Raw genomic sequence first — 115,343 nt, 5'->3', positions numbered from 1 at the left:
GATTGACAATTTTTTAATTGATTATAATAAAATCCTATTAGGAGATAAGAACAAAAACCTACACATTCCCATCCAAGAAACATAAGAAGTAGATTATCAGCTAATATTAGTATAATCATACTAGCAATGAACAGATTAGTATATGCAAAGAAACGAGAATAACCTTCTTTTCCTTGCATATACCATGATGAAAACAAATGAATTAAAAATCCTATACCAGTTACTACTGATAGCATCGATAAAGATAAACCATCTAATATTAATTTAACACTTATATTTAATTTATTTACGTGTATCCAATTCCATAAAAATTGAGAATATGATGTTTGATTATGTAGAAAAAAATCATATCCTACTAATACTGTTATAATTCCTGATAACCCTATTGAACCTACTCCAATTAATGCCGATATTCTGTCTGAATAATAACCATTAGAAAAAGATAATAACAGAAATCCTAAAAATGGAAATATGATGGTTAAATATATAAGATTCATCCTCTCATCTCACTCATAGAATCAACATTCAAAGATCCATAGCGATGTAATTGAATTAAAAGTGCTAAACAAATACTAGCTTCAGAAGCAGCAATACTAATTGCCATTATGTACATTATTTGACCATCAATATTTCCCCAAAAACTACCTGCAAACACTAAAGCTAATGCAGCAGCATTTATCATTATCTCTAAACCAACTAAAATAAATATTAGATTTCTACGTATCATTAAAGTAGTCAATCCGATTAAAAATAATATAGTAGCAAGGATTAATCCATGTTGTAAATTGATCACGAAAACACCTTATTGATTTTTTTTGCCAAATTTATTATTTACGGAATAATTTTTCTTTGTTATTTTTTCGACCAATATGTAACGAAACTATTAACCCAGCTAAAAGTAGTACTGAAATTAATTCTACTAGTATCATATATCGACCAAATAAATTAATACCTATTTCTTTTAAATTAAATATTTTGTTACTAATATTTGTATTTTTATTATTTAATATGGAAATTATGATTATAGCCAGTAATAAAATAGATACAATAATTGGAACAATCCATGTAGAAGATTTTAACCATTGATGTTCTACTTCTTTTTTAGTAATTTTTCCAAGATTCAACATCATGATTACAAAAACAAATAAAACCATGATTGCACCAGTATATATAATAATCTCTAATGCACCAATGAAGTAGGCTCCTATTAAAAAATAAATGCAAGCAATTGATATGAAAGAAATAATCAAATATAATAACGTATATATTGGATTAGTATTAACAACAGCACATAAAGTAGTAATTATTGCCAGTGCGCTAAAAAAATAAAATATAAATTCTTGCACCTATTACTCCTTAAGGTAATAAATTTTTTACATCAATAGGAATTTCTTCTTCTTCAGCCTCACCTTTATTTTTTCCCTTAATTGTTATACCTGTCATTCTATAAAAATTATAATTTGGATATTTTCCAGGACCAGAAATTAATAAATCATCTTTTTCATAAACTAATTCTTGCCTGTTAAATTCACTAAGTTCAAAATCTGGTATTAGCTGAATTGCGGTAGTTGGACAAGCTTCTTCACATAAGCCACAAAATATACATCTTGAAAAATTAATTCTGAAGAATTTTGGATACCAACGTCCATCAGAAGTTTCATTTTTTTTTAAAGCAATACATCCAACTGGACAAGCAACTGAACATAAATTACAAGCAACGCAGCGCTCTTGTCCATCTGGATCACGAGTTAATACAATTCTTCCTCTATAACGTGGAGATAAATATACTTTTTCTTCGGGATATAACTGAGTTTCACGTTTCGAAAAAGCATTCATACTTGTTAAAAATATACTACGTATTATCGTTCCTATACCAACAATAATATCTTTTAAATTCATGTTATTATCCTTTATTAACCGGTATAAAGAACTAATGCAGCAGTTGTTAATAAGTTAATTAAAGTTAAGGGTAAACATATTTTCCATCCAAATGATAATATTTGATCATATCTTGGACGAGGTAATGAACCGCGTACTAAAATAAACATTGTTATACAAAATATCGTCTTAATACCAAACCATATACAAGGTAATAAAAATGGTCCATGCCAACCACCTAAGAATAAAGTTACTATTATTGCAGAAATAGTAGTCATCGCTATATATTCACCAATGAAAAACATTCCAAATTTCATTCCTGAATATTCAATATGATAACCACCAGCTAATTCTTGTTCAGATTCGGGTTGATCAAAAGGAAAACGATGACAAACTGCATTGCCAGCAATACAAAAAGTTAAAAATCCTAAAAACTGTGGGATAATATTCCATAAATTTTCTTGATATTTAACAATATCACACATATTAAATGAGCCACATTGAATAACTACACCCATAATAGATAAACCAAGAAATATTTCATAACTTAAAGTTTGTGCAGCAGCTCTTACAGCACCAAGTAAAGAGTATTTATTGTTACTTGACCAACCGGCAAATAATACACCATAAACTGATAATCCTGCCATCATCAAAAAAAACAATAAACCAATATTTAAATTAATAACTATCCAATTAGGCGAAACAGGTATTATTGCAAAAACTAATAATATAGAAATAAAAGAGATAATTGGCGCTATTACAAAAAATATTTTATCAGAAAATGTTGGAAGCCAATCTTCTTTAAAAAGAATTTTGATCATATCAGCTAATAACTGTAATGATCCTTCCCATCCAACGCGATTAGGACCATAACGATTTTGAAATAAACTCAATAAACGACGTTCATAAAAAATGATAGAAGAACCCAAAGAAAGTAATATAAAAAAAATTACAATAGCTTTAAGTATGTGTGATATTATATTTGTACTGTCTATAAATATATTACTCATTACTCTACTATCCGTAAATCTTGTATTTGTTTATTTATCAAAAATAATGGTATTCCTGGCATACCTATGGGTATACCTAATAGACCAGGATGTAAAGTAGAAGAAAGTTGTATCTTAAAACGCCATTTTTCATTGATACAATTGAATTCCACCATATTTCCTTCGTTAAAACCCAGTTTAATTGCATCTCTGGTGTTAAATGTTAATACACGTTTAAATTTTAGATTACTCAATATTGAAGAATATTGAAACATTTCTTTACTTGATATAAAGTGATAAATTGGTACTAAACGCATACCATTACTAATAGATTTATTAAATTTAAACCATGCAAGATATTTTTTACCATCATTTTGAAAAATTCTTATACCAGGATCACCATTATATAGATTTCCTCCTATTGGATCTTGAAATTTATTCCAAGCTTGATTAGAATTCCATCCAGGTGACCAAACAAAAGGAATTTGTGAACATGGTCGTCTTGATTCATTATTTCCTTCCATAGAAAAGGCAAACATAGTGTTAGAATCCTGAGGTTGACGTGGTTCATGTACACTTATATCAGCACGCACTGCTGTACGACCACTAGCTCGAAATGGGATACGTGCTAATTTTTGTCCATGAACTCGAAAATTAGAATCAGGAGCTGCGTATTTAATATCTTTTAGGTGTGGTAATTCTTTAATTATACAATCAATTACATCATCCAAATTCTTCCAATTTAATTCTGTTTTTTGAATTTTGCTATAAATAGCATGTAACCAATACCAGCTAGTAGGCATTATAACCTTATTATTATAATATGCAGGATCGTATACCTGGAAAAAACGTTGAGCCCTTCCTTCATTGTTAATTACAGTTCCACTACTTTCTGCATAACTAGCAGTTGATAGTATTAATCCAGCCTTTTTTGATGTCCAAGTATTTTGGTGATCTATAACAATCACATTATTAGGATTAGATAATACAGTATCTATCAAAGATTTAGGTGCATATCTATATAGGTCTTTTTCCATTACTAATAATAAATCAGCTTCACCTTTATTAAACTGTTCTAAAGAAGTTTCTAAATCGTTACCACCAATTAAGTTAATTCCAATGCTATTCACATTACTAACTAGTAATGTGATTCCCACTTCTCTTCCTTTATATTTCAAAGCTGTAGCTATATTAGCTGCTGCTTCTATAATTTCAACAGAACCAGAATGAGTTCCCGATATAATTAATGGTTTTTTAGCATTAATTAAAACTTGTGCTATTTGACATACTTGATTTTTGAGATTATAGTTTCCTAAATCATCAAAAGGTGCTTCTGAAAATAATGCGTGAGCCACAGCAAAACCAAAACGTGCTTGATCTTCAATAGTTGCATAACAACTCCAAGTAGCTAAATCATCAAGTCCAGTTTTTTCAACACAAGTTAAAAATAATGGATATTTATTATGTTGGCCGATATTATAAACTGCTGATGAATGCCATTCAGGTATTTTATTTTGCTCAGCTATTTCCTTTCTTTTTTTCTTTATGGCTTGACGTATAGAAAGAGCAATACGAGTCCCTACTTGACTAACGTCTTCACCTAATATTAGTATAGCATCATAATTTTCAATTTCACTTGTAGAAGGAGTGTATATTCCTCCTTCACCAAGTATTTTTATTACAGTTTCAATGCATATTTTTTCATTTTTTAAATCACCGGTAGAAAAATTTTCATTTCCTACTAATTTTTTAAGCGCAAAATTACTTTCAATACTAGCACGGGCAGAACCAATCCCAATTATTCTTTTTGATTTTTTTATAATATCTACACTTTTATTAATTGCTTGTTCTAAGCTAAGTTTATGCCAGCTATGATCTTGTAGATACATAGGTTGGTTAGGACGATACTTGTTATTTATATGATCATAACTAAACCGTCCCATATCACAAATAAAATAATGGTTTATAGAACTGTTATAACGATTATCAACTTTACATATTTCACCATAACGTTCACCAATACTAATATTACAACCAATACCACAATGTTGGCATATACTTGGTGAAAATTGTATGTCCCATTTACGATTATATTTATTTAAGCTAGTTTTATCAGTGAATACACCAGTTGGACATATCTCAATTAAGTTTCCAGAGAACTCACTCTCTAATATTTTACCTTCCTCACAACCGAAATAAATATTATTATTTACTCCATAAACTCCTAAATTTTTACCATCGGCATAATCATTATAGTAACGTATACAACGATAGCAAGTTATACAACGGTTCATTTCATGAGATATAAATGGACTTAAATCTTGATTTTGATATGTGCGTTTTTTGAAACGATAACGACGTATTTTATGTCCAGTCATAACTGTCATATCTTGTAAATGACAATTACCACCCTCTTCACAAACAGGGCAGTCATGAGGGTGATGTATCATTAACAGTTCTATGATATTTTTTCTAAATTGTTTTGCTTCATTATCATTTATTGAAATAATGTTGCCATTACAGACTGGGGTCATACAAGACATCACAAGACGACCAATTTTATCCTCAGAATTTTGAAATTGCTTGATAGCGCATTGGCGACAAGCTCCAACGCTTCCAAGTGCTGGATGCCAACAAAAATAAGGAATATCAAAACCAATAGATAAACAAGCTTGTAACAAGTTGTCCTTTTCGTTTACTTTATATTTTTTGCCGTCTACATGGATTATAGACATAGTGACTCTCTTCCATAAATATTATTAGATAAGTATTCATAATATTTTTACAATACATTATAGAACTGTATTTATATTTAAAGTATTTGGTATAATACCATTAATAGATTTGGTGTTGCTGAAAGATTTTAATAAAATGCCTTCTTCAAATTCTTCACGAAAATACTTTATTGCACTTTGTAAAGGTTCTATAGCACCAGGAGCATGTGCACAAAAAGTTTTTCCTGCACTTAATTGATTGCAAATTTGTTGTAACATTTCTATATCTCCTGGAATACCTTGTTTGTTTTCTAAAGCGCGTAAAATTTTTACGCTCCATGGTAAACCTTCACGACAAGGAGTACACCAACCACAAGATTCTCTAGCAAAAAATTCTTCAATATTAATTAGTAAAGAAACCATATTGATTTTATGATCTATAACCATAGCCATTGCAGTTCCTAAACGACTACCAGCTTTGTTAATACTAGAAAATTCCATAGGTAAGTTCAAATGTTTTTTAGTTAAAAAATCTGTACTTGCACCTCCTGGTTGCCAAGCTTTAAAATGTAAACCATCTGACATTCCTCCTGCATATTCTTCAAGTATCTCCTGTGCTGTAATCCCAAAAGGCAATTCCCAAAGTCCAGGATTTTTAACTCTTCCTGAAAAACCCATTATTTTGGTACCAGTATCTTCACTATTAGAAATGTTCTTATACCAATTCACACCATTAAATACAATAGCTGGTATATTTGATATTGTTTCAACATTATTCACACATGTTGGTTTGCCCCATAATCCTATATTAGCTGGAAAAGGTGGTTTAGCTCTAGGATTAGCACGTCTTCCTTCTAAAGAATTAATTAATGCAGTTTCTTCTCCACATATATAACGACCTGCACCTGTATGTAAAATTAATTCGAAACTAAAATCAGTACCAAAGATATTTTTACCTAAAAAATTTGCTTGATTTGCTTCAATAATAGCCCGACGCAAGTTAACTGATGCTTCAATATATTCACAGCGTAAAAAAATATAACCTCTATAAGCTTTTAGTGCAAAAGCAGTAATTATCATTCCTTCAATTAACTGATGCGGCATTTGTTCCATAAGTAATCGATCTTTATAAGTTCCCGGTTCCATTTCATCAGCGTTGCATATTACGTAGCGTATCTTAAGAGATTCGTCTTTTGGCATTAAACTCCATTTAATTCCTGTCGGAAAACCAGCACCACCACGTCCTTTTAAACCAGATTCTTTAATTAAAGATATAATTTCATCAGGAGACATAGATTGTAAAGCTTTTTTTGCACCCATATATCCATTTTTATTACAATAATCATTAATCCATATTGGTTTTTTATCAGCGTGTAATCTCCAGGTTAAAGGATGTGTTTCAGAAGTATAAATAATTTTTTTTTTCTTCATTGGTATTTTTCCAACATAACATCTATATCTTCTATTTTTAATCTAACATATGTTTCTTCATCTATCATAATAGTTGGTCCTTTATCACAATTTCCTAAACAACAAACAGGTAATAAAGTAAATCTATTATCTAAAGTAGTTTTACCAGGTTTAATATTTAATTTTTTCTCCAATTTTAGTTTAATATCCATATATCCGTTAATATAGCAAACTACACTATCACAATAACGTATTATGTGACGACCAACAGGTTTTCTAAATATCTGACTATAAAAAGTTGCTACACCTTCTACTTCACTATAGGAAATATTTAGTATCTTCGCTATATCTCTAATTCCATCATCACATACCCAACCTCTTTTTTTTTGCACTATTTTTAACGCTTCTATACATACAGCACGACTATTTTCGTAAAAATTTTTTTCTTCTTCAATAGAACAATATTCTTCTTCACTTAATATGAATAATTCTTTTTGATTAATCATTTTTACTGGTATTATTTTATTAGACATAACTATCTATCCACATCTGACATAACGAAATCTATACTACCTAAATAAACAATTAAATCCGATATTATGCTTCCACGAATTACCGAAGGTATTTGCTGTAGATGAGGAAAACTAGGAGTCCTTATTCGAGTACGATAACTCATAGTACCACCATCACTTATTAAATAATAACTATTAATTCCTTTGGTAGCTTCAATCATTTGAAATGATTCGTTATCAGGCATAACAGGTCCCCAGGAAACATGAAGAAAATGCGTAACAAGAGTTTCTATGTGCTGTAATGTTTGTTCTTTAGGTGGTGGTGTAGTAAGGGGGTGATCTGCTTTAAATGGTCCTTGAGGCATATTTTTTAAGCATTGATCTAAGATAGATAATGATTGCCATATTTCCTCTATTTTTAAAATTATTCTTGTATAGGCATCACTAATTCCAGAACCAATTGGAATTTCGAAATCAAAGTATTCATATCCTGAATAAGGACGCCATTTTCTAACATCAAAATCAAGTCCAGTTGCTCTTAATCCGGTACCAGTAGTACCCCAAGATAATGCTTCTTCTTTGTTGTAAACAGCAATACCTTGTGATCTATTTATTAATATTTTATTTTTTAATGCAACTAAACTATATTGCTTTATTCTTTTAGGTATCCATTCCAGAAAATTTTTTAAAAGAAGTTCCCAGCCTTTAGGCAAATCATTAGCTAATCCTCCTATACGAAACCAAGCTGGATGCATGCGAGCACCAGTAATAGCTTCAATTATATCATAAATTTTTTGACGATCTGTAAATGCTAGAAAAACAGGAGTCATAGCACCTACATCTTGAATAAAAGTTGAAATACACAATAAATGACTATTAATACGAAAAAGTTCAGAAAGCATAATACGAATTACATTCACACGTTCTGGTACAGTAATTCCAGCTAATTTTTCTACTGCTAATATGTAAGGCATTTCGTTAATACATCCGCCTAAATATTCAACTCGATCAGTATAAGGAATATAACTGTGCCAAGATTGACGTTCTCCCATTTTTTCTACACCACGGTGATGATAACCTATATCAGGAATACAATCTACAATTTCCTCACCGTTTAATTGAAGAAAAATACGAAATGCACCATGTACTGATGGATGGTTAGGACCCATATTTAAAAACATAAAATCTTCGTTATCATTTCTCCGCTTCATTCCCCATTCTTCTGGTTTGATGGTAAGAGCATCCATTTCTAAATCTTCTTGTTTTTTCGTAAGAACAAAAGGATCTGATTCAGTAGCACGTGCTGGATAATCTTTACGTAAAGGATGTCCTTTCCATGTTTGTGGCATAAGAATTCTAGTAAGATGAGGGTGACCATCAAAGACAATACCAAACATTTCCCATGTTTCGCGTTCGTACCAATTAGCGTTAATAAAAATATTGGTAATAGTAGGGAGACGTAAATCCTCTTCAAATATAGCTACCTTTATGATGATATCTTTATTGCGTTCAATAGATAATAAATGATAAAAAACACAGAAATCAGCATTAGGTAAATTATTTCTTTTAGAACGTAACCTTTCGTCTATGCCATGTAAGTCATATAGCATTAAATATTGTCCAGGAACATTTCTTAAAAATTTAATTATGTTTAACAATCTATCTTTTTTAATCCATAATACCAAAGATCCAATATTAGTTGATTGTATAGTAAAACAATCCGATCCGAATTCATTATGTAAGTCATTAATTATAGGATCATATAAATTATTATGATTTTGCCACAATGGTGGTATTAGGTTGTATTTGGATAATTTTGTCATAACCCACTATTTTAACCTATAAATTATAAGTAATAGGATTATATTATACTTAAAATCAAACGTTAATTATAATACAATTTTGTTTTAAATTGTATTAGGAGATCTTAAATTGATAATTGAAATATTTTCCTGTTTTTTTGTTTTTTTTTCTGAGTTCATATTAGCGCGATAAATGCCTTGATCACCTATTTTCCATGATAATGGACGTCGTTCTTTTTCAATCGATTTTTGAAGTAAATTCAATGCATGTATATATGCTTCAGGCCGAGGTGGACATCCCGGAATGTAAATATCAACTGGTAAGAATTTATCAACACCTTGCACTACAGAGTATATGTCATACATACCACCAGAATTAGCACATGAACCCATAGAAATTACCCATTTTGGTTCTAACATTTGGTCATAAAGACGTTGAATTACTGGTACCATCTTTATAAAAGGCGTGCCCGCAATAACCATAAAATCAGATTGACGTGGTGATGAACGTATTACTTCAGAACCGAATCTTGCTACGTCGTGCACTGCAGTGAAAGATGTAGCCATTTCTACATAACAACAAGAAAGTCCAAAGTTATATGGCCAAAGTGAATTTTTTCTACCCCAATTAACGATATTATTTAAAACATTCTTAAGTCTTCCCATGTAAACGTTGCGATTAATACTTTGTCTAATAGGGTCACTAACTTTTTGTTTCTTCAATAGAGGATAATGATCATTCTCATTGCTATTTTCATTTATTTTAGTTAACGTGTATTCCATAATTAGTTCTACCTAATACTTAGATATTTTATGTTATTGTTTTTTTATAGAATAATATTTCTATTATTTAAATGCTATTTTAAGTATGAATTAAGGATATTTTTTAACTAAATTTAATACTCCAAACTTTATAATATAAATTAAACTTAATAAAATTGTTACAATGAATATTGTAGCTTCTATAAAACCAATCCAACCATTCTCTCTTACTGAAACAGCCCAAGCGTATAAAAAGAGTGCTTCAACATCAAAAATTACAAACAACATAGCAATTAAATAAAAATTAATGGATAATTTGATATGCGTATTACCCACAGAATTAATACCGGATTCAAATGGAATATTTTTACAACGACCACTAGATCTACCACCTAAAAACCAGCTTATAAATAGTATTAAAAAACAAAAAATAAAAGCAGTGGTAACAAAAGAAGCAAAAGCCCAATATTGAGCTATTATTTCAGTATTTGTTGACATATTATTGTTTAATTAACTCCTATTATTTATAATCTATTAAAAAATTTTATAGTACTTTTAAAAAACTAACTTAACTATATATAAAAATATGTAATCAATACTTAAAGTATAGTAATTTGACATTATATTCTATTTATAAAGAAATTTTAGAATGATATATTTAAAAATTATCCAATAAAATTTGATTGTATTTAAAAAACTAATTTGTATAAAAAACAAAATATAAATAAGTTATTAGTTATTACTTTTTAAAATTTAAATATATTCAACTAAAATTTTAATCATATTAGTAATATGAATTAGTAATGAATATTTAATAATTGCATACATTTATTTAAATATTTTTATTTTTATTATATAATAGTACTTAAGTAATGTTACTGTAAATTATGGTATAAAATATGTGAAATAGACAAAGCATAATTTATTATTAATATGAATGAGTAAAAAATCAGTTTCTTAACTTTTTTGTTAATAGTAAGTAGATTGGTATTGTATTTACTATAAAAAATAATTTTATTTTAATTATCCATAGTTTAACTAATATTAAAAATATGGTATATGATGTAATAACTATCTCTTAATAATTAAATTAATAAGTTGCATTCCGAATAATTAAATATAAATAGTTGATATTTATTCATTGAATCTTCAGCAAAGATATAGAATAAGTGAGTAAGCAAGATTGTGTTGTATTTATTATCAGAGAAACATCAAAAAATAATACTTATTTTAATCAAAGTTATCAAAATATAATCATGTAAATATAATTTATTGCTAATAGAACAGAAAAATATTTATTATGGTTGCATAATAATCAATGTATCTTATAAATAAGACTGTAATATTTCAAATATTTATGAAATTATACGAGAATGTTTTATAAAAGATATATTTATGGATTTTAATGTTATTTTGAAGTTCCATTATTAACTTTACAAAGTTAAATATTATTTATAATAAGGTTATTATTCAAATTTTTCCTAGTATTTATAAATAAAATGTGTTCATGTATTTCAAATAAATAATAAATTCAATTTTTTACTATTACACCATTTATTACTAATCTAATGAAATGTTTAGAAATTGTTTTAGTTAAATTAGATACTATATTTTAAAAATTTATAGGAAATTATTCTTAACAAATTATATTTGATCTAATCATGAATTTGTCTTCTATCATTTATAACTAAATAATAAATTAAATAGTAATAATATAAGATAATTACTTATATTGATTTTTTATATAAAAATTGAATATAAGCAATGAATATTTTCTGTTAAAGGTAAGTTTATTATGTTGAATAAATTAATATTAGTTCTTAATTGTGGTAGTTCTTCAATTAAGTTTACTATAATGAATTCTATTAATGGTGATAAATATATTTTTGGTTTAGCTGATTTATGTTACTTTTCCAAAATAAGAATTATATGGACGTCTAATTGTCAAAAAAGAGAAGAAATATTAAATCCTAGCATTACATATAAAGAAGTACTGAAATTTATTATTGAAAACATCTTAAAAAAAGAAACAAAAATATTAAATAAAGTTGTTGGTATAGGACATCGTGTAGTACATGGTGGTAAAGACATAATTAATTCTGTTATAATAAACCAAGAAGTAATTAAAAGTATTAAAAATGCTACTGCATTTGCACCTTTGCATATTCCAGCACATTTAATCGGTATTGATGAAACAATGAAAAATTTCTCTCACTTGATTGATAAAAATGTTGCAGTATTTGATACTACTTTCCATAGAACAATGCCAGAATCTTCTTATTTATATGCTTTACCTTATAGATTTTATAAAGATCATGGAATAAGACGTTATGGAGCACATGGAATAAGTCATTTCTACATAATGTTAAAAACAGCAAAAATATTAAGAAAAACAAAAAAAACACTTAACATAATTAGTTGTCACTTAGGAAATGGAAGTTCAATATCTGCAATTAGGAATGGCATATGCGTAGATACCTCAATGGGATTAACACCATTAGAGGGGTTAGTTATGGGTACCCGTAGTGGTGATATTGATCCAGCAATTATATTTTTTTTATTTAACACATTAGGCATGAATATATCTGAAATAAATAGATTGCTAACAAAAGAATCAGGTTTATTAGGTCTCACTGAAATCACAAGTGATTGTCGCTATATTGAGGAAAATTATAAAATAAAAGAAGAAGCAAAACGTGCTATGGATGTATTTTGTCATCGTATAGCAAAATATATTGCTAGTTATACTACCTTAATGCACGGTAGAATTGATGCATTAGTTTTTACTGGTGGAATAGGTGAAAATTCAGCTATGGTACGTTATTTCGTATTAAAAAAATTAAAAATCTTAAATTTTAAAATAGACTGTAAACTTAATTTACTTAATAGATTTGGTCGTTGTGGGTATATAAATAAAAAAAACTATCGCGCAACATTAGTTATTCCAACCAATGAAGAATTAATAATTGCTAAAGAAACCACAAATTTAATAAAATAATTTTTTTGTTTGTTTAATTATAATTAGACAAAATATCGTAGTTTTTAATATAAAAATTTAAGGAATAAATATTGTCACGTGCTATTATACTTATACCAATTTATGAAAATGTTGGAATTCAAAGTGTAAGTTTAGGACTACTTCATGCTATAGAACAATTAGATATTAGAGTTAAATTTTTTAAACCAATTGTTCAAAATGATAGGTATGATAAATCTAACGATATATTTAGTAAATATCATTTGGTTTCTGTTAATAACTCATTAAAAATAAAGGTTGTTGAATCAACATTAATTTCTAATAACAAAGATATTTTAATAGAAGAAATTATTGCTAAATATCATCTTAAATCACAAAATACACAAATAGTTTTGATTGAAGGTTTGCCTATAAAATATCAATTTTCTAACTTATTAAATTATGAAATTGCTAAAGCATTAAACGCAGAAATAATCTTTATATTGTCAATCAGTGATAGTAATTTACTAAAAGTAAAAGAACATATTAAATTAATTTCTAATAGTTTTGGAAGCATAAAAAACAAAAATATAATTGGTCTTATAATTAATAAAATAAATTCTCCTGTAAATAAATACGATAATATATATTATGATATTACTGGAATAAATTACAGCATAAATTTAGACTTAAATAAACAAAATAATTATATTAAAAAAATAAATGAAAATGCTCCTCTACCAATTTTAGGATGCATTCCATGGAATAACGATCTTATTTATATTAGAGCGTTAGATGTATGTAATAATTTAAAAGCCAATATTATTAACAGAGGTGAAATTGCTACTCGTAGAATAAAATCAATTCTTTTTTGTTCTTGTAACCTATCAAATATAATAAGATATTTACATAGTGGATCATTATTAGTTACTTCAGCAGACAGATTAGAAGTAATAATTGCAATATGTTTAGCAATTATGAATGGATTGAAAATTGCTGCAATTTTACTTACTGGCAGTTGTAAAATGAATAAGCAAATAATTAAGTTATGTCAATGTACTTTCCAAACTGGTATTCCAATATTTACAGTGAGTTCTAATACTTGGCAAACATCTATTAATTTACAAAAATTGAATATGAAAATACCTGCTGATGATGTATATCGTATAAAAAAAACACAAGAACATGTTGCTAATTATATTAATTCTCATTGGCTCAATTCACTCACTTTGGATTATAAACGTATTTATGATTTGTTATCTCCTCCTGCATTTAGATATCATTTAACTCAATTAGCAAAAAAAGCAAACAAATGTATTGTATTACCCGAAGGAAACGAAATACGTACTATGAAAGCAGCAATAATTTGTGCTGAGAGAAAAATAGCAAGTTGTATTTTATTAGGATCTATAGATGAAATAAAAAATACAGCTCTATCAGGAGGTATTAATTTGAATAGTAGTATTAAAATTATTGATCCTATTGCAATAAAAGATAATTATGTATCAAGACTAGTTGAATTACGTAAAAATAAAGGAATGACAACATTAGCAGCAAAAGAACATCTTAAAGATAATGTAGTATTAGCTACTATGATGCTAGAGAATGATGAGGTAGATGGATTAGTATCTGGAGCTGTTAATACAACAGCTAATACAATAAGACCATCATTACAAATAATAAAAACTGTACCTAATACTTCATTAATTTCATCAATTTTTTTTATGTTATTACCAGAACAAGTTCTTGTATATGGTGATTGTGCAATAAATCCAAACCCAAATCCTATGCAATTAGCTGAAATAGCTATCCAATCAGCTGATTCAGCTAGAGATTTTGGTATTAATCCACTTGTTGCTATGATATCTTATTCAACAGGCAATTCAGCATGTGGAAGTGACGTTGAAAAAGTACGCAAGGCAACAATAATAGCTCAACAAAAGCGGCCAGATTTGATAATTGATGGTCCTTTACAATATGATGCAGCGCTTATTAAAGAAGTTGCAAGATTTAAAGCGCCAAATTCTAAAGTAGCTGGTAAAGCAACAGTGCTAATTTTTCCAGATCTTAATACAGGAAATACTACATATAAAGCTGTACAACGTTCAGCTAATTTAATTTCCATTGGTCCCATGTTACAAGGAATACGAAAACCAGTAAACGACTTGTCTCGAGGTGCTTCTGTAGATGATATTGTATATACTATAGCTCTGACTGCAATTCAATCTGATAAATTGCAAAATAAAACAATTATCAATGAAGATATGACATTGTAGAAATTATATACCGTTCCAACGTTTAAATAAATCTTTAGGTAATATAATATCAAATTGATCAATAATACGATTGACTGTTTGGTTTATTATTTGGTCTATATTTTTGGGATGATGATAAAATGCTGGAACTGTAGGCATAATAATAGCACCTAGTTTAGAAGCTTTTAACATCATTTTTAAATGTCCGAGATGTAAAGGAGTTTCTCGTAAACACAATACTAACTTACGGTTCTCTTTAAGTGAAACATCAGCAGCTCGCGTTAATAATGAATCGCTATTACTATTAACAATATTTGAGAGCGTTTTAATTGAACAGGGTAAAATTACCATACCAATAGTTTTATAGGAACCTGATGAAATATTAGCTGCTATGTTTTGAACATCATGTACTATATCTGCTAAATTTTTTATGCTACATAAATTTAAATTGCTTTCTATTTTTAATGTTTTATAGGAAGAATGACTCATTATAAGATGTGTTTCTAAATAGTCTAAATTTTTTAACACTTGAAGCATGCGTAAACCATAAATAATACCACTAGCTCCTGAAATACCAATGATAAGTCGTTTCATAGATATACCTCAAAATTTAAATGTAAAATTAATAATTTTATTTATTTAGTTATAACATTTAATTTTCGTCATTATATAGCTCAAGATTTTCTGCTTCATGATGTAAAATTATTTTACTTTTTTTATCATTTATAAATTGTAAATTACTTAAATAACTCTCATCAATATCTTTCGTTATGTAAACACCATTAAAAACTGAACATTCAAATTGGGTAATATTAGGATTTTCTTCGTTCACTGCTTCAATGAGATCATTAAGATCTTGGAAAATCAATTCATCTGCTTTAATTAAAGTGCAAATATCTTCTGTTTTTCTTTTATAAGCTATTAGTTCCTTTGAACTAGGCATGTTAATGCCATAAAAATTTGGAAATCTTATTTGTGGAGCAGCAGAAGCTAAGTAAACATTTTTAGCACCAGCTTCTCTTGCCATTTCTATTATTTGTTTCGAAGTGGTACCTCTTACAATTGAATCATCTACTAACAGTACATTTTTATTAATGAATTCTGCTCTATTAGTATTTAATTTACGTTTTACAGCGATTTGTCTTATATTATTTTCTGGCATTATAAAAGTGCGACCAATATACCTATTCTTTACAAAACCTTGTCTATATGGTTTGTTAATAATATGAGCTATTTCTAATGCAATATCAGTAGAAGTTTCAGGAATTGGAATAACAACATCTATATTCAAATTTTTCCATTTTTGGGAAATTTTTTTCCCTAGTTTAGTTCCCATTCTTACTCTAGCACTATAAACTGATATTTTATCTAAGAAAGAATCTGGTCTTGCAAAATACACATATTCAAATAAACAAGGGTTGTTTTGTGGATTATCAGCACATTGACAATTAAATAATTGACCTTGTTGATTAATGTATATTGCTTCTCCTGGTAAAATATCTCTAATAATAGTAAAACCAGTTATATCTAATGCTACACTCTCAGAAGCTATCATATATTCAATACGGTCTTTAATAACACGTCTTCCTAAAATAAGTGGGCGAATTCCATGTGGATCTCTAAATGCTACTATTCCGTGACCAATGATCATTGATACTACTGCATAAGCTCCTCTTATTCTCTTATGTACAGCATTAACTGCTTTAAATATATGATTAAATTCTAATAAAGAATTATGTTGAAAATTGCTTAATTCTTGAGCAAAAATATTTAATAAAATTTCAGAATCTGAATTTGTATTAACATGGCGTCTACTTTTTTCAAATAAGTATTTGCGCAATTCATGAACGTTAGTTAAATTACCGTTATGTGCTAAAGTAATACCATAAGGGGAATTGACATAAAACGGTTGTGCTTCTGAAGCACTTGAACTTCCTGCAGTAGGATATCTCACATGGCCGATACCTATATTTCCTTGTAAATATTTCATATGTTTTTTTTCAAAAACATCTTTTACTAAACCATTAGCTTTTCTTAAACGAAAACGATTTAATCTATCAATAGTACAAATACCTGCAGAATCTTGTCCTCGATGTTGTAGCACAGTCAATGCATCATATATACACTGGTTTATTGGAATAAAACCAAAAATGCCAACAATACCACACATGATAATATTTCCTTAAGAAAGATGTACTAACATATTTCATGCTTGCCGAAACGAAAAATACGGTATGTTTTAAAGTAATCAAAAAAAATTTTCATTAAATAATTAAAATGAGGAATTAATTGAGATTTTTTCCAATCCACATTTTTAGAAATATCAGTAAAAATATTTAAGAAAAAAATAATTAACGCTATGATTAATATACCACGAATTGTTCCAAAACATATTCCAAGTATTTTATCTGTTGCAGACAAACCATTCTTTACTACTAGAATTCTAATTAAATTATTTAACAATGCACCTACAATCATAGTAATAAAGAATGGTAACATAATAGCAATGATTTTTTTAATTAAATTATTGCTACTAAAAAATGGCAACCATGTCATGATATATTCATGGGAATGATTTGATATAAAAAAGGCACATATCCAAGTAACTAAGGATAATGCTTCAGATATAAATCCACGAAAAATGCTTATGATAATAGAAAAACTAATCACAGTTATGATGGTATAGTCAATCCAAGTCATTTTATTATTTCACCTCAATTTAAAATATTAGAAATTTATATTAATTAATATTTACTTTAGTAAAAATGAATTTCTGATAAAGTATTAAAAAAATTTAATTAAAATTTAAAAATCTGTTTTTCATTTTATTTAAGTTACTTTAATATAATAAATATTCAAATAAATTTAATTTATATCAATATATTTATTTAATAAAAATACTTAAATGACTAAAAATTTATTTATCCAAAAGTAATACATATACATTATACTACCATTAATGTTTTACAAGTAAAATTTTGTTAATTTTAATTTATTAGATGATATAATTAAAAATAATATAAAAATATATTGTAAATAAAATATTTATTTTAATTATTTTTAATTCATATAATATAAATTTAACTAAATGTTGGATATATGGTAACATCTCAAATACTAAAACATCTAATTTCATATAAATTCAATTAATAGCAAAAATTTTATTTATTGAAATTAATTTCATAATTTGAGCTACTGTAATAAATGAACCACATACTAATATAATATCTTGTAATTTTGCCTTTCTTATAACTTCCTTCCATGCCTCAGTGATATCAGCAAAAGAAAAATATTCACTGTTTGTTAGATGTAGTGTAATTTGTTCAGCTTTAGCTCCTCTAGGACAATCTAATGATACACAATACCAATAATCAATATGATTTGTTAAAGCATCGACAGTACCTTTAATATCTTTATCTTGTAACATGCCTATTAATGCATATATCTTGCCTTTTTTTTTCAAAGTTTCTAAACGATATGCTAAGTAACTAGCTGCATTAGGGTTATGAGCAACATCAAGAATAATATGTGGATATTTACTTACTATTTGAAATCTACCTGGTAGATTTATTTTAGGTAAATTTTTGTAAATTTGTTCTGTAGATATTTGAAAACCAGAAGCACGTAAAGATATCAAAGCAGTAGCGGCATTAGGTAGAGGAACTTGTGTAAAAGGCAAATTATTTAAAAAACCATATCTGTCATATAAATTCCAATATGTATTTTTTTTACAATAATGCCAATGTTTATTAACTTGTAATAAATTTATTCTTTTCAATTTAGCAATTTTTAAAATAGCAGAAGGTATATCATTTTCACCTATTATGGCTAATTTACCTGGACGGAATATGCCAGCTTTTTCTATACCGATAGTTGTTCTATCTTTTCCTAATAAATTTATATGATCAATTGCTATATTTGTAATAATAGTAGTATCAGCATCAATAATATTAGTGGCATCAAGTCTACCACCAACACCTACCTCTAAAATTATTACATCAAGATTGGATTTTTTAAATAAATATAATGCTGAAAGAGTACTAAATTCAAAATAAGTTAATAAAATATCATTACGTTTTTGTTCAATTTTTTTAAAAGTATTAACATGTACTTCTTCAGTTAAAACTTTTCCTTGAATACGTATTCTTTCAATATAACTTAAAAAATGCGGCGAACTGTAAACACCAACCCGATAGCCAGATTTTATAAGGAGAACTTCCATAACATGACATGTAGTACCCTTACCATTGGTTCCTGAAACAATAAAAACAAATTCTTTAGGTTTTAACAAATTTAAACGTTTTGCTACTAATTTTATTTTATCTATATCTAAAGATACTTTATTACTAATGTATTCAAGATAATCGAGCCATGATTTTAATGAATTCAATTTTTTATCAAACTGTAAATTATTTATCTTTTCCATATCTATTCTTTACAATTATTATCTGAATAATTGTTGAAATTAAATTTTTCTCTGCTATCTATTGACGGTATAGGAACATTCATCATTTTAGATAGTATATTTGCTAATCTATAACGCATTTGAGGTCTTCTAATTATCATATCAATAGCGCCGTTTTCAATAAGAAACTCACTACGTTGAAAACCTGGTGGAAGTTTTTCTCTTATTGTTTGTTCTATAATACGAGGTCCAGCAAAACCTATTAGAGCTTTAGGTTCTGCTAAGTTAATATCACCTAACATTGCAAGACTAGCAGAAACTCCTCCTAAGGTAGGATTAGTCAACACTGAAATATAAGGTAATCCTAAATTTCCCATTCTAGCTAAAGCAGCACTAGTTTTGGCCATTTGCATTAAGGATATTAAAGCTTCTTGCATTCTTGCACCACCGCTTGCAGAAAAGCAAATTAAGGGACAATGATCTTTTATCACCTGTTCTACTGCAATTATAAAACGATTACCAACTACTGAACCCATAGATCCAGCCATAAAATCGAATTCAAATGCTACAGCTACAATTGGAATTTTATATAATTTTCCTTTCATTACAACTAAAGCATCTTTTTCTCCAGTAATTTTTTGAGCAGATAACAAGCGATCTCTATATTTTTTTGAATCGCGAAATTTCAGTATATCTTTAGGTTCTAGTTCATTTCCTAATTCCATTATATTATCACTGTCTAATAAATTTATTAAACGATCTCTAGCTTTTATTCTCATATGATAATCACATTTGGGACATACCTTAAAATTTCTTTCTAATTCAGGACGATATAATATTTGATTACAATTATCACATCTAGTCCATATACCATCAGGTATGTTAGTACGACGTAAAATAGGAGTAATTTTGTTTTTGTTAAATATACGCTCAATCCAGCTCATTTTTGTTATCCATTCATTTATAATATTTTATAATAAAATATTATATTTTAATTTATTAGATATATTATTTTAATAATTGTTTTTTATGACATATAATTTTCTATTAAGGTAAATAATAAAAAATTATTACTTTTATGTAAAAAATATTGATAAAATAATTAATCAATTTTATTTATTTGCTGTAAAAATAGTGGTCCTGTTGATAATTTGGGTAGACAAAAATGTGAAGGATAATCTACTTCTACTAAATATAACCCTTGAGCTTTAGCTGTTGCACATCCAAAAATGCGATTTCTTGATGACAACAATATTTTCATCCATGATTCTGGCTTTTTTCCTATCCCAATATCAATTAAATTTCCTACAATATTTCGTACCATATGATATAAAAAAGCATTTGCTTTAATATCTATAATTACATAATATCCTAAACGCATTATATTAAGATGTATTATATTTCTATTGAAATTATTTGATTGACAATTGGCACCGCAAAATGCTGAAAAATCATTTTCTCCCAATAAACATTTGCTAGAATATTGCATTCTATGTATATTTAAAGGATAGTAACAATGTACTAAACCTTGATTTAAAATAGCAGGACGCATAGAATAATTATAAATGACATAACGATATCTACGTGCAATAGCACTAAATCTAGCATGAAATTCTTCAGGTACCTTTTTTACCCAAAGTACTGCAATGCTATTTGGCAAATTAGAGTTTACACCTTGTGTCCAAGCGTTTGTATTACGATTAGTATTGGTTTCAAAGTGAACTATTTGTCCAGTACTATGCACTCCTTTATCTGTACGTCCTGCACAAAATAAATCTACTGAATGATTTGCTATTTTTGAAATGGATTTTTCTAGTGTTTCTTGTACAGTAGTTACCTTTTTTTGACGTTGCCATCCATAATAACTACTACCATCATATTCAATACACATCGCTATTTTTGTTATTTTTTTATGAAACACGAATACATATACCTTTAATTAATATATCAATTTTCATTGATATGAAATAATTTATTTTTATATAAAAAAAGAAGTGTTAAATATGAATTTTTTAACATAAGTAATTTAGAAATGATTAGCATAATTTATACAGATATTGAATATTATGAAAATAAATTAAATATTATATATTTACTAATTTTATAACTTTAAGAAATATTTTTTAGAAGCTAAAAGTTCGGCTTAAATATAGCATTAAATCCAATTTTTTTTAAAACATCAAATGTTTCATAATTGTTACAGCTAATTTTTAGGGAAAACCATTCACTGCGTGCTCTATAATGATTACGTAAATTATCGAATGAACAAGACTGTGTAATTATTGCATTACGTAATAAACTATCATCTGTATAAATATTATAAATTAAATTAACTAATTTATTTAATTTTGACTGCGTAATATTGCCATTTAAAAAAATATTATTAAATATCTTATTAGGTAAAAATTTATTAATTTTTATTTTTTTAGTTTTTTTTATTAATTTACACCATTCTGCATATAATTTAATAGTTGCACGAATTTTAGCCTCTATTGTAAAACCAGCAATATGTGCGGTAGCAATAGTTACTTGATTAAGTAAATTAGCTGATATTTCAGGTTCTCCTTCCCATACGTCCATAACTACTTTTATATCCTTACGTATTTCTAATACATCAATAAGATCTTTAGTATTAATTACTGAACCTCGAGAAGAGTTTACTAAAATGGTATTTGGTTTCAGAGATAATAGATATTCTTTATTCATCATATGAAAAGTTTTATATTTACCCTCATTAATCAAAGGAATATGAAAAGTTATTATATCAACTTTACTAATAAGTTCCGATAAGGGATAAAAAAAATTTCTCTTATCTTTATGGCCATCATCTGATTTTGGTGGATCACATAATAATGTTGTAATTCCCCAAACTTGTAAAATTTTGTTTAAATATGATCCAATATTGCCAAAACCAACTATTCCTATAGTACGATCTTTAAGTTGAAAATTATTGCGTTCAGCTAAAAACAATAAAGAAGAAAAAACATATTCTGCTACTGCAATAGAATTGCAACCAGGAGCTGCTGAAAAGGTAATATCTAATTCTTTCAGCCAATTTGTATCAATATGATCTATTCCTGATGTTGCACTGCCAATGAATTTTATCAATTTACGATCTTTTAGTGATCCTTTATTAATTTTAGTAATAGAACGTACTAGTAGACAATGTGTATCTAATATTTCTCTACCAAATAATTGGTCACTATGTATTTTAACAACATTGCCAGTATCTTTAAATATTTCATATGCATAAGGAATAAATTCGTCAACTAATATTTTCACTAAAATGTCCTAAATATAATAAAACCAATTAAAATTGTTTGTGATTATATTATGTTACAATTAATAATTTAAAACATAATTAAATTACTTATTTGATTATATTTAAAAAGTAAATAATTTTTTGTTTTTATAATTAATATTTACTCATTATTAAAGTAGCATTTGTACCACCAAAACCAAAACTATTCGTCATAACGGTATTAAGATTTTTTTTTGTGGTTTTAGTAATTATATTAATGTCTTTAGCAAAGGAATCTAAAGAATCAATATTAATACTTGGTGCTATAAATCCATGTTGTAACATTAATAAACAGTAAATTACTTCATGTACGCCAGCTGCTCCTAAAGCATGTCCTGTTATTGATTTAGTTGCAGAGATACTAGGTATAGCCTTACCAAATACTTTACGAATTGCTTCCAATTCTACTTTATCTCCAATTATTGTTGAAGTACCATGACTATTTAAATAATCTATAGGATTTTTAATAAACTGCATTGCCATGTTCATACAACGTACCGCTCCTTCACCTGAAGGATTAACCATATCTAACCCATCTGATGTTGCCCCATAACCAATTATTTCAGCATAAATTGGAGCATTTCGTTTTAAAGCATGTTGTAATTCCTCTACTACAATAATACCTCCACCTCCCGCAATCACAAAACCATCTCGTTTTTTATCATAAGTTCGAGATGCTGTTTGTGGATCATGATTGTAATTTATGGACAAAGCACCCATAGCATCAAATTCACATGCCATTTCCCAACTTAATTCTTCTCCTCCACCAGCAAAAACAATATCTTGTTTACCAAATTGAATCTGTTCAACTGCATTACCAATACAATGCGCGGAAGTAGCACATGCAGAACTAATTGAATAGTTTATACCATAGATTTTAAAAAATGTAGCAAGACATCCAGAAATTCCTGAAGCCATGGCTTTAGTTACTACATAAGGACTAACTGCTTTTAATCCACGTGCACTGCGCATAGCATCAGCACCAAATACTTGGAAACGTGGAGAACCTGCTCCTGATCCAACTATTAAGCCAACACGTGGATTGTTTTGGTATATATGATTTTTTAATTTGGAATCTTTTATTGCTTCCTTCATTGAAAGATAAGCATAAATTGATGCATCACTCATAAATCTAGAAATTTTACGATCAATTAAACCATTAACATCTAATTTAATATTACCCCAAATATGACTGCGCATACCAGAATTTTCCATTTCTTTAGAAAATGTTATTCCAGAACGACCTGCAATAAGAGAATTCAATACTTCTTGCTTGTTATTTCCAATGCTAGAAATGATGCCTAAGCCAGTAATAACCGCAGATCTCATTAAAATACCCTCATATACCATAAAATTATAATAAATTTCTATCTTATAAATTGCAATTATTCTTATCTAAGAAGAAAAGTTCATTTTTAAAACACAATAATTTATAATAAATATTCTAAATATAAATTATTATGTTTTATATGAAGATATAACAATTTTATTTTCATTTAATAAATTATTTATTTATATTTAAAAACAAAAACTTAATATGTATAGTTAATATCTATGTGATAATTTGTTTATACAAAATATAATTTATCTCAAATTATTAAATTTTTAAAATATATATTGACAGACATTTCAAATATCATAATGAGATATTAATTATAAAAAAATTAACATAATTTATTATTGGAACATTGAGCTCTATGTCTTAACAAATGGTCCATTAACACTATAGCTATCATAGCTTCAGCAATAGGAACCGCTCTAATCCCTACACAAGGGTCATGTCGACCATGAGTAATTATTTGAGTTTCTTTACCATTATGATCAATGGTTTGTCCTGGTTTAGTTATACTAGAAGTTGGTTTCATCGCTATACTAATGATGATATTTTGACCACTGCTAATACCTCCTAAAATACCTCCAGCATGATTGCTCTGAAAACCACTTTCTTTTATCTCATCCCTATGTTGACTTCCACGTTGATTTACTACTGAAAAACCATCACCGATTTCAACAGCTTTTACAGCATTAATACTCATTAACGCATGTGCTAAATCAGCATCCAGTTTATCAAAAACAGGTTCACCTAATCCTGGCGGAACATTTTCAGCAATTATATTTAATTTAGCTCCTATGGAATCACCTTCTTTCTTTAGTGATCGTATTAATTTATCTAATAAATCTAATTTATCTGGATCAGGACAAAAAATCGGATTTGTATCAACGCAATTCCAGTTTTTAAATTTTAAATGAATATCTCCAATTTGTGCAATATAACCTCTTATTGATATATTATGTGTCATTTTTAAGTATTGCTTTGCAATTGATCCTGCTGCTACACGCATAGCAGTTTCTCTAGCAGATGAACGCCCTCCTCCTCTATAATCGCGTATTCCATATTTTTTTTCATAAGTATAATCTGCGTGTCCAGGACGAAACAAATCTTTAATATTATTATAATCTTTTGTCCTAAAATCAGTGTTTTCAATCATTAAACCTATAGGAGTTCCTGTAGTAATGCCTTTAAATATACCTGAAAGTATCTTTATTTTATCTAATTCATTACGCTTAGTAGTATACCGTGAACTACCAGGACGTCTACGATTTAGTTCATGTTGAATTATCGATTCATTAATTGTAAATCCTGGTGGTACTCCGTCAATTATACACCCCAATGCTATTCCATGTGATTCACCAAATGTTGTTATTCGAAAACTTTGTCCAATGCTATTACCCGCCATATTGTATTCCTACTGTAGTTTTTAATATAAACAAAATTTATTTGCTTTTTATTTTATATAAGAAGTAAAATGATATTGTGCATTTATTAGTTGTTTACGTGTTATCATAAATACTCCATCACCACCGTTATCAAATTTTAACCAAGTAAAAGGTACGTCTGAGTATTGTTCTATTATTTGAACCATGTTATCACCTACTTCACAAATAAGAATACCATTATCATTAAGATAATTTTGAGCTATAGCTAAAATACGACGTATAATATTCAAACCATTACTACCAGCGGATAGTCCTATTGCTGGTTCATAATGATATTCGTTAGGTAAATGAGCAATGGATTCTACACTAACATAAGGAGGATTTGTGATGATTAAGTCATACTTTACATTGGGTAACTGATTAAATAAATTAGATCTAATCAACTTAATATTATTAACTAAGTGATGTTCCTCGATATTTTTTTTAGCAACATCTAATGCATCTTGAGAAATATCTACTGCATCTATTTTAGCTTTGGGAAAGATATAAGAACATGCTATTGCAATACAACCGCTTCCTGTGCACATATCAAGAATATAATCAGGTGTATTTCTAATTAAATCTCCAAAACTGTTTCCTATTAGTTCACCAATAGGTGAACGTGGAATTATTACTCTATTATCAACATAAAATTCGTAACCACAAAACCAAGATTTATTAGTTAAGTAAGCACTAGGAATACATTCATTAACACGCCTAATTACGAGTTTGATAATACGGCTACGCTCACTAGTAGTTAGACGAGAATTACGAATCTCTTCCTGTATATCTATCGGTAAAAAAAGAGAAGGGATAATTAATTGAACTGCTTCATCCCAAGGATTGTCTGCACCATGTCCATAACAAATTTTAGCAGATATAAATCGACTTACTGCCCAACGCAGCATATCTTGAATAGTGTGTAGTTCATTTAATACTTCTTCAGTAAAAATTAGATCCATTTAATCTCCTTTTCAGGGTTCTTAAAACAAATAACTGAATTTATAGATATACGAATATAATCGTATTAATTTTTTTACAAAAAAATAAAAGTATTAATTCAAGAAATAATTATTTAAAATAAAGCTTACATATTATAGTTCATTAAGATATTTAAACAAGCAATGCAAATTATTTAATAAATAATCATATGGGTTTTGAAATATTAGCAGGATTAACGGACCATAATATTTTATTTTTGTCTTTAAATAAATAAAACTTTATATAAGTAATAGATGAAGGTGCAAATGTATATATTTTTTTTTCATTTGGACAAATAATATTGATTAAGTTACAAATAAGAGGCAAATGTGATACTAATAATACAGATTTTATTCCATCAATATATATTTTTTTTAAGTATTGGAAAACGATTGAAGGATTGCCATTTGGTTTTAATTCTGTCAAAATAACTTGATGTTCTAATAACAGTATATCATTTATTTTTGAAACAGTTTGTATAGCCCTTCTATAAGGACTAATTAATACATAATCAATACAGTAATACTGTTTTTTAAACCAAACAGCAATTGCTCTTGATTCATTGATTCCACATTCTGTTAAAAATCTATCTTCATCTTTTGCTGATCCGACAAAAGAATTTCCATGACGCATTATAAAGATTTTCATAATATGACCTGATCATTAAAATTATTATTAATTTAATAAATAAAAATATAACATTAGTATTAAAATTTTATTAACTTATTTATAATTACACGATTTATAAAAAATTGAAAGTCCCCTTAGTTAAACGGACATAACGAACCCTTCCTAAGGGTTAATTACAGGTTCAATTCCTGTAGGGGACATATTCAAAAATTATATTTTGTAATAAAGTTTTTTTAATAATTTTAACAGATCTAATTATAATTTTATATTCTAAAATGGATCGATATTACCTCTAATTTCGCCTACTACCAGATAAATATTTAGCACAACAACAATTAAAGTAATTAATTTAGCTACATTCTTTAATAAGGATGAATTTACCATTTTATCACCCATGATCTCAGTATTTCCTGTAAATGAAATCAAAGGAACCAGGGCTAATGCTATTCCAAAACTTAATACTACTTGACTTAGCACTAAAATATGAGCTACATCCCAACCTATCCAGATAACAATAAAAGATGGAAACATGGTAATAAATCTTCTGAACCATAATGGTATGCTAAAATGAACAAAACCTTGCATTACAACTTGTCCAGCCATTGTTCCAACCACTGTAGATGACAGCCCTGCTGCTACTAAACTAAGACTAAAAATTGTTGCAGCAGCTTGTCCTAAAATTGGTTTTAAAGTTAAATAAGCCTGATCTAACTTAGAAATACTAGTATATCCACTAAAATGAAATACTGCTGCTGCTGTTGCCATCATAGATAAATTTACAAAACCAGCAATAGTCATAGCAATTATGACATCTAATTTAGCACTTGCATATCTCTCCTGAATACTACTCTTACCATCACTAAATTGAGTTAAAGCAGAATGCAAGTATATTACATGAGGCATAATAGTAGCCCCTAATATAGCAGCTGAAAGAAAAACTGTCTCGAGATTTGGTAAAATAGGTAACGCAATACCACTAATTAATTCATTAAATTTAGGTTTTGAAAAAAATAATTCTATAGCATAAGCACCAGCTACAAAAATTAATAAAGAACCAATTACTATTTCAATAGACTTTTGGCCATAATTTTGTAGAAGCAAAATCAAAAAAGTAGCTATCCCAGTTAATATTGCTCCTTTAAAAAGAGAAATATTTAACAATAACTTGAATCCAAGCGATGCTCCAAGAAATTCAGCTAAATCTGTTGCTATAGCAATAATTTCAGCTTGAACCCAATAAAACCATACTATGGGACGTGGAAATCTATCTCTTATATGTTCTGCTAGATTTTTGCCAGTTACTATACCTAATTTAGCAGACATTAATTGGATTATCATCGCCATAATATTTGCCCATACTATTACCCAAAGTAATTTGTAACCATAAGCTGTTCCAGCTTGAATATTAGTTACAAAATTTCCAGGATCTATATAACCTATTGCAGCAATAAAAGCTGGTCCCAACAAAGCTAATTTAACTCTTTTTGCTCCTTTAATAAGGCTTTCAATGATGCTCATTTCAAACATATTCAGTATCCTATCTGGACATTTGTTAAAAATTTATACTGTAATGTTAAAATGATATAGTTCATTTTATAACACACTACAAAATATAAATATTAGCAATTGCTATAAATTTTTATTGAATAAAAACATTATGCAAATAATGTAAAAATGACACAAAAAAATACGTTCTAATCAAAATTAAAACTAATCAATAATATCATATATTTATGTATATTAAACTTAGGTGTTATGTTCCTTAACTATTAAAAATATCTAATAATTCCAAATATATAAATAATTAATAGTGACTAACACCGTAATAATTATAGTATATAATTTTACATATAAAAATTTAAAAATTAAAATTTATGGAGCTAAGCGGAATTGAACCGCTGACTTCTTACATGCCATGTAAGTACTCTGCCATCTGAGTTATAGCCCCAATATAGTGATTAATTTATTAATTATGATTTTGTTATTTATTAAATAAATAATTATTTATGTTTAATTTTAATAAAATTATAATATTAAATATAACAAAGTTCATTTTAATATTTTAATATTTTTAATAAAATCTAAAGCATTTTCAATTCTAGATACAGTTATTTTTAAACCAATTAGTTCTATAATCTTATTAATGCTTGGTGATGAATCATTGCCAGTAATAGCTACTCGCAAAGTCATGCAGACTATATTCATATTTACTTTAAGTTCTTTTGATGTATTTAATATGATTTCATGAATATTTTCAGAATTCCAATTACATGTTAAAAGTAATTTACTACGGATGGATTCCAATAACTTATAATTAGAATAATTCAAATATTTATTAGCGCAATCAATATTTAGTTCGAAAAAATTTTCATAACAATAATTACATGATTTAGAGATTTCTTGCAAAGTTTTATAACCTTTTCCAAATACTTCAACAATTTTTATTAGTTTGGAATCACAGTCGATATTCATATATTGTGATAGATATTTTGCTATTTGTTCTGCAGGCAATGTATTGATATAATGATGATTTATCCATTTCAGTTTGTTAATATTGAATATACTAGGAGATTTACTTACTTTATTGAGTGTAAATAAATTTATCATTTCAGAGACAGTAAATATTTCTTTATTTTTATGAGACCAACCAAGTCTTATTAGATAGTTAAGTATAGCTTCTGGCAAATATCCTTGTTGTCTATATTGCAATATTCCTATTGCTGCATGACGTTTAGAAAGTTTTTTTCCATCAGGGCCAAATATCATAGAAACATGTGCGTAAGTTGGTATATTTGCACCAACAGCTCTTAATATATTAATTTGTTTTGGTGTATTGTTAATATGATCTTCACCACGAATGACATGAGTTATACCCATATCCCAATCGTCTATTGCTACACAAAAGTTATAAGTGGGGTAGCCATCACTGCGGCGGATAATTAAATCATCTAATTCTTTATTATTAAATTTAATTCTACCTCTAATTTCATCATTAAAAATTACATATCCTTCTTGAGGATTGCTAAATCTAACTACATGAGGTATATTATTTGACAGATTATATTTCGTTTTACAATATCCATCATATCGTGGCTTTTGTCCATTTATTATTTGTGATTTACGCAAATTATCTAAACGTTCTTTAGAACAAATGCATTTATATGCAGTACCTTTATTCAACATATTATTGATTATATCATTATAACGATCAAATCTTTTAGTTTGGTAATATGGTCCTTCATCCCAATCTATTTTCAACCAATTTAAGCTATCTATAATAGCTTTAACAAATTTTTTTTGATAACGTTCTTCATCAGTATCTTCTATCCTTAATATAAATATACCTCTGTTATGGCGTGCAAAAAGCCAAGAATAGAGAGCAGTACGAATACTCCCAATATGTAAATTACCAGTAGGACTCGGTGCAAAACGAGTTTTTATTTTCATTAATTAAAACCCTAAACTAATATCATTTAAAATGATTTTTAATAATTATAATATTTAACATAAAACACTTCATTATATTTTAATTACTGAGAATATAAAATAAATTATTAAAATAAAAACTTGTTTTTCTAAAAAAAGAGTTATATCATGTATACGGATATAAAGTTCAACTAAAAATTTAAAATAAAGTAACATTAAAACTTAATAACTATTAACACTATATTATAAATATTTTAATATTAAGTAAATATTTGCTATAGGGTGATTAGCTCAGTTGGCAGAGCATCTCCCTTACAAGGAGAGGGCCGGCGGTTCGAGTCCGTCATCACCCACCATTACATAACTATAAGAAATTGAATATAATTTAAATTTATAACATATTTTGTAATTGTGAAATTTAGAATTATTTTTTTGCTTTGAAAAATTGGGTCGTTAGCTCAGTTGGTAGAGCAGTTGACTTTTAATCAATTGGTCGCAGGTTCAAATCCTGCACGACCCAAAATTAGCAGCTAAGAAAGTATAGTTATACATTATCCTTCCTTGTTTAATCTATATTATCAATACTTATTAAATTAGACGATATTAAGGCTAATTATATTTTGTAATTTAGACTTAATTAGTTGATATTAATAAATATGTTTTATTACCTATTTGAAAAAATATTATTTTAATATAAAACTTAATTAGAATAAATCACAAAAAATGAAATTCTTAAAGATTGATTCAATGATTATTAAGATCCTAACTGTTGTTTTGCTTGCTTCTTTTATTCCATTAAAAGGTAATTTTATAAATTTATTTAAATACCTAACTATTGTAGCTATTTCTGTGCTTTTTTTTATGCATGGTGCTAAACTTTCTAGAAAAAAAATTATTTTAGGTAGTAGTAATTGGCAACTTCATTTATGGATACTATGTAGTACTTTCATACTTTTTCCTTTAATCGGATTTATTTTAATATGTTGCCATTTGATGAATATTAGTCCAGAAATTGATAAAGGTTTTTTATATTTATGTAGTATGCCTTCCACTGTACAATCTGCAATAGCTCTTACATCAATAGCTGGAGGTAATATTGCTGCTTCTATATGTAGTGCATCAGCATCTAGTATATTAGGAATATTTCTTTCTCCTCTAATTGTTAAGTTAATATTAGGAGTAAATAGTTCTGGATTGAATATAGACAATGAAATGCAACAAGTATGTAAAATAATATTACAATTATTAATACCTTTTTTGGCTGGACATATATCACGTAATTGGATTTATAAATGGATTGACCAAAATAATGATTTAATTAATAAAGTAGACCAAATATCAATTTTATTAGTAGTTTATTCTGCTTTCAGCGAAGCAGTAACTAATGGAATATGGAATATAGTTGGAATTCATACACTTTTATGGATTTTAATAGATTGTATGATATTATTATTTTTTATACTAATAATAAATTATTTAGTTGCTCGCGTATTTAAATTTAATCGTAGTGATGAAATAGTATTATTATTTTGTGGATCAAAAAAAAGTCTAGCTAGTGGGGTTCCTATGGCAAATATTTTATTTCCTGTCAGTTCAGTGGGAATAGTTATATTACCTTTAATGATATTCCATCAAGTTCAATTAATGACCTGTTCGTATATTGCTCAATGTTATAAACAAAATAATGAAAAAACGTAATTGATAATTTATATAATATAATTTTCATTTATGAATCATAATCAAAACTTATTTTTTAGTAATTTTATTATAGCGTTTTCATTTATTATTTTAATACCTAATTTTTGTGCTTTTATATATTTATTAGTATTTGATTTATTAGATATTAAAAAATCTGTCTCTTTTGATATATGATTTTTGATTATTACTCCTATTGATTCTAATCTAGATTTTATTATAGATTGTTTTAAATTTAAAAAAGAACCAGAAATAACAACTATTTTTCCATAAAAATAATTATTTTGTTTTTTATCATCATTTGATTTAATCTCTGATAAACAAATTCCTACTTCATTAATTAGTTGATATATTATTTTTTTATTATTTTTTTCTTTTATAAAATTAAGTATATGTTTAGCAGTTTTATATCCTATGTTTTTTATTTTAATTAATGAATTAAAATCTGCTAGCATAAAATTTTCAATATTAACAAAATGATTTGCTAATTCAATAGCATTTATTTCACCAACTTCTCTTATACCAAGTGCAAAAATAAAACGCTGTAGAGTAGTATTTTTTGATTTGTTTATTGCATTAATTATGTTTTGTGCTGCTCTGAATGCTAAGCCATCAATCTTAATTAAATTTCTTTTATCAATTAAAAACAAATCTGCTATCGTTTTAACATATCCTTTTTTTATTAGCTTATGAATTATTTTAGTGCCAACACCTCTTATATTCATAGCTTTACTAGAAACAAAATGTTTAATAGTGTTATTTTTTTGTGCATTACATGCTAAACCACCTGTGCATCTTGAAATTATCTCTCCTTTTATTCTTTCTATATGAGAGTTACATACTGGACAATTTTGAGGAAATATTATCTTTCTTGAATTTTTAGATCTTTTTGATGTTATGACATTCATAACTTGTGGTATAACATCTCCAGCTCTACGAATTACAACTACATCATCTATGTGCAACTGAAGTCGTTCTATTTCTTTAGCATTATGTAAAGTAGCACTTTTGATATTTACTCCTCCTAATTTAATTGGTTGAAGAATCGCAACTGGTGTAATTACTCCAGTTCTTCCTACCTGAAATTTTACTTCTTTAATGCAAGTACTTTTTTCTTGAGCAGGAAATTTAAACGCTACTGCCCAACGTGGAACTTTAGTAATATATCCTAAATGATTTTTCATTTTTTCTGAGTCCACCTTGATAACTATTCCATCTATATCAAATCCTAAATTATATCTATTTTTTTTAATTTCTTCATAGAAGATAATAGCATCATTAATATCATGAACGATCTTAGTATAATCACTAATAGGTAAACCCCATTTCCTTAGTTGTTGTAGATTTTTTATATGACTTGATGATAAATTTCCTTCCTTTACAACTCCTAAACCATAACAAAAAAAGCTTAAAGAACGATTAGCAGTAACATTTGGATCTAATTGTCTTATTGATCCTGCAGCAGCATTACGAGGATTTGCAAATGCTTTACCAAAATTTGTTCTGTATTCTTCATTAAGTTTTTCAAAGTCCTTTTGATATATAAATGCTTCTCCTCTTATTTCTACAAACATAGGTATATTATTGCCTTGCAAACTATGTGGAATAGATTTAATTGTTCGTACATTAGAAGTAATATCTTCACCAATAAAACCATCTCCTCTAGTAGCAGCTTTTACTAATAAGCCATTATAATATATTAAATTAACTGCAAGACCGTCTATTTTTAGTTCACAACAGTATTGTATTTCTTCATTTTCTAACTTTTTCTTTACTTTTTGATCAAATATGAATAAATCTGTTTTATTAAAAATATTTTCTAATGATAGCATGGGCATATTATGTTTTATCTTACCAAATATTTTTGATCTTTTTCCACCGATTAATTGTGTTGAAGAAGTAGGATTAGATAATGTTGGATATTTTTTTTCTAACCTTTTTAATTCTATTATCATTTGATCATATTCTATATCTGGAATTTCTGGTGAATCCTGTACATAGTATAAATACTCGTGATAAAGTAGTTTTTTTCTAAGTTCGATTATTTTTTCTATTGGTGATTTCATAATATTACATTCGTATATATTTAAAAAATAATATTCTAACATATTGATTGATATAGTGTAATTGAAATAATATTATTGTTGTAAAATTATTTAGGATGAAATAAATATTATTTTATAATAATTAATTAATATACTTAAATTATATAAAATGTATTGTATTAATAACATAAAAATTTGTTAAATATGTTATATTTAATTAAATATTTTTACATATTACTAAAAATTTATTAATAGTAATATAAACTGAATTTTATTAACTGTAATATAATTTTTGCTATTTATAATAAAATATTTATTGACATATTATGGTTATTTAGTATTTTAAATTTATTTTATAGATAATATAATTATATTTATATAGTATCAATTATATTGGTACTTAAAAAATTTAGTTTTGAAATAACAAATAGTTATTTTGTTTTTGTTATGTAAAATACTAGAATAAAGAAATATGTAATATTAGCCCTGTTCTATCTACATAATACGTATATCTCAATACCAATTTTATTTCTACTTAATTATAATATATTCATTTTTTTACTTTATTATAATATTAGAAATGGTATGCTTAAATGTTTAATTTAATTGTTATTTTGTTGGTTAAATAATTAATATGAATAAAATCCATAAAGATAATTCCTATACTATTGGAAATACACCATTAGTTCGACTGAATCATATGGGAAACAATTCAATTTTTGTAAAAATAGAATCACGTAATCCTAGTTTCAGTGTAAAATGCCGCATAGGTTCTAATATGATTTGGGATGCAGAAAAACGTGGAGTTTTAAGACCTGGAGTAGAATTAGTAGAACCAACAAGTGGAAATACTGGAATAGCATTAGCATATGTATCTGCTGCTAGGGGATATAAATTAACTTTGACTATGCCTGAAACTATGTCTATTGAGCGTCGTAAATTACTGAAAGCTTTAGGAGCTAATCTGGAATTAACAGAAGGCCAAAAAGGCATGCAAGGAGCTATTAGAAAAGCCGAAAAAATTGTTGCTAGTAATCCGAATAAGTACTTGTTACTACAGCAATTTAGCAATCCTGCTAATCCAGAAATTCATGAAAAAACTACTGGACCTGAAATTTGGTCAGATATAAACGGAGAAATAGATGTTTTTGTTGCAGGAATTGGTACAGGTGGAACTTTTACTGGTGTAAGTCGTTATATTAAAAATAGTGAAGGAAAGAAAGATCTGATCTCAGTAGCAGTTGAACCAATTAATTCTCCAGTAATAACTCAATTTCTATCTGGTAAAACCATAATACCAGGAACACACAAAATTCAAGGTATTGGAGCTGGTTTCATTCCTGAAAATCTAGATTTAACTCTTATTGATCGTGTTGTTACTGTTTCTAATGAAGAATCTATAAAAGTAGCTAGAAAATTAATGGAATCAGAAGGTATTCTTTCTGGTATTTCTTCTGGAGCAGCTGTATGTGCTGCAATGAAGTTACAAGAAGAAAAGGTATTCGCTAACAAAAATATGGTTGTAATACTACCATCTTCTGGAGAAAGATATTTAAGTACTAATTTATTTTCTGATATTTTTACTGAAAAAGAAATCATACAATAAATATTATTTTATAAAATTGCAAATATTCATATTAATAATATCAAATATTATATGCAGTTTTTATAAATTATTCTTATATTGAAAATATATTATTTTACGTTTGTGTAATTATATATAAATTTTAACTGATCAAATATATCTTAAAATTTGTAATAATTATATTGATAATATTTATGAAAAATAAAACCTGCTATTTATTTTTTCATGAATATTATCTGTGTAATTATTAATATTTAATAAATAATATTCTTAATGCTTAAAAATAAAGATAAGTTAATGTTATTATATTTTAAATATAAATTATTAATAATAAAATTTAGAATAAACTGGATAAAATTAGGAAATTATAATGTTTCAGAAAGAAATTACTATTAATTTATTAAATGGTTTGCATACTAGACCTGCTGCGCAATTTGTTAAACAAGCAAAAAATTTTCAATCTGAAATAACAGTGATATCTCAAAATAAATCAGCAAATGCAAAAAGCTTATTTAAATTACAAACTTTAGGTTTATCTTATGGAACTGTAATTATTCTCCAAGCAGAAGGTAAGGATGAAGAAATAGCAGTTGAAAATTTAGCTAAATTTATAAATGAATTAAAATGAATTTTTATACTTATTTAAAATAATAGTTTTATTTATTAAAATAATTAATATCTTTAACGATAAGCTTATTGTATTTATTTTGTTTTACTTTAATCTATTCTTACGATGGTTAAATCCACTATAGTTAATCTACATCGTGATAGAAAGGGAATATTATGATTTCAGGTATTGTAGTGTCACCAGGTATCGCTATCGGAAAAGCTATTTTGTTGCGAGAAGACGATACAGTGATAAATCAAGAAAAAATCTCCAAAGATAAAATTAATCAAGAAATTCAAAAATTTTTACACAGTCGCAATGAAACAGAAAAACAATTAGAAACAATTATGATTAAAACTAATAAGTCTTTAGGTGAAGATAAAGCAGCAATCTTCGAAGGACATATTATGATTTTAAAAGACGAAGAACTCGAGCAAGAAATAATTAGTTGTATTAAGAAAAATTATTTAACCGCAGATGCTGCTGTTAAATTAGTAATTGATAATCAAATAAGAACGTTAGAAAAACTAAAAGATCAGTATCTTAAAGAACGTATAGTAGATGTACGAGATATAGGTAAACGTTTAATAAATAATATATTGGGATTAAATGTTAATAATTTAATTTCAATAAAAGATAAATCAATATTAGTAGCAAAAGATTTAACTCCATCGGAAACTGCACAATTAAACTTAAACATGATATTAGGATTTATCACTGATTTAGGGGGTTTAACTTCACATACCTCAATAATGGCTCGTTCTCTTGCAATACCAGCTATAGTTGGTACTAAAAATGCTACTTTATATATAAAAAATGGAGATTATCTAATTATTGATGGAATAAATAATTTTATACATATAAATCCCTCTCAAATTATTTATAAACAATTAAAGAAAACTCGAAAACAATATATTATTAAAAAAAATGAGTTAAATAGAATAAAAAATTTACCTGCTATAACATTGGATGGTCATCAAGTTAAAATATGTGCAAATATAAGTAATATACGAGATGTAATAAATGTAAAATTACAAGGTGCAACAGGAATAGGATTATATAGAACTGAATTTTTATTTATGGATAGGAATTCTCTACCAAGTGAAGAAGAACAATTTCAAGCCTATAAATCTGTTTCAGAGGCAATGGGAATAGGAGATATTATTATAAGAACTATGGATATTGGAGGAGATAAGGCTTTACCCTACATGAATTTACCAAAAGAAGATAATCCTTTTTTAGGATGGCGTGCGATTCGTATTGCACTAGATCGCAGAGAAATTTTACATACACAACTACGTGCTATTTTAAGGTCATCTGCTTTTGGTAAAATAAGAATAATGTTTCCTATGATTATATCAGTGGAAGAAGTTCGTATTTTAAAATGTGAACTTGAAAAATTAAAGTCACAATTATCGAATGAAGGACAAAGTTTTGATAATTCAATTGAAATTGGTATTATGATTGAAACTCCTGCTTCTACTGTTATTGCAAATCATTTAGCTAAAGAAGTTGATTTTTTTAGTATTGGAACAAACGACCTTACACAATATACATTAGCAGTGGATCGCGGTAATAGTTTGATATCTCACTTATATAATCCAATGACCCCATCAGTGCTTAGATTAATTAAGCAAGTTATCGATGCATCTCATGATGAAGGAAAATGGACTGGAATGTGTGGTGAACTTGCAGGTGATGAACGTGCAACATTACTCTTACTAGGAATGGGATTAGATGAATTTAGTATGAACTCTATTTCTATTCCAAAAATTAAAAAAATTATTCGTAGTGTTAATTTCAAAGATGTTAAATTATTAGCAGAAAAAGCCCTAATTCAGCCAACATCTGAAGATTTAATGAAATTACTTGATAAGTTTAATAAAGAAAAACATTAATCTATAATTACAAAATATAACTCACCAATAATATTAAATTAGGAGAAAATTATATGGGTTTGTTCTCTAAAATTTTTGGTAACGCGACAAATAGAGGTAAAACAACTAATATCATTGCTCCTTTATCAGGTCAAATTATTAATATTGAAGAAGTCCCAGATGTAGTGTTTTCTGAAAAAATTGTAGGAGATGGTATTGCGATCAAACCTAAGGGAAACAAAATAGTTGCTCCTGTTAAAGGTAAAATAGGTAAAATTTTCGAAACTAATCATGCTTTTTCAATTATATCTGATTATGGTATTGAGTTATTTGTTCATTTTGGAATTGATACAGTTGAATTAAAAGGTAAAGGTTTTAAAAGAATAGGTGAAGAAGGTCAAGAAGTGAACATAGGAGAAACAATTATTGAATTTGATCTATCATTATTAGAACAAAAAGTAAAATCTACAATAACTCCAGTAGTAATTTCTAATATGGATAAAATTAAAAAATTAACAAAATTGTCTGGAAAAACAATGATAGGTGAAACCACTATAATGATAGTTAATATGAATTAAACTTAAAAAACGATAACTTAATTTAAATATAGTTATCGTTTTTTATATTTTATTTCATTTATACTAAATTAATGATGATATTTAGATTAGCTTAAATTAAAATAAGAAAAATTAATAATTATGTGTAATATAGATAATATTAGAAATTTTCTACTAAATTTACAAAATAACATTTGTAATGTTTTGTCTAAAGAAGATTATAATAAAGCATTCAAAAAAGATAATTGGAGTTCTAAAAGTTGTCAAGGTAGGAGTTGCGTATTAAAAAATGGAAAAATATTTGAACAAGCAGGAGTAAACTATTCATATGTCCATAATTGTAAAATACCTCCATCAGCAACTTTATACCACAAAAATATGTCTGATTATAGTTTTACAGCACTAGGTATATCAGTAATAGTTCATCCACTTAATCCTTATGTTCCAACTAGCCATGCTAATATAAGGTTTTTTCTGGGAGAAAAACCTGGGGCTGAATCGATTTGGTGGTTTGGCGGAGGATTTGATATGACGCCTTTTTATGCATTTAAAGAAGATGTAATTCATTGGCATAAAACAGCATTTGATATTTGTTTGCCTTTTGGTAAAGCTATATACTACAAATATAAACACTGGTGTGATCAATATTTCTACATTAAACATCGTAATGAACAGCGTGGGGTAGGAGGTTTATTTTTTGATGATCTTAACAAACCAGATTTTGATTATTGTTTTAAATTTGCACAGGCTATAGGTAATGGATATTTGCGTGCTTATCAGCCAATTGTTGCACTTCGTAAAAATTATTTATGGAGTGAAAAACAACGTAGATTTCAACTTTACAGAAGAGGTAGATATGTTGAATTTAATCTAATATACGATCGTGGTACCATATTTGGTTTACAAACAAATGGTAGGATAGAATCTATTTTAATTTCTATGCCTCCTTTAGTAAGCTGGGAATATGATTACAAATATGATGAAAATTCGGCAGAAGCCTCTCTGTATAGAGACTTTCTACCTATTAAAGATTGGTTATCCTGATTTTTGTGCATAATATAAAAATACATTAATTTATATACATTATTGAATTGTCTTTTATAACGGTTTTGTCTGAGCTTCTGCTACAGATAAAGCAACCATATTAACTATTCTCCTTACTGAAGCTATGCTAGTGAGTATATGAACTGGTTTTTTCATGCCCATTAATACAGGTCCTACTGTTACTCCTTCAGAACATGATACACGTAATAAATTATAACTAATTCTTGCTGATTCTACATTAGGCATAATAAGCAAATTAGCACTTCCTTTTAGGGGACTATCTGGCATTAATTCTTTTCGTATGGTTTCTACTAAAGCAGCATCACCATGCATTTCACCATCAATCTCTAATTGAGGAGCTAATTTTTTTATAATTTTTAAAATATTTCGCATTTTTTGTGCACTAGGTGTATTAGAAGTACCAAAACTAGAATGAGATAATAAAGCTACACGAGGTTCCATTCCAAAACGTTTTACTGTTTCTGCTGCCATTAATGTAATATCTACTAATTGTTCTGATGTGGGATCTTCGTTAACATAAGTATCTGCTATAAAAGTATTTCCACTAGGTAATAATAATGCATTTAAACTGCCTGCTACTTTAATATCATTGCGCAAACCTATTACATTTTTTATTATATTATAATGTTCATCATAATTACCAATAGTTCCACAAATTAATGCATCTGTTTCCCCTCGATGTAACATTATCGCACCAATTAAAGTTGGATTACTAATTATTGCTCTTTGTGCTTGTTCTTGAGTAATACCATATCTTTTCATAATTTGGTAGTATTCATTCCAATATTCTTTAAAACGAGGATCGGATTCATTATTTACTAGTTTAAAATCTTTTCCTATTTGGATTTTTAAACCTTGTTTTTGCAAACGTGTTTTAATAACATGTGGTCTTCCAATTAATATAGGTTTTGCTAATCCAAGTGTTACTATTTCCTGTGTAGCATGTAATACTCTTACGTCTTCACCTTCTGCTAATACAACATATTTTGGCAATTTTCGTGCTTGAGAAAATATTGGTTTCATAAATAAATTTGTCTTATAAACAAATTCAGTAAGTTTTTCTCGGTAAGCATCAAAATCCTTTATAGGATGAGTAGCAACACCAGATTGCATAGCTGCTTGAGCAACAGCAGGTGCAATTTGAACAATTAATCTTGGATCAAATGGTTTCGGAATTAGGTAATCTGTACCAAAACTGAGTTCTTGATCTCCATATGCTGATGCAACAATATCACTTTGTTCAGCTTTAGCAATATCTGCGATAGCATGTACTGCAGCAATTTTCATTTCTTCGTTGATAGTGGTCGCACCAACATCTAAAGCTCCACGAAAAATAAAAGGAAAACATAAAACATTATTAACTTGATTAGGAAAATCAGACCTTCCAGTACAAATGATTGCATCTGGTCTTACTGCTTTTGCTAATGGAGGCATAATTTCTGGATCAGGGTTTGCTAAAGCCAAAATAAGTGGATTTTTTGCCATTTTTTGAACCATTTGTGCAGTTAATAATTTTGGGCCAGAACATCCAAGGAATATATCTGTTCCAGCAATTATTTCTTCCATTGTTCTCTGTCCTGCATCTTTAACTGCATATTTAGCCTTGTTGATTTCCATGTTTTTTTCTCGGCCATGGAAAATTAATCCTTTAGAATCACAAACTTTTATATTACTCTTAGGCAAACCTAGCTCTACTAATAAATTCATACAAGCAATAGCTGAAGCACCTGCTCCAGAAACTACTAATTTGACATTAGATATACTCTTGTTAACAATATGTAACCCATTAATAACTGCTGCAGCACAAATAATTGCAGTACCATGTTGATCATCGTGAAATACAGGAATTTTCATTCTATTACGTAATTGTTGTTCTATATAGAAGCATTCTGGTGCTTTTATATCTTCTAAATTTATACCACCAAAAGTGGGTTCTAATGAAGTTATTATTTGTATTATTTTATCTGGATCTGTTTCATTTATTTCTATGTCAAATACATTAATACCGGCAAATTTTTTAAATAATACCCCTTTACCTTCCATAACTGGTTTAGAAGCTATAGCTCCAATATTTCCCAAACCTAAAACTGCAGTACCGTTAGATATTACAGCTACTAAATTACCTCGTGAAGTATATTTATATGCTTTTATTGGATCAGAAGCAATTTCTATACAAGGAGCTGCTACTCCAGGTGAATAAGCTAAAGCCAAATCACGTTGAGTTAATAAGGGTTTGGTAGGAGATACTTGAATTTTCCCAGCTAAGGGATATTGGTGAAAATCAAGTGCACTTTTTTTTAATTTATCATCCATTAGATATCCTTAGTTTATACGCAATCATAAATTATTTATTTTAAGAAATATAAAATCATAATATATTACAAATATAGATCAACTTAATATTAAACATATTTAATATAACAATTAAACTATTTTTAAAAATCATTAATTATTATTATAAATAACATTATTTTTAATGTAAGAAAATAAAACATTTTATTTTCTTAAAAGGATTTAATATGAATCAATTAGAAGCTTTAAAACAATTTTCTACTGTAGTTGCAGATAGTAGCAATATAGAATCTATCATACAATATCGCCCAAAAGACGCAACCACTAATCCTTCTATTATACTTAAATCTATCAATTTAAAAATTTATCAAGATATGATAAATAATGCAATTGAGTATGCTAAAAAACAAGGTGGTAATAAAGAAATAAAAATAATTAATGCTAGTGATAAATTTGCTGTTAATATCGGAACAGAAATATTAAGATACATACCTGGTCATATTTCTACAGAAATAGATGCTAGATTATCTTTTGATACATTAAGCTGTATCAACAGAGCAAAAAGAATAATTAAAATGTACAAAGATAATGGAATAGATAGATCACGTGTTTTAATTAAATTAGCATCAACTTGGGAAGGTATTCAAGCTGCTAGAGAGCTAGAAAAAGATGGTATTAAGTGTAATTTGACTTTGATATTTTCCATAATTCAAGCAAAAGCTGCTGCTGAAGCAAAAGTATTTTTAATTTCACCATTTGTTGGTAGAGTATATGATTGGTATAATGATCACAATTTAATCAGCCCATATTCAGTTCAAAAGGATCAAGGTGTAAAATTAATTTATGACATTTATAATTACTATAAATGTCATGGCTATAATACTATTATTATGGGAGCTAGTTTCCGCAAAAAAGAGCAAATAATTGCGTTAGCTGGTTGTGATTATTTGACAATATCCCCGAATTTTTTAAATGAATTAAAAAATAGTAATGAACCATTATTAAGAACATTAAAAAATCCTTATAATACAGTAAATCACAATAAATCTGTTCCTATTTCAGAATCTGAATTTCGTTGGGAACATAACCAAAATCCCATGGCTATAGAAAAACTATCCGAAGGTATACGAACATTTTCTTTTGATCAGCAAAAATTAGAACAAGAAATGTCACTTAGAATTTAGCTGTTATAATATTAAGGCGGAAACTATATCCGCCTTAATATTAAGATTAATTAATATTTAAATGTCATTGTTGTTACATATTTAATTTGATTAATGTTTAAAATTAACATGTAACAAGGTTACAGCAAATAAAATATAATTAAGTATGAATATCACAATGAGTAATAAAAAATATATTAATATTTATTATAGATAATCAGAAAAATATTAAGCAAACATATAACAATATATATTTTATCAAATTTATATCATAAAATCATATTTTTATTATAGTACTGATTGTAATATTTATTATATCAATAACACTATTTTATATATTACTTATTTTAAGTTTGTTTTTCATTATCGTAATGATGATATATTTTTTGTTCATTAGATATTTCTTTAACACGTTTTCTAACTCTAAACCATCCTAATACTAAAACTAATGCTATTAAAGGAATAGATGCTATAGTATAAGTACCATTTGGATAGTCAAAAGCCATTAATACTAAAACACAAAATAAAAATAATAGAGTTAACCAAGAAGTAAAAGGAGCACCTGGTAATTTAAAACTTACTTCCTTTGCTTTACCTTCTTTAATAGCTTTACGTAAACGTAATTGACATATAATTATAAAAGTCCAAGAAGAAATAATTCCAAGAGAAGCGTAATTTAATACAATTTCAAATACTTTTGAAGGTAAACTGTAGTTAAGAAATACACCAATTATATAAATTCCAATAGTAGATATAATTCCAGCATAAGGTACATTCTGAGAACTCATTTTTGACATGAATTTTGGTGCTGATCCACCCATTGACATAGATCTAAGAATTCTTCCAGTAGAATATAATCCTGAATTTATGCTAGAAAGTGCTGCACTTAAAACAACAACATTCATTATACTACATATATATGGTATCCCCAATTTAGATAAAAATGTAACGAATGGGCTTTGATTTTCATGATAAGCATTCCATGGTAATAAAAGTACCAACAACAATATTGAACCAATATAAAATATGCCTACACGCCATATTATACTATTAATTGCTTTTGGTAAAATTGTTTTAGGATCTTTACATTCACCTGCTGCGGTACCAACCAATTCAATTGAAGCAAAAGCAAATACTACTCCTTGTATTAAAACCAAAGCAGGTAATAAACCGTGTGGGAAAAATCCACCTTGATCGATAATCAAATGAATACCTGTTACATTACCATCTATTGGTCTACCACTAATTAGTACTGCTAATCCAATAATTAAGAAAAATATAATTGCTAATACTTTAATTAAAGAACACCAAAACTCCATTTCAGCAAACCATCTCACTCCAACCATATTCATAACACCAACAATCGTTAGAGCAGCAAGAGCAAATACCCATTGAGGAATGCCATCAAATATTTTCCAGTATTTCATGTATAAAGCAACAGCAGTAATGTCTACAATACCAGTCATAGCCCAATTAGTAAAGTACATCCAACCTGCGATATATGAAGCTTTTTCACCGAAAAATTCTCTAGCGTAAGATACAAAACTTCCACTAGAGGGACGATTTAAAATTAATTCCCCTAATGCACGTAAAATAAAAAAAGAGAATATTCCACAAATAATATAAATTAGAACCAATGCAGGACCTGCTGCTTGTAATCTACCACCAGTTCCTAAAAACAAACCAGTTCCTATAGCACCTCCTATGGCAATCATTTGAACATGTCGATTATCCATGCATTTTTGATAACCTATGTCATGAGAATTTAACCAACGTCTTTTTGCATCACTAACTTCAGTTAATTCTTGTTTTTTATGTGTCATAATTTTCCTATTTATCGTAATTAGGATATTAAATTTTTATTAAATTATTAGGAATATAGTTTTAAAATTAATTTTTTATCTTGTAATTTATAATCAAGTAATATAAAAATTTAAGTTCATAAATGATCTATATGTTTAATATTTATATATTATTAATAAGTGCATAAATATTTAATTTTAATGTTAATATCTATTATTAAAATAATTAAAGATAAAATAATAAATTCAAAAAATTATCATTATCTGTTGAATTACAATGATTTTATAATATAAATTTGGTATTATTTTTTATAAACATAAAAAATAATACTGCAATTATTATTAGGAAAAATAAAAGATCAAAATAATATTACAGTTATGATAATTTTTGATAAACTAATTTAATAAAAATGTTAAACAAAATTATTACTACAATAAGTTTATCAAATTAATAAAATCTATACTTTATTTAATAAATAAGTTTGGTTAGAACTAAAAATTATATCAATTAAAACTATATAAATACTATTAACTATTATATAATGTTAGAAAATAACTGATCTCTAATATATTAATAAATGAATAAATTAATTAGCGCTTCAAAAGCATATATTAAGTTTATATTATTAATTTATTATTAGGATTGCTAATTTAATAATCTTGTAAATTACTATTACTAAAAATTGAGGTATTTTATAATTAAACTGAAATAACTGTATTATATAATATTATTGATAATCAATTATCACTCATTATAGAAAAAAAATCAATATTATATACATATAATTATTTTTTAGTTAATTTACACGTTAATATAGTTATTTTACTATATGTGATATTATTTCAATATAAAAAACAACTATTATTTTTTATATTATCCCATTATAAAAATAATGGACTATTTTTTAACTAAATTACAACGAAAATAAATTTTTATAAAATTATAATAATATAAAATCATATTATATTAAATTTTAAAATCTTCATATACCTATTATTTTAAATAATTAATAATTTTTATTGTTAAATAAATTAACTGTTATTAAAAAACAGATTGTACTATCAAATATAAAAAAATACAAAATATTATTTCATTTTTTTATAATTTTATTTTAAAAAATTATTTAGGAAAAATTATTGATGTTATGTCCAATAGTTGAACTTACACAACAACTTATTCGATGTCCTTCTATAAGTCCCGACGATGCTGGATGTCAAGATTTGTTAATTGCTAGACTTGAGTCTATAGGTTTTGATATAGAAAAGATCAATGTTAATGATACCAAAAATTTTTGGGCTACACGTCGTCAAGGAAAAACATTGGCTTTTGCTGGTCACACTGATGTAGTTCCACCAGGAAATATTCATAGTTGGACTCATTACCCTTTTGATCCAATAATACATAATGGAGTACTATTTGGTCGTGGTGCTGCAGATATGAAAGGTGCTTTAGCTGCCATGATAGTAGCAGCTGAACGTTTCGTAAAAGCATATCCAGAACATACAGGTTGTCTAGCTTTTCTTATAACTTCAGATGAAGAAACTAAAGCTATTAACGGTACTTTAAAAGTAGTAGAAAAATTAATCTCAAGACAAGATCGGTTAGATTATTGTTTGATTGGAGAACCTACGAGTGAGATTACTATAGGAGATATAGTAAAAAATGGACGTCGTGGTTCCATAAATGCTAAATTAATTATTAAGGGAATACAGGGTCATGTTGCATATCCTAATCTAGCAGAAAATCCTATACATAAGGGAATAAAAATTTTAAATAAACTAATCAATGTTACATGGGATCAAGGAAATAATTTTTTCCCACCAACTGTAATGCAAATTACCAATATACAAGCAGGAGATGGTATTAATAATATTATTCCTGGAAACCTATTAGTGCAGTTTAATATACGTTTTAGTACAGAGTTAAATGATTTAATGATTCGTGAACGTTTTGATATATTACTTTCAAATCTAAAATTAGATTATTCTATTGAATGGAATATAGCTGCTAAACCTTTTTTAACTTTTCATAAAAAATTCACTGATGTGGTCACAGAAACAGTTTTGCATTATAGCAAAATCAAACCAAAAATATTTAATAATGGCGGAACATCTGATGGAAGATTTATTACTAAAACTGGAGCAAAAGTGATTGAGTTAGGTTTAGTTAATCAAACAATTCACAAAATTAACGAAAATGTTAAAATATCCGATTTACAAATTTTAAGTAAGATGTATCAGCGTATTATGAAACAATTAATTGCTTAATAATTTATTTTTTAAGTTAGATTTTTCCTTAACTAAAAGTTATACCTAATCTGTTAGCAACTAATTCATAAGCTTGAATTATGCCAGTAGAATTTTGTCTAAATATATCTTTATCCAGTTTCCGCATATTGGTTATATCCCATAAACGCGCAACATCAGGAGAAAATTCATCACCTAATATTATTTCATTATTAAACAGACCAAATTCTATTTTAAAGTCAACCAATATAATACCAATATCATGGAATAATTTATTTAAAATATTGTTTATCTTATGAGTAAGATACTTCATAGTCATAATATGATGTTTATTTGCCCAGCCAAAAGTTTCACAATAAGACTCATTAATCATTGGATCATTTACAATATCACTCTTTAAAAACATTTCGAATATTGGGGGATTTAATATAATTCCTTCCTTTATATTTATTCTTTTAACTAAAGAACCTGCAGAACGATTTCTTAAAACACATTCAATTGGTATCATTTTTAGATTTTTTACTAAGATTTCACTGTCAGAAATTTGTTTTTCTATATGAGATTTTATTCCATTGTTTTGCAATGTAGTCATAATAAAATAATTAATCTTATTATTTATTTTTCCTTTACCATCAAATTTTTGAATTGTCATTCCATTATTTGCTGATATATCATCTCTAAAATTTATTATTAAAAAATCTTTTTTTTCAGTACAATATACTGTTTTTGATTTTCCTCGATATATTTCAGATTTCTTTTGCATTATAAAATTCCAAGAACATTAAGTTTAATTTTGCTTATTTATTACATTTTGTAGAACTTTCATTAAAGAATCGTTAATTTTTTTATTTACAATATTACCTTTTGCATTAATAAATCTTAAGCTAACATAATTATTAAAATCACCAAGTTGAACAGTATAATTACCATCTGGTAAACTAGGTTTACCTGTATTAATAGATTTCCAAAATAAATTATTCGGTTTCTTATAAGTTATATTAAAATTACCTTGTATTTTATTACTATGAATTACACGCATACCTATGACATTCATAGCAGCTTCTAGACGTTGCCAAGCTATATTAAACGACGTGTTGAGTTTTAGCATTGGTAATTCATTTTCATTATCGATAATGCTTTGAATATTAATTTTATTATTATAACTTAATAAAGTATTATTATTTTTTGTTTTATCCAAACCCAGTATAATTTTATTAAGCATTTGTATTGTATAATGCCTCATATAAAAAGGTGATGTGACACTTTTTTCTCCTTGTTTTAAATTAATTAAATTAACTATAAATAGTAATTTAGATTTATATGTTTGTAAACTTAAATTATATTTCCCAATATATTTTTTTCTTCCATAAGATTGAGGTAATAAAATCCAATTAGTTGTTAACGTATGTACAATTTTATTGCTTGATAAAATAGGAAAATTATATACTTTTATTATATGAATTATTCTTGTCCAAAAATCATGTATATTATGTTGATTTATCAACAATAATCCTTTATTTCCATCAAAACTAATATCTGTATTGTCTATTATCTCTAAAAGTTGAATTGGTGGATATAAATTAGATTTTTTCTTAATTTTATTATTGTTTATAATGGGTATATCATAATCACCTTTTTGAATAGGGAAAATCATATTATTAGGTGATTTTAGTTGTTGTAATTTATTAGCTTTTAAGTAATAAGATTCATTTATGTTAAATTGGTTATAAGAACATGAGGTCAATAAAAATGTAACAACTAAAATTTTTATTATTGAAGTACAAATTGAATTCTTTACTAAATAATTCATCCAAAATTCCTACATTTGTAAACCGGATTTTATTAAAGCCTGTTCTACTTGTAATTGATTGATTACAGATAATGGGGTCATGGGTAGACGTAAAGTGTCGGATTTAATCAAACCAAGTTTCTTTGCTGCCCATTTCACGGCAATAGGATTAGATTCACAAAAAAGAACCTTATGTAAAAACATTAAACTTTGGTTTAATTTATTAGCTTTATTAAAATCTTGTTGATGTGCTAACTGACATATTTCAACCATTTGTTTGGCAGCAATATTTGCTGTTACTGAAATTACTCCTTTACCTCCTAATTTCATGAAATCTAATGCAGTAGCATCATCACCACTCATTAAAATGAAATCATTTTTTACTAAATTAGTTATTTGATTAATACGTGATAAATCTCCAGTAGCTTCTTTTATTCCAACAATATTTTCAACTTGCGATAAACGAGCTATAGTTTCAGGAAGGATATCACAACCAGTTCTAGATGGAACATTATATAATATCTGTGGTAAATTAGTACTATTAGCAATAGCTTTGAAATGTTGATATAAACCTTCTTGTGTAGGACGATTATAATATGGTGTTACAGATAAACATCCTATAACTCCAGAGTTTTCAAAGCGTTTAGTAAGAGAAATTGCTTCTGCTGTATCATTTGAACCTGTCCCAGCAATTACTCCTATTTTTTCATTTGCGAGTTCTAAAGTTTGCATTACTACAGTTCCATGTTCTTCATGACTCAGTGTTGCAGATTCACCAGTAGTACCAACAGAAACAATAGCTGATGTGCCGCTATTAATATGATAGTTAACTAATTTTCTTAAACTAGAACGGCATAAATTACCTCTAACATCCATTGGAGTGATAAGAGCAACAATACTTCCCGCAAACATTATGCTTTTTCCTTAAAATATTTTCAATTTTATTGAATTCAATAAAATTTAATCTGACATATTTCATATAATATATATATTAGTATAAATATTTTCATATTTAGTATTAATTACCTAATAATACTTTTTTGATAATATTATTTAGTAATATGATTCATTTAATTAAGCATACTTATCTATCTAGATAAGTAAATTTAGGAATTAATTTAATAAAATTAGCTTAATTAATATAATTTTTTAAATGCTGCTTTATATCTTTATATATTCTGTTTAAAAATTTATATATTTCACTTCCAATAAAAATCAAATTTCAAAAAATTTTTATTTAATTAATCATGAATTTATACTATAATATAGTATTATATGGTACTATATAATAAATACAATGTTTCTTTAATAATATAGTAAACAAAAAATACATTTAACTTATTATTCTCATAATATTATAAAGTACCAAAAATTTTATCTCCGGCATCACCGAGACCTGGAATAATATATCCTTGTTCATTTATTTTTTTATCTATTGATGCTGTATACAACTCTATATCTTTATGTACTTTTCCTAATTCGTAAATTCCTTCTGGTGCTACTATGAGAACTAATACTTTAATATTTTTACATCCTGCTTTTTTCAAAAGGTTGACAGTTGCAATCATTGATCTTCCAGTTGCTAATAGAGGATCAACTATTATAGCTATGCTTTCTGCAATATTAGAAACTAATTTTTTAAAATAAGGTTTAGGTATTAATGTTTTCTTATCTCTATATATTCCTACTATGCTAATGCGTGCACTAGGTAAATATTTTAGCACTCCGTCCATCATACCAATACCAGCTCTTAAGATAGGTACTATTGTAATTTCTTTTTGTTCTATCCTATCAATAGTCACTAAACCATGCCAACCTTTTATTACAATACTTTGAGTTTTTAAATCTGAAGTAGCTACATAAGTAAGTAAACTCCCTATTTCACTAGCTAATTCACGAAAATGTTTTGTACTAATATTATGAACTCTCATTAAACCTAATTTATGTTTAATTAAAGGATGTTTTACTTCAATAACCTTCATTAATTTTTCCTAAGGAAAAAATTTCATATCAAAATATATTATAATAGTATATTTTTGCTATTTATTATTTATTTAACATAATATAAAATTTGCTATACTAATAAATTTTAATATAGAATTATATTACAATCTTTATTATATTGCTTTATTAATAACCAAACAATTATATTACTTTATTAATAACCAAACAACAATTTATTAATTACTAATAATTTGAATATTGAGGAAAATACAATTAGTGTTCGATAAATTATCTAACATAAACTATAAAGACGCTGGTGTTGATATTAATACCAGTAACGATCTTGTTAAATATATAAAAAATATATCAAAAAAAACTAATAGACCAGAAGTAATAAGTAGTATTGGCGGTTTTAGTGCATTATGTGAATTACCAAATAAATATATTCAACCTGTCATAGTTTCTACTACTGATGGTGTTGGTACTAAATCACGTTTAGCTATGAATATAAATCATTACAATAATATTGGTCTAGATTTAGTTGCTATGTGTGTAAATGATATAGTGGTTTGTGGTGCAGAACCGCTTTTCTTTTTAGATTACTATTCAATTAATAAATTAGATACTAATATTTCTCGTGCATTAATAAGTGGTATTGTTACAGGCTGTATTAGTGCAGGCTGTTCTTTTATAGGAGGTGAAACTGCTGAAATGCCCGGAACTTATTTAGAACAAAATTTTGATTTGGCTGGTTTTTGTTTAGGTGTAGTAGAAAAATCAAAAATAATTGATGGAAAAAAAATTCATAATGGTGATCAATTGATTGCTTTAAGCTCTAGTGGACCACACTCTAATGGTTATTCTTTAATACGTAAAATACTTGAAATCAATAAAATTGATCCTGTTACACAATTACTTAATAAAAAACCTTTAATAAATTATTTAATAGAACCGACACGAATATATGTAAAAAATATTTTAAAGTTAATAAAAATATTTAACATAAAAGCAATTATACATTTGACTGGCGGTAGTTTTATAGAAAATATTCCAAGAATATTACCTGATAACACTCAAGCTGTAATTAATGAAAGAAGTTGGTCATGGCCTGATATATTTACTTGGATACAAACAAAAAGTAATATAAGCACATTAGAAATGTATAGGATTTTTAATTGTGGAGTTGGTATGTTAATAGTAGTTAATTCAATTGACGCAAACAAAATAATTTCTTTTATGAACAATGTCGGTGAATTAGCATGGAATATAGGTAAGATCAAAAATTCAGCTTCTAAAGAAAGAGTAATATTTGTAAAATGAAAAAAATAGTAATATTAATTTCTGGCGAAGGAAGCAACTTGCAATCTATTATTAATGCTTGTCATCAGAAAAAAATTAATGGAAAAATAGTAGCTGTTTTAAGCGATCGATATTCAGCTTATGGTTTAACGTATGCTAGAAAAGCGCAAATACCAGTAAGAGTAATAAATAGTAATCAGTTTATGGATCGTCGAAGTTTTGACTTAATGCTTTCTAAAGAAATTGATACATATCAACCAAACTTAATTGTATTAGCAGGTTACATGCGTATTTTAAGTAGTTTTTTTGTAAATCGTTATAGAGGAATAATAATTAATATTCATCCTTCTTTGCTACCTAAATACCCTGGTTTGAACACTCATCGAAAAGTTTTAGAAAATGGTGATTTAGAACATGGATCTTCAGTACATTTCGTAACTAATGAGTTGGATAGAGGACCAATTATTATACAAAGAAGAATCCCAATTTTTCTTGAAGATAATGAAACTTCTATCATTAAACGCATTAAAGAACAAGAACATATTATATATCCTGTTGCAATTAAATGGTTCATAGAAGGAAAATTGATAATGAAACAAAAAAAAGCATGGTTAAATGGTGAAAAATTACCTTTACAAGGATATACAGATTAATCGTATGATTTTAACTTTTAAAGATTAATTATAAATCTATAATATAAATTATTATTTTCATTAAAGTTTCACAACTACTATCAATGTAATATAAAAATTACAGGAATCATGATGTTTTATGTTGAAAAAGAAATGAGTTGGTTATCTTTCAACGAACGTGTTTTACAGGAAGCAAAAGATAAAACAAATCCATTAATAGAAAGAATGCGTTTTTTAGGTATTTATTCAAATAATTTAGATGAATTTTATAAAGTGCGTTTTGCAAATTTGAAAAGACATATTTTGATAGGAAAAGAAAAAAAATTATCAAATAATCAATATTTTATTTTTAAAAAAATTAAAAAACAAGTTATACAATATGAACAACAATTACATACCATATATAAAAATTTGATAATGGAAATGGCTGATAATAAGATATTCTTAATTAACGAATTACAATTATCTGATAATCAGCAAATTTGGTTACGTCAATACTTTAAAAGTAAGTTAATTCAACATGTAATTCCAATAGTGATAAATAATAAAACTAATTTAACTAAATTTCTTAAAGATAATTTCAATTATTTAGTAATTAAAATTATTTATAAAAAAAATAATTGTTATGCTTTACTAAAAATTCCTTCAGATAAATCTCCTCGTTTTATCAAAATTCCTACAGAATCAAAATGTAAACATAATTATATAATTATATTAGATAATATTTTAAGATATTGTTTAGATGAAATTTTTAAAGGTTTCTACAATTATGATACAATAAAATCCTATTCAATGAAAATAATCCGTGATGCAAAATATAGCTTAATATCTGATGAACTGGAATGTAGTTTATTAGATTTAGTGTCATCTAGCTTAAAACAACGTTTAACAGCAGAAACGGTAAGGTTAGTGTATCAACGTGATATGCCTGTTGATATGGTGAAAATGTTATGTCATAAACTTTCAATTACAAATCTAGATTCAGTAATACCCAGCGGACGTTATCATAATTTTAAAGATTTTATTAATTTTCCTAATATTGGTAAAAATAACTTAATTAATCTTCATTTACCACCTGTTCATCATGTGGGCTTTAGTAAAGTTATGCGAAATTATTTTGATGCCATTCGCAACAGTGATATACTTCTATATTATCCTTATTATACTTTTGAACATATATTAGAATTATTGCAACAAGCATCTTTTGATCCTAAAGTATTATCAATAAAAATTAATATTTATAGAGTTGCAAAAAATTCTAGAATTATAGATGCTATGATTCATGCAGCTTATAATGGTAAAAAAGTTACTGTAGTAGTTGAATTACAAGCCCGTTTTGATGAAAAAGCTAATATTTATTGGTCTAAACGTCTAATTGAAGCAGGGGTACATGTAATTTTCTCTGTTCCTGGATTAAAAATCCATGCAAAATTATTCTTAATATCTCGTCAAGAAAAAAATACGATATTATTATATGGACATATAGGTACAGGTAATTTTAATGAAAAAACTGCACGTTTCTACACAGATTACTCATTGTTAACTTCAGATACTAGAATAACTAATGAAATAAGCCAGGTATTTAATTTTATTAAAAACCCATATGTACCAGTAAAATTTCATTATTTAATTGTATCTCCACAAAACTCTCGTAGTGCACTATATAGATTAATTGATAATGAAATTGCCAATATAAAACGTAAATTACCAGCAGCTATTACTTTAAAATTAAATAATTTAGTTGATACAGGTCTTATTAATAAACTATATAAGGCATCAAGTTTCGGAGTAAAAATTGATTTATTAGTAAGAAGTATGTGTACGTTAATTCCTAATATACCTGGAATTAGTGATAATATCCGTATTATTAGTATCGTTGATAGATATTTAGAACATGATAGAGTATACATTTTTGAGAATAAAGGTAATAAAAAAATATTTATATCTTCTGCGGATTGGATGACACGTAATATTGATTATCGTATTGAAGTAGCTGTAGCTATTCTTGATCCAAAGATAAAAAAACGTATTTTAAATATAGTTAATATTCAATTAAATGATACAGTAAAAGCAAGGATTATCGATAAAACATTAAGTAATGCTTATGTTAAGCCTAAAATAAACAAAATAAGATCACAATTAATAATTTATGAATATATCAAAAATTTAGAAAAAATAAAATGAAATTCCTAAACAATAACTTTTTAAAACTATTCCCATTCAATAGTAGCAGGCGGTTTACTACTAATATCATAAACAACTCGAGAAATACCGTGAATTTCATTAATTATACGATTAGAAACACAAGTAAGTAAATTATAGGGTAAATGAGCCCAATTTGCAGTCATAAAATCAATAGTTTCAATAGCACGAAGTGAAATAACCCAATCATAATTACGTACATCACCCATAACACTCACTGAACGTACAGGAAGAAATACAGTAAAAGCCTGACTTAACTTATTATATAAATTATATTTATGTAATTCTTCAATAAAAATTGAATCAGCTTTACGTAATAAATCGCAGTATTCTTTCTTTATTTCACCTAATATACGTATAGCTAATCCTGGACCTGGAAATGGATGGCGGAATAATATTTCATTAGGAATACCTAATTCTGCACCTATTTTTCTAACTTCATCTTTAAATAATTTTCTAATAGGCTCAATAAGATTTAATTGCATTTTTTCTGGTAATCCTCCTACATTATGATGAGATTTAATTATATTTATTTTCCCCGATAATAAAGAAACTTTTGATTCAATTACATCTGAGTAAATAGTTCCTTGTGCTAACCATTTTATATTTTTTAATTTATTAGCTTCTTCATTAAAAATTTCAATGAAAGTTGAGCCAATAATTTTTCTTTTCTCTTCTGGATCAATAACTCCTAGTAATGCAGTAAAAAATCTTTCTTCAGCACTCACATATATAATATTTAGGTTAAAATAATTATTGAATATATTCATTACCTCTTCTTTTTCTTTGAAGCGTAATAAACCATTATCAATGAATATACATGTTAATTGTTTTCCTATAGCTAAATGTAAAAGCACAGCTGTAACAGAAGAATCTATACCTCCTGATAAACCTAAAATTACTTTACAATTGCCAATTTTGTGCTTTAATTTTTCAATTAAGTGTTTTACAATTTTCTTTGGTACCCATGAAGGTTTACATAAACAAACTTTGAAAATAAAATTTTTTAAAATATCTAAACCTTGATTGGTATGAGTTACTTCTGGATGAAATTGTAACCCATATAAATGTTTTGTTTCATTAGCTATCAAAGCAAAAGGACAGTTATCAGTTTTTGCAACTATTATAAAACCATTTGGTATAGAGCTAACTTGATCTCCATGACTCATCCATACTCCTAATAATTTTTTGCTATTACATTTGCCAGAATCATCATATTGTATATTTTGCATTAAAGAAATTGAATTTATCACTTCAATCTTAGTGTAACCAAATTCACGTTTTTTAACACTTTTAATTTTTCCTCCCAATTGGAGAATCATAGTTTGCATTCCATAACATATTCCCATAATTGGAATGCCTAGGTTAAAAATACAATTAGGTGCGCGCGGACTATTTAATGTACTAGTACTTTCAGGACTACCAGACATTATAATTCCATGAGGATTAAATGTATTAATTTCATTCTCAGTAACGTTATATGGAAATATTTTACAATAAACTCCTATTTCCCTTATTCTTTTGGCTATCAATTTAGTATATTGGGATCCGAAATCAATAATTAAAATACGATATTCATATATATTTTTTATCGTCATTGAAAATTATTCCAGAAAATATTGTTTAATTAAAAAATTAATCATAATTTCATTCTAGCATATAATGAGTTATTATCTGATGCTATAGTTAGGCGATTCTTTTGTAATTATCACGTCATGTACATGACTTTCTTTCATTCCTGCATCGCTGATTTGTACAAAATTTGATTTGGTGCGCAAATCATTAATGGTTAAACAACCAGTTAAACCCATACAGGAACGTAATCCACCCATTTGTTGATGAACTATTTCTTTTAAACTACCTTTATATGGTACTCGACCTTCAATACCTTCCGGTACTAATTTTTCATTAAATTGAAAATATCGATCTGATGATCCTTTTACCATAGCGCTTAAAGACCCCATACCTCGATATGATTTAAACGAACGACCTTGATATATCTCAATATCACCAGGTGCTTCCTCAACGCCAGCTAACATAGATCCAACCATTACACAATAAGCGCCTGCAGCTATCGCTTTTGCAATATCACCTGAAAATCTGATACCACCATCAGCTATTACTGGTATATCGGTGTTACTTAAAGCACATGCTACATCAAAAATAGCAGTTATTTGCGGTACTCCAACACCAGTGACAACTCTAGTTGTACAAATTGAACCTGGTCCGATACCTACTTTAACTGCATTAACTCCTAAATTAACTAATGATAAAGCACCTTCGGCTGTTACTACATTTCCACCTATAATTTCTAAATTAGGATATTTGACACGTATTCTATCAATTAACTGTAATACTTTTTGCGAATGACCATGAGATGAATCTATCAATAAAACATCAATTCCTCCTATAGATACTAATGCTTCTACACGTTCTTTACTATCTTCACCTATACCAATAGCAGCACCAACGCGTAAACAACCTTTACTATCTTTGCAAGCATTAGGTTTACGTTCAGCTTTTTGAAAATCTTTAGCTGTAATCATGCCTAATAGGCAGAAATTGTCATCAACTACTAATACTTTTTCTACTCTTTTTTCATGCATTTTTTGTAAAACTATTTCTCTAGATTCTCCTTCTTTAACTGTAATTAATTTTTCTTTTGAAGTCATTACTGTAGAAACTGGTTGATTTAAGTCAGTTACAAATCTTACATCACGATTAGTGATAATACCTACTAATTCATTTCTGTTATTCACTACTGGATATCCAGCAAAACCATTTTTTTTAGTTATAGATTTTACGGTAGATAATATAGTATTTGGTAATACAGTTTGTGGGTTAATAACAACACCGCTTTCATATTTTTTTACTTTACGTACTTCATTTACTTGGCATTCAATAGACATATTTTTATGAATAAAACCTAATCCTCCTTCTTGTGCTAATGCAATTGCTAATGATGATTCGGTAATAGTATCCATAGCAGCGGAAACCAAAGGAATATTTAAATTAATATTTTCAGTAAGTTGAGTTTTTAAATTTACATGATGGGGTAAAACTTCAGAATATTTAGGAATAAGCAATACGTCATCAAAAGTGAGTCCTTTTTTAATAATTTTAAACATAAAAACAGCCCATTCCTATCAGTGTGAATAGATAAAACATTGTAATAAGATTACATAATATATTTAGATATCTAAATTATTTATAATTTCAATTAATAAACTAAGTATATTCATAATATTTATATAATTGCTATTTGTTTGGCGATGTTTAATACTAACATACTTTTAATTAATGATATTAATATTTAATTCTTATATAAAGAAATACAATTTTATTTTTATATTTGGATTTTTTTATATTTTTTACTGAAATTAGAGCTAGGCAAGTAATCCTTATTTTTGTAAGGATTATTAGCTTCTTTTAACTTAATACGAATTACAGAACCTAATATATTAATAGATTTACGAAAAAACGCTATTAAATAACGTTTATAACTATCTGGTAAATATTTTAATCTATTGCCATGTATTATTATAGTTATAGGATTATAGCTAATAATATGAGCATATTTCATTTTAATTAAATTACCTCTTATTAAAGGAGGCTTATGATTTTTAATAGCTTTATTCATAATACTAGTTAATAAAGAAGAACTTATATGTTTTGTGGAACATTTATAAACTTCATCAACTGATTTAAATAATTTTTTAATGCCGATTTTATGCAGAGCAGAAATAAAATGTACATTTGTAAAATTTACAAAACCTAAACTTAAATTGATTTTCTCTTTTATTTCCTTACGAATTTTCCATGATAGATTATCCCATTGATTCATTGCAATAATTAATGATCTTCCCTTATTAATTATAAGATTTAATAAATAAAGATCTTGATGAGAAATATCTTCACGTGAATTTATCAGTAAAATTACTACATCAGAGTAATCAATGGCATTTAATGTATTAAAAATAGAAAATTCTTCTATGGTATTATTGATATTTTTTTTTCTACGCATACCAGCAGTATCTATTAAAATATAATCATTATTGTTATATTTTATTGAAATATATATATTATTTCTTGTAGTACCTGGTTTATTGTAAACTATTACACGCTCTTCACCTAAAATACTATTTATAAGAGTAGATTTCCCAACATTTGGGCGTCCTACTATTGCTAACTTTATTGGTGTATTAAATAATTTATTTTTATCTTTTTCAATAATAATATTATCTTTTACTATAGGTACCTCTAATTCAGATTCAGAAAATTTAATTAATGGTTTATGGGTTTTTTTTATAAAATTGATATTACTTTTATAAAAAGATAAAAGATTTTTCAAAAAATTATTAACGCCATATCCGGAATTAGAATCAATAACATTAATATTTTCAAAACCTAAAAAACGAAAATTAAAAGTAGCCAAATCAACATCTAATCCGTTAATCTTATTTACTACAACAAAAACAAGTTTTTTATTTTTATGTAAATATTTCGAAATTTTTTGATCATCGCTTGTAATACCTGAAATAGCATCAACAATGAACAAAACCAAATCTGCTTCTTTAATAGCTTTTAAACATTGAGATATTACTAGTGTTTCTATAGTTTTTATACTTAATGATGAAGCACGCATTTCTGTATAATTAATTCCGCCAGTATCTATTATAGTAAATTTTATGCCTTCTAATGTAGCATAACCGTATTGTCTATCACGTGTTGATCCAAAAATATGCGATACTAAAGCATAAGGATAATTTTTGGTTAACCGATTAAACAAAGTAGATTTACCTACATTACAACGTCCAATTAAAGCAATGATTGGTTCCATATTCACATTTTAATAAAATTAATATATTTAATCTTACATTTGATTTAAAAATAGTTAAATCTCAATAAAATTATTTTGTCAATTAGATGATTATTATCAAATAACAACAGCGTAAATTTTACCATTATTATTTTGAATTAAAAGTTCTTTGTTATTGTTATTAACAGCAACTATTGGTTCACTTTGAAATCCTGCAAGACCTAATTTTTGTTGTGCAACAAATTGTCCGTCTTCAGTATTTATCCAATGCAAATAACCTTGCATATCTGCAACTACTAAGTAGTTTTTATATATTATAGGAGATGTTAATTGACGATATATTAAATTTTCTTGACTCCAAATTATTTTTCCACTATTAACACTTAAAGAGAATAATCTATCTTTTACATCTACTATATATATAAAACTATTATTAACAATTAATTTTTTAATATTACTTCCTATATTTCGTTGCCATAATATATCTCCAGAAGCAAATTCTAATGCACTTATATTACCGTTATAAGAGGAAACGTAAATAACACCTTTAAAAATAACAGGACTGATATTAATATCTTGTATTTGTTGATCTACTAAAGAATTGGTATTTATATCAGAAATATATTTTCTCCATAATATTTGATTATTTTTTATTGATATAGCATTAATTCTACCTTTACTATCTCCTATGATTAAACTATCTAGCATAATGCTTGGTTTAGTTCCTTCTCTAATAGATAAAGGATAATTACTTAATTCAAAATTCCAATTAATTTTGCCGTTTTTTCTGTCTACGCCTTGTAAAAAACCATTACTTGTATGAACAAAAATCAAATCATTATGAACAACAGGAGAAGATAATATTTCACCTATTAATTTAGTTTTCCAAGCAATAGATCCATCATTAATTTTTAATGAATATAGTATCCCCCGTTCACTACCAATATATATATTATTTTCATCGACGGTAATACCACCAGATAATAATGCTGAATTATTAGATAAAAAATCTTGTTTTTCAGAAAGATCAATTTTCCATTTTTCTTTACCAGTAATAACATTAAATGCTTTTACGATACCAAACCTATCTGCAGCATACACTATATTATTTTTATAAGCTGGATGTAAATTAGTGTAGAAATTTCTATTTCCACTTCCAATATTTTGATTCCATTTTTCTTTAGGAGTTATTTTATTTTCTACTTTTGGCAATGAAATCGGATGTGTTTCATCTTTTTGAAAACCAGGTATAGAACAACCACCTACTAAAAGCGTAATTAAAATAAATAAAAAATAATTTTTTAACATCATATTAGTTCTCTTAACCAAATAATTTTCACTTGTTTATTTTCATATTTATTATTCTATCCTGTATAGGAGATATACTAGTTTTAGCTGATTTTTTCCATTCTTCTCTTGCTTTTTGTTTTTCTCCCTTACTGAATAATGCTTCTCCGCGAACGTCAGCAATTATAGATGTCCAGCTATCATCAGTTATATTATCTAGAGTTTTAATCGCTTCATCTAATTTATTCTGTTCAATTTGAATACGTGCTAAACGCAACATTATCAGAGACTTAAAATTTATATCACTATTATATTTTAAACTTGTTCTTAATGTTGATGTTGCTTTATCTAATTGATTATTATTAACATAATATTTCGCTAATAACATTCCTGCCATAGAACCATAAACATTTGTATTTTTATTTATAAAGTTATTAATATCTTTTAAAGAATGCTCTGATAAATGTTTTCCAGATTGTTTAACTTGCATTGAACTGATTATTTTTTGATATTGTTCTAATAGGTCTTTAGTTTTAATATTATTTTCATTTGATTTTTGATAAAAAAATAACCATCCACTTATAATTAACATAAAAATAGATACGGAAAATATTAAAGACATAATTAATATTTTCCTTTTTTTATAAAGAAATTCTTTAAAATTTACTTTTTTAATTTCATTAATATGCATAATTGCTTAATCCATTATATTCATAGTACACTAAAATTTTTATTTTAATAAAAATTTTAGTGTACTTAAAATATCTAATTTAAATACAATTTGTTCTTTACCATTTCTTAAATCTTTAACTATAATATTATGTAAATTTCTATCGTTTTTATTTAATATTAACACGAAAGTTGCTCCCAATTTTGTAGCACGTATAATTTGTTTTTTTAAACTTGTATTTCTAAAACTTGTTATGAATGTTAATTCAGGTATTTTATCTCTTAACTCTTCAGCTAAATCTAAAGCAATTATTTTTATACCTTGACAATTAGTTATTATATGTACATCAAAATTACGATTATTTTTTAATTCAAAATTTGGATTTATTGTTTTAACTAGAAATAATAACCTTTCCATTCCTAAAGCGAAACCTACAGCAGGTGTAGAATAGTTGCTTAATTGATTAACTAAATTATCGTAGCGACCACCTCCACAAATAGTACCCTGAGCACCTAAAGAATCTGAAATCCACTCAATTACTGTACGATTATAATAATCAAGTCCACGAACTAAATTATGGTTAATTTTATATGATATGTTTAATTCATCAAGTAATTTACATAAGTTCTTAAAATGATTGAGAGAATCATCATCTACATAGTTAATAATCTTAGGAGCATTTTCCATTAGAGACTTAATTATAGGATTTTTACTATCTAAAACCCTCATAGGATTAGTATACATACGTTTTTGACAATTTTCATCTAATGAATCTTTATGTTTTTCTAAAAAATCAATTAGTACATTACGGTAATTCTTACATGAGTCAAATGAACCAATAGAATTGATTTCCAATCTAATATGATTATGTATTCCTAATGCTCTCCACAATCGGCTATTTATCATAATTAATTCAGCATCAATATCTGGTCCTTCTAAACCAAACACCTCTACTCCAAATTGATGAAATTGACGATAACGACCCATTTGCGGACGTTCATAACGAAACATTGGACCCATATACCATAATCTTTGTTCTTGATTATAAAGAAAACCATGCTCTATTCCAGCACGAACACATCCAGCAGTACCCTCTGGACGTAATGTAAGGACATCACCATTGCGATCGGTAAAATTATACATTTCTTTTTCTACTAAATCTGTAATATCTCCAATAGTCCTCTTATATAATGAAATATGTTCTATAATTGGCAACCTAATCTCGCTATAACCATAGCTGTTTAAAATATTTTTTAATATGTTTTCAATTTTTTGCCAAATATATACATTATTAGGTAAATAATCTTTCATTCCTCTTACTGCTTGAATATTTTTAGCTATGATCACATTACATATTCCTTATTATGTAAATAACAGTTAGAAATAAAAAACTATTTTATATGATTAATTGAATTTATTTTTTCAATAATTCATTAGAATATATTTTTTGATCAATATTCAATACTTTATTACGAATACGCATTTCTAATTGATCTATTATATTTTTATTATCAATCTTATTTTTATTACGTAAACCATCTTCATAAACACTGCTCTTATTTTTACCTCCAGTTAAACCTATTGTTGATGTAGCAGCTTCTCCCGGACCATTTACGATACAACCAATAATTGAAACATTGATTGGTATTGATATATCATGAAGGCGTTTTTCTAGTTCATTAACGGTGCTTATAACATCAAATTCCTGTCGAGAACAAGTAGGACAAGCAATAAAATTAACACCACGTGAACGTATATTTAAAGAGTGAAGTATATCAAAACCCACTTTAATTTCTTCTATAGGATTTGCTGCTAATGATACTCTTATTGTATCACCAATTCCTTCTGACAGTAACAGTCCAATACCAATAGAAGACTTAACTGTACCATTACGTATAGTTCCAGATTCAGTAATACCAATATGCAATGGTTGATCTATTTGCTTAGCAAGCAAACGGTAAGATTTTACTGCAATGGAAACATTAGAAGCTTTAACACTTACTTTAAATTGATCAAAATTAAAACGATCTAAATAATCTGCATGACGCATAGCAGATTCTACTAAAGCTTCTGGTATGACTCTACCATATTTATTTATAATATCTTTTTCTAAAGATCCCGAATTTACACCAATGCGAATAGGAATATTATTATATTTTGCACAATCTACTACCATGCGAATTTTTCTTTCATTACCAATATTTCCTGGATTAATGCGTAAGCAATCGGCTCCATATTCAGCAACTTTTAATGCAATACGATAGTCAAAATGAATATCAGCTATTAATGGTATATCTGTTTTTTGTTTTATTAGTTTAAATGCTTTGACAGCATCCATATGTGGTACTGAAATCCTAATGATGTCAGCACCTGCATTTTTAAGAGATTCAATTTGTTTAATTGTTGCATTAATATCTGTAGTACATGTATTGGTCATTGATTGAACAGTTATAGGAGTTCCATTTCCAATCGGTACTTTACCTACATGAATAAGTTTTGATTGACGCCGAATAATATGTTTTTTGCTATACACATATTTCTCCAAGAATTACCAGAACAAAGTAAATAGAATATTCTTCTATTATATAATTGTTAAAAAGAAACTACTACATATTATATTATATGTGATTAGTTATTTTTAACAGTACTGCATAATTATTTAATAACTTTATAATTGTTTAGTAAAAAAAGTTAATTATGCAATACAAAATTTGTACTGAATGCAGATTAAATGCAATATTTAAAATATAACGGTGTGTAATAATTGTAATGGGATATTTCATTTGCCTTAATAATTAAGATTATAATTGGTTGTCTTATAATATCCAAAATATTAATGATAATTTTTTAGTTTTTAACTATACCAGTCAATTGACCACAAGCTGCACTAATATCACTACCTCTATTTTTACGAATAATAGTATTAAATCCCTGCTCTGTTAAAATTTTTGAGAAACGCATGATACGATTATTAGAACTACGGAAATAAGATGATCCTGGAAAATAGTTCCAGGGGATAAGATTTATTTTACACGGTAAATTTTTAAGTAATTTTACTAATTCATATGCATGATTAATATGATCATTCACATGACTAAGTAAAACATACTCAATGGTAACAATTCCTTTTTTAGTTTTAGATTGTGCTAGATACTCTCTAATTTCTAACAAAACATTATTAATATTATATTTTTTATTGATCGGCATTATTTCGTTTCGTAAATTATCGTTTGGAGCATGCAATGATATTGCAAGAGACACGTCAACAAGTTCACTTAATTTGCTCAATGCTGGCACTATGCCAGAAGTTGATAATGTTATGCGACGTTTAGAAAAACCAAAACCAAAATCATCTAACATTATATTTATTGATCTTGCAACATTATTTAAATTTAATAATGGTTCTCCCATTCCCATAAACACTATATTAGTAATAGGATGCATATTACTTATTGATTTATTATTTTTTATAATATTAGATATACACCAAATTTGTCCAATAATTTCAGCTGTACTTAAATTACGGATAAATCCCTGTGTAGCAGTATAGCAAAATTTACATCCCAAAGCACAACCGATTTGTGATGAAATACATAGTGTAGCACGTTTTTTATAAGGAATATAAACAGTCTCTATAAACTGATTTTCAACTTCAAGAGACCATTTAATACTTCCATCAGAAGATCTAACCTCTTTAACTACACTAGGTATACTGATTTTAGCAAATTTTTCTAATTTAGAACGTAATTCTTTGTTAAGATTAGTCATATTATGAAAATCATCACAGTAATGATGATAAATCCATTTCATTACTTGATCTGCATGAAATGGTTTTTCTCCTAGCGAAACAAAAAATTCTTTCATTTTTTCTCTATTTAATTCAAGCATATTAATTTTTTGTTTTTCAAAAAATAATTTATTAAAAAATATAGAAGAAGGAGATTCTGATATTTCTCTAAACATAGGTTTACCTTAATCATTCTTTACATAAAACAATATAAATAATTGTTTTATATTTAGTTATTTTAAAATCAATTTACACCAGAAAATATCTCATCTTTTCTAAAAAAATAATTAATTTCAAACATAGCTGATTTTTCGGAATCAGAACCATGAAAACCATTTTCAGTATAGCTATCAGCATATTCAGCACGTAGTGTACCCTTTAATGCTTTAAGTGGATTAGTATCTCCTATTAATTCTCGATGTAATTTAATAGCATTTTCACTTTCTAATATAGCAACAATAATAGGTCCTGAAATCATGAAATTAACTAGATCTTTAAAAAAATACCTATTGATATGTAGTTTATAAAAATTTTCAACTTGTTGTTTATTTAACCGAATCATTTTTATGCCAATAATTTTAAAACCTGTAATTTCAAATTTATTGATAATTTTACCTATCAAATTTTTAGCTACTATATTAGGTTTAATTATTGAAAGAGTGCGCTCAAGTGTCATATTATTCTCTTAAATTTTTATTAAATAATGTTATTAAGATATTTTGTAAAATTAATTTTTTATTTTAGAAATATAATTCTATATTTTATATGATTATCTTATAATAAAATAATTTAGTAAAGTAATATGATTGATTAATATGAACAGTATAATTTTTTAAAACATTACAGTTATATCTTTTTTTTAATAATGAAAATCATAAAAAAAAGTAATTATCAAATTATGTCACTATTAATGTAACAATCAAAGATTCATTTTTCATTCTAATTTAAAATTAGAATTATCTCGATAAATAAGATACTGATTTTTTTATTAAAGATATAGCATAATCAATTTCTTCTATAGTAGTAAATCTGCCTATAGAAAAACGAATAGAATTATGTGCCATTTCTTCACTTAATCCTAAAGCACGTAATATATAAGAAGCTTCAAGATATGCGGAAGTACAGGCAGAACCAGAAGAAATTGCCAGATCTTTCAAAGCTAAAATTAAAGATTCACTATCTATGTTATTAAATCTTATATTAATAATATTTCCGATACTATTTTGTAAATCTCCATTAATTGATACATTATCTAATGTACAAATTTCTTGCCAAAACTTATTACGTAAATTTCTTAAATATATTGATTCTTTTTTAATGTATTTATTTGCAATACGATAAGCTTCTCCCATACCAACAATTTGGTGTACAGGTAAAGTTCCAGAACGTATTCCGCGTTCATGTCCTCCACCATGAATTTGAGTTGCAATTTGATGATAAGGTTTTTTGCGTACATATAATGCGCCTATACCTTTAGGACCATATATCTTGTGAGCTGAAAAGGACATCAAATCTACTTTTAATTTATTTAGATTAATTGGTAATTTGCAAATACTTTGTGATGCATCTACATGAAACATGATATTATATTTATGACATATTTCTCCTATATTGACAATATCTTGGATTGTTCCAATTTCATTATTAACATGTATAATTGAAACTAAAATAGTTTCTTCTTTTAAAGAGGATTTTAGTTCATCTACTGATATAAAGCCTTTTTTTGAGCATGGAAGGTATGTTATTTGAAAACCTTTATTTTCTAGATAATTACAAGTATCTAATACTGATTTATGTTCAATTACACTTGTAATTATATGTTGACCTTTTGTTTCAAAAAATTGAGCAGTTCCCTTAATAGCTAAGTTATTAGATTCAGTAGCTCCAGAAGTAAAAATTATTTCTCTAGGATCAGAATTCACTACTTTTGCTATTTGACTACGAGCAATATTTATTGCTTCTTCTGCTTTCCAGCCGAAACAGTGAGATCTAGAAGCAGAATTACCAAAAATTCCATCTTTAGTTAAATATTGCATCATTTTATTAGCAACACGTTCATCAACTGGAGTTGTCGAAGCGTAATCTAAATAAATTGGTAATTTCATTTTATAATTACTCCATTAATTTTATATAAAAAATATATTTATTACTAATTAATAATATAAATGTAATTATATAAAATAATCTTAATAGCATAAAACAAGCAATAAATTTAAACATTATTATTTGTTTTATGCTATATTAGAATCAACAAATATGTAAATTTTATATTTTTTAAAATAATATAAAAATATTTTTGAATTATATTTAAATAAATATATTTAATATTTTATTACCTTTTTAAAATACTATGAAAATCAATTTTGATTATATATGTTTCAAATTAATAATCATTTTATTTTCAATAAAATGTTATACATAATTGATTTTATATACATGTATAAATTTAATATTCTATTTCACGATATTTTCTTAAATAAAATAATTTTTACATTATTTTGATCATTGACAATTATTAATTTATGATATTTTAAAAAATTATTGTATAAAGTATTTTAAATATTTAAAATTAATTTATGATATAATTGATGTTATTAAGTAATAAAATAATATCAAATATAATTATTAAAACAACATATTGTATAATAATCAAAATTCAAGTAATCTATAAAATATTAAATTTACATTTCTAAATTTTACCTTTCTAATACGGATATTTAACGAGAAATAATAATGCATCCAATGCTGAATATTGCTATACGTGCAGTGAGAAGAGCAGGAAATTTAATTGTTAAAAATTATGAAATCGTAAGTACCGTTAAAATCAATCAACCCAATATCAAAAACATCACTAATTCTGTTAAAATTGAATTAGAAAAATTAATTATTGATGTGATCCGTAAATCATATCCTGAACACAATATTATTACTGAAATGCATGGTAAAATTATTGGTTCAAATAAAGATATAAAATGGACTATAGATCCTTTAGATTGTATTAGTAATTTTTTAAAATGTTTGCCTAATTTTTCAATTTCAATAACTTTAACTATGAAAAATCGCACTGAAATAGCTGTAATTTATGCTCCTATACTTAATGAAATATTTAGCGCTGTGCGCGGACAAGGAGCACAGCTTAATGGTTATCGATTGAGATGTAGTAATGCAGTAGATTTAAAGGGAACTATATTGGCTATAGGTTATTTATTATCTCTGCAGCAAGATAACCAAAAATATATTACTAAGATTAATCAAATATTTAAACATAATTATATAGATTTTCGTCGTACTGGTTCAGTAGGATTAGATATGGCATATGTAGCAGCGGGACGTGTAGATGGTTATTTTTATATTGGATTGAAACCTTGGAATTTTAGTGCAGGTGAGTTATTGGTAAGGGAATCAGGAGGATTAATTACTGATTTTAATGGCAATCATACAAATTCAAACAATATCATTGCGGCTAATCCCCATGTACTAAAATCAATATTATTAAAAATACGTAATATATAATTGAATAAAGAAAGGCGACAAGCATATGTCGCCTTTCTTAATTTCAAATACTGTACATTACAATAAATATATTAACTTTGCTTACTTCTATATCCTAACATACCCATAGCACTAGACAACAATGCTTCTGTTATCAATAAACACAGTGTATACCAAGTATTTTTTGATGTTGATTTTTTCAAATTTTCAATTTGGTCAGAAGAATTGTTTGAAGATAAAGTATTCTGAGTAATTTTTTTATCTTGATTTTTTTTGTCTATTTTTTTAGTTGTTTTATCAATATCCTTATCTGTTTTTTTAGAATTACTGGTAGAACTATTAGTAACAATTTTCTTTTGTTCTTTAGTATTATTTACCAATGATATTTTTTTAGTTTTATCATCTTCTGGTGATATTTTAGTAGGATTATCTTCTACTTTCTTAAACCAACTAACAAAATTTATATGTAATATATTAATATCATTATTTGTATAAGATAATTTTTTGTTATGAAATTTTTTCATTACTTTATTGAAATCATAATTGAAGTATCTTTGATCAGTATTAAAAGTTTGAGCAAATTCAATATATGCATTTCCTGTAAAATTATCTATTTTACTATTATCTAATATCTTTCCTTTATTACTATGAAATAACGTAGTAGGTAAAGATGTAACGTTAATATTCTCCTCTATGTTCTTGTTAAGACTAGAATGCGCAATATTTAAAATGTTACCAAAAATATTTGTGCCTAATGAAAATGCTAACCATGCTGTAATTAATGTATTTAAACAAAAAACTAATAATCCATGTAATGCTCCTGAACATTTTGCTAGACGACCAGCAACAAAACTACCGATTGATATAGATAAAAGTAAAGTAGCACCTATCCAAATTAATGAATTATTACCTAATTTATTCACACTCTGCTGGGTTTGATGTATATCAATTACCGTAGTAGTAATTGCTGTTCCTAACAAAGTAAGTAATATATGTAGTATAAAAGTAAATATTACTCCTACAAAAATTGCACTCCAAGAAATATAATCAGCATGTAGTAAATTACTTGTTCTTTCACTTACTGCAACTTTTTCCACATTACCATTATTGATTTTAGTATCAAACATAATAAACTCTCCTTGCAACAGGAAGTAAAGATACAGATTTTTCAGTATCACGAATATTTAATATGTATAGTTTAGATTAGTCAGAGAAACACTTTTTCACCAGAAAAGAGAACAAAGAAATATTAATATTATAAATAAAAATTAAATTAATATAATAATATCATTGAAGTGTAATTTATAACTATAAAGTAACAATATTAATAATTTTTACTTTAAACTATACATAAATATATTAATATCTTTCTAAGGATTATTTTCCATAACTTAAAATTATAATCCTACTTAACTTAATAAATCACAAATAAAAAAATTAAAACAATAACTTTATTATATATAAAAATTACTATTTTAAATATATATGTGAATTTAACGTAATTAAAGCGCATTATGATAAGTAAAATAAATTCATATAGTGCCTTTAGGATTTTATATTAATGACATAAATAAATAAAATATACATGAATTTTGATTGATTATCTTGAATAATTTAATAATGATAATTAAATCTAATTTTTATTTTTTAATATTTTAAAGAGCAAATATTAGTGATATACAGGATAACAACTACAAAGATTTAATACTTTTTGTTTTATATTATATATAATTGTTTTATCATTAATATTATCTAATATATCAGAAATCCATTCAGCTACGTTAGATACGTCTGATTCTTGGAAACCACGACGTGTTACAGCAGGAGTACCAATACGAATGCCAGAAGTAATAAATGGTCCTTTCAAATCATTAGGAATGCTATTTTTATTTACAGTTATGTTTGCGTTACTAAGAGCAATATCTGCTTCTTTACCAGTTAAATTTTTATTTGTCAAATCTAATAAAAACATATGATTAAAAGTACCATTGGAAATAATTTTATAACCTCTATTTATAAAAACTTGTGCCATAGATTTTGCATTACTAACTACTTTCTGTTGATATACTTTAAATTTAGGTTCCATTGCTTCTTTAAATGCAATGGCTTTAGCAGCTATAACATGCATCAATGGACCACCTTGATTACAAGGAAAAACAGCGTTGTTTATTTTATTATACATAATTTTGTTACCATTTTTTGCGACAATAAGACCACCTCTAGGACCAGCTAATGTCTTATGTGTTGTTGATGTTACAACATGAGCATATGGTATAGGATTAGGATATATTCCAGCTGCTACTAATCCTGCAACATGAGCCATGTCTACAAATAAATAAGCATTAACGCTGTCAGCAATTTGTCTCATTTTTTTCCAATTACATAAACCTGAATAAGCAGAAAAACCACCAACAATCATCTTCGGTTTATGCTCTCTTGCTAATCTACTAAGTTCTATATAATTAATATCCCCATATTCATCTATTCCATATTGGACTACATTATACAGTTTTCCAGATAAATTCACTGGTGCTCCATGAGTTAAATGACCTCCTTGGCTCAAACTCATACCAAGTATTGTATCTCTTGGTTGTAATAATGCCGTATATACTGCAAAATTAGCTTGAGAACCAGAATGCGGTTGAACGTTAGCATAGTCAGCATCAAATAATTTTTTTGCTCTCTCAATAGCTAATTTTTCTATTATATCTATATATTGACAACCACCATAGTAACGTTTTCCTGGATAACCTTCAGCGTATTTATTAGTAAGTTGCGATCCTTGAGCTTGCATAACATATTGACTGGTATAATTTTCAGAAGCTATCAGTTCAATGTGATTTTCTTGTCGTAACTTTTCTTGTTCCATAGCATTCCATATATCACTATCATAATCTGAAATATTTAATTTTTTCACTATGTACTTTCCTCAATAAATTTGTAATAAAAAATCTATGATTGGAAATTCAAATAATTATATTAATTGTTATAAAAAATAATTTTAATTGATATCTAATTGATTGTTTTTTTGGTTTAACTTATATTATAAAAATTGTTTACGTGCATTATAAAATATTTGCATCCAAGGACTATCTTCACCCCAAGAAATTGGATGCCAAGAATTGTTTATTGTACGAAACACCCTTTCAGGATGTGGCATCATTATTGTAATTCGTCCATCTTCATTAGTTAATCCAGTAATTCCTTTTGTAGACCCATTAGGATTGGCAGGATATTTTTCTGTAATTTTACCGAAATTATCAACAAATCTTAATGCAACAAGTTTTTTATCTTCTAAAGCTGACATAAGTTTATGTGAATGGATATCTATACAACCTTCACCATGAGATACAACAATTGGAATTTGAGAATCTTTCATATTTTCTAAAAATAGAGAAGGACTATCACTGATTTTTACTAAAACAAAACGTGATTCAAATCTCTCTGACTTATTTTGTATAAAAGTAGGCCATAAATCACTGCCTGGAACAATGGTCTTCAAATTAGATATCATTTGACACCCATTACATATACCTAAAGTCAAAGTTTGATTTGAGTGGAAAAAATCTGTGAATTCATCACAAATACGAGAATTAAATAATATAGATTTTGCCCATCCTTGTCCAGCTCCTAATACATCTCCATAAGAAAAACCACCACAAGCAACCATAACCTGAAATTCCTTCAAACTTATTGAGCCAGAAATGATATCACTCATATGTACGTCAATAGCAATAAAACCAGCTCTTTTAAAAGCAGCAGCCATTTCAACATGAGAGTTAATACCTTGTTCACGCAATATAGCTACTTTAGGATTTTTAGTTAGAAATGAAAAATTTTTTAATTGAAAAGTTAATTTTACATTTAATCCAGGATTATTATCTTGTTTTTTATATTCATGTTCTTGATCAGCACATATTGAATTATCTCGCAAACGTTGCATTTGCCAAGTTGTTTCTGCCCACCATTCACGAAGAAGTGAACATTTTTCACTATAAATTATTCCTTGTTTACCTGAACGAATTATTAATAAATTATTATTTTGAGCTCTTCCAATAATATGACTACAACATGTGAGATTTTTTTCTTTGAACACTTGATATACTGTATCATAATCAGATTTATTAATCTGAATTACTGCGCCTAATTCTTCAGTAAACAGTATAGATAAAGGATTATCTCCTAAATAATCAATGTCGACATCAATCCCGCAGTGTCCTGCAAATGCCATTTCTGCTAATGTTACTAACAAACCTCCATCTGATCTATCATGGTAAGCTAATAACTTTTTTTGAATAATTAATATTTGAATAGCATCAAAAAAATTTTTTAATTGTTCTATATCTCTTACATCAGCGGTTTCACTACCTAATTGCCTATATACTTGAGATAACGATGTTGCACCTAAAGAATTATTTTTATTTCCTAAATCGATTAATATTAATATATTATCACAATTAAATTGTATTTGAGGAGTAACCGTAAGGCGTACATCTTCTATACAAGCAAATGAAGTAACTATTAAAGACATTGGTGAAATCATTTCATATATTTTATTACCACTATACCAATTAGTTTTCATTGACATAGAATCTTTACCAACTGGAATAGTAATACCTAAAATAGGACAAAATTCTTCTCCTATATTTTTTACTGCTTGATATAGAATACTATCTTCTCCAGGATGATTGAATGCTGACATCCAATTTGCAGAAATCTTTACTTTTTTTAAAGAACCAATGTTTGTAGAAGCTATATTTGTCAATGCTTCTCCTATAGCTAGTCTACTAGAAGCGATAGAGTCTATTAAAGCAATTATTGGACGTTCACCTATGGCATAAGCTTCACCATGATAACTATTAAAACTAGCTGCAACTACTGCGGAATCTGCAACTGGAACTTGCCATGGTCCAACCATTTGATCTCTAGTTACTAAGCCAGTTACACTACGATCACAAATTGATATCAAAAATGTCTTTTCTGCTACTGCTGGTAAATGTAATACTCGTTTGACTGCATCATCTAATGTAATGTTATTAAATTTTAATTTTTTTCTGTTTATTTTTGGTATTTTTTTTGTACAAATTTTCATTTTAGGTATTTTTCCTATTAATATATCGATAGGAATATCAATAGGTTTATTTTTGAAATGATTATCAATCAGAATAATATTTCTTTTTTTTATAATTTGACCAACTATAGAATATGGAGCTTTTTCACGCTTACAAATAGAATCAAATTTATTTATATTTTTTGGCTCAATTGCAATGATATATCTTTCTTGAGATTCGTTACACCATATCTCTAAAGGGCTCATTCCGGATTCATCACACAATATATTTCTAATATTACAACAACCACCATATTTCCCAGAATTTATCAATTCTGGGATAGCATTAGATAAACCGCCTGCACCAACATCATGAATAAATAATATTGGATTATCATCTCCTAATTGTAAACAATGATTAATAACTTCTTGACAGCGACGTTGCATTTCTGGATTTTCGTGAGGTACTGATGAAAAATCAATATTAACCCGACCATATTTATCATTGATTTTAGAGGAAGCAGTGCTACCTCCTAAACCAATATTAATTGCTGGTCCTCCTAAAACAATTATTTTGGTATCAATTGAAATATTTCCTTTAAAAATATGTTTATTTCTAATAACTCCAATACCACCGGTTAACATAATTGGTTTGTGATAACCACGTAGTTCTATTTCACCATTATAGCTAGCAATTTTTTCTTCATAAGTGCGAAAATAACCACTAAGTACAGGACGGCCAAATTCATTATTAAACATAGCACTACCTAATGGACCATAAATCATGATATCTTTTGCACTTACTATGTTATTTGGTTTGCCGAAATGTATTTCCCATGGTTGTTCAAATCCAGGAATCAGTAAATTTGAAACTGAAAAACCTATAAGACCGGCTTTTGGTTTTGCACCTTTTCCTGTTGATGCTCCATCTCTAATTTCACCTCCTGCACCTGTTGCTGCTCCTGGCCAAGGAGCAATAGCAGTTGGATGATTATGAGTTTCTACTTTCATTGTGATATGTAAATCTTCATAATGATAACTATATTGCTTATTATGATTTTCAGGAAATAAAAATCCTGTTTTTGAACCTTTCATAACTGCAGCATTATCTTTATATGCTGAAAGAACATATTGTGGTGTTTGTTTGAAAGTATTTTTTATCATATCGAACAGGGATTTTTTTTGTTTTTTTCCTTCTATGGTCCAATTGGCATTAAAAATATTATGTCGACAATGTTCAGAATTAATTTGTGCAAACATATACATTTCAACATCAGTTAAATTACGACCGATCTTAAAAAAATGATCAAATAAATGATCTATTTCTTCTTTGGTTTGTGTCAAACCTAATTTTTTATTTGACTCAAACAAAGCTTTTTTGCCTTGATTGATTATATCAATATTTTTTAAGGGTTTTGGAGAATATTGTTTAAATAAATCTTCAATATTTGAAAATCCAGAATATATTGTTTCAAATCTACTATTTTGTAACAAATTTTTAGCAATCTGCTCCCATTGCAGTTCATTTAAATTGGAAGAATTAATGTAATAGGCTATGCCCCTTTCTATCCTAATTATTTGAGGAAAATTACAATTATGAGCAATATCTGTAGCTTTTGAAGACCATGATGATACCATGCCAGGTCTAGGTGCTACTATCAGCATACGGCTTTGTAAAAAATTTTTAGGAGTCAAATTTTTTTTATTGTTAATTAAAAACTGTAATCTATTTTTAGTATTTTCGTCTAGAGGGATTTGCGTGTATATAAAATAAACATATTCAGTATAAACATTATTTATTGTCAAGTTATAATCTTTAAGGGTATTAATTAATTTTTTTTTATAAACACCGGAGAGAATAAAAATATCACGGAATATTTCAATCATATAACATCTCTTATTTTATGCAAAACAATTATATGTATTAAAAAAATTAACGATAAATTATATTGTAGATATTATTTAGTAATATACAAAAAATGACAACAATTCAGTTAATTGATAATTGTAGTGTACTATCTATTCTAAATTTAAATAATAATATTAATATTTAATATATTACATAAATGATTTATCATATTATTACTTAATATGCTATATTATTAACTTCAAAAAATAGAATTAATGATTATTTTAACGATACTTATTCATGACATTAGATTTTTTTCTACGAACTATAGCAAAAAAATTATGTAATAATGAAACACATTCTTTAGGTAATATACCAGAAGTGAATTTTATTTTGTGATTTATTCCAGAATAGTTCAAAACATTCATTACTGATTCTATTGCACCAGTTTTAATATCATTAACACCGTAAACTAATCTATCAATACGACTATGAATCATTGCTCCTGCACACATTATACACGGTTCTAAAGTAACATACAGTGTAGTATTTAATAAACGATAATTTTTTAAAATCTTACCACCTTCTCTTATTGCTATAATTTCTGCATGTGCGCTGGGATCATGTTGTTGAATACAACTGTTCCAACCTTTACCAATTACTTCGGAGTTTCTTACTAAAACTGCACCGACAGGTATTTCACCTTCTTTAAAAGCTATGTTTGCTAATTCTATTGCATACCTCATCCAATATTCATCTTGTAGTTGATTACAATTCATATATTCACTATAAAACATATTTAAAATGTTTTTTACTATATTTTTTTAATTTTTCCAATGGAAGTAATACGCCACCGTTCCTGACAAAAAAAAAGCAAGGGATCATCTTTTTTGCTATCACTATAACCACTATGAAGTTTTAATGGTTTTCCAATTTTTTTCTCTAATTGGATTACTTTTTCATTCCCAATACAACGCATTTGTAATATTCTACCACCCCAATAATTACTAGTCATTTTGCTAGCTATTAAATTTATTTTCCCAAAAAAAGAAAAATCGAAATAAATTTGTTCAACTAAAGATTGTGGTGATCCTGTAATTATCCAAACATCATTATTATCATTAAGATAATCAATTAATTTTTTTTGGACTATTGGAAAAATTTTTATGCGAGATCTAAATAATCTTACAAATTCTTTTTCTTTTTGTAATAATGAATTTTCATTCCTGCCAAAAGTAATAGACCAAAGTAACAAACTCATTGGAAAACACGCATTAAAACCCATAACGATGAATCCCATTAATATTAAAGGAGATAATAGCAATACCAATAATATATTCAGTGGATTATGAATAATTAAATACAATATAAAACTACCAAATATATCTTGTTTGTGTAATGTGCCATCTAAATCAAAAAAAATTATACGACGTTGCTGTATAGATTTAACCAAACTTTTTCCTATTTTTATTTGTAATAATAATTTGATATAAAAATAACTAATTAAATTTAACTAATCTTCTATAATAACTGTAGCACAAGCATAACAGCGCTCATCTGTAAGAGTTACATGTATGTTTTTTACTCCAAGTTTTTTTGCTAATTTATTTACATTGCAAAAGAATACCAACTTTGGTTTACCTAGTGAATCATTAAAAACTTCAAATTGATTAAAAGCTAAACCTTTCCGTATTCCTATACCTAGAGCTTTTGCAGCTGCTTCTTTTACAGCTAAACGCTTAGCTAAAAATCTAGCAGGTTGTTTATTGGATTGATATTGTTGACATTCAAATTTTGTTAATATTCTATTAGCTAAACGTTTACCGAACCGATTGATAATTTTAACAACACGTTCTATTTCAACTATATCAGTTCCTATTCCTAAAATAGCCATTATCTATCTAGCTTCTCTTAATAATTGTTTCATATTTTTTACTGCTTTTGCTAGACCATGAATTAAAGCGTAGCTAATAATAGAATGACCTATATTTAGTTCATATATTCCAGCTATTGATGCAATTGGAATAACATTATAATAATTTAAACCATGACCAGCATTTACTTTTAATCCGTTTTTTACAGCAAAGCAAACAGATTTACGAATGCGGCATAATTCTTCATCACGTAATAAATTTTCTGTTGTTTTTGCATACATTCCAGTATAAATTTCAATATATTGAGCTCCACTATTTATTGCAGCTTCAATTTGTATTTCATCAGAATTAACAAATAATGAAACTATAATACCTGAATCTTGTAAACATTTAACTGCTAAATTAACATTATTTTGATTGTTTAATACATCTAAACCATTTTCAGTTGTGATTTCTTGATATTTTTCAGGAACTAAACAGCAAGAATATGGTTTTACTTTACAGGCAAAGTTAATCATTTCTTTATTAAGAGAGATCTCAAGATTCATTCTAGTTTGTATTGTTTTGTTAATTATTATTACATCACGATCTGTGATATGACGACGATCTTCTCGTAAATGAACTGTAATACTGTCTGCTCCTGACTGTTCAGCAATCAATGCAGCGAGTAATGGATCAGGATAATTAGTACCTCTGGTATTACGTATAGTACCTACGTGATCAATATTAACACCTAATAGTAAATCAGTCATGAAAACCCTTGTAATTTTTGTGTTTTAATATAAATTAACTATTATCAATTATGATTATTAAATCAGCGGAATTTTATAATGGTTAAATTAAACTTCAAAGTTTTACTTTTTATTTAACTTATACTGTAAATATTATATAAATAAATGACATTGTGTTGAATATAGCATATTTTTACAAATAATAATATTAAAATAACATTATGTTTTATATTGAAATGTTATTGACAATTAAAACATCAAAAATATTATGATTAATTTATATTAAGAACATACCTTTACCCATAAGTAAAGTTTTACTTGTATTTTAAATATTTTCTGCATATCAAATCTTGCTTGTTTTCCTATTGTTTTAATCTTATTTCCTTGATGACCAATGATAATTTTTTTTTGACTGTCATGTTTAACAATAATTTTACCATTTATATAGTAATGATTTTTATTATCTATAAAATTTTCAATATCAATTTTAGATATATAAGGTATTTCTTCACCTAAAAAACGCATTAATTTTTCTCTAATGATTTCCGACGCAATAAAACGTTCAGAACAAGTAGTTATATATTCTTTAGAATAATAATGATTATTTTTAGGTAATTGTTTTTTAACTATTTCTAATATAATATCTAAATTTTTTCCTGTTTTAGCAGAGATAGGAACAATCTCTAAAAATTTAACTTTTTTGCTTAAAAAATTAATAAAAGGTAATAAATTAATTTTATTTTTAATATTATCTATTTTGTTTATAGCTATAACTAAAGATTTTCTACTACTAGATATTTGGTTGAATATTAATTCATCTTCTATTGTCCATTGCATTCTATCAATTACAAAAATAACTAAACTAACATCTTTAATTATTTTTTTTAACAAATAATGTATATTTTCTTTGACCTGTAATGTGTTACTATTTATATTTACCCCCGGAGTATCTAAATAAATAATTTGATATTTATCTTCCGTATAAATGCCAGTAATACACTGGCGAGTAGTATTTGATTTACACGAAGTGATTGATATTTTTTCTCCTAAAAGTTTATTTATCAATGTGGATTTACCAACATTTGATCTTCCCGTGATTGCTACAAGACCACAATAATTAGTATGTTTGTTCATTTAATTCCTAATATAATTAACGCTTGTTTAGCAGCAGCTTGTTCTGCTTTACGACGGCTAAAACCCACACCTACTATAGGTTCATTTATTCCACTAACTTGACAATGTATTGTAAACTCTTGATCATGTGCTTCACCTCGTACCATTACCATTAAATAAGTTGGTAAAGGTAAATGCTTACTTTGTAAATATTCCTGAAGACGAGTTTTATGATCTTTTTGCTTATCTCCTGGACTAATTTCATCCAATTGAGTTTGATACCAATTTAAAATTAATTTTTCTATTGTATGAATATTACTATCAAGAAAAATACTACCAATAATAGCTTCTACTGTATCTGCAAGGATGGATTCACGACGAAATCCACCGCTTTTTAATTCACCTGTACCTAGACGTAAACACTCCCCTAAATCAAATTTGCGTGCCATTTCAGCTAAGGTATTACCTCTTACTAAAGTAGCACGCATACGGCTCATATCACCTTCATTTATATATGGAAATTTATGATACAATACATTTGCAATTACATAGTTAAGGATAGAATCACCAAGAAATTCAAGACGCTCATTATGTTTACTATTTGCACTACGATGTGTTAAAGCTTGTTTTAAAAGTTCTAAATGTATAAAAGTATAGCCAAGTTTATTTTGAAGTTTATTTATCAAAAAATGATTCATGTGATTCCAAATTTTTACATTTATAAATCCTAACATAAAATTAAGTATTTGATATATTTTATTTTTATATCACTGCTTTAAAATTCATTAATTACCCTCCTTTACATTGATTCATTTTTTAATTAATGACACCAATTCTATTTAGTCTTATACCAGTAGGCCACATATTTTCTTGTTTTTTAAAACTCATCCAAATAACAACTGCTTTACCTACAAAATTGCTTTCTGGTACAAATCCCCAATATCTACTATCTAAACTATTATCACGATTATCACCCATCACAAAATATTGACCTTCTGGTACAGTCCAAGTTGCCGGCGATTGACCATCCTGTTGGTAATATAAATCTATTTGGTCTCTAGTTTCATTAGTAAGTAAAATATCATGAGTAATTGTACCAATAGTTTCTTTTCTAGTATTTAAACGCAAACCTATATTTTCATCGTATTTATCTTCAGATAATTGATAAATAATGCTATTATTTTCATTTAATGATCTTGTAAAATTACTGGGTTCAATATTAGTGTAGGTAATTTGTAATAATTCATTACAATTTTTTTTGTTACTACAAGCTGGATTAACTTTAATAGTTTTACTATAAGGATTATAAGTTATTTTATCTCCTGGAATACTTATTATGCGTTTAATGTAGTTTATTTTTGGATTATTTGGGTATCTAAAAACTGCAATATCACCACGTTTTGGTTTATTAATAGAAATCAATGTTTGATGAGTAATGGGGTTTTTTATGCCATATGAAAATTTTTCAACTAGAATAAAATCTCCAACTAATAAAGTAGGCATCATTGAACCAGAAGGTATTTGAAATGGTTCATAGCAAAAAGAACGGAAAAAAAATACAACGATAAGTACAGGGAATAATGATGATATAGATTGAATTAATTTTTCTAACAATTTTATAGATATAAATTTTTCTTCTATAACGTCAGTATTTTTTTTATTGGAAAATAATACACAATCAATAATCCAAAAAATACCAGAAAACAATGTTGCAATTAATAAAATCAAAGAAAAATTATTTATCATTTTATAATCCTTTATTTTTTATCTTTTTTTTCAATATGTAAAATAGCTAAAAATGCTTCTTGAGGTAATGCAATGTTACCAATTAATTTCATTCTTTTTTTTCCTTCTTTTTGTTTTTGTAATAATTTTTTTTTGCGACTAATATCACCACCATAACATTTAGCTAAAACATTTTTACGTAACTGATTAATATTTGTACGAGCAACAACGCGGTTTCCAATAGCTGCTTGAATTACAATATCAAATTGTTGACGAGGTATAACATCTTTTAATTTTTCAATTAAATTTTTCCCTGTATTTGCAGCTCTATTACTATGACTAATAAAAGTCAATGCATCAACTTTTTCAGAATTAATCAAGATATCCACTCTAACCATATCAGATAATTTAAAACATTTAAAATTATAATCTAAAGAAGCATAACCACTAGATATAGATTTTAATTTATCAAAGAAGTCTAGAATAACTTCTGCCATTGGCATTTCATAAGTAATTGATACTTGATTTCCATGATACAATATATCAGTTTGTGTGCCCCTTTTTTGGATACATAGTGTCATAACTTTGCCTAAATATTTTTTTGGCAGTAATATTCGACATGTAACAATGGGTTCGCGTAATTCTTTAATATCTTTAGCCGGTGGTAACTTTGATGGATTATCAATATAAATAATATCGTCTTTAATAATAACTTCATATGCTACTGTAGGTGATGTTGCTATTAAATCGAGATTATATTCACGTTCTAAACGTTCTTTAATAATTTCCATATGTAACATCCCTAAAAATCCACATCTAAAACCAAATCCCAAAATATTTGATCTTTCTGGTTCATAAAATAAAGATGCATCGTTTAAACTCAATTTGCTAAGGGCATCGCGAAATAACTCATAATTATCTGGATGAATTGGAAAAAATCCTACATAAACCTGAGGTTTAATTTTTTTAAAACCAGGTAGTGCTTTATCTGTTGGTTTATATGCGTGCGTTAAAGTATCACCTACTAAACCCTTAATAACATCCTTAATAGCACATATTACCCAACCTACTTCACCACATCTTAAATCATCACGATCAGCTCTTTTAGGAGTAAAAACACCAACCCTATCTGCATAATATATCCGATTATTACTAAATATTTTAATTTTATCACCTTTTGATAATTTACCATTTTTAATTCTTATTAAAAATATTGCTCCTAAATATTTATCAAACCATGAATCAATTATCAGCGCTTGCAATGGAGCATGAGGATTTCCTTGCGGTGGTGGTATATTAATAACTAAATGTTCTATAACTTCTATAATACCAAAACCTGTTTTAGCAGAACAACGTATCGCTTTAGTTGCATCAATTCCAACCATATCTTCAATTTCTTTAGCTACACGATCTGGATCAGCTGCTGGTAAATCAATTTTATTTAATATAGGCAATACTTTTAAATTCATATCAATTGCAGTATAGCAATTAGCTAAAGTTTGTACTTGTACCCCTTTTACAGAATCTACTACTAATAAAGCACCTTCACAAGCAGAGAGAGAACGAGAAACTTCATAAGAAAAATCAACATGTCCTGGAGTATCAATAAAATTCAGTTGGTACATTTTATTATTATTTGCCTTATAATTAAGCGTTACACTCTGAGCTTTGATTGTAATACCTCGTTCACGTTCTAGATCCATAGAATCTAAAACTTGTGCTGACATCTCTCGGTCAGTTAATCCTCCGCAAATTTGAATTAAACGATCAGATAAAGTAGATTTACCATGATCAATATGAGCAATAATTGAAAAATTTCTTATTTGTTTCATTATATTTGTTTTATTAAAGATATTTTCATACAATTGAAACTATCAGGTTTTAGATTAAGATATTATAGTTTTTGTTTTAATCAACTATCAATAATAAAATATGAAATTTTATATAAAAACATTTAACACAAAAAATATATCTTACATAATATTATATATTAAAGTGATATATTATTTGTGATGATATAAATAATGTAAATATCTAAATAACATATAATCTTATTAACTTAATAAAATATTTCAATATATTTTGTTGTTTTATATAATTAATTACTACATAATTAATTATAGTAAAGTCTTTAACTAGATTTTTTTTTAAAAAATACATTATTATAAATCAATTATTTGATCTAATATTTACTTTATATAGTTAATAACATAATAAATTATTTAAGTATAAAACAAATATATTTTTAATTAAAAAATGATATTTTTAATCAAATTATTATTACTTAATAAATAATTAAGGATAAAAGTGAATAAAAAAGATTAAGTTTATAAAAACATAAAAGAATGAATATTAAAAATCATTCATTTTAATGAAATGAATATTTACCAGTAAATAAATCAATAATGTTTTAATAAAAGCAATGAAAATAGTTTCTTCATTTGATTATCGATGTGATGTATTAATTATTGGAAGTGGCTTAGCAGGTTTGTCACTAGCATTACGCTTGTCCAATAAATATAAAATAGTTATTGTAACTAAATCCAAAATGAATGAAAGTTCAACATTATATGCTCAAGGAGGAATAGCTGCAGTATTTGATAAAAAAGATAGCATTAATTCTCATATCGAAGATACTATAATTACTGGAATAGGATTATGTGATTATGATGTAGTTTCTTTTATTATCAAAAACGCTCGCCAATGTATATATTGGTTAATTAGTAATGGAATATCTTTTGATAAGGATTTAAAATCTAGTAAAAATAACATAAGATATCACCTTCATAGAGAAGGTGGACATAGTCACAGACGTATTTTACATATTGCTGATCGTACTGGAACAGAAATTGAAAATAATCTAATAAATAAAGCATTAAAAGAAAAAAATATTAATATTATTGAATATATTGTTGCAATAGACTTAGTAGTTTCAAAAAATAATAACTTATTGATTCCACGTCGTGCAGTAGGCGCTTTGTTATGGAATAAAAACAAAAAAAAAATTGAAACATGTTTTGCAAAAGCAGTTGTTTTAGCAACGGGAGGAGCATCAAGAGTTTATCAATATACTACAAATCCTGATATTTCTTCGGGAGACGGCATTGCTATGGCTTGGCGTGCTGGTTGTCGTGTAGCTAATTTAGAATTTAACCAATTTCATCCTACTTGTTTATTTTATCCTCCAGAAAATAGTTTTTTGTTAACTGAAGCTTTACGGGGTGAAGGTGCTTTTTTAATAAGAAATGATGGAACTCGTTTTATGTTAGATATAGATCAGCGAGCAGAATTAGCACCTAGAGATATTGTAACAAGAGCAATTAATGATGAAATTAAAAATCATAATCTTGAATGCGTATACTTAGATATTACCCATAAATCGAAGCAATTTATCAAAAGTCATTTTCCTATTATTTATAATAAGTTATTACGTTTGGGTTTTGATTTAACAAAAGATATCATTCCTGTAGTACCTGCTGCTCATTACACTTGCGGAGGAGTAATAGTAGATAAATTAGGTAGAACTGATTTAGATGGTCTTTATGCGATAGGTGAGGTAAGTTACACTGGTCTGCATGGTGCAAATCGTATGGCTTCAAATTCTCTATTAGAATGTTTAGTTTATAGTCAATCAGTATCAGAACACTTAATTCAAACATTACCTGATGTTAATTTAGCAGATTATTTAAGTTTTTTAAATAGAATAAATATTTCTGATCAATATTATCTAAGTGATATAAAACTGGAATGTTATCTAAATAAAATCAGAAAATTAATGTGGAATAATGTTGGAATAACACGTACTAATCAATCTCTTAAATATGCAAAACATGAAATAAGTTTATTAAACAAGATAATAAGCAAATACTATAATAATTGTTTATCAGATAAATTATTAGAAATAAAAAATTTATTACAGGTAGCAGAATTAATAATAATTTCTGCAATGAAAAGAAAAGAAAGCAGGGGTTTACATTATATCTGTGAATATCCTTATTTACTTCCAAATGCATATCCTACAATTCTCATACCTGATAATTATAAACATAAATAAAATTTATAACTGTCATTATGTAATATAATAATGATAGTAAAAACAATAACTTGATTAGATATTCATATTTTATTAAGATATATATCTATATGAAATTCAATTTTAAATAGATCTATCTAAATGATATTTTTTTCGTGTAAAATTAATGTAAATAGATAATTATTGAGTTAAATTAGGTGATTTAAAGATGAATAAATTTCTGACATGGCGAGATGTACTAGCAGAAGAAAAAAAGAAATCATATTTTATTAATATATTAAAATTAATTGCAAAAAAACGTTCTCTTGGAATAAAAATTTATCCAGAGCAAAGAGATGTGTTTAATGCTTTTCGTATAACTGAATTAAAAGACGTTAAAGTTGTCATTTTAGGTCAAGATCCTTATTGTAAACCAAAACAAGCTCATGGATTGGCATTTTCTGTACTGCCTGAATCTAAAAAAATACCACTTTCTTTACAAAATATATATAAAGAACTAATACAAGATATTCACGATTTCAACCAACCAAAACATGGTTGCCTTGATAGCTGGGCAAAACAAGGAATATTGTTATTAAATACTATATTGACAGTTGAAGAAGGAAAATCTTTTTCTCATGCAAAACTTGGTTGGGAAAAATTTACTGATAATGTTATTAATATTATAAATCAAAATTGTGATAAAGTAGTTTTTTTACTATGGGGCGCTTATGCTCAAAATAAAGGTAATCTTGTAGATATTAATCGTCATTATGTATTAAAAACATCACATCCTTCTCCAAGATCCGCTCATTTAGGTTTTTTCGGATGTAAACATTTTTCTCAAACAAATAATTTGTTGATAACAGATGGTAAAGATCCGATTCAATGGAACCCTACATTGTTTAATATCAATTCTATTCATCACAACCAAATTAACATTAGTTGTGATGAATGATCAAAATATCTTTATTTTATTTTTGCAACAGTAACCATAGCTGGACGCAATAATCGACCGTTTAACATGTAACCTTTCTGCATTACTGTAATAATATGACTGGGAGCTATATCATCTGATTCTACAACTGACATCGCTTGATGTATAGAAGGATCAAAAGGTATGTTAGTTTTATCTATTACTTTTATTCCAAATTTATACATTACATCTAATAATGCTTTTAATGTTAAATCAACACCTTGTATCATAGATTTCAATAAATCGTTTTCTTTATTTGTTGTTTCTAAATTTGTTACTTCTAATGCACGTTCTAAACTGTCAATTACAGGTAAAAGTTCAATTGCAAATCTTTCTAATGCAAATTTATGGCTTTTTTCTATATCTATTTCAGTACGACGACGAATATTTTCTATTTCTGCTTGATTACGTAATTTCAAATCACGTATATTGTCTTGATATTGTATTAATTGTTCTTCTAATTCTGAAATACGAATATTTAATACTGATTCCATTGATGTATTTTCTTGCTCAATTGAATTTTCTTGGTCAATGGTTGGATTATTTAATGAAATATTGTTGCTTACATTTTCTTCATTTTCATTATTATTCATTTTTTTCCCATATTTTATAAGTTTGTTTCAATAATTAACTTATTATAAAGACCTATTTATAGGTTTCAATAGAGTTCATAATATTATATTCATTTTATATTATTGAGGATTGTTAATGTATGAAAAAACGCTTTAAGTATATTGGTATTGTAGGTTTAATAAAACCTCTTAGTATAATTGCTATTCATAAAATGCTTTGGAAATGGTTAACCGAAAAAGGCTACCATGTATTAGTTGAAAATAGAATAGCTAAGGAAATTAAATTGAATAATCCTAAAGTTACAATGACCTTAAATGAAATAGGTCAAAAAGCAGATTTGGCTATTGTAGTAGGAGGTGATGGGAATATGCTAGGAACAGCTCGTATATTAGCTGAATATAATATTAAAGTGATTGGAATCAATAAAGGCAATCTTGGATTTTTAGCAGATCTAGATCCTAATAACGCTAAGTTTCAATTAAATGAAGTACTAACAGGAAAATATCATATAGAAAACCGTTTTTTATTAGAAGCTAAAATTCTAGGGAAAAATTATTATAAAAAAATAAATTCTGCTATGAATGAAATAGTATTACATTCAGGTATTATAGCTCATATGATTGAATTTGAAGTATATATTAACAATATATTTGCTTTTTCACAAAGATCAGATGGTTTAATAATTTCAACACCTACTGGATCAACAGCGTATTCTATGTCAGCTGGAGGTCCTATTTTAAGTCCTTCTTTAGATGCAATTGCATTAGTACCAATGTTTCCTCATAGTTTATCCATGCGTCCATTAGTGATTAATAGCAATAGTATAATTAGGTTAAAATGTCGTTCTTTTCATCGAGATATTAAAATCAGTTTTGATAGTCAAATTGTATTTTCAATAAAAGAAGGAGAAGAAATAATAATTCGTCGTAGTAGAAGTAATCTTAGTCTTATTCATCCTAATAACTATTGTTATTTTAAGACATTAAATTCTAAACTAGGATGGGCTAAAAGAATTTTTTAATGTATAAATTAATTTTAGTAAAGATAATTCAAATAATATAATTGATAATTATATTTAGTATAATAGAAATATTGTAGCTAATTGGTATTTATCAAAAAATTATTTTATCTATTAATTAATAAGATTAAAATAAAATGTAATATATTATTTCATGTTCAATGTTGTTTACTACAAATTATAATGAATAAAAAATTATTAGAAATCAATTATTATTTTTATTGATTATACATTATCAATTTAATTATTAAGATAAATTTGATAATGCAGTTATTATAAATAAGTTAATTTAGTATTAAACAATGAAGTAAAAATTATTTACTTACGTTATAATTAGTTACAATAAATATTTTAAGTTTTTATTTTATAATAAGGTGATATTTAAATATGAATAATAAAAAATTATTTGTTTTAGTGTTTTTGTTTCTCATGGGATGCTCTGAGTATAACATAAATAAATTAATTTATCGAACAGAAATAAATGAAGATAATTATTTAATAAATATAAATAAAATTCACAAAGGTATGACACAAAAACAAGTGATTTTTTTTCTTGGAACGCCTTTAATTAAATCGTCTTTTAGCAGTAATATATGGTACTATGTATTTAATAGTAAACTAAAAAATTACAAAATACAACAGAATACTTTAATTCTTAAATTTAATAAAAATGGTATATTAATTTACATTAAAAATATGAATAAAATACTATAAATATTATTTTCTACTTATTTTTGCTTTTTGTCTACGTAATTCTATAGGATTAAAAGATAATGGACGATAAATTTCTATTCTATCTCCATCTTTTACCATATATTCTAAATTTACAGATTTTCCATGAATTCCAATTTTATTTGAATATATGTTGATTTCATTATGTAAGTTTAATATTCCTGAAGTTTCAATTACTTGTCTTACTGTACTATAATTATTTAATTTAATAAAAAAATGATAGTATTTTTTAGGAAAAGCATAAATTAATTCCACTGATATAAAATTCATAGCTAAAATCTCTACTTAGAGTATTCTTTTATTATGCGATTTAGATATTTTTTAAAATATCGCTAAGATGTTTTACAAATTATCATAGAAAAATACAACTTCTATATTGTATAATTAAGATACATTAGTTTGATAACCTTAGATAGAGATTATATATCGAAAATCAAATAATGAAAAAAAAATCAACTGAAAATAGTCTTATGATTGTTACTAAAAATAAAAAAGCTTACTATGAATACTCTATTGAAAAAAAATTTGAAGCAGGAATAGTTTTATATGGCTGGGAAGTAAAGTCAATAAGAGCTAAAAAAATCAATATTAACGATAGTTATGTATTAATATATGGCAAAGAAGTTTACCTTATAGGAACTACATTTCAATCCTTAATAAATGTTTCCAATAATATTACCTGCGATTCTAAAAGAAACCGTAAGCTATTATTAACTAAGTCAGAAATTAACTATTTAAGTAATAACAAACAAAAAGGTTACACTATAATACCATTGGTTTTGTATTGGAAAAAATCTTGGTGTAAAATAACAATAGGTCTTTCTCGTGGGAAAAAACAATACAAAAAACGTGAACAAATTAAAGAAAGAGAATGGCAAATTAGCAAGCAAAGGATCTTAAAAAATACTACGACCATGAAATACTAGATTATTAATCATATTTTTGCTAATATTGAGATGATGGGGCTGATTTTGGATTTGACGGAATATTCAAAATCTAAGGTGCATGTCGAGGTACGGTAGGCCTCGTTAACAAACCGTAAAAAATAGTCGCAAACGACAAAAACTACGCTTTAGCAGCTTAATAAGCTGTGGAAGTCCTTTCTAACTATTTTTTCTCTTGAAATAGTAATTTGAAAGGTCAATCTTTAAAGAGATAATGCTAATTTAACTTTACCTAAAAGTTATTAGTGTGAAATTTATATTTAGGTTAGTTTTATAGAAGCGCGTCTTGCCACTTCTATAAGATGAAAACAATGCTAGACTAAACATGTAGTGCTTAAGACGTAGAAGTTTCGGACGCGGGTTCAAATCCCGCCAGCTCCACCATTAAATAGCCCAAATATAGTGTGGTTTGTTTATTAAGTTAATTTTTATTTAAGATTTTTTATTAAATTAAATATTATATTTACTTTAAATAAAACATTAATTTTCCATTATAACAACCTATCAATTGTATCATTATATGTGGTGTTAATTAAAAAAAGATTTACAATTGGTTAAACATATTAAAATATAATATATTATTTTGAATGATTATTACTTTTAGAGTTGTGTCAGATTATTGTAATCTATGGTTAATTATTTCTAATCCTTTTAAAATCAGAACATCTTGTATTCATGAAATCATCTAAACTTAATTTATTATGCTAATAATTATCTATTAAGGGAATATAGTAAAAAATATTATGATATCAATCATAATATTAAATAAAATTTTTAATTAACTAAATATTTCTATTGAGTGTCTATGTCAATAGATCAAGAGATGATATAATTAATGTTGTTAATAATGTAAAAAATATAAATAAAACAATAAATAATATTATATTTTAAATGATAAAGGTTTTAACCAATCAAATAGAAACATATATAAGGGATAAACTATTACTACTGGTGTAATATAAAATGTTATGTGTTCTTTGATACTAATTAATGTATAATTTTCAATGTGTTAATTATAATGCTTTCAAATAAATTTATCTAGCCTCGCAAAAGCGAGGTTTTTTATAAAGAACAATAATTAATATTTTTATAGATGTTGTTTATCTCAAAAGTCATATATCATCTAGTTAGTTGCTAATTCAATTTAGTAATAAATTAAAACCGCAAATATAATGGTATTTACCTAGATACTTATAAAAATACCACATCTAAGTATTTATAGTCTGAAAAATATAAGATTATATTTTATAAAGGAAAAATATAAGAAATGAATATTCAATTTTAAGTTATTACAAAAACTATAAAATACTAACTATTAAAACAAATACATGCAGTACGACATTACAAAAGATGCTATCAATAGCAAAAGCATAAAATATGACTTAATTAATATTGACACAAAAGCAGATATTATTGAAAAATTACTATCTCTAGGATACCATGAAGTTCCTGTTGTATTAAAAGATAGCAATCACTGGTATGGAATTTTCATCCAGATGAAATTGCTGATTTTTATTAATTAACTTTATAGGATAATAAAATGTTACCTCTGGTTTATTTTTCCAGCCAGTCAGAAAATACGTATAGATTTGTTATGTGTTTAAACTTACCAGCAGATAGGATACCACTGGATATCAAACAACATCTAAAAATAAAAAAACCTTATATTTTATTAGTGCCTAGCTATGGTGGAGGTAATATTCAAGGTGCTGTTCCTAAACAAGTAATTCAATTTCTTAATGATGAATCAAATCGTAGTGGTATTCGTGGAGTAATTGCTACTGGAAATCGCAATTTCGGAAAAGGTTATTGTTTAGCTGGAGATATAATTGCGAAAAAATGTAAAGTTCCTTATCTTTATAGATTTGAGCTCATGGGTACCCCTAACGATATTGTTAATGTAAAAGCAGGAGTAACACAATTTTGGTAAAAACTGATATTTTCAGTAAGACAACATTAGATTATCATGCGCTAAATGCTATGTTAAATTTATACGATACTGACGGACGTATTCAATTTGAAAAAGACCATGAAGCAATCCGTCAATTTTTTATTCAACATGTTAATCCTAATACTATAACTTTCAATTCAATACCAGAGAGATTAAATTATTTAATTAATAAAGGTTATTACGAAATTAATGTATTAAATCAATATAATTTTAATTTTTTATGTGATTTCCATAATAAAGCAGATAATTGGGGATTTAAATTCAAAACATTCCTCGGAGCATGGAAATATTATACTAGTTATACATTAAAGACTTACGATAGAAAGTATTATCTTGAAAGTTTTGAACAAAGAACCTGTATGGTAGCATTAACTTTAGCTAAAGGTGATAAATTACTTGCATATAATATACTAGAAGAGATATTAAGTGGTCGTTTTCAACCTGCTACTCCTACATTTCTTAATTGTGGTAAAAAACAGCGAGGAGAGTTAGTTTCTTGTTTTTTATTACGTATTGAAGATAATATGGAGTCTATTGGTCGTGCAATTAATTCCGCTTTACAATTATCTAAAAGAGGAGGAGGAGTATCTTTTTTACTATCCAACTTACGTGAATTTGGTGCGCCAATAAAGCTTATTAAAAATCAATCTTCAGGAGTAATTCCTGTAATGAAAATATTAGAGGATGCTTTTTCATATGCTAATCAATTAGGAGCTCGTCAAGGTGCAGGTGCAGTCTGGTTACATGCTCATCATCCTGATATCTTTCGTTTTTTAGATACTAAACGAGAAAATGCTGATGAAAAAATTCGTATCAAAACTTTATCACTAGGAGTTGTTATACCTGATATCACTTTTAAATTAGCAAAAGATAATGAAAAAATGGCCTTGTTTTCACCTTATGACATAAAAAAATTTTATGGTTGTGCATTTAGTGAGATCGACATAAATAAAAAATATTATGAAATATTAGAAGATTCTCGCATTAATAAAACTTATATTCAACCAAGGGATTTTTTTCAAACATTAGCTGAAATTCAATTCGAATCAGGATATCCTTACATTATGTATGAAGATAGCGTAAATCGTAGCAATCCGATTTCAGGAAGAATAAACATGAGCAATTTGTGCTCAGAAATATTACAAGTTAATAGTGCAAGTCAGTTAAATAGTGATTTAAGTTACCATCATATTGGCAAAGATATATCTTGTAATTTAGGTTCAATTAATATCGCATATGCAATGGATTCGAAAAATTTACAACATACTGTTGATGTAGCAATACGTTCATTAACAGCTGTGTCAATGATCAGTGAAATTAGTTCTGTTCCATCAATAGCAAAAGGTAACAATAGCTCTCATGCTATTGGATTAGGACAGATGAATTTACATGGGTATTTAGCAAGAGAAGGCATTCAATATGGTTCACCTGAAGCTTTAGATTTTACTAATATATATTTTTACTGCATTACATATTATGTATTACTTACATCAAATTGTTTAGCTATAGAATTAAAACAGTCCTTTGACGGTTTTTCTGAATCTCATTATGCAAGCGGAGTATATTTTAATAAATATCTAAAACGTAAGTGGTACCCATATACTAAACAAGTAAAAAATATTTTTGAATCATCTAATATAAAATTGCCTAATTATGAAGATTGGGTAATGTTACGTGAGTCCATTATGAAATATGGTTTATATAATCAAAATCTTCAAGCTATACCTCCTACTGGTTCAATATCATATATTAATAATGCAACTTCAAGTATTCATCCAATTGTATCACGTATTGAAATTAGAAAAGAAGGAAAAACTGGTAGGGTTTATTATCCTGCACCATTTATGAATAATAATAACTTAGAATTATATCAAGATGCTTATCAAATTGGATATAAAGCAATTATTGATACTTATGCTGAAGCTACAAAGCATGTTGATCAGGGATTGTCTTTAACATTATTTTTTCGAGATGACATAACAACTCGTGATATTAATAAAGCACAAATTTATGCCTGGAAAAAAGGTATAAAAACTATTTATTATATCAGGATTAGACAAACAGCTCTTCGAGGTACAGAAGTTAAAGGTTGTATCTCTTGTACATTGTAATAAAAATTATGCAATTAAAAAAAATTCAAGCAGTTAATTGGAATAAAATTCAAGATGAGAAAGATCTAGAGGTATGGAATAGATTGACTAGCAACTTCTGGATTCCCGAAAAAATACCGCTATCTAATGATTTGCCTTCTTGGCAAACTCTAGACAAAAGTCAACAAAAATTGACTACACGTATTTTTACTGGCTTAACTTTACTAGATACTATACAAAACATAATTGGTGCTCCAGGATTAATTAACGATGCATTAACTTCTCATGAAAAATCTGTATTATCCAATATCAGTTTTATGGAAGCCGTACATGCTCGTTCCTATAGTTCAATATTTTCTACACTTTGTAATAGTCAAGATGTAGACAATGCTTATTTATGGAGTGATAAAAACCAACCATTGCAAAATAAAGTAAATATGATTATTGAACATTATCAATCAAAAGACCCATTAAAAAAGAAAATAGCAAGCGTATTCCTTGAATCATTTTTGTTTTATTCTGGATTTTGGCTACCAATGTACTTATCAAGTCGTGGAAAATTAACTAATACAGCTGATCTGATACGATTAATTATGCGAGATGAAGCAGTGCATGGTTATTATATAGGATATAAATATCAAAAATCATTAAGTAATGTTAATGAAAATCGTAGAAAGGAACTAAAAGATTTTTGCTACAGTTTTTTATTAGATTTATATGAAAATGAAGTTGTTTATACAAATGAACTGTATCATAATATAGATTGGGCAAAAGAAGTAGTAATTTTTTTAAATTATAATGCAAATAAAGCACTAATGAATCTAGGATATGAATCTTTATTTCCTGCAAAATTAACTCAGGTGAATCCAGTAATTTTATCTGCTCTTTCACCTAATTCTAATGAAAACCATGATTTTTTTTCTGGTTCTGGTTCATCTTATATGGTTGGTAAATCAGTTGATACTGAAGATGAAGATTGGAATTTTTAATAAGTTTATAATAATGACATTGTAGTATAAAATTATCAAAAATTGCATAAGATTTCTTATAACTCATAACCATTATAAAATGTCCAATTTGATAACTACTAATTTGATAACTACTAATAATTGTTAAATAAAATAATATTATTTTAGATTTAAGTTGAATTTCGATAAAATATCATAATAATTGTTAATTATAAAAAAGTTTTTTATCTTAAAAATAGCTTATAGTAGGTGCAATAAAACATATATGCAAAAAAATCATCTATCAGAAAGAAATTATCCTATTAGATATGCTTTACTTAGTGTTTCTGATAAAACTAGTATAGTTGAATTTGCGTCAGAACTTAATAAACGCAATATCAAAATACTTGCTACAGGTGGTACTGCAAGTTTGCTAGTCAAGTCGGGAATACCTGCTATAGAAATATCTCATTATACTGGTTCCCCAGAAATTTTAGATGGACGTATCAAAACACTTCACACAAAAATCTATACTGGTATTCTATACCGTCGTGGTCAAGATGATAATATAATAACAAATAAAAGAATATTTCCAATAGATATGTTAGTAGTTAACTTTTATCCATTTACACAAACTGTCATTAATAAAAATTGTTCATTGGAAGATGCAGTAGAAAAAATAGATATTGGTGGTCCTACAATGGTATATGCGGCTGCAAAAAATTATAAATTTGTATCTGTTGTTGTAAAACATAGCGATTATTCCAATATTTTAGATGAATTAGATGTTAATAGCAATTCTTTAAGCTTAAATACTCGTTTTAAACTTGCGGTTAAAGCTTTTAATTATTTAGCATTTAATAATAATAATATTGCTAATTATTTTAATGATTTAATATCAAGCTTTAATCATACTCAACATTTTAATAAAAATGATCAAAACACTCTACCAGAAAAAATTAATATTAAATTAGTAAAAAAACAGAATATGATTTATGGAGAAAATGTTCATCAATCTGCTGCTTTTTACATTCCAGAATTAACAAATACAGAACCATTGAATTTATTAAAGATTCAAGGAAAAAATCTTTCATACAATAATATTATTGATATTGATACAGCTATAAAATGTTTGGAAGAATTTAAAGAACCTACATGTGTAATAATTAAACATTCTAATCCATGTGGTGTTGCAACATCTGATTCAATTGCTGCTGCTTATAAGCGAGCTTATATCACTGATTCTATTTCAGCATTCGGTGGAGTTATAGCATTAAATAGAGAATTAGATCAGCCTACAATTGAGTTAATTACTAAACATCAATTTGTAGAAGTAATAATAGTTCCATCAGTTACTGACACTGCATTAAAAATTGTTTCTAAAAAGAAAAAAATTAGACTTATTATATGTAATAACTGGAAAAAAAATTCTTTATTGGATTTTAAAACAGTTAACGGTGGAGTATTAATCCAAGAACACAATAATAAGACAATAGATATAAATCAACTTAACATAGTTAGTGAGAGAAAACCAAATAAAAAAGAAATAAAAGACTCTATATTTTGCTGGAAAGTATCTAAATTTGTTAAATCGAATGCTATTGTTTGTGCTAAAGACACTGCAACAATAGGTATTGGTGCAGGTCAGATGAGTCGTATTGATTCGGTAAAAATTGCTTATATGAAAGCAAAAAATGCGGTATTAGAGACCAAAAACTCTGTAATGGCTTCTGATGCTTTTTTTCCATTTCGTGATAGTATTGATCTTGCAGCTAAAATGGGGATAAAATGTATTATTCAACCTGGAGGTTCTATTCGTGATAAAGAAATAATTGATGCAGTTGATGAATACAATATTTCAATGATTTTTACTAAAATACGTCATTTTCGTCATTAAAAACGAGTCAAAAAAATGAAAATTTTAATTGTCGGTAACGGTGGACGTGAGCATGCGTTAGCATGGAAAGCATCTCAATCAAAACTATCTGATATTATATATGTAGCTCCAGGAAATCCAGGTACTAGTTTAGAATCTCGTGTATGTAATATAGATATTAATATTACTGAAATTGATAAACTAGCAGAATTTGCATATAAAGAAAAAATAGATTTAACTATTGTTGGTCCTGAAAAACCGATAACTATGGGTATAGTAGATAAATTTCATATGATGGGATTAAATATTTTTGCTCCCAATAAGTCTGCTGCTCAAATAGAAAGTTCCAAAATTTTTTGTAAAAATTTTTTATGTCGTCATAATATTCCTACACCTAATTATGAATATTTTTCTGAAATAAAACCAGCATTATCATATATTGATGGGATAAAATTACCAATTGTTATTAAGGCTGATGGTCTAGCGGCAGGAAAGGGAGTAGTTATTGCAAAAAGCAAACAAAAAGCAGAATATATAATTAAAAATATGCTTTCAGGAAACTTATTTGGTAATGCAGGAAAACGTATTATAATTGAGGAATTTTGTTATGGAGAAGAACTGAGTTTTATTGTAATGGTAGATAGAAAAAAAAACATATTACCAATGGATACAAGCCAAGATTACAAACGTATAGGTAATAATAATACTGGCTTAAATACAGGAGGAATGGGATCACGTTCACCAGCTTTATTAATAAGAAATGAAGAAATATACCAAAACATAATGGATCAAATTATATATCCTACGGTTAGTGGTATGGATGCTGAAGGTAATCAATATATTGGTTTTTTATATGCTGGATTAATAATAAATAAATTAGGAAAACCAATGGTAATAGAATTTAATTGTCGTTTAGGTGATCCTGAAACTCAATCTCTCATGATGCGTTTAAAATCTGATTTAGTAGATATTTGCATTGCTGGTTGTAAAGGAGAGTTAAGTAAAAAAAATATACAATGGCATTCTAAATATGCATTAAGTTTAGTATTATCTTCAGGAGGATATCCTAATAGTAATTATTACAATAATTATGAGATTTATGGTCTACCTAAACAAGATTATCCTAACAGTAAAATTTTTCATTCAGGAACATGTTTGAATAAAAATAACAAGTTAATTACTAATGGAGGTCGGGTATTATCTATAAGTACTATAGATAGAGATTTTAAAATTGCTAAGAAAAGATTATATGAAATCGCTAAATCTATTTATTGGGAACATATTTATTTTCGCACTGACATTGGGTTTTAATAACAGAATTTCTTATTTAATATATTCAAAATTAATGCCATTGCTTTGAAAAGTTATGAACAGCATCCACAAATATACTAACATTTTCTGGAGCGGTATCTTGATTTATACCATGACCTAAATTAAAAATATGTCCGCTACCTTTTCCATAACTAGCTAAAATCATTTTTACTTCATTGATTATCTTTTGAGGAGATGCATAAAGAACAGAAGGATCCATATTACCTTGAATTGCGACTTTATTTCCAACACGACGACGTACATCACCAATATTAATACCCCAATCAACACCTAAAGCATCAAAACCAATATCAGCTATATCTTCTAACCATTGATTACAACCTTTAGTAAATAATATAGTCGGAATATAAGAAATTTCATTTTTACGTAATACATTTGCAGCTATTTTTTTTAAATAATATAAAGAAAATTCTCGATAAGCAGAATAATTCAGTATTCCTCCCCAGGTATCAAATAAGATTATGGAATTAATTCCAGCACAAATTTGTGCATTAAGATATAAAATAATATTTTCTGTAATTTTATCTAGCATTTTATGTAAAATTATTGGATCTGAATACATTATTTTTTTTATTTTATTAAAATTTTTACTACTCCCATTTTGCACCATATATGCAGCTAAGGTCCAGGGACTTCCAGAAAAACCAATTAATGGCACTGATCCCTTTAAATTTTTGCAAATCATGCGTATTATATTCATTACATAGCTTAATTCTTGTTCTGGATCATATATAGGTAATCTTTTAATATCAGCTTGGCAAGTAACAGGATATAAAAAACCAGGACCTTTTTTTTCATCAAAATAAAGTCCTAAACCCATAGCATCTGGTACTACTAGAATATCACTGAATATTATTGCTGCATCTAAGTTATAACGACGCAAAGGCTGTAATGAAATTTCACAAGCTACATCAACATTTTTACAAATTGATAAAAAATTGTCAAATTCAGCACGTATTTTCTTATATTCTGGTAAATATCTACCTGCTTGTCTCATTATCCATATTGGTGTCATATCTACTGGTTTTCGTAAGATAGCACGAATGTAACGATCATTTTTTAATTGATATATCATAAATTTTAATTATATGCATAATTATTAATTTAATATCATTACCATAAAAATTGGTAATGATATTTGTTAAATGATAAATAATATTTAGAAATTATCATTTTATTCATCATCAGTAGATAAACCAGCATTTAACAATTCAGCTAAATTAGCAGAAGCTTTATCTGCTGTAAATTGTAAATTAGATAAATTTTCTTTACTAGCTATTCTAAGTCGCAATCTATCTTTATGATACGAATAACCAGTTCCAGCAGGAATCAGTCTACCTACTATGACATTTTCTTTAAGTCCGCGTAATGTATCATATTTACCAGCAACAGATGCCTCTGTTAGTACACGCGTGGTTTCTTGAAATGAAGCAGCAGAAATAAATGATTGCGTAGCTAAAGAAGCTTTAGTTACACCAAGCAGTTCTCTTACATATTTTGTAACATTTTTCCCTTTTTCTTCTAACAAACGGTTAGAAATTCTAATTTTAGAAAATTCTACTTGTTCTCCTTCTAAGAATTCTGTACTATCAGTTTTTATAATTGTTGCTTTACGTAACATCTGTCTAATAATTACTTCAATATGTTTATCATTTATTTTAACACCTTGTAAACGATACACTTCTTGCACTTCATTAGTAATATAACGAGTAACTGCATGAACACCTCGTAAACGCAAAATATCATGCGGAGATTCAGGACCATCAGAAATTACATCACCTATCTCTACTCTTTCTCCTTCAAATACATTTAATTGACGCCATTTGGGAATCATTTCTTCATATACTTCATTTGCATTATTAATAGGAGTAATCATTAAACGTCTCTTACCTTTAGTTTCTTTACCGAATGAAACTACGCCACTGATTTCTGCTAATATAGCAGGTTCTTTAGGACGTCGTGCTTCAAACAGATCAGCAACTCTAGGTAAACCACCTGTAATATCTTTTGTTCCTCCTGATTCTTGAGGTACTCTAGCTAATATATCTCCTGCACTAATTTTTACACCATTTTCTAATTGTACTATTGCTTTTCCAGGTAAAAAATACTGAGCTGGAATATCAGTACCTAAAATAAAAATATCATCACCATTTTCGTTGACAATTTTTAAAGAAGGACGTAAATCTTTACCACCTGAAGTTCTTTCAGCACTTTCTAAAATTACAAGAGAAGATAAACCAGTTAAATCATCTGTTTGTCTAGTAATTGTTTGACCATCAATTATATCAACAAATCTAACAAAACCACCTATTTCAGTAATAACAGGCATAGTATGAGGATCCCAGTTAGCTACTATTTCGCCTGAATTTACATATTCACCGTCATTTTTTTCTAATATTGTTCCATAAGGAATTTTATAACTTTCTTTAGTTCTATTAAATTCGTCAACTATCCTTAATTCAACATTACGTGATATAATTATAGACTTTCCTAAAGAATTGCATACTAATTTAGCATTAATTAACCGTACAGTACCATTATTCTTAATTCTAATACTTGATTCAGTAGCTACTCGTGATGCAGCACCTCCAATATGAAATGTTCTCATTGTAAGCTGAGTGCCAGGTTCTCCAATTGATTGGGCTGCAATAACACCAACTGCTTCACCCTTATTAACAAGATGACCTCTAGCTAAATCTCGACCGTAACAATTAGCACATACTCCAAAATCAGTTTCGCAACATACAACTGAGCGGACTTTAACACTATCTATAGAATTTTCTTCTAGAACATCACACCAATATTCATCTAGTAAAGTATTTCTTGATATTAAAACATCATTTGTTCCTGGTTTAAAAATATCTTTTACAATGACTCTACCTAAAACACGTTCTCGTAATGGATCTTTAACATCACCACCTTCTATAACAGGTGTCATTGTTATACCTTCATAAGTGCCACAATCATCTTCAGTAACTACTAAATCTTGAGCTACATCTACTAAACGTCTAGTTAAATAACCTGAATTTGCAGTTTTTAAAGCTGTATCTGCTAAACCTTTTCGTGCACCATGAGTTGAAATAAAATACTGAAGAATATTTAAACCTTCACGAAAATTTGCAGTAATAGGCGTTTCAATGATTGATCCATCTGGTTTTGCCATTAAACCACGCATCCCTGCTAGTTGACGAATTTGAGCTGCAGAACCTCTAGCACCTGAATCAGCCATCATAAATATATTATTAAAAGATGATTGTTTTTCTTTAACACCATCTTTATTAGTTACAGATTCAGTAGAAAGATTTTCCATCATTGCTTTAGCAACACGCTCATTAGCAGCAGCCCAAATATCAATAACTTTATTATATCTTTCTCCTACAGTAACTAAACCAGATTGAAATTGTTCTTGAATTTCAGCTACTTCAAATTCAGCATCAGAAATAATTTCTAATTTTTTTTCAGGAATTACCATATCATCAATACCTACTGAAACACCTGAACGAGCTGCATATGCAAAACCAGAATACATAATTTGGTCAGCAAATGTGACAGTAGCTTTTAAACCTAAAATGCGATAACAAGTATTTAACATTTTAGAAATTGTTTTTTTTCCTAGTACCTGGTTTACAATATAATACGGCAAACCTTTTGGTACAATCATCCAAAGAATTGCCCTACCAATAGTAGTGTCAATTATGCTAATACTAGAAATAAATTCTCCTAGTTCATTTTTATGAAATTCTTCAATTCTAACTTTAACACGAGCATGTAATTCAACTTGTCCAGTTCGATATAAACACTCTGCTTCTTTAGGACCAGTCAACATCATACCTTCGCCTTTAGCATTAATTTTATCACGAGTCATATAATATAATCCCAAAACTACATCTTGGGAAGGAACAATAATTGGTTCACCATTTGCTGGAGATAAAATATTATTAGTAGACATCATTAAAGCACGTGCTTCTAATTGTGCTTCTAATGTTAAAGGAACATGTACAGCCATTTGATCACCGTCAAAATCAGCATTGTAAGCTGCACAAACTAAAGGATGTAATTGAATCGCTTTTCCCTCAACTAGAATGGGTTCAAATGCTTGAATACCCAACCTATGTAATGTAGGTGCGCGATTTAACAAAACAGGATGTTCACGAATAACATCATCTAAGATATCCCAAACAACAGATTCTTCACGATCAACCATTTTTTTTGCAGCTTTTATCGTAGTGGCAAGTCCTCTAACTTCTAATTTTCCGTAAATAAATGGTTTAAATAATTCTAATGCCATTTTTTTTGGTAAGCCGCATTGATGTAATCGAAGATATGGACCTACTGTAATCACAGAACGTCCTGAATAGTCTACACGTTTTCCTAACAAATTTTGACGAAATCTACCTTGTTTTCCCTTAATCATATCAGCTAATGATTTTAAAGGTCGTTTATTAGAACCAGTAATAGCACGTCCTCTTCTTCCATTATCTAATAATGCGTCTACTGCTTCTTGTAGCATTCTTTTTTCATTTCTGACAATTATATCTGGAGCAGATAGATCTAATAACCTTTTTAATCTATTATTGCGATTAATAACCCGACGGTAAAGATCGTTTAAATCTGAAGTTGCAAAACGTCCTCCATCTAGAGGTACCAAAGGACGTAAATCTGGTGGAAGTACTGGTAATACGCTTAAAATCATCCACTCTGGTTTATTACCAGATTGTACAAATGATTCTAATAACTTAATTCTCTTAGTTAATTTTTTTCTTTTAGTTTCAGAATTAGTTTCGTTTAGCTCATTATGTAATTGTTCACATTCTTGCTCTAAATCCATATTTTTTAGCAGATACTGAATTGCTTCAGCACCCATTTTAGCATCAAATTCATCACCAAATTCTTCTAATACATCAAGATACTGTTCTTCAGTTAACATTTGACGTTTTTCTAAATTTGTCATTCCCCCTTCAACTACAACATAAGATTCAAAATATAGTACTCTTTCTATATCACGCAAAGGCATATCTAATAATAATCCAATACGTGAAGGCAAGGATTTTAAAAACCAAATATGAGCTGTTGGTGATGCTAATTCTATATGTCCCATACGTTCACGACGTACTTTGGTTTGGGTTACTTCAACACCACATTTTTCACAAATTACACCACGGTGTTTTAGTCTTTTATATTTTCCACATAAACATTCATAGTCTTTTACAGGACCAAAAATGCGAGCGCAAAAAAGACCATCACGTTCTGGTTTAAATGTGCGATAATTAATAGTTTCTGGTTTCTTTACTTCACCAAAAGACCAGGAACGTATCATATCCGGTGCAGCAAGAGAAATTTTTATAGTATCAAATTCTTCTTTTTTATTTTGTATTTTCAGGAACTTAAGTAAGTCTTTCACAGATTAGTTCTCGTTGGAAGGTGAGACTTAAGAGTGTCTAAAACAAATTAAATACTCTATCATCAATATCAGTACATATAAATCACTTTTAGTGTATTTTAAAACTTTATTTACATATCTCACTATGATCCTAAATAATAGCTAGGTACTATTCTTCGTCTTCTAATTCTATATTGATCCCTAATGATCTAATTTCCTTTAGTAATACATTAAAGGATTCAGGCATACCCGGTTCCATATGGTGATTGCCATCTACAATATTCTTATACATCTTAGTACGACCATTAACATCATCAGATTTCACTGTCAACATTTCCTGTAAAGTATATGCTGCCCCATAAGCTTCCAATGCCCAAACTTCCATTTCTCCAAAACGTTGACCACCAAATTGAGCTTTTCCACCTAAAGGTTGTTGAGTTACCAGGCTATATGAACCTGTAGAACGAGCATGCATTTTATCATCAACTAAATGATTAAGTTTAAGCATATACATATATCCAACAGTTACCTTACGTTCAAATTTCTCGCTAGTACGTCCATCAAATAAAGTAATTTGACCTGAAGAAGGTAAACCACTTAATTCTAGTAAATCTTTGATTTCTTTTTCTTTTGCTCCATCAAAAACAGGACTTGCAACTGGCATACCTTTTTTTAAATTTTCTGCTAAAGATAGTATTTCACTATCACTAAATTTATTTAGATCAACTTTCTGACGAAGGTCTGAGCCTAAATCATAAGCACTTTGTATAAATTTTCTTAATTTAACTATTTTTTCATTATTTTTTAATATTTCATTAATTTTTTGACCTATACCTTTAGCTGCCATACCTAAATGTGTTTCAAGAATTTGTCCTATATTCATTCTTGATGGAACTCCTAAGGGATTCAAAACAATATCAACTGGTACACCATGTTCATCATATGGCATATCTTCAATAGGGTTTATTTTAGAAATAACTCCCTTATTACCATGCCGTCCAGCCATTTTATCCCCTGGTTGAATATGACGCTTAACTGCAAGATAAACTTTAACTATTTTTAATATACCTGGTGCAAGATCATCACCTTGAGTAATTTTACGACGTTTATCCTCTATTTTTTTCTCAAATTTTTTCTTTAATTCTTCATATTGATTTGATAGCTGTTTTAGCTGTTCTTTTTTATCTTGGTCAATAAGTTGAATATTAAACCAATATTCTTTGGGAGTTTTATTTAAATCTTCTTTTTCCATCTGATCAGATAATAATAATTTAGCACGACTAAAAATACTTGATTCTAAAATTTGCTTCTCTTCAGATAAATCTTTTTTTGCTTGTTTTAACTGCATTTCTTCGATTTCTAAAGCACGTTTATCTTTTTGTATTCCATCTCTAGTAAAAATTTGCACATCTATAACTGTACCGGACACACCATTTGGAACTCTTAATGATGAATCTTTTACATCAGATGCTTTTTCACCAAAAATAGCACGTAGTAATTTTTCTTCAGGTGTTAATTGAGTTTCACCTTTTGGGGTTACTTTTCCTACTAAAATATCTCCACCAGTAACTTCTGCTCCAACATAAACAATACCAGATTCATCAAGTTTAGAAAGTGCTGCTTCACTTACATTTGGAATATCAGAAGATACTTCTTCTGCACCCAATTTTGTATCCCTAGACATACATGATAATTCTTGAATATGAATACTAGTAAATCTATCTTCTTGAACTACACGTTCTGATACTAAAATAGAATCTTCAAAATTATAACCATTCCAAGGCATGAATGCCACTCTCATATTCTGACCTAAAGCTAATTCCCCTAGATCAGTAGAAGGACCATCAGCCAGTACATCACCTCTTTCAATTTTTTCTCCTAAACTAATGCAAGGCATTTGATTAATACAGGTATTTTGATTAGATCTAGTATACTTTGTCAAATTATATATATCTATTCCTACTTCATCATTATATGTTTCAGTTTCATTAACTTTTACAACAATGCGAGATGCATCAACGTATTGTATTAAACCACCACGTTTAGCAACTACGGTAACTCCTGAGTCAACAGCCACAGCACGTTCCATACCTGTCCCAACTAAAGGTTTATCAGCACGTAAGGTTGGAACTGCTTGTCGCTGCATATTTGCACCCATTAGAGCACGATTAGCGTCATTATGTTCAAGAAAAGGTATTAATGATGCACCAACAGAAACTATTTGTTGAGTAGAAACATCCATATAGTCTACTTTTTCTCTATGGAACAACCCGGATTCACCTTTATGACGACAAATCACTAAATCATCAATAAATTTGCCATCATCATATAAATGAGCATTTGCTTGAGCAATAATATAATTACCTTCTTCAATAGCAGATAAATAATTAATTCTATCAGATACGATACCATTAAAAACACAACGATATGGTGTTTCTAAAAATCCATATTCATTTGTTTTAGCATAAACAGATAAAGAATTAATTAAACCGATATTGGGACCTTCAGGAGTTTCAATTGGACAAACACGACCATAATGAGTAGGATGAACATCTCTTACTTCAAAACCAGCTCTTTCACGAGTTAAACCTCCAGGACCTAAAGCCGAAATTCGACGTTTATGAGTAATTTCAGATAAAGGATTATTTTGATCCATGAATTGAGATAACTGACTAGAACTAAAAAATTCTTTTACTGCTGCTGAGATTGGCTTAGCGTTAATCATATCTTGAGGCATCAGAGTATCAAGATCACCTAATGATAGACGTTCCCTAACAGCACGTTCAACACGTATTAAACCGATTCTAAACTGATTCTCAGCCATTTCTCCTACTGATCTAATACGGCGATTACCCAAATGATCAATATCATCTATTTCACCTTTACCATTACGAATAGTTATAAGTTTTTTCATTACATCGATTATGTCTTCTTTACTAAGAATACTAGATCCTTCTACTTTTTTTCTTCCCAATGAACGATTGAATTTCATACGACCTACCGCAGAAAGATCGTACCTTTCTTCGGAAAAGAATAAACTTTCGAAAAGATTTTCTGTAGCTTCTCGCGTTGGTGGCTCACCTGGCCTCATCATACGATAAATTTCTACTAATGCGCTTAGTCTATCATTGGTTGGATCAATACGTAAAGTTTCAGATATATATGATCCGTGATCTAAATCATTAATAAACAAAGTTTCAATTTGTTTATAACCTAATTGTTTTAACTGATATATCAATTCTAGTGTAATATTACTATTAGCTGAAGCAATTAATTCATTGTTATTATCATAATAATTTTTTGCTAATATTTTCCCAATAAGATATTCAATTGGCACTTCTATATATTGGATGTTATCATTTTCTAATTGAGCAATGTGTCGTGAAGTAATACGACGATTTTTTTCAATGTATATCTTGTTATTAGCTTTAACATTAAAAGTGGCAGTTTCACCTCTTAATCTTTCAGGAACTAATTTCATTAATATTTTACTATTATTAATTTCAAATTTTATTTTTTCAAAGAAAATATTTAAAATATCCTCAGTTGTATAATCCAGTGCACGTAAAATAATAGTCGATGGTAATTTACGTCTACGATCAATACGAATAAAAAGATTATCTTTTGGATCAAATTCAAAATCTATCCATGAACCTCTATATGGAATTATGCGTGCATTGTATAATATTTTACCAGAAGAATGTGTTTTACCTTTATCGCTATCAAAAAACACACCTGGACTACGATGTAACTGAGAAACTATAACACGTTCAGTACCATTAATGATAAAAGTACCATTTTCAGTCATTAAGGGAATTTCTCCCATGTATACTTCTTGTTCTTTGATATTTTTTACTGTATTTTCTGTAGAAAAATCACGTTCATAAATCACCAATCTTAATTTTACTCTAAGTGGTGCAGAATAAGTAGCTCCACGAATTTGACATTCTTTTACATCAAAAACTGGTTCACTTAAACGATAACTTACATATTGTAATTCAGAATTACCACCATAACTTACAATAGGAAACACAGAACGGAGTGCAGCTTCAAGACCATATTGACCCTCCGGATCATGTTCAATAAATTTTTGAAAAGAATCAAGTTGAATAAAAAGAAGGTAAGGTACGTCTAAAACTTTTGGACGTTTACCAAAATCCTTGCGAATTCGTTTTTTTTCGGTATAAGAGTAAACCATTATGGCTCCTCAACTAGCTGATAGTCGATCTGTTGTAGATCTTTTTTGCAGATTTTTCTTTCAATTTTATAAATTTGTATTTAATTTAAATAAAACTATCTATTTACTATTTAAAATATATAAAATATTTAATATAAAAAGGCTGGTGATTTGTCAGTCACCAGCCGTCAGCCTGCTATTATTGCTAGACTGTAAGCTAAAATTTTTTATTTAACTTCCACTTCAGCTCCGGCCTCTTTTAAAATCACTTCTAAAGATGTTGATTCTTCTTTACTAATTCCCTCTTTAATAATACCAGTTGCTTCAACTAAATCTTTAGCTTCTTTTAACCCTAAACCAGTTGCAGCACGCACTGCTTTAATTACAGCTACTTTATTAGGACCAATTGCTTTCAATATTACATCAAATTCAGTTTTTTCTTCAACAACTTCAGTAGGACCAACATTGACAGCTACTTTAGAAGAAACACCGAATTTTTCTTCCATAGCAGAAACTAAATCAACAACTTCCATTACAGACATGCCAGAAACAGCTTCTAAAATTTGCTCTTTAGTTATAGACATTACAATTATTCCTAAGATCAGAAAAACTTCTAATTTAATTCTTCTTTTTTATATCACTAATAGCGTTTAATACTCGCACTATTTTTCCTGCAGCTGCTTCCTTCATAGTTAACATTAAATTTATTATAGCTTCTTCACATGTAGGTAAACTTGCTAATAGATCAATATTATTTGCATCAATAAATTTATTTTCGAACGCAGCAGCTTTGATTCTAAATGTAATATTATCTTTTTCAAACTCTTTTAACAAACGAGCAGCTATACCAGGATGTTCTATAGAATATGCAATTAATGTAGGACCGTTAAAAGTGTTTTTTAAACACTCAAACTGAGTATCCTTAACAATTCTATGTAATAGTGTATTTCGGATGACATATATATATACACCAGATTTGCGACCTTTTGCTCTTAATTCAGTTATTTTATTTACAGCTACACCACGAAAATCGGCAACAACTGCCGAAATTGATTTTTGTGCTATCTGGTAAATTTTAGTTACAATTGCTTTCTTATCTTTAAGATTTAGCGGCATCAGCTTACACTCCCAGGATTGATCAGAAAAATTTTTATAAATTATTAAATTCTTATCTGAATCAATTTTGAATAAAAATAATGATGAAGTTTGCTGAAATAAGAGAATATATTTTTCCAATATTTCTAGATTTATAATATACTTGATTTTTGTTAGTGTATAGCATCATTAACTAAATATTTAAAAACAGTACTTAATTTATATTGATATTAAATAATTACCTATATAATATTCATTAAAACTAAAACACGATCTTACGTAAAATTGTTGCTTATTTCAAGAAATAATTTAAATTATTGAATATTTAAACTAGCTGGATCAATATTAATACCAATGCCCATAGTTGTTGAAATATTAATTTTTTTTATGTAATTTCCTTTTGCTTGAACAGGTTTTGCTTTTTTTAGAGCTATTAATAAATGTTCTAAATTTTCCTTTAATGTTGTAATTTCTAAATTAATCTTACCAATACTAGCATGAATAATACCATGTTTATCATTTTTATAACGAATTTGACCTGCCCTTGCATTTTTCACTGCTTCAGCAATATTTGATGTTACTGTACCCATTTTAGGATTAGGCATTAAGCCTCTGCTACCTAAAATTTGACCTAATTTGCTAACAATATGCATACTATCTGGATCAGCAATTATAACATCAAAATTTATATTGCCTTGTTTAATGTTATCAGCAAGATCTTGCATCCCAACAATTACAGCACCTTCTTTTTTAGCGGCTTCAGCTTTTATTCCATCAGCAAAAACTGCAATACGCACAGAACGACCAGTACTATTAGGGAGATTTGTTGTTCCACGGATGTTTTGATCAGGTTTTTTTGCATCAATGCCTAAATTTATAGCAATATCAACACTTTCTATAAAATTGGGAGAAGCAAATTTTTTTAATATAGAAATCGCTTCGATACAATCGTGTTTTTTAGTCAAATCTACCTGGTTTTTTATTTTATTCTTGCGTTTAGTTATCTTAATCATTTGAATCCTCTACTACTAAACCCATAGAAATAGCAGTACCTTCAATAGAACGAGACATTGCTTCTACATCACATCCTGTCATATCTATTGATTTAATCTTTGCTATTTCACGAATCTGTATACGAGTTATATTGCCAATTTTTTCCTGCTTAGGTTTACTAGAACCTAATTTAATACCAACAACTTTTTTTAAAAGAACTGCTGCTGGAGGTGTTTTAATAACAAAAGTAAATGTTCGGTCAGTATATACCGTTATAACCACCGGCATCGGCATTCCCTTTTCTAGGGATGTAGTTTCGTTATTAAAATCTTTACAAAACTGCATAATATTAACACCTTGCTGACCTAAAGCAGGTCCGACAGGCGGGCTAGGATTTGCCATACCGGCAGGTATTTGTAACTTAACATATGCTTGGACTTTTTTAGCCATACCCTTTCTCACCATTTAGTTATATATTCTTTATTAAAGAAACTACTTTAATAATTAATTTAATATATGTGAATAAATTAATTTATCCTTTTTCTACTTGAGAAAAATCAAGCTCTACTGGTGTAGCGCGTCCGAAAATTGAAACTGATACTTTCAGTCTGCTTTTTTCATAATCTACTTCTTCAACAACACTATTAAAATCAGCAAAAGGACCATCATTTACTCGTACTATTTCTCCTGGTTCAAAGATTGTCTTAGGACGTGGTTTATCGCCCACTTGTTTAAGTCTATTTATAATGGTATTAGCTTCTTTATCACTAATAGGAGATGGTTTATCAGATGCTCCACCTATAAAACCCATAACTCTTGGTACATGTTTTACTAAATGCCAAGTATTGTCATTCATGACCATTTGAACAAGCACATAACCGGGAAAAAATTTCCTCTCACTTTTACGGCGTTGCCCAAAACGAATTTCTACTACTTCTTCAGTAGGAACCATAATTTCGCCAAACATGTCATCCATATTATATAATCTGACATGTTCTCGAAGCGATTGCGCTACTCGACCTTCAAAACCGGAAAATGCTTGTACAACATACCAACGTTTTTTGGGAACTTCAGACATTTTAGAACCTCAGACCAGTAATAAATGAAATTACACGGACTAGGATATTATCTAATCCCCATAAAATTAAAGACATAAATGTAGTAACAACTATGACAATCAATGTTATCCGAAATGTTTCTTGATAGGTAGGCCAAATAACCTTTTTTAATTCAGCTTTTGATTCCCTTATAAAAACTAAGATATCTTTACCTACTTTAGTTGACAATAAAATACATATTGATGTAATAACTAATATGATTATAGGTACTATACGTAAATATAATGTTGTTTTTCCGTAGTAATAATTACCTAAAATAGCACCTAGTAATAGTGTTACTATGACTACCCACTTTACTACTTCTAAGCTGAACAAGGCTACTTTAGCTTCGTTATTAGCACTCATAGATACCTATACCTACTAAAAAATTTAATTGAGCTATTATCATTCTAAAAACGCATATCTTAATTTAATTTCAAAACGAATAAATAATTTAAAATTACCATTTCTACTTTAAAATAATATTAAAAATGATGCTGGTACCCAGAATTGAACTGGGGAACCTCACCCTTACCAAGGGTGCGCTCTACCGACTGAGCTATACCAGCTTTTTTTGGAGCGGGTAACGGGAATTGAACCCGTATCATTAGCTTGGAAGGCTAAGGTAATACCTTTATACAATACCCGCTGATCTATTACCAAATATTTAAATAAGAAAATGTTATAAACTGTAATTTATATGAAATCAACTATTTATGCTATTCAATAAAATAACATTAATCTAACATGATGGTGGGAGAAGGATTCGAACCTTCGAAGTCTATGACGGCAGATTTACAGTCTGCTCCCTTTGACCGCTCGGGAATCCCACCAAAATCATAAATTATATATGCCGGCTACCGGAGTTGAACTGGTGACCTACTGATTACAAGTCAGTTGCTCTACCATCTGAGCTAAGCCGGCATACAAACGCTTATTTTAAAGTTGTTGCATAAATGATGCAACAAAAATTTTTTATTTTCTTTAAAATAAAAGTTATGCTTTCACTTGCTTAAGATTAAATTTAGTTACTATATAAAATAGCATTGTAACATTATTAGATAAATTATACTATATAATTTGAATATTTATACTTAAAGTTATGATTATAATTTATTGTTATATAGATATACAATTAAATTGTTTTTTATATATTACGACATTATTATATAATTTAACATTTTAAAGTATTAATAATTCTGGTGAAAATGACAATTTTATTATTTAAACGTAGTGATTGGATAGATATATATAATTCAATTCCTTTATATTTATCTAACAATGAAATAAGAAAATTAAAGAGCATTGATAGTAATTTATCTATTACAGAAGTCATGGATATTTATTTGCCTTTATCACGTCTTATAATTTTTTTTATTCAAGCAAATATTAAACATCAAAATATTTTTAAAAAATTTTTTAGTAAAAAAATTAAAAAAGTGCCGTATATAATCAGCATATCTGGAAGTGTAGCTGTAGGGAAAACCACTACTGCTAAAATATTACAAATATTATTGAGTAAATATCCTAGAAATAATAAAGTGGAAATTGTTACAACTGATAGTTTTTTATATTCCAATGAAACTCTTATAAAAAGAGGGTTAATAGAAAAAAAAGGATTTCCTGAATCATATGACATGAATCGGCTGATTCAATTTATTTTAGATATAAAATTAGGTATTAAAAAGGTATTAGCTCCAGTTTATTCACATTTTATCTATGATATAGAACCTAAAACAAACAAAATAATTCAGCAACCAAATATATTAATTATTGAAGGATTGCATTTATTACAAAATAAATTAGATTATTCTGATAATTTTTATCAAATATTTATTTCTGAGTTTGTAGATTTATCAATTTATTTAGATGCTACTGAAAAATTATTAAAAAACTGGTTTATTAGTCGTTTTTTAAAATTACGTCAAAAAGCATTTTTATATAATAACTCTTATTTTCATAAGTATATTAATTCAACTGAACAAGAAACTGTATTTATTGCTGAAGACTTATGGGATAGAATTAATGGATTAAATCTTAAAAAAAATATTCTACCTACTCGTGAAAGTGCTAATATAATTTTGACTAAAAAAGAAAATCATATTGTAAATTATATAAGTTTTAAAAATAATTAATATAAATAGATGAGATACTTCAATAAAAAGATCTCAATGATATTTCTCCTAATGACCAAGATTTTATCTTACCATTATTTTCTAACAATAAAGCTCCATAATTATCTACTCCTCGAGCAATTCCATATATTTCTTTATCATTAATTATTAATTTAACCCACCTATTAATAAAATTATCTAAAATTTTCCATCTATGTTTGAAAGGAACAAATCCATATTTTTCAAAGATATTTAATGACTTACGAAAATTATTAGTTAAATTGATAGCAAGATCAGTTCTGTCAACTACCAACCCTATTTCTTCTAAAGAAATCCAAGTAGGAAAAATATTCATGTTTTTTGGATTGATATTTGCCATATTGACATTAATACCTACTCCAATAATGACTTTAGTATTTTCTTTTGTTTTAACTGTATTATTTAACTCCACTAAAATTCCAGCTAATTTACTTTCATTAACATAAACATCATTAGGCCATTTTAATCTAACATCATTAACGCCTAACAATTTTAGAGTTTCAGCTATAATTACTCCAATAACTAATCCAACACTTTTTATATTACTAATATTTTGTTTTATTTGCCAATATATAGACATATATAAGTTACAACCAAATGGAGAAAACCAAGATCGTCCATAGCGACCTCTTCCAAAAATTTGATATTCTGTAATACAAAGATCCCCACATTTTATGGTACTAATATTGTCTAATAAATATTGATTTGTAGAATTTAGTACAGGTTTAAATAAAATAGTGTTTTCTCCTAATTTTGATTTAATCACTTGTTCATTTAATAAAATTAAAGGCTTTAATAATTTACATTGTTTTTTTTCTTTACAAAAAAATACATTAATGCCCCATTTTTCTAATTCATTGATGTTATTAATTAGTGATAATTTAGATAAACCTAAATGATAATTAATTCCTTCTATAGAATGGAATTTTCCATCAGCTAATATATTAATCAAATTTAATTTAAGTTCTGTTTTATGAAAGCATTGCGACTGCATCGCATTCCCCTTTTGCTTTAATAAAACGTACTTCAGGTTCTAGCCATATATTAAACTTTTTTCCTACTCTAATTCGAATTTCTCGTGCTAAAGATAAAATATCTTGAGAAGTTGCGTGTCCTTTATTAATTAATATCAAAGCTTGATTTTTGTAAATTCCTGAATCTCCTATATAAAATTCTTTTAAATTACATTGCTCAATTAACCAACCAGCTGCCAATTTTATTTGATTATTTATATAAGGATAGCATGGCATAGTAGGAAAGTATCTCAAGAGTAATTTAGCTTCTTTTTTAGTAACAATTGGATTTTTAAAAAAACTTCCCACATTTCCTATAACTTTAGGATCAGGAATTTTACGTTTTCGTATGAGAAAAATTTCATTGAAAATATCCCAAGCACTAATCGGTTTTAAATATTTCAAATCATTATATGTTAATATTGGTTGCCATTTTTTTTTAAGAGAAATACCTACTGCTATGATTACAAAATCTGTCCAATATTTGTTCTTAAAAATACTATTTCTATAAGAAAAATTACATTCTGTGCTATAAATTCTCTTAATATCACCGTTTTTTAAGTGCAACACATCTACATAACTACAAAAATCTTTTAATTCAACTCCGTAGGCTCCAATATTTTGTATTGGAACCGAACCTACTGTTCCAGGAATCCAAGCTAAATTTTCTAATCCAAAAATTCCTTTAGTTAACATATTTTGGACTAATTTATGCCAATTTTCTCCAGCGCCTATATGTAATTTCCATAATTTACTATCTTCATAAATATTTATACCCTGAATTCTATTAAGAACTATGATACCAGCAAAATCTTCGACAAATAAAACATTACTTGCTTCTCCTAAAATCAAAAATGGTAATTTAAGAAATTTACTAAACTTCCATGCATCCAAAATAGTTTCTTTTTTTTCTGCAACAATTAAAAAACGTGTACTAACATCTAGCCCTAGAGTATTTTTCACTTTTAAAGAGCGATGTTTAGTAATCATTAGATCATCTTAAATAAA

General features: G+C 27.3%; 91 protein-coding genes, 8 tRNA genes and 1 other RNA gene (1 of these 100 running past the window's edge). 30 read left to right on the top strand and 70 right to left on the bottom strand.

What is annotated here, in order from left to right:
• The 11 genes from nuoL to ndhC form a co-directional block, all read right to left on the bottom strand.
• A protein-coding gene (nuoL, locus tag FD726_RS00500) for an NADH-quinone oxidoreductase subunit L (protein ID WP_159989633.1) crosses the window boundary here: on the bottom strand, positions 1–497 show its 5' end (the start). 1,342 nt of this gene lie to the left of the window's left edge; the window shows 497 of its 1,839 coding nt (coding positions 1–497); its start codon is at positions 495–497; its stop codon lies beyond the left edge, outside the window.
• A complete protein-coding gene (gene nuoK, locus FD726_RS00495; RefSeq protein ID WP_159989632.1) occupies positions 494–793 on the bottom strand; it encodes an NADH-quinone oxidoreductase subunit NuoK in 300 nt (99 codons plus the stop codon). Before nuoK ends, nuoL begins: the two co-directional genes overlap by 4 nt.
• Positions 794–827: 34 nt before the next feature.
• Positions 828–1,346, bottom strand: coding sequence for an NADH-quinone oxidoreductase subunit J (gene nuoJ / locus FD726_RS00490; protein ID WP_159989631.1), 519 nt, complete (start codon positions 1,344–1,346; stop codon positions 828–830).
• Positions 1,347–1,356: 10 nt separating this feature from the next.
• Entirely contained in the window at positions 1,357–1,899 is a 543-nt protein-coding gene (gene nuoI, locus FD726_RS00485) for an NADH-quinone oxidoreductase subunit NuoI (RefSeq protein ID WP_159989630.1), read from the bottom strand.
• Between the two features lie 14 nt (positions 1,900–1,913).
• Positions 1,914–2,888: an NADH-quinone oxidoreductase subunit NuoH gene (nuoH, locus tag FD726_RS00480; protein WP_159989629.1), complete on the bottom strand. Its 975-nt coding sequence runs from the start codon at positions 2,886–2,888 to the stop codon at positions 1,914–1,916.
• Positions 2,888–5,602 carry an NADH-quinone oxidoreductase subunit NuoG gene (nuoG, locus tag FD726_RS00475; RefSeq protein WP_159989628.1) on the bottom strand — a complete coding sequence of 905 codons (2,715 nt, stop codon included), beginning with the start codon at positions 5,600–5,602 and terminating at the stop codon, positions 2,888–2,890. The genes nuoH and nuoG overlap by 1 nt, the downstream gene beginning before the upstream one ends.
• 57 nt (positions 5,603–5,659) lie before the next feature.
• Positions 5,660–7,012 (bottom strand): NADH-quinone oxidoreductase subunit NuoF, encoded by a 1,353-nt coding sequence (gene nuoF, locus FD726_RS00470; RefSeq protein WP_159989627.1) that lies wholly within the window; start codon positions 7,010–7,012, stop codon positions 5,660–5,662.
• A complete protein-coding gene (nuoE, locus tag FD726_RS00465; protein WP_159989626.1) occupies positions 7,009–7,524 on the bottom strand; it encodes an NADH-quinone oxidoreductase subunit NuoE in 516 nt (171 codons plus the stop codon). The genes nuoF and nuoE overlap by 4 nt, the downstream gene beginning before the upstream one ends.
• Positions 7,525–7,526: 2 nt before the next feature.
• Positions 7,527–9,326, bottom strand: coding sequence for an NADH-quinone oxidoreductase subunit C/D (gene nuoC / locus FD726_RS00460; RefSeq protein ID WP_159989625.1), 1,800 nt, complete (start codon positions 9,324–9,326; stop codon positions 7,527–7,529).
• A gap of 84 nt (positions 9,327–9,410) precedes the next feature.
• Positions 9,411–10,088 (bottom strand): NuoB/complex I 20 kDa subunit family protein, encoded by a 678-nt coding sequence (locus FD726_RS00455; RefSeq protein WP_159989624.1) that lies wholly within the window; start codon positions 10,086–10,088, stop codon positions 9,411–9,413.
• Between the two features lie 90 nt (positions 10,089–10,178).
• The gene (ndhC, locus tag FD726_RS00450; protein ID WP_159989623.1) at positions 10,179–10,565 is read right to left on the bottom strand and encodes an NADH-quinone oxidoreductase subunit A; all 387 of its coding nucleotides are present in this window, start codon (positions 10,563–10,565) and stop codon (positions 10,179–10,181) included.
• A 1,297-nt stretch (positions 10,566–11,862) separates the two neighbouring features.
• On the opposite strand from ndhC, the gene FD726_RS00445 reads away from it, so the two are divergent.
• Positions 11,863–13,065, top strand: a complete 1,203-nt coding sequence (locus FD726_RS00445) for an acetate kinase (protein WP_159989622.1) — start codon at positions 11,863–11,865, stop codon at positions 13,063–13,065.
• A gap of 71 nt (positions 13,066–13,136) precedes the next feature.
• Entirely contained in the window at positions 13,137–15,299 is a 2,163-nt protein-coding gene (pta, locus tag FD726_RS00440; protein ID WP_159989621.1) for a phosphate acetyltransferase, read from the top strand.
• Positions 15,300–15,302: 3 nt separating this feature from the next.
• Here pta and FD726_RS00435 read toward each other — a convergent pair whose 3' ends face one another.
• The 11 genes from FD726_RS00435 to sixA form a co-directional block, all read right to left on the bottom strand.
• Complete coding sequence (locus FD726_RS00435) at positions 15,303–15,872, bottom strand: UbiX family flavin prenyltransferase (RefSeq protein ID WP_159989620.1); 570 nt, start codon at positions 15,870–15,872, stop codon at positions 15,303–15,305.
• A gap of 58 nt (positions 15,873–15,930) precedes the next feature.
• The gene (purF, locus tag FD726_RS00430) at positions 15,931–17,448 is read right to left on the bottom strand and encodes an amidophosphoribosyltransferase (protein WP_159989619.1); all 1,518 of its coding nucleotides are present in this window, start codon (positions 17,446–17,448) and stop codon (positions 15,931–15,933) included.
• Between the two features lie 26 nt (positions 17,449–17,474).
• Entirely contained in the window at positions 17,475–17,978 is a 504-nt protein-coding gene (locus tag FD726_RS00425) for a CvpA family protein (protein WP_159989618.1), read from the bottom strand.
• Positions 17,979–18,420: 442 nt separating this feature from the next.
• Entirely contained in the window at positions 18,421–19,695 is a 1,275-nt protein-coding gene (gene folC, locus FD726_RS00420) for a bifunctional tetrahydrofolate synthase/dihydrofolate synthase (RefSeq protein ID WP_236260978.1), read from the bottom strand.
• 11 nt (positions 19,696–19,706) lie between these two features.
• The gene (gene accD / locus FD726_RS00415) at positions 19,707–20,627 is read right to left on the bottom strand and encodes an acetyl-CoA carboxylase, carboxyltransferase subunit beta (protein ID WP_159989616.1); all 921 of its coding nucleotides are present in this window, start codon (positions 20,625–20,627) and stop codon (positions 19,707–19,709) included.
• Positions 20,628–20,785: 158 nt separating this feature from the next.
• The gene (gene truA / locus FD726_RS00410; RefSeq protein WP_159989810.1) at positions 20,786–21,574 is read right to left on the bottom strand and encodes a tRNA pseudouridine(38-40) synthase TruA; all 789 of its coding nucleotides are present in this window, start codon (positions 21,572–21,574) and stop codon (positions 20,786–20,788) included.
• A gap of 239 nt (positions 21,575–21,813) precedes the next feature.
• Complete coding sequence (locus FD726_RS00405) at positions 21,814–22,965, bottom strand: 4-phosphoerythronate dehydrogenase (protein WP_159989615.1); 1,152 nt, start codon at positions 22,963–22,965, stop codon at positions 21,814–21,816.
• A 133-nt stretch (positions 22,966–23,098) separates the two neighbouring features.
• A complete protein-coding gene (gene fabB, locus FD726_RS00400; protein ID WP_159989614.1) occupies positions 23,099–24,313 on the bottom strand; it encodes a beta-ketoacyl-ACP synthase I in 1,215 nt (404 codons plus the stop codon).
• A gap of 335 nt (positions 24,314–24,648) precedes the next feature.
• On the bottom strand, positions 24,649–25,722 hold the full coding sequence (gene aroC, locus FD726_RS00395) for a chorismate synthase (protein WP_159989613.1): 1,074 nt from the start codon (positions 25,720–25,722) through the stop codon (positions 24,649–24,651).
• A gap of 48 nt (positions 25,723–25,770) precedes the next feature.
• Positions 25,771–26,703: a 50S ribosomal protein L3 N(5)-glutamine methyltransferase gene (gene prmB, locus FD726_RS00390; RefSeq protein ID WP_159989612.1), complete on the bottom strand. Its 933-nt coding sequence runs from the start codon at positions 26,701–26,703 to the stop codon at positions 25,771–25,773.
• Positions 26,704–26,887: 184 nt separating this feature from the next.
• Positions 26,888–27,370, bottom strand: coding sequence for a phosphohistidine phosphatase SixA (sixA, locus tag FD726_RS00385; RefSeq protein ID WP_159989611.1), 483 nt, complete (start codon positions 27,368–27,370; stop codon positions 26,888–26,890).
• A 110-nt stretch (positions 27,371–27,480) separates the two neighbouring features.
• On the opposite strand from sixA, the gene FD726_RS00380 reads away from it, so the two are divergent.
• Positions 27,481–27,552, top strand: a tRNA-Arg gene (locus FD726_RS00380).
• 70 nt (positions 27,553–27,622) lie between these two features.
• Here FD726_RS00380 and FD726_RS00375 read toward each other — a convergent pair.
• From FD726_RS00375 to gltX, 3 genes are all read right to left on the bottom strand, one after another.
• On the bottom strand, positions 27,623–28,879 hold the full coding sequence (locus tag FD726_RS00375) for an Nramp family divalent metal transporter (RefSeq protein WP_159989610.1): 1,257 nt from the start codon (positions 28,877–28,879) through the stop codon (positions 27,623–27,625).
• Between the two features lie 348 nt (positions 28,880–29,227).
• Positions 29,228–29,300 (bottom strand) — tRNA-Ala (locus FD726_RS00370).
• Positions 29,301–29,401: 101 nt separating this feature from the next.
• Positions 29,402–30,799 carry a glutamate--tRNA ligase gene (gltX, locus tag FD726_RS00365; RefSeq protein ID WP_159989609.1) on the bottom strand — a complete coding sequence of 466 codons (1,398 nt, stop codon included), beginning with the start codon at positions 30,797–30,799 and terminating at the stop codon, positions 29,402–29,404.
• Between the two features lie 259 nt (positions 30,800–31,058).
• Here gltX and FD726_RS00360 point away from each other — a divergent pair.
• The 3 genes from FD726_RS00360 (at position 31,059) to FD726_RS00350 (ending at position 32,476) form a co-directional block, all read left to right on the top strand.
• Positions 31,059–31,134: transfer RNA gene (locus FD726_RS00360), tRNA-Val, on the top strand.
• Positions 31,135–31,225: 91 nt separating this feature from the next.
• Positions 31,226–31,298, top strand: a tRNA-Lys gene (locus FD726_RS00355).
• Positions 31,299–31,501: 203 nt separating this feature from the next.
• Complete coding sequence (locus tag FD726_RS00350; protein ID WP_159989608.1) at positions 31,502–32,476, top strand: bile acid:sodium symporter family protein; 975 nt, start codon at positions 31,502–31,504, stop codon at positions 32,474–32,476.
• A 41-nt stretch (positions 32,477–32,517) separates the two neighbouring features.
• On the opposite strand, the gene ligA is transcribed toward FD726_RS00350, so the two are convergent.
• The gene (gene ligA / locus FD726_RS00345; protein WP_159989607.1) at positions 32,518–34,539 is read right to left on the bottom strand and encodes an NAD-dependent DNA ligase LigA; all 2,022 of its coding nucleotides are present in this window, start codon (positions 34,537–34,539) and stop codon (positions 32,518–32,520) included.
• A gap of 613 nt (positions 34,540–35,152) precedes the next feature.
• On the opposite strand from ligA, the gene cysK reads away from it, so the two are divergent.
• From cysK to hemF, 5 genes are all read left to right on the top strand, one after another.
• The gene (cysK, locus tag FD726_RS00340) at positions 35,153–36,124 is read left to right on the top strand and encodes a cysteine synthase A (RefSeq protein WP_159989606.1); all 972 of its coding nucleotides are present in this window, start codon (positions 35,153–35,155) and stop codon (positions 36,122–36,124) included.
• 349 nt (positions 36,125–36,473) lie between these two features.
• On the top strand, positions 36,474–36,731 hold the full coding sequence (locus FD726_RS00335; protein ID WP_159989605.1) for an HPr family phosphocarrier protein: 258 nt from the start codon (positions 36,474–36,476) through the stop codon (positions 36,729–36,731).
• A 155-nt stretch (positions 36,732–36,886) separates the two neighbouring features.
• Positions 36,887–38,608, top strand: coding sequence for a phosphoenolpyruvate-protein phosphotransferase PtsI (gene ptsI, locus FD726_RS00330; protein WP_159989604.1), 1,722 nt, complete (start codon positions 36,887–36,889; stop codon positions 38,606–38,608).
• Between the two features lie 53 nt (positions 38,609–38,661).
• On the top strand, positions 38,662–39,165 hold the full coding sequence (crr, locus tag FD726_RS00325) for a PTS glucose transporter subunit IIA (protein WP_159989603.1): 504 nt from the start codon (positions 38,662–38,664) through the stop codon (positions 39,163–39,165).
• A gap of 120 nt (positions 39,166–39,285) precedes the next feature.
• Complete coding sequence (gene hemF, locus FD726_RS00320; protein WP_159989602.1) at positions 39,286–40,188, top strand: oxygen-dependent coproporphyrinogen oxidase; 903 nt, start codon at positions 39,286–39,288, stop codon at positions 40,186–40,188.
• A 54-nt stretch (positions 40,189–40,242) separates the two neighbouring features.
• Here hemF and FD726_RS00315 read toward each other — a convergent pair whose 3' ends face one another.
• Complete coding sequence (locus FD726_RS00315) at positions 40,243–42,522, bottom strand: NADP-dependent malic enzyme (protein WP_159989601.1); 2,280 nt, start codon at positions 42,520–42,522, stop codon at positions 40,243–40,245.
• A 206-nt stretch (positions 42,523–42,728) separates the two neighbouring features.
• Here FD726_RS00315 and tal point away from each other — a divergent pair, with 206 nt between their 5' ends.
• The gene (gene tal / locus FD726_RS00310; protein ID WP_159989600.1) at positions 42,729–43,685 is read left to right on the top strand and encodes a transaldolase; all 957 of its coding nucleotides are present in this window, start codon (positions 42,729–42,731) and stop codon (positions 43,683–43,685) included.
• Between the two features lie 326 nt (positions 43,686–44,011).
• Here the strand turns inward: tal and ansP are convergent, their stop codons facing one another.
• A complete protein-coding gene (ansP, locus tag FD726_RS00305; protein WP_159989599.1) occupies positions 44,012–45,487 on the bottom strand; it encodes an L-asparagine permease in 1,476 nt (491 codons plus the stop codon).
• Between the two features lie 1,119 nt (positions 45,488–46,606).
• On the opposite strand from ansP, the gene dapE reads away from it, so the two are divergent.
• A complete protein-coding gene (gene dapE / locus FD726_RS00300) occupies positions 46,607–47,734 on the top strand; it encodes a succinyl-diaminopimelate desuccinylase (RefSeq protein ID WP_159989598.1) in 1,128 nt (375 codons plus the stop codon).
• 28 nt (positions 47,735–47,762) lie between these two features.
• Here dapE and purC read toward each other — a convergent pair whose 3' ends face one another.
• The 4 genes from purC to upp all read right to left on the bottom strand — a co-directional run bounded on the left by purC (position 47,763) and on the right by upp (position 51,484).
• Positions 47,763–48,476 (bottom strand): phosphoribosylaminoimidazolesuccinocarboxamide synthase, encoded by a 714-nt coding sequence (purC, locus tag FD726_RS00295; RefSeq protein ID WP_159989597.1) that lies wholly within the window; start codon positions 48,474–48,476, stop codon positions 47,763–47,765.
• A 24-nt stretch (positions 48,477–48,500) separates the two neighbouring features.
• The gene (gene bamC, locus FD726_RS00290; RefSeq protein ID WP_159989596.1) at positions 48,501–49,523 is read right to left on the bottom strand and encodes an outer membrane protein assembly factor BamC; all 1,023 of its coding nucleotides are present in this window, start codon (positions 49,521–49,523) and stop codon (positions 48,501–48,503) included.
• 9 nt (positions 49,524–49,532) lie between these two features.
• Positions 49,533–50,414: a 4-hydroxy-tetrahydrodipicolinate synthase gene (gene dapA, locus FD726_RS00285; protein WP_159989595.1), complete on the bottom strand. Its 882-nt coding sequence runs from the start codon at positions 50,412–50,414 to the stop codon at positions 49,533–49,535.
• Positions 50,415–50,857: 443 nt separating this feature from the next.
• Positions 50,858–51,484 carry a uracil phosphoribosyltransferase gene (gene upp / locus FD726_RS00280; RefSeq protein WP_159989594.1) on the bottom strand — a complete coding sequence of 209 codons (627 nt, stop codon included), beginning with the start codon at positions 51,482–51,484 and terminating at the stop codon, positions 50,858–50,860.
• A 238-nt stretch (positions 51,485–51,722) separates the two neighbouring features.
• Here upp and purM point away from each other — a divergent pair, with 238 nt between their 5' ends.
• The 3 genes from purM to ppk1 all read left to right on the top strand — a co-directional run bounded on the left by purM (position 51,723) and on the right by ppk1 (position 55,561).
• Positions 51,723–52,766: a phosphoribosylformylglycinamidine cyclo-ligase gene (gene purM / locus FD726_RS00275; RefSeq protein WP_159989593.1), complete on the top strand. Its 1,044-nt coding sequence runs from the start codon at positions 51,723–51,725 to the stop codon at positions 52,764–52,766.
• Positions 52,763–53,398 (top strand): phosphoribosylglycinamide formyltransferase, encoded by a 636-nt coding sequence (gene purN / locus FD726_RS00270; RefSeq protein WP_159989592.1) that lies wholly within the window; start codon positions 52,763–52,765, stop codon positions 53,396–53,398. Before purM ends, purN begins: the two co-directional genes overlap by 4 nt.
• A 108-nt stretch (positions 53,399–53,506) precedes the next feature.
• Positions 53,507–55,561 carry a polyphosphate kinase 1 gene (gene ppk1, locus FD726_RS00265; protein ID WP_159989591.1) on the top strand — a complete coding sequence of 685 codons (2,055 nt, stop codon included), beginning with the start codon at positions 53,507–53,509 and terminating at the stop codon, positions 55,559–55,561.
• Between the two features lie 26 nt (positions 55,562–55,587).
• Here the strand turns inward: ppk1 and guaA are convergent, their stop codons facing one another.
• The 10 genes from guaA to FD726_RS00215 all read right to left on the bottom strand — a co-directional run bounded on the left by guaA (position 55,588) and on the right by FD726_RS00215 (position 68,247).
• Entirely contained in the window at positions 55,588–57,177 is a 1,590-nt protein-coding gene (guaA, locus tag FD726_RS00260; RefSeq protein ID WP_159989590.1) for a glutamine-hydrolyzing GMP synthase, read from the bottom strand.
• A 72-nt stretch (positions 57,178–57,249) separates the two neighbouring features.
• Entirely contained in the window at positions 57,250–58,707 is a 1,458-nt protein-coding gene (gene guaB / locus FD726_RS00255) for an IMP dehydrogenase (RefSeq protein ID WP_159989589.1), read from the bottom strand.
• 218 nt (positions 58,708–58,925) lie between these two features.
• A complete protein-coding gene (gene der / locus FD726_RS00250; RefSeq protein ID WP_159989588.1) occupies positions 58,926–60,419 on the bottom strand; it encodes a ribosome biogenesis GTPase Der in 1,494 nt (497 codons plus the stop codon).
• Positions 60,420–60,515: 96 nt separating this feature from the next.
• Positions 60,516–61,706: an outer membrane protein assembly factor BamB gene (gene bamB / locus FD726_RS00245; RefSeq protein ID WP_159989587.1), complete on the bottom strand. Its 1,191-nt coding sequence runs from the start codon at positions 61,704–61,706 to the stop codon at positions 60,516–60,518.
• 28 nt (positions 61,707–61,734) lie between these two features.
• Positions 61,735–62,307 (bottom strand): YfgM family protein, encoded by a 573-nt coding sequence (locus tag FD726_RS00240; protein WP_159989586.1) that lies wholly within the window; start codon positions 62,305–62,307, stop codon positions 61,735–61,737.
• Positions 62,308–62,415: 108 nt separating this feature from the next.
• Positions 62,416–63,696 (bottom strand): histidine--tRNA ligase, encoded by a 1,281-nt coding sequence (gene hisS / locus FD726_RS00235; RefSeq protein ID WP_159989809.1) that lies wholly within the window; start codon positions 63,694–63,696, stop codon positions 62,416–62,418.
• Positions 63,697–63,769: 73 nt separating this feature from the next.
• The gene (gene ispG, locus FD726_RS00230) at positions 63,770–64,888 is read right to left on the bottom strand and encodes a flavodoxin-dependent (E)-4-hydroxy-3-methylbut-2-enyl-diphosphate synthase (protein WP_159989585.1); all 1,119 of its coding nucleotides are present in this window, start codon (positions 64,886–64,888) and stop codon (positions 63,770–63,772) included.
• 314 nt (positions 64,889–65,202) lie between these two features.
• Positions 65,203–66,318, bottom strand: coding sequence for a 23S rRNA (adenine(2503)-C(2))-methyltransferase RlmN (rlmN, locus tag FD726_RS00225; RefSeq protein ID WP_159989584.1), 1,116 nt, complete (start codon positions 66,316–66,318; stop codon positions 65,203–65,205).
• A gap of 68 nt (positions 66,319–66,386) precedes the next feature.
• Positions 66,387–66,818: a nucleoside-diphosphate kinase gene (ndk, locus tag FD726_RS00220; RefSeq protein ID WP_159989583.1), complete on the bottom strand. Its 432-nt coding sequence runs from the start codon at positions 66,816–66,818 to the stop codon at positions 66,387–66,389.
• 280 nt (positions 66,819–67,098) lie between these two features.
• Entirely contained in the window at positions 67,099–68,247 is a 1,149-nt protein-coding gene (locus tag FD726_RS00215) for an IscS subfamily cysteine desulfurase (protein WP_159989582.1), read from the bottom strand.
• Positions 68,248–68,875: 628 nt separating this feature from the next.
• Between FD726_RS00215 and suhB the strand changes: the two genes are divergently transcribed.
• Complete coding sequence (gene suhB / locus FD726_RS00210) at positions 68,876–69,655, top strand: inositol-1-monophosphatase (protein WP_159989581.1); 780 nt, start codon at positions 68,876–68,878, stop codon at positions 69,653–69,655.
• 71 nt (positions 69,656–69,726) lie between these two features.
• On the opposite strand, the gene FD726_RS00205 is transcribed toward suhB, so the two are convergent.
• The 11 genes from FD726_RS00205 to lepA all read right to left on the bottom strand — a co-directional run bounded on the left by FD726_RS00205 (position 69,727) and on the right by lepA (position 83,808).
• On the bottom strand, positions 69,727–70,761 hold the full coding sequence (locus FD726_RS00205) for a YrzE family protein (protein WP_159989580.1): 1,035 nt from the start codon (positions 70,759–70,761) through the stop codon (positions 69,727–69,729).
• 542 nt (positions 70,762–71,303) lie between these two features.
• Entirely contained in the window at positions 71,304–72,551 is a 1,248-nt protein-coding gene (gene glyA / locus FD726_RS00200; protein WP_255454557.1) for a serine hydroxymethyltransferase, read from the bottom strand.
• A gap of 126 nt (positions 72,552–72,677) precedes the next feature.
• Complete coding sequence (purL, locus tag FD726_RS00195) at positions 72,678–76,571, bottom strand: phosphoribosylformylglycinamidine synthase (RefSeq protein WP_159989579.1); 3,894 nt, start codon at positions 76,569–76,571, stop codon at positions 72,678–72,680.
• Positions 76,572–76,817: 246 nt separating this feature from the next.
• A complete protein-coding gene (gene tadA / locus FD726_RS00190; RefSeq protein WP_159989578.1) occupies positions 76,818–77,312 on the bottom strand; it encodes a tRNA adenosine(34) deaminase TadA in 495 nt (164 codons plus the stop codon).
• Positions 77,313–77,347: 35 nt separating this feature from the next.
• Positions 77,348–77,986: a phosphatidylglycerophosphatase C gene (yfhb, locus tag FD726_RS00185; protein WP_236260973.1), complete on the bottom strand. Its 639-nt coding sequence runs from the start codon at positions 77,984–77,986 to the stop codon at positions 77,348–77,350.
• Positions 77,987–78,046: 60 nt separating this feature from the next.
• Positions 78,047–78,427: a holo-ACP synthase gene (acpS, locus tag FD726_RS00180; RefSeq protein ID WP_159989577.1), complete on the bottom strand. Its 381-nt coding sequence runs from the start codon at positions 78,425–78,427 to the stop codon at positions 78,047–78,049.
• A gap of 3 nt (positions 78,428–78,430) precedes the next feature.
• Entirely contained in the window at positions 78,431–79,159 is a 729-nt protein-coding gene (gene pdxJ / locus FD726_RS00175) for a pyridoxine 5'-phosphate synthase (protein WP_159989576.1), read from the bottom strand.
• A 261-nt stretch (positions 79,160–79,420) separates the two neighbouring features.
• On the bottom strand, positions 79,421–80,272 hold the full coding sequence (gene era / locus FD726_RS00170; RefSeq protein ID WP_159989575.1) for a GTPase Era: 852 nt from the start codon (positions 80,270–80,272) through the stop codon (positions 79,421–79,423).
• A complete protein-coding gene (gene rnc, locus FD726_RS00165) occupies positions 80,269–80,949 on the bottom strand; it encodes a ribonuclease III (RefSeq protein WP_159989574.1) in 681 nt (226 codons plus the stop codon). Before rnc ends, era begins: the two co-directional genes overlap by 4 nt.
• 118 nt (positions 80,950–81,067) lie before the next feature.
• Positions 81,068–81,997, bottom strand: coding sequence for a signal peptidase I (gene lepB, locus FD726_RS00160; protein ID WP_159989573.1), 930 nt, complete (start codon positions 81,995–81,997; stop codon positions 81,068–81,070).
• 11 nt (positions 81,998–82,008) lie between these two features.
• Positions 82,009–83,808 (bottom strand): translation elongation factor 4, encoded by a 1,800-nt coding sequence (lepA, locus tag FD726_RS00155; protein ID WP_159989572.1) that lies wholly within the window; start codon positions 83,806–83,808, stop codon positions 82,009–82,011.
• A gap of 590 nt (positions 83,809–84,398) precedes the next feature.
• Here lepA and nadB point away from each other — a divergent pair.
• Both nadB and ung read left to right on the top strand, forming a co-directional pair.
• Entirely contained in the window at positions 84,399–86,030 is a 1,632-nt protein-coding gene (gene nadB, locus FD726_RS00150; protein WP_159989571.1) for an L-aspartate oxidase, read from the top strand.
• Between the two features lie 187 nt (positions 86,031–86,217).
• The gene (gene ung, locus FD726_RS00145) at positions 86,218–86,946 is read left to right on the top strand and encodes a uracil-DNA glycosylase (protein WP_159989570.1); all 729 of its coding nucleotides are present in this window, start codon (positions 86,218–86,220) and stop codon (positions 86,944–86,946) included.
• Between the two features lie 11 nt (positions 86,947–86,957).
• Here the strand turns inward: ung and grpE are convergent, their stop codons facing one another.
• Positions 86,958–87,557: a nucleotide exchange factor GrpE gene (grpE, locus tag FD726_RS00140; protein ID WP_159989569.1), complete on the bottom strand. Its 600-nt coding sequence runs from the start codon at positions 87,555–87,557 to the stop codon at positions 86,958–86,960.
• Positions 87,558–87,676: 119 nt separating this feature from the next.
• On the opposite strand from grpE, the gene nadK reads away from it, so the two are divergent.
• Complete coding sequence (gene nadK, locus FD726_RS00135) at positions 87,677–88,558, top strand: NAD(+) kinase (protein ID WP_159989568.1); 882 nt, start codon at positions 87,677–87,679, stop codon at positions 88,556–88,558.
• A 384-nt stretch (positions 88,559–88,942) separates the two neighbouring features.
• Positions 88,943–89,269, top strand: coding sequence for an outer membrane protein assembly factor BamE (gene bamE / locus FD726_RS00130; protein WP_159989567.1), 327 nt, complete (start codon positions 88,943–88,945; stop codon positions 89,267–89,269).
• Positions 89,270–89,272: 3 nt separating this feature from the next.
• Here bamE and FD726_RS00125 read toward each other — a convergent pair whose 3' ends face one another.
• The gene (locus FD726_RS00125; protein WP_159989566.1) at positions 89,273–89,557 is read right to left on the bottom strand and encodes an RnfH family protein; all 285 of its coding nucleotides are present in this window, start codon (positions 89,555–89,557) and stop codon (positions 89,273–89,275) included.
• Between the two features lie 170 nt (positions 89,558–89,727).
• Here FD726_RS00125 and smpB point away from each other — a divergent pair, with 170 nt between their 5' ends.
• The 8 genes from smpB to purD all read left to right on the top strand — a co-directional run bounded on the left by smpB (position 89,728) and on the right by purD (position 98,406).
• Positions 89,728–90,213 (top strand): SsrA-binding protein SmpB, encoded by a 486-nt coding sequence (gene smpB / locus FD726_RS00120; protein WP_159989565.1) that lies wholly within the window; start codon positions 89,728–89,730, stop codon positions 90,211–90,213.
• 35 nt (positions 90,214–90,248) lie between these two features.
• Positions 90,249–90,615, top strand: a transfer-messenger RNA (tmRNA) gene (gene ssrA / locus FD726_RS00115).
• A 944-nt stretch (positions 90,616–91,559) separates the two neighbouring features.
• Positions 91,560–91,754, top strand: a complete 195-nt coding sequence (locus FD726_RS00110; RefSeq protein WP_159989564.1) for a hypothetical protein — start codon at positions 91,560–91,562, stop codon at positions 91,752–91,754.
• A 17-nt stretch (positions 91,755–91,771) separates the two neighbouring features.
• Complete coding sequence (gene nrdI, locus FD726_RS00105; protein WP_159989563.1) at positions 91,772–92,161, top strand: class Ib ribonucleoside-diphosphate reductase assembly flavoprotein NrdI; 390 nt, start codon at positions 91,772–91,774, stop codon at positions 92,159–92,161.
• 50 nt (positions 92,162–92,211) lie between these two features.
• Entirely contained in the window at positions 92,212–94,293 is a 2,082-nt protein-coding gene (gene nrdE, locus FD726_RS00100; protein WP_159989806.1) for a class 1b ribonucleoside-diphosphate reductase subunit alpha, read from the top strand.
• 8 nt (positions 94,294–94,301) lie between these two features.
• Positions 94,302–95,261 carry a class 1b ribonucleoside-diphosphate reductase subunit beta gene (gene nrdF, locus FD726_RS00095; protein ID WP_159989562.1) on the top strand — a complete coding sequence of 320 codons (960 nt, stop codon included), beginning with the start codon at positions 94,302–94,304 and terminating at the stop codon, positions 95,259–95,261.
• Positions 95,262–95,505: 244 nt separating this feature from the next.
• Positions 95,506–97,116 (top strand): bifunctional phosphoribosylaminoimidazolecarboxamide formyltransferase/IMP cyclohydrolase, encoded by a 1,611-nt coding sequence (gene purH, locus FD726_RS00090; RefSeq protein WP_159989561.1) that lies wholly within the window; start codon positions 95,506–95,508, stop codon positions 97,114–97,116.
• Between the two features lie 15 nt (positions 97,117–97,131).
• On the top strand, positions 97,132–98,406 hold the full coding sequence (purD, locus tag FD726_RS00085) for a phosphoribosylamine--glycine ligase (RefSeq protein ID WP_159989560.1): 1,275 nt from the start codon (positions 97,132–97,134) through the stop codon (positions 98,404–98,406).
• Between the two features lie 31 nt (positions 98,407–98,437).
• On the opposite strand, the gene hemE is transcribed toward purD, so the two are convergent.
• The 13 genes from hemE to FD726_RS00020 all read right to left on the bottom strand — a co-directional run bounded on the left by hemE (position 98,438) and on the right by FD726_RS00020 (position 112,093).
• The gene (hemE, locus tag FD726_RS00080) at positions 98,438–99,499 is read right to left on the bottom strand and encodes a uroporphyrinogen decarboxylase (RefSeq protein WP_159989805.1); all 1,062 of its coding nucleotides are present in this window, start codon (positions 99,497–99,499) and stop codon (positions 98,438–98,440) included.
• Positions 99,500–99,601: 102 nt separating this feature from the next.
• A complete protein-coding gene (gene rpoC / locus FD726_RS00075) occupies positions 99,602–103,828 on the bottom strand; it encodes a DNA-directed RNA polymerase subunit beta' (protein WP_159989559.1) in 4,227 nt (1,408 codons plus the stop codon).
• Between the two features lie 148 nt (positions 103,829–103,976).
• Positions 103,977–108,005 carry a DNA-directed RNA polymerase subunit beta gene (gene rpoB, locus FD726_RS00070; protein WP_159989558.1) on the bottom strand — a complete coding sequence of 1,343 codons (4,029 nt, stop codon included), beginning with the start codon at positions 108,003–108,005 and terminating at the stop codon, positions 103,977–103,979.
• A 206-nt stretch (positions 108,006–108,211) separates the two neighbouring features.
• A complete protein-coding gene (rplL, locus tag FD726_RS00065) occupies positions 108,212–108,568 on the bottom strand; it encodes a 50S ribosomal protein L7/L12 (protein WP_159989557.1) in 357 nt (118 codons plus the stop codon).
• 34 nt (positions 108,569–108,602) lie between these two features.
• On the bottom strand, positions 108,603–109,100 hold the full coding sequence (rplJ, locus tag FD726_RS00060; RefSeq protein WP_159989556.1) for a 50S ribosomal protein L10: 498 nt from the start codon (positions 109,098–109,100) through the stop codon (positions 108,603–108,605).
• Between the two features lie 293 nt (positions 109,101–109,393).
• The gene (gene rplA / locus FD726_RS00055; protein ID WP_159989555.1) at positions 109,394–110,092 is read right to left on the bottom strand and encodes a 50S ribosomal protein L1; all 699 of its coding nucleotides are present in this window, start codon (positions 110,090–110,092) and stop codon (positions 109,394–109,396) included.
• The gene (rplK, locus tag FD726_RS00050; RefSeq protein ID WP_159989554.1) at positions 110,085–110,522 is read right to left on the bottom strand and encodes a 50S ribosomal protein L11; all 438 of its coding nucleotides are present in this window, start codon (positions 110,520–110,522) and stop codon (positions 110,085–110,087) included. Before rplK ends, rplA begins: the two co-directional genes overlap by 8 nt.
• A gap of 82 nt (positions 110,523–110,604) precedes the next feature.
• Positions 110,605–111,150, bottom strand: coding sequence for a transcription termination/antitermination protein NusG (gene nusG / locus FD726_RS00045; RefSeq protein ID WP_159989553.1), 546 nt, complete (start codon positions 111,148–111,150; stop codon positions 110,605–110,607).
• A 1-nt stretch (position 111,151) separates the two neighbouring features.
• Entirely contained in the window at positions 111,152–111,535 is a 384-nt protein-coding gene (secE, locus tag FD726_RS00040) for a preprotein translocase subunit SecE (protein ID WP_159989552.1), read from the bottom strand.
• 129 nt (positions 111,536–111,664) lie between these two features.
• A tRNA-Thr gene (locus tag FD726_RS00035) sits at positions 111,665–111,738 on the bottom strand.
• Positions 111,739–111,744: 6 nt separating this feature from the next.
• Positions 111,745–111,818: transfer RNA gene (locus FD726_RS00030), tRNA-Gly, on the bottom strand.
• Between the two features lie 102 nt (positions 111,819–111,920).
• A tRNA-Tyr gene (locus tag FD726_RS00025) sits at positions 111,921–112,002 on the bottom strand.
• Positions 112,003–112,020: 18 nt separating this feature from the next.
• Positions 112,021–112,093, bottom strand: a tRNA-Thr gene (locus FD726_RS00020).
• Positions 112,094–112,377: 284 nt separating this feature from the next.
• Between FD726_RS00020 and coaA the strand changes: the two genes are divergently transcribed.
• On the top strand, positions 112,378–113,304 hold the full coding sequence (gene coaA / locus FD726_RS00015) for a type I pantothenate kinase (RefSeq protein WP_159989551.1): 927 nt from the start codon (positions 112,378–112,380) through the stop codon (positions 113,302–113,304).
• A 19-nt stretch (positions 113,305–113,323) separates the two neighbouring features.
• Here coaA and birA read toward each other — a convergent pair whose 3' ends face one another.
• A complete protein-coding gene (gene birA, locus FD726_RS00010; protein ID WP_159989550.1) occupies positions 113,324–114,316 on the bottom strand; it encodes a bifunctional biotin--[acetyl-CoA-carboxylase] ligase/biotin operon repressor BirA in 993 nt (330 codons plus the stop codon).
• Positions 114,294–115,325 (bottom strand): UDP-N-acetylmuramate dehydrogenase, encoded by a 1,032-nt coding sequence (murB, locus tag FD726_RS00005; protein ID WP_159989549.1) that lies wholly within the window; start codon positions 115,323–115,325, stop codon positions 114,294–114,296. The genes birA and murB overlap by 23 nt, the downstream gene beginning before the upstream one ends.
• Positions 115,326–115,343 lie beyond the last annotated feature (18 nt).

The sequence above is a fragment of the Pantoea sp. SoEX genome (genome assembly GCF_009829945.1).
Classification (GTDB): Bacteria; Pseudomonadota; Gammaproteobacteria; order Enterobacterales; family Enterobacteriaceae; genus Pantoea_C.
Note: the sequence above shows the minus strand (reverse complement) of the source record. Positions and strands in the feature narration are given on the sequence as shown.

Excerpts from the sequence above, each read along its gene's own strand:
- nuoI (WP_159989630.1), bottom strand. The coding sequence starts at position 1,899 with ATGAATTTAAAAGATATTATTGTTGGTATAGGAACGATAATACGTAGT.
- nuoH (WP_159989629.1), bottom strand. The coding sequence starts at position 2,888 with ATGAGTAATATATTTATAGACAGTACAAATATAATATCACACATACTT.
- nuoG (WP_159989628.1), bottom strand. The coding sequence starts at position 5,602 with ATGTCTATAATCCATGTAGACGGCAAAAAATATAAAGTAAACGAAAAG.
- nuoF (WP_159989627.1), bottom strand. The coding sequence starts at position 7,012 with ATGAAGAAAAAAAAAATTATTTATACTTCTGAAACACATCCTTTAACC.
- nuoE (WP_159989626.1), bottom strand. The coding sequence starts at position 7,524 with ATGTCTAATAAAATAATACCAGTAAAAATGATTAATCAAAAAGAATTA.
- nuoC (WP_159989625.1), bottom strand. The coding sequence starts at position 9,326 with ATGACAAAATTATCCAAATACAACCTAATACCACCATTGTGGCAAAAT.
- FD726_RS00455 (WP_159989624.1), bottom strand. The coding sequence starts at position 10,088 with ATGGAATACACGTTAACTAAAATAAATGAAAATAGCAATGAGAATGAT.
- ndhC (WP_159989623.1), bottom strand. The coding sequence starts at position 10,565 with ATGTCAACAAATACTGAAATAATAGCTCAATATTGGGCTTTTGCTTCT.
- FD726_RS00445 (WP_159989622.1), top strand. The coding sequence starts at position 11,863 with ATGTTGAATAAATTAATATTAGTTCTTAATTGTGGTAGTTCTTCAATT.
- FD726_RS00435 (WP_159989620.1), bottom strand. The coding sequence starts at position 15,872 with ATGAAACGACTTATCATTGGTATTTCAGGAGCTAGTGGTATTATTTAT.
- purF (WP_159989619.1), bottom strand. The coding sequence starts at position 17,448 with ATGTGTGGTATTGTTGGCATTTTTGGTTTTATTCCAATAAACCAGTGT.
- FD726_RS00425 (WP_159989618.1), bottom strand. The coding sequence starts at position 17,978 with ATGACTTGGATTGACTATACCATCATAACTGTGATTAGTTTTTCTATT.
- accD (WP_159989616.1), bottom strand. The coding sequence starts at position 20,627 with ATGAGCTGGATTGAGCGTATATTTAACAAAAACAAAATTACTCCTATT.
- truA (WP_159989810.1), bottom strand. The coding sequence starts at position 21,574 with ATGTGTATTGAATATGATGGTAGTAGTTATTATGGATGGCAACGTCAA.
- fabB (WP_159989614.1), bottom strand. The coding sequence starts at position 24,313 with ATGAGATCTGCGGTTATTACTGGCTTAGGCATCATTTCTAGCATTGGA.
- aroC (WP_159989613.1), bottom strand. The coding sequence starts at position 25,722 with ATGGCGGGTAATAGCATTGGACAAAGTTTTCGAATAACAACATTTGGT.
- prmB (WP_159989612.1), bottom strand. The coding sequence starts at position 26,703 with ATGGATCTAATTTTTACTGAAGAAGTATTAAATGAACTACACACTATT.
- sixA (WP_159989611.1), bottom strand. The coding sequence starts at position 27,370 with ATGAAAATCTTTATAATGCGTCATGGAAATTCTTTTGTCGGATCAGCA.
- FD726_RS00375 (WP_159989610.1), bottom strand. The coding sequence starts at position 28,879 with ATGTTTGAAATGAGCATCATTGAAAGCCTTATTAAAGGAGCAAAAAGA.
- gltX (WP_159989609.1), bottom strand. The coding sequence starts at position 30,799 with ATGAAAATAAAAACTCGTTTTGCACCGAGTCCTACTGGTAATTTACAT.
- FD726_RS00350 (WP_159989608.1), top strand. The coding sequence starts at position 31,502 with ATGAAATTCTTAAAGATTGATTCAATGATTATTAAGATCCTAACTGTT.
- ligA (WP_159989607.1), bottom strand. The coding sequence starts at position 34,539 with ATGAAATCACCAATAGAAAAAATAATCGAACTTAGAAAAAAACTACTT.
- cysK (WP_159989606.1), top strand. The coding sequence starts at position 35,153 with ATGAATAAAATCCATAAAGATAATTCCTATACTATTGGAAATACACCA.
- FD726_RS00335 (WP_159989605.1), top strand. The coding sequence starts at position 36,474 with ATGTTTCAGAAAGAAATTACTATTAATTTATTAAATGGTTTGCATACT.
- ptsI (WP_159989604.1), top strand. The coding sequence starts at position 36,887 with ATGATTTCAGGTATTGTAGTGTCACCAGGTATCGCTATCGGAAAAGCT.
- crr (WP_159989603.1), top strand. The coding sequence starts at position 38,662 with ATGGGTTTGTTCTCTAAAATTTTTGGTAACGCGACAAATAGAGGTAAA.
- hemF (WP_159989602.1), top strand. The coding sequence starts at position 39,286 with ATGTGTAATATAGATAATATTAGAAATTTTCTACTAAATTTACAAAAT.
- FD726_RS00315 (WP_159989601.1), bottom strand. The coding sequence starts at position 42,522 with ATGGATGATAAATTAAAAAAAAGTGCACTTGATTTTCACCAATATCCC.
- tal (WP_159989600.1), top strand. The coding sequence starts at position 42,729 with ATGAATCAATTAGAAGCTTTAAAACAATTTTCTACTGTAGTTGCAGAT.
- ansP (WP_159989599.1), bottom strand. The coding sequence starts at position 45,487 with ATGACACATAAAAAACAAGAATTAACTGAAGTTAGTGATGCAAAAAGA.
- dapE (WP_159989598.1), top strand. The coding sequence starts at position 46,607 with ATGTTATGTCCAATAGTTGAACTTACACAACAACTTATTCGATGTCCT.
- purC (WP_159989597.1), bottom strand. The coding sequence starts at position 48,476 with ATGCAAAAGAAATCTGAAATATATCGAGGAAAATCAAAAACAGTATAT.
- bamC (WP_159989596.1), bottom strand. The coding sequence starts at position 49,523 with ATGAATTATTTAGTAAAGAATTCAATTTGTACTTCAATAATAAAAATT.
- dapA (WP_159989595.1), bottom strand. The coding sequence starts at position 50,414 with ATGTTTGCGGGAAGTATTGTTGCTCTTATCACTCCAATGGATGTTAGA.
- upp (WP_159989594.1), bottom strand. The coding sequence starts at position 51,484 with ATGAAGGTTATTGAAGTAAAACATCCTTTAATTAAACATAAATTAGGT.
- purN (WP_159989592.1), top strand. The coding sequence starts at position 52,763 with ATGAAAAAAATAGTAATATTAATTTCTGGCGAAGGAAGCAACTTGCAA.
- ppk1 (WP_159989591.1), top strand. The coding sequence starts at position 53,507 with ATGATGTTTTATGTTGAAAAAGAAATGAGTTGGTTATCTTTCAACGAA.
- guaA (WP_159989590.1), bottom strand. The coding sequence starts at position 57,177 with ATGACGATAAAAAATATATATGAATATCGTATTTTAATTATTGATTTC.
- guaB (WP_159989589.1), bottom strand. The coding sequence starts at position 58,707 with ATGTTTAAAATTATTAAAAAAGGACTCACTTTTGATGACGTATTGCTT.
- der (WP_159989588.1), bottom strand. The coding sequence starts at position 60,419 with ATGGAACCAATCATTGCTTTAATTGGACGTTGTAATGTAGGTAAATCT.
- bamB (WP_159989587.1), bottom strand. The coding sequence starts at position 61,706 with ATGTTAAAAAATTATTTTTTATTTATTTTAATTACGCTTTTAGTAGGT.
- FD726_RS00240 (WP_159989586.1), bottom strand. The coding sequence starts at position 62,307 with ATGTCTTTAATATTTTCCGTATCTATTTTTATGTTAATTATAAGTGGA.
- rlmN (WP_159989584.1), bottom strand. The coding sequence starts at position 66,318 with ATGTTTAGAGAAATATCAGAATCTCCTTCTTCTATATTTTTTAATAAA.
- ndk (WP_159989583.1), bottom strand. The coding sequence starts at position 66,818 with ATGACACTTGAGCGCACTCTTTCAATAATTAAACCTAATATAGTAGCT.
- FD726_RS00215 (WP_159989582.1), bottom strand. The coding sequence starts at position 68,247 with ATGAAATTACCAATTTATTTAGATTACGCTTCGACAACTCCAGTTGAT.
- suhB (WP_159989581.1), top strand. The coding sequence starts at position 68,876 with ATGCATCCAATGCTGAATATTGCTATACGTGCAGTGAGAAGAGCAGGA.
- FD726_RS00205 (WP_159989580.1), bottom strand. The coding sequence starts at position 70,761 with ATGTTTGATACTAAAATCAATAATGGTAATGTGGAAAAAGTTGCAGTA.
- purL (WP_159989579.1), bottom strand. The coding sequence starts at position 76,571 with ATGATTGAAATATTCCGTGATATTTTTATTCTCTCCGGTGTTTATAAA.
- tadA (WP_159989578.1), bottom strand. The coding sequence starts at position 77,312 with ATGAATTGTAATCAACTACAAGATGAATATTGGATGAGGTATGCAATA.
- acpS (WP_159989577.1), bottom strand. The coding sequence starts at position 78,427 with ATGGCTATTTTAGGAATAGGAACTGATATAGTTGAAATAGAACGTGTT.
- pdxJ (WP_159989576.1), bottom strand. The coding sequence starts at position 79,159 with ATGACTGATTTACTATTAGGTGTTAATATTGATCACGTAGGTACTATA.
- era (WP_159989575.1), bottom strand. The coding sequence starts at position 80,272 with ATGAACAAACATACTAATTATTGTGGTCTTGTAGCAATCACGGGAAGA.
- rnc (WP_159989574.1), bottom strand. The coding sequence starts at position 80,949 with ATGAATCATTTTTTGATAAATAAACTTCAAAATAAACTTGGCTATACT.
- lepB (WP_159989573.1), bottom strand. The coding sequence starts at position 81,997 with ATGATAAATAATTTTTCTTTGATTTTATTAATTGCAACATTGTTTTCT.
- lepA (WP_159989572.1), bottom strand. The coding sequence starts at position 83,808 with ATGAAACAAATAAGAAATTTTTCAATTATTGCTCATATTGATCATGGT.
- nadB (WP_159989571.1), top strand. The coding sequence starts at position 84,399 with ATGAAAATAGTTTCTTCATTTGATTATCGATGTGATGTATTAATTATT.
- ung (WP_159989570.1), top strand. The coding sequence starts at position 86,218 with ATGAATAAATTTCTGACATGGCGAGATGTACTAGCAGAAGAAAAAAAG.
- grpE (WP_159989569.1), bottom strand. The coding sequence starts at position 87,557 with ATGAATAATAATGAAAATGAAGAAAATGTAAGCAACAATATTTCATTA.
- nadK (WP_159989568.1), top strand. The coding sequence starts at position 87,677 with ATGAAAAAACGCTTTAAGTATATTGGTATTGTAGGTTTAATAAAACCT.
- bamE (WP_159989567.1), top strand. The coding sequence starts at position 88,943 with ATGAATAATAAAAAATTATTTGTTTTAGTGTTTTTGTTTCTCATGGGA.
- FD726_RS00125 (WP_159989566.1), bottom strand. The coding sequence starts at position 89,557 with ATGAATTTTATATCAGTGGAATTAATTTATGCTTTTCCTAAAAAATAC.
- smpB (WP_159989565.1), top strand. The coding sequence starts at position 89,728 with ATGAAAAAAAAATCAACTGAAAATAGTCTTATGATTGTTACTAAAAAT.
- FD726_RS00110 (WP_159989564.1), top strand. The coding sequence starts at position 91,560 with ATGCAGTACGACATTACAAAAGATGCTATCAATAGCAAAAGCATAAAA.
- nrdI (WP_159989563.1), top strand. The coding sequence starts at position 91,772 with ATGTTACCTCTGGTTTATTTTTCCAGCCAGTCAGAAAATACGTATAGA.
- nrdE (WP_159989806.1), top strand. The coding sequence starts at position 92,212 with ATGTTAAATTTATACGATACTGACGGACGTATTCAATTTGAAAAAGAC.
- nrdF (WP_159989562.1), top strand. The coding sequence starts at position 94,302 with ATGCAATTAAAAAAAATTCAAGCAGTTAATTGGAATAAAATTCAAGAT.
- purH (WP_159989561.1), top strand. The coding sequence starts at position 95,506 with ATGCAAAAAAATCATCTATCAGAAAGAAATTATCCTATTAGATATGCT.
- purD (WP_159989560.1), top strand. The coding sequence starts at position 97,132 with ATGAAAATTTTAATTGTCGGTAACGGTGGACGTGAGCATGCGTTAGCA.
- rpoB (WP_159989558.1), bottom strand. The coding sequence starts at position 108,005 with ATGGTTTACTCTTATACCGAAAAAAAACGAATTCGCAAGGATTTTGGT.
- rplL (WP_159989557.1), bottom strand. The coding sequence starts at position 108,568 with ATGTCTATAACTAAAGAGCAAATTTTAGAAGCTGTTTCTGGCATGTCT.
- rplJ (WP_159989556.1), bottom strand. The coding sequence starts at position 109,100 with ATGCCGCTAAATCTTAAAGATAAGAAAGCAATTGTAACTAAAATTTAC.
- rplA (WP_159989555.1), bottom strand. The coding sequence starts at position 110,092 with ATGATTAAGATAACTAAACGCAAGAATAAAATAAAAAACCAGGTAGAT.
- rplK (WP_159989554.1), bottom strand. The coding sequence starts at position 110,522 with ATGGCTAAAAAAGTCCAAGCATATGTTAAGTTACAAATACCTGCCGGT.
- nusG (WP_159989553.1), bottom strand. The coding sequence starts at position 111,150 with ATGTCTGAAGTTCCCAAAAAACGTTGGTATGTTGTACAAGCATTTTCC.
- secE (WP_159989552.1), bottom strand. The coding sequence starts at position 111,535 with ATGAGTGCTAATAACGAAGCTAAAGTAGCCTTGTTCAGCTTAGAAGTA.
- coaA (WP_159989551.1), top strand. The coding sequence starts at position 112,378 with ATGACAATTTTATTATTTAAACGTAGTGATTGGATAGATATATATAAT.
- birA (WP_159989550.1), bottom strand. The coding sequence starts at position 114,316 with ATGCAGTCGCAATGCTTTCATAAAACAGAACTTAAATTAAATTTGATT.
- murB (WP_159989549.1), bottom strand. The coding sequence starts at position 115,325 with ATGATTACTAAACATCGCTCTTTAAAAGTGAAAAATACTCTAGGGCTA.